This is a genomic window from Pseudomonas sp. 8O (genome assembly GCF_902506495.1).
GTDB lineage: Bacteria > Pseudomonadota > Gammaproteobacteria > Pseudomonadales > Pseudomonadaceae > Aquipseudomonas > Aquipseudomonas chaetocerotis.
On the sequence record NZ_LR733263.1, the window covers coordinates 457,611 to 571,771 of the forward strand.

Genomic DNA, 114,161 nt, shown 5'->3' on the forward strand with positions numbered 1-114,161 from the left:
GCCAGGCGATAGGTGCGCATACCGCGCCAGCGGTCAGCGAGCAATTCCAGGCCGATCAGCAGGAAGAAGAAGGGCACTGCGTAGAGAACGAACGCCATATCGTTGTACTTGTGTCGGGAATGAGCTGTTATTCATCCTATGCGCAGCTTCGCCAGCATTCGCGGCGGCAAATGACAGCCCGAGTGGCATTTGGCGACAACCCCAGAATTGGTAATACCCGCGCCCGCTTCACGGTCGCGTTTTTCCTCACCAGGAGTCGAGCATGAGCAAGAAAGTGGCAGTGATTCTGTCCGGCTGTGGCGTCTACGATGGCGCCGAGATCCATGAAAGCGTGATCACCCTGCTGCGCCTCGACCAGCGTGGCGCCGACGTGCAGTGTTTCGCCCCCAACGTGCCGCAGTTGCACGTGGTCGACCATTACAGCGGCGACGAGATGGACGAGACGCGCAACGTCCTGGTGGAGTCTGCGCGCATCGCCCGCGGCCAGATCAAGGACGTGAAAGAGCTGCATGTGGCCGAGTTCGACGCACTGATCCTGCCCGGTGGCTTCGGCGTAGCGAAGAACCTCTCCGACTTCGCCACCAGTGGCGCCGGCTGCACCGTACAACCGGACGTCCTGGCCGCCTGCAAGGCCTTCGTCGATGCCGGCAAGCCGGTCGGCCTGATGTGCATCGCACCGGCCCTGGCGGCGAAGATCTTCGGCGCCGGCGTGGTCTGCACCATCGGCAGCGACCACGACACCGCCGCCGCCCTGACCCAGATGGGCGCCGAGCACCATGAGTGCGAGGTCAGTGAAATCATCGAAGACAGCCAGCGCAAGCTGGTGACCACACCGGCCTACATGCTCGCCCAGTCCATCGCCGAAGCAGCATCGGGCATCAACAAACTGGTCGACCGCGTGCTGGAACTGACGCACCACTGACTGACGCTATGCCGGGACTTTGTAGGGTGGGCAGGAAGGCGTTCCGCTTGAGCTTCAGTATCGATCAGTGTCGGCTGAAGCCCACCCTACAAAGTTCAAGGTTCCAGCCTACCGGCTAGCACCCTATTACAGGGCGCATCGGTCATTGGTCAGGGCAGTCCGGCCGCGCCGCTGGTCAAGCCGTTCCGGCTGCGGCAGCGTGGCGGCAGGATTTCCCGGAGCCCCTGCCATGTCCCAGCCCTTCGTCCTCAGCCCCGACCTGCAACAGGCGGTGGCCAGCTTCTTCCAGCGTATTCCCTTCAATCAGGTGCTCGGCATCGAGCTCGATGAACTGAGCCCCGAGCGGGTGACCATGCACCTGCCGATGAAGCCCGAACTGATCGGCAACTTCGTCCACGGCATTCTGCACGGCGGGGTTATTTCTTCGCTGCTAGACGTTTGCGGCGGCGCCATGGCGCTGATCGGCGCCTTCGCCAATCACCAGCACCTGCCGCCGGCCGAACGCATGAGCAAGCTGTCCAAGCTCGGCACCATCGACCTGCGCATCGATTACCTGCGCCCGGGCCGGGGGCAGCGCTTCAGCGCCACGGCCACACCGCTGCGCGCCGGCAACAAGGTGGCAGTGATCCGCATGGAGCTGCACAACGACGAGGGCGTGCTGGTAGCGGTGGGCACTGGCACCTATCTGTGTGGCTGACCGAGCCCGCCATTCCCGGATTTCATCCGGGCTACAACGCTGAAAATGGGTTTGCCATACGCCCCGTAGCCCGGATGCAATCCGGGGCAGCTATCGACTCAGCCGCGTGAGAATTCGATCCAACGCATTGGCGAACGCCTGCCGGTCCTTTTCCGAGTACGGCGCCTGACCACCGCCCACCTGGCCCTGCTCGCGCAGGTCGGTGAACAGATTGCGCACCGCCAGGCGCTCGCCCATGTTGCGCTCGTCGAACTCGCGACCACGCGGGTCGAGCGCGGCTACACCCTTCTTCACCAGGCGGTCGGCCAGCGGCACGTCGCTGCAGATCACCAGCTCGCCGGGCACTGCATGCTCCACCAGATGATCATCAGCTGCGTCCGGCCCGCTGGGCACCACGATCAGTTTCACGCAGGCGAAATTCGGCCGGGCAACGGCCTGGCCGGCGACCAGCACCACTTCTAAACCTCGTTTGAGGGCGAACTTGACCACCTGATCCCGCGCCGCCCGAGGGCAGGCGTCGGCGTCGATCCATACGCGCATGCAGCAACTTCCGCAGAGAAACCAGCGCCCAGTATGCCAGCAGGCGCGCGGTTCAGGCCTGGTAGAACGGCTCGCAGCGCTCACGCACGGCGCGCGACAGGTTGTCCTCGGCCAACTCGATCAGATCCAGCTCCACCTCGTCCGGCAGCAGCTCGGCGACCAGTGCCGCCAGGCGACGCTGGCCACTCATGTCAGCACCGGAAATGGCCAACAGCAGCCGCGGCTGCGGGCCGATGGCTGGATCGCGCAACGCAGCGAGAAAGGCCTCACGTACAGCAAGTTGGGCACAGGCCGCTGAAAGTGCCTGCTCCAGGGCGGGGTGACGCAGTACAGCCAGCGCCAGATCGGGGCTGTCGGCGTAATGAGTGGAGTGGATCGAAGAGGACATGCGCGCACTCGGCAAAGGGATTGGAAGCAGCCTAGGTGCACTGAGACTCGCTGTCGTAGCGGCGGTTCACGCTATGACGCAACGAGGGCGGGCAAAGCTCGCCCTCGTGTATGCCTGATTCGGTTACCTAGGCCTGCTCGGCCATGCGCCGACGCTCCCCCAGCAGGCTACGCCCATACAGCAACGCGATGCCGGCCAGCGCCAGCCCCTGAGCCGACAGGCTCCAGGCATCGGCATGAATGCCAAGCCAGTCGAACTCGAAGAAAGCCACCGGACGCGTGCCGAGCACGCCAGCCTCCTGCAGCGCAGCCACGCCATGGCCGGCGAAGACCACGGACAGCACGCACAGCAGCACCGCATTGACGCCGAAGAAGGTCGCCAATGGCAATTTGCGCGAGCCACGCAGGATCACCCAGGCCAGGCCGATCAACAGCACCAGAGCGGCAGCGGCACCAGCCAGAACGGCGCCATGGCCGGCGGGCCCCGCCTGCAGCCAGAGGGTTTCGTAGAACAGGATGACTTCGAACAGTTCGCGATACACCGAGAAGAACGCCAGCACGGCGAAGCCAAAACGACCACCGCCACCGACCAGGCTGCTCTTGATGTAGTCCTGCCAGGCAGCGGCGTGGCGACGGTCATGCATCCACACACCGACCCACAGCAGCACCACACTGGCGAACAGCGCTGTGGCGCCTTCGAGCAGCTCTCGCTGAGCACCGCTGATGTCGATCAGATAGGCCGCCACCGCCCAGGTCGCGACACCGGCGAGCAGTGCCAGGGCCCAGCCGATGTGCACACTGCGCACCGCCTGCTGCTGCCCGGTGTTACGCAGAAAGGCGAGAATCGCTGCCAGCACCAGAATGGCCTCAAGCCCCTCACGCAGCAGAATCAACAGGCTGGCGAAAAAGCTCAGGCTATCGTCCATCGCGCCATCGGCCAGCAGCGCAGCAGACTTGTCCAGCTCGGCCTTGGCCTGCTCCAGTGCCTGGGCAGCCTGCGCAACACTCGCGCCATCCTGCAGCGCCTGCCGATAGGCCATCAGAGCGCGCTCGGTGGTCTTGCGCTGCAGGGCATCGAGGTTGTCGAGGGCGCTTTCGACCAGTTCGAAGCCTTCCAGATAGGCGCCTACGGAGAGGTCATAGGCCTGCTCGCGATCACCTTCGCGATAGGCCTGCAGGCTGCGCTCCAGGGTCGAGCGGGTGTAGCCGATCAGTTGCTGCGGGCCGCGCTGTTCCAGCACCGGATGCGCGCGCTGAGCGCGGAACGCGGCGACATCGCCACCGGCGGCAGCAATTTCGGCGGGCGTGCGCCCTGCAAGCTCGCTCATGGCGAAGCGTGTCTGGCCCTGCGTCTGTGCTGCAGTGAAACCGGCGATATAGACCGCCAGGTCCCAGCGTTGACGGTCGTCGAGCTGATCGGCGAAGGCCGGCATATCGGTACCTTCGATGCCCAGGCCGAGGGTGTTGTAGAGATCAAAGAGGCTCAGCCGGTCCAGACGTGCGACATCACGCAGATTCGCTGGCGCTGGCTCCAGGCCGATGCCGGCAGGCCCGTCACCCAGGCCGGTATCGCCGTGGCACACCGAGCAGTGCTGAGCGTAGAGCGGCGCACCACGCTCCGGGTCCGGTGTCAGTACCGGGCTCTGCGCCACCTGATAGAGCTCGGCCAAACGAGCGCCCAGTTTGCGCGCGGCGCCAGCGACTTCCTCGCCCGGCTGGCGCAGGGCAATCGCCTGACGCAGATTGGCAACGCCCTGCTCCAGCTCGGCGCGGCCGGCCTGAGCGGGCAAGGCGACGATCAGGCCCTGCAGCACATCGAGAAATTCCAGTTGTTCCTGGTATTCGCCAGCATCGACGACCTGGCCGCCCGCGACGGTGGCCGGGTAATCAGCGCCGATGTAACCGATCAGGTGCAGTGCCTGTACGGCACCATCGAGAGGCTCGCCAACGGCGAGAAAGCTGAGACAGGCCAGCAAGGGCAGCATCAGCCAGGAAAGGGGGAAACGAAAGCGGATCATCAATGCATCCCAAACGAGAATGGGTGACATTAAATTGTTGCTGGCCTAACGATCGAGCACAAGAACTATCTGAAATATCTGGTAACAATCAGCCGAACGGAGCATAAGCAGCGATTTCTCAGAGCAGCATCGACCGCCAGGCGGTCGATGCCAAACGAGGCTCAGACCGCCGCGCGCTTGACGGTCGCCAACAAGCCCGCAGCGGCGGCGAACAGCGCGGCAAAACTGCGATTCATTACTCGCTGCTGACGGGGAGTGCGCAGCAGACGCAGGACGCGCGAGGCGAGGCCGGTATAGCCGGCCATGACGATCAGATCCACGATGATCATGGTCACACCCATCACCAGATACTGCGCCACCAGCGGCGCATGCGGATCGATGAACTGCGGTAGCACCGCGAGCATGAAGACGATCGCCTTGGGGTTGCTGAAGTTGACCAGAAAGCCGCGCAACACCAGAGCCAGCGGCCGGCCGATGGGACGTTCGGCCGTGCCAGTATCCAGGTCGCTGGGCAACGCGACCCACTGTTTGTAAGCGAGGAACACCAGATAGGCCACGCCGAACCACTTGATCACGCTGAAGGCCAAGGCCGAGGTAGCAAGAATGGCGCCCACGCCCGCAGCGACGATGGCGATCTGCAACGCCAGACCGAGCTGCAAGCCGAGCGCGTTCCAGTAACCACGCAAGAAGCCGTACTGCATACCGGCAGACATCGACGCCACTGCACCGGCACCCGGCGACAGGCTGATCACCCAGCAGGCGACGAAGAAAGCGAGCCAGGTTTCCAATGCCATGATGCGTACCTCGAGAAGCTGAATTCAGGGGAAGAGCAGCACAGCCTACTCCTGCTCCAGCGACTCGACCAGCCGGTCAGCGCCAGCGGCGCACCGACTTCTGGAAGAACAGGCTGTTGGGCACCTGCAACACGGCGCCGACAGCCTCCTCACTGAGATCCTGCAGGGTGGTGTAGAACAGGTTGATGGAGATCACCTTCCCTTTCACGCCCGGCTTGTCGGCGCTTTCGATGACCTCGACGGTATCCCCCAGGCGAAACGGCCCCATGGTGAAGATCAGCAGCGCGCAGAACATGTTAGACAGCACGCTCCAGATGGCGAAGAACGCCACCGCGGCGACAGCGGTGAAACCGGTCAGCGCCGTCCACAACACCGTCGCCGAAACCCCCAGGCGCTCGAGCACCATGAGCAGCGCGCTGCCCATGATCAGCCAGCGCACCAGGCCCCGCAGCGGCTGCAGCACTTCGGCCGGCAACAGGCTGTAGCGCGCCCCAAGGCGACTGATGGCGCGGGTAAGAATGCGCTGAGCGAGCCAGGCCAGCAGGATGATCAGCAACACCTGGCCGGTACGAATCAGCGGGTCGCGCCAGGCCGCCAACAGTTCAAGCTGTTCCATTACTCGGCTTCCTCCAGTTGCTGCTGCAACGCCTCCAGGGTTTCCAGCGCCAACAGCCAGGCCTCCTCGAGTTCGGCCTCGCGGGCCTTGAGCTGTGCCTGTTCTGCAAGACACTCGCGCAGTTCGTCCTTGCGCGCGGACTCGTACAGACCGCTGTCACTCAACCGGGTTTCCACGGCGGCGAGCTTTTCCTGCACCTTGCCCAGCTCCTGTTCGAGCTTTTCCGCCTGTTTCTTGTGCGGGGCCAGTTGCTGGCGCAACGCCGCAGCAGCCTGGCGCTGGGCGCGCTTGTCGGTCTTGTCCGCCGCCCCTTCGACCTGCGCACTCGGTGGTGCCTGACGCTGACGGTAATCGACCAGCCAGCGCGCATAGTCATCGAGGTCGCCGTCGAACGGCACTACGCGCCCTTCAGCAACCAGCAGGAACTCGTCGGTGGTGCTTTTGAGCAGATGGCGATCGTGCGATACCACCACCACGGCGCCCGCGAATTCCTGCAGGGCCATGGTCAGCGCCAGGCGCATTTCCAGATCCAGGTGGTTGGTCGGTTCGTCGAGCAGCAGCAGATTGGGCTTGCCCCAGGCGATCAGCGCCAGGGCCAGACGCGCCTTCTCCCCACCGGAGAAATTCACCACCGGCTCGTCGCAACGCGGGCCACGGAAGTCGAAGCCGCCGAGAAAATCGCGCAAGGTCTGCTCGCGCTCGCTGGGCGCCAGACGCTGCAGGTGCAGCAGCGGGCTGGCCTTGTCGTCCAGCGCATCGAGCTGGTGCTGGGCGAAATAGCCGATCACCAGGTTCTCACCACGGCTCAGGCTGCCGCTCAGCGGCTGCAGTTCGGCCGACAGGTTCTTGATCAGCGTCGACTTGCCCGCGCCGTTGGGGCCGAGCAGGCCGATGCGCGCGCCCGGCACCAGGCTCAGCTTGACCTGCTGCAACACGGTCTTGTCACCGTAACCGAGGCGGCCTTCACTGAGGCTGAGTAGTGGCGTGGAGATCTTGTCGGCTTCGCGGAAGACGAAGTCGAAGGGCGAGTCGACATGTGCCGCGCTCAGCTCCTCCATGCGCTCCAGGGCCTTGATCCGGCTCTGTGCCTGACGCGCCTTGGTGGCCTGGGCCTTGAAGCGGGCGATGTATTTTTCCATGTGGGCGCGTTGCGCCTGCTGCTTCTCGTAGGCCTGTTGCTGCTGGGCCAGACGCTCGGCACGGGTACGCTCGAAGGCCGTATAGCCACCACGGTACAGCGTCAGCTTGCGCTGCTCGACATGGGCGACGTGATCGACCACGGCATCGAGAAAATCGCGGTCGTGGGAGATCAGCAACAGGGTGCCGGGGTAGCTTTGCAGCCAACCTTCCAGCCAGAGAATCGCATCCAGATCCAGGTGGTTGGTCGGTTCATCCAGCAGCAACAGGTCGGACGGGCACATCAGCGCCTGGGCCAGGTTCAGGCGCATGCGCCAACCGCCGGAGAAGTCGCCGACACGGCGGTCCATCTGCGCATTCTCGAAACCCAGGCCGGCCAGCAGCTTGCGCGCGCGGGCATCGGCGGTATAGCCGTCGGCGCTGTCCAGTTCGCTGTGCAGGCGGGCGATGGCGGCGCCGTCGTGCGCCTGTTCGGCGGCAGCCAGTTCGGCCTGCACGCGGCGCAGGTTGTGATCGCCGTCGAGCACGTAATCCACCGCCAGACGATCGAGGGTGTCGACCTCCTGGCGCATATGGGCGATGCGCCAGTCACCGGGCAGCAGGCAATCGCCGGCATCAGGTGTCAGCTCTCCGCGCAGCAGGGCGAACAGGCTGGATTTACCGGCGCCATTGGCACCGATCAGTCCGGCCTTGTGGCCGGCGTGCAGGGTCAGCTCGGCGCCTTCGAGAAGGCGCTGCGGGCCACGCTGTAGAGTGAGGTTCTGGAGTCGGATCATAATGGCGGCGGAGTCTACCAAATCGCCCCGGAGGCCGCGTGCAGGATCTGTGGAATTTCGCCCTCGAACTCTACGCCAGAGCAGGCGTGGAACAGGCCTGCCTGGAGTTGCAGGAAGCGGGTAACGACGTTTGCCTGCTGCTGACCGGCGCCTGGTTGCAGAGGCGTGGCGTGCGCTGCCTGGATGAACGCCTGCAAGCTCTGCAGGCATTAGCCGGCCCGTGGCAACGCGAGGTAGTCACGCCCTTGCGTCAGGTACGCCAAGACTGGCGCGCGAACGCAGGCCAGGATGCGGAACTCGCAGCCTTACGTGAGCAGGTCAAGAAACTGGAACTGCAGGCCGAACGGATATTGCTCGATCGTTTGCAGGCGCTGGCCGAGAACTGGCCAGACGAGGCAGGCGACAACGATTGGCTGGTGCGCCTGGCTGAAGGGAACAGCGCCACGCTGCAGGTGCTGCGCGGCGCCGTTGATCCCCCTTAGGACGCGCTCGGAGTACCCGGGGCGGTGGCTCCATTGGTCGTCGCAGGAGCAGCAGGGGCTGCCGGAGCAACCGCTGCGGCGGCTGGCTTGGCCGGAGCCTTCTTCGCCGGCGCCTTCCCAGCGACTGGCTTCTTCACTACAGCCGGCTTGCTGGCTGGTTTGCTCGCGGGTTTTGCAGGCACAGCCTTGGCAGCCGGCTTAACAGCGGGCTTGGAGGCAGGTTTACTGGCCGCTGCGGGCTTGGCCGGTGCTTTTGCCGCAGCAGGCTTGGCGGCTGGCTTGGCGACGGGTTTGCTCGCCGGTTTGGTGGCAGCCGGCTTGGCCGGGGCTTGCTTCACTGGTGCCTTCGCAGCAGCCGGCTTCTTCGCCGCGACCGGTTTGCTGGTCGGCTTGACGGCTGGAGCAGCAGCTTTCGCTTCACGCACATCCAGCGCCTTGCCGGCCGCTTCCTTAACTTTGCCAACACCCTGCGCCAGCTTCAGGCTTTCCTGAGCATCACGCTTGAGCTGGGCGATGTAGGTGCGGGTTTCGCTCTGACGGGCCTTGAGCGCATCGAGCAACTCCTCCAGCTCGGCGACTGCATCCTTGGCCTTGCCTTGCGCCTTGGCCTTGCCGGCAACAGCGGCGTCCTGCAGTTTACTGCGAGCCTTGTGCAGTTTTTCCTGAGCCTTGCCGCGCTGTTTCTCCAGCTTGGCAAGCAGCTTCTCGGCGTCGATCAGCGCTTGCGAGCAAGCATTTTCCAGGTGCTCGAGCAGGCTGGTAGACAGTTGGTGCAGCAGGTGCAGCGGGGTAGTGATGGACTTCTTCTTGGCCGACATGGCGCGCCTCCTGGCGGATGTGAACGCGACCATACTAGACGCAGCCGCGAGGGCTCGCCATAGGCCTTTTAGCCATGACAGCAAAGGCACTACTCGCCTGGCATAATCGGCAGCATCTTGATCGGGAGACATCGTCATGAGCCGCGCCGTACTAGCCGCCCTCGCTATCTGTTGCAGCCTGGGCGTGCAGGCTGACCAGCACGAGCAGGATCTGGCCTACAGCCTCGGCGTGCGCCTTGGCGAGCGCCTGCATGAAGAGGTGCCAGACCTGCCGCTGAGCGAGCTGATCGAAGGCTTGCGCCAGGCCTACGAGGGCAAGCCCCTGCGACTCGACGCCAGCCGGATCGAGCAGCTGCTCGATGAGCACGAAACGCGTATCGAAGCCTCACCGCAGCGCCATAGCAGGGCCATCGAGGCGCAGCAGCGTTTTCTCGCCGAACAAAGCCGCCGCCCTGACGTGCGGGCAATGACCAACGGCGTGCTGGTGACCGAGCTCAGCCCCGGCAACGGTCCCACACCCACCGCTCGCAGCCGAGTACAGGTGAGCTACCGAGGCGAACTGGCGGACGGCAGCGTCTTCGACGAGAGCAGCACACCGCAGTGGTTCCGCCTGGACAGCCTGATCGGCGGCTGGCGCAGCGCGTTGCTGCAAATGCCGAAAGGCGCTCACTGGCGCCTGGTGATTCCGTCGGATCAGGCTTACGGGGAGGAAGGCGCGGGTGACCTGATACCACCCTATGCGCCACTGGTGTTCGATCTACGCTTGCTCGACGTGGCCGACTGAGCGTCGGCCTGTCGGCCTGATACCGATCCGACAAGACGCGGCCCTGCGTAGGAACCCCGCCCCGGGGCGAAGCTTTTCAAGTGCGTTCAAGTGCGCACCGTCCTGATTCGCAGCGAGGCGCCGCTCCTACAAACTTGATGCGTCGACGCTTAGCTGATTGGCATCAACCTGAAGGCCCGGAGTGCTCCGGGCCATTGCCAGCACGAGTTCAGAGCGCTTCGGCGGCCTGTTCCTGATGCGCGTTGTGCAGCACTTCGATCAGGCAGTCTTCCAGTTCGAAGCGCTCGTGCAGCAACTGCCCCAGATGATTGAGCTCCGCCACCAGCGACGTGCTGTCGCGGCAATCGCCGTTGTCGCAGTGATCGTTGAAGGTCAGCGCGACCGCCGTAATGGCTTCGATGCGTGGGTAGATCTGCTTGGCCAGTTCCAGACCACGCTGATCATTGAAGGCCTTGGCCTCGTTGGTCAGCTGCTCGTAGACCTCAAAGTGTCCAGCAGACACGTAGTCCACCAGCAACTCGCAGAACCCCTGCAGAGACTCACCGTTGATGGCTGGCGCCTGCGGCGCTTTGGTAAGGGCGGTGTAAGCCAGCACAAGTTCGCGGCGTTCACCAAGCCAGCGGTCAATCAACTGGTGAACCCCACCCCAACGTTCCTGTGCGTTCTGGCAACTCTCAAGCATGATGAACCTCGCTTCCCTTATCGATAATGCCTGTTATACGTCCGCTCCCGAGACGTTATTCTGTCAATCGGTGCTTGGCCTTGGGAAGGCAACCGCAAAATGGCATTTTTCCGGCGGTGCGTGCGAGCCAGATTATGCCCGTGGGCACCCACCATCAAGGCATCGCCGCGAGAAAGTTTCATACGAGCGTTTAATCTCGAAGCCACGACCCGCGTGGCTTCGTGCAATTCGCATTCTCAATTGCGACGCAGCAGCTGGAACAGGCAAAACCCGAGCATGCCGATGAAACCAAGCAGGCTCCACTCGGGGATGCTCATGCCGAACAGCGTCCAGTTGACCTCAGCACAGTCCGCCGTACCACGGAACACCTTGCTGACGATCTCCTGCAGAGGAAAAGCCTCGATCATGTACTCAAGACCCGGCAGGCAAGCTTCGAGCTGGTCGGCTGGCACGCTCTGCAGCCAGATCTGCCGGCCGGCGGTAGCGGCACCAGCACCGGCAAACAGCAAGGCCAGCACGGCGTAGATGCGGCGGCCGAAACTACCGGGGCCATGGATCGCTGCGATCAGGCAGACCACGCCGAACAGAATCACGCAGATACGCTGTAACACGCACATCGGGCAGGGTTCCAGCCCGACGACATGTTCCAGATAAAGGGCAACCGCCATCAGCATTACGCAGCCGATGAATGCCAGGAAAAACAGGGGACGCGGGCTGGCCAAGTGCATGGTGGCTCCGGGAGGGAAATCGAGGGCAGTACGGTAGAGGAAAGCGAGGGCGCCTTTCAAGGCGCCCCATGAATCAGAGCAGGCTATTCATCATGCCCGAACGCCCCTCCGTCCGCACAGCGAGCCAGCTGTGGCAATCGGCCGCATCCGTTCAGACTGTCACGCCCTGCGGTTGCGGCAGCGGCGGCAAGCCCTGATGCAGCAGGCCGAGACTTTCCAGCAACAGCTGATTGCTGCGTTCCAACTCGCCCAGTTGCGCCAGCAGACGCGCCAGCTCTGCGCAGGTCTCCGGGTGGCGCTCGATTTTCAGACTGGTCTCGAAATAATCACGCGCCTTGCCCCACAACTGGTTCTGCAGGCACAGGCGGCCCAGGCTCAGCAACAAGGCAGGGTCCTGCGGATGCTGCTTGAGCCAGAGCTCGGCCGTTTGCAGCTGACGCGCCGGGTCGGCGCCACGCAGCACACCGTAAAAACGGGCCAGACGGCTGTCGTAACCGCGCTTGAGCGCGCTACGCAGAACCTCCTCGGCTTCTTCCTGCGCCCCCAGTCGACGCAGTTGCTCGACATAGGTGGCGATCAGCTCAGGCTCCTGACGCAGCGGCGCGGAGAGTTGCTGCCAGGCTTGTGTCAGCGGCTGCAGTGCGGTTTCGCCATGGCCCTGACCAGCCAGGCCGGCATCGGCCAGGCGACCGCGCCAGGTCTCGCGCTCCAACTCATCGAGTTCTGCTGCAGGCAACGCCTTTTCCTTGCGCAACTCGGGCAGCAAGCCGAGCAGCGCCGACCAGTCCTGACGCTGCAGATACAGGCGCTGCAGCTGACGCAGCACCAGATGGTGCCCCGGGTGACGCTCACGCATGACCTGCAGGGTTTGCAGCGCCGCATCAGTGTCGCCACGGTTGCGTTGCAGCTCGGCGTGGGTCAGAGCGATCGCCAATTCGGCCTGGGGTTGCTTGTTCAGTGCGCGTTCGAGCAATGCGTCGCTCTGCTCGTGTTCTCCAAGCTTGCTGGCGGCCCGAGCAGCGCCAAGGTAGTACATCAATGGCTGACTGTCGGCTTCGGCGGCACGGGTCAGCTGGCGCTGGGCACGTGCCCAGCGACCTTCGGCCAGATCGAGCATGCCCTGCTCGGAAGCCAGGCGCACACGACGGTTGCGATGCAGGCGCGACCAGGGGTTAGCCAGCCGCGTCGAACTGAGCAACAAACGCAACATCCACTTGATCAGGTAGTACAGCACCACCACGACCACCAGCAAGCCAAGGAACGCCCACAGGCCGGACTGGTAGCGAAAGCCCTTGTAGGCGAACAGCACATAACCGCGATCAGCCTCGATGGCCAGACTGAGCAGATACAGCCCGGCGGCGACGACCAGCAATAACAGAAGCCAGATCAGGCGTCTCATTGCGCCTCCTCGGCCGCAGCGGCCCCCTGCCGGCGTTGCGCCTGTTTGCGTTGCAGGTAGGCCTGCAGCGCATCGAGCGACTCGCTCAGGTCCGGCACCTTGACCTCGATGCTGGCGTCAGCCAGCTCGGTGAAGCGCTGGCGCAGCGCACGGCTGTCCGGGTTGTCCAGGTTGAAATGGGCGTCGAGGATTTCCTCGGCCTGCTTCAGCGACTGCTTGTACACACCGGTCTGACCATGCAGCGCAGCCCATTGCGCCTGTTCCAACGCCAGCGACAGACTCAGGCGAACCTGCGACAGGCTTTGCCCGGACAGCAACGGACGCACGTTGCGATCGGCGTCGAACTCGATGCGGAAGTAGTCGGAGAGCTTCTTCACCCACTCGCTCCACCAGGCACTGCCGTCGCCTTCGGCTGCCAGATCGGAGAGCACGTCGCCCTGCCCTTCGAAGGTCGGCGCCAGGGGATTGAGCGTTGCCGCCTGCTCACGCAGGGCACCCAACTGCAGGAACAGACCGACACGATCCGGGCGCGCCGTGGTGCGCAGGGCTTCGAGACTACGGCTGAGCTGCTCGCGCGCAGCGAAGGCGGCAGGGTCGTCCTGCTCGCGGAGAATTTCATCAGCGGCCAGCACCAGCGCTTCGGCGCTGGCGACATCCTGCAGCGCGGACAACCTCAAGGTGGCCAATCGCAGTAGGTGTTCAGCCTCATCCAAGCGCCAATCCTGGCGACTGCCATCGAGCACGCTTTCCAGGCGCTGACTCATGCGCTGCTGATCGCTCTGCAGGTTGGCCAGCAGGCGGCGACGCTCGTCCAGTTCAGCCGCACTGGGCAGGGCGGACAGGCGCGAATCGAGGCGCTGAGCCAATTCGTCCACTTTCTTCGCGCTGTCGTCGCGGGTGCGCTGCAGGTCTTCGGCCTGCTGCTGGTCCCGGCTCTGCATTTCATGCAATTGCCAGAGGCTCCAGCCGCCGGCACCTGCACCTGCCAGACCAATCAGCAGGGCGAACGCGGCAAGGCCGCTACCACCGCTGCGCGATGCCTTCACCGGTGGCGGTGTGGGTGTGGGTTTCACGGCTTCGTTGGCCGGTTTTTCTTCTGGCGTGTTCGGGGTGGATGCTTCGCTCACGTATCCGTCCTTTTAGAGGGCGGCAGCCGGAAACTGCTCCAAAGCTGCCTGCAAGGCCGCGGCACTGGCGCCGCGACAGTCCACAACGATCTGTGCACCCGCAGCGTGAGCCTGTTCGGCGACACGCGGGCTGGGTACGAACAAGGGTAGCCGAGCCAACGCCGGCCAGTCATCGCCGGCTAGCTGCAGCAGATGTTCAAAACCCTGCCCACTGCTGACAACCAGGCCATTCAGGCGTTCCGCTCGCACCTGTCGGCTCAGCTCCCCCGACGCGTACTGTGGCAGCACGCGGCGATACAGTGGCAGATAGTCGACCGTCACGCCTTGGCCGCGCAAGCGCTCGGCGAGTAATTCTCGGCCACCCTCGCCACGCAGGATCAGCACGCGCGGCGTAGATGTCGCGATAATGGCCTGCTGCAATGCAGGCAGAGCGAGCAACGCTTCGCTGTCATCGCCCGAGCCTGGAAAATGCACGCACAAGCCTTGCTCGGCGAGTACCGCAGCGGTAGCGGCGCCGACACTGAACCAGGGCAGATCGGGCGTCGGCGCTCCATGCTGCGCCAGGCGCTGCAGGCCAATCCGGGCTGCCGGTTTGCTGACCACGATCACCGCGCAGTAGCGCTGCAACTCGGCAAAGGTGCTGCGCTGCTCGGGTGTCTCGTCCAGCGTCTCGATGGCCAGCAGCGGCATGCAGTGGCTGGCGATCCCCTGCGCGGCCAGGGTCTGCGCCAGCGCCGCACAGTCCTCGGCAGGACGGGTCAGCAACAGGCGCCAAGCGCTCAAGGGTGACCGGCCTCACCGTATACGGCCTGGAGAATGGCATCGGCCCCTTGTGCCAACAGCGCCTCGGCGACACGCACTCCCAGGGCTTCGGCATCGCTACTGGCGGCGCGATCTTCGGCACGCAGCAACAGACCACCGTCAGGCTGACCGACCAGGCCGCGCAGCCACAGCTGATCATCTTCGAGCAGGGCATAGCAGGCGATGGGCACCTGGCAGCCGCCGTTGAGATGCTTGTTCAGCGCGCGCTCAGCGGTGACACGTAGCGCGGTTTCACGGTGATGCAGCGGCGCCAGCAAGGCATGCACGTCGCTGTCGGCACTGCGGCACTCGATGCCCACCGCGCCCTGGCCACCGGCAGGCAGGCTGTCCTCGGCGCTGATCGAACTGCGGATACGATCCTCGAACCCCAGACGGATCAGACCGGCAGCGGCGAGGATGATCGCGTCGTACTCGCCGGCATCGAGCTTGGCCAGGCGGGTATTGACGTTGCCACGCAGGAACTGAATTTTCAGGTCAGGCCGGCGCGCCAACAATTGAGCCTGACGGCGCAGGCTGGAAGTACCGACCACGCTGCCGGGCGGCAACGCATCGAGGCTGGCATAGGTGTTGGAGACGAAGGCGTCGCGCGGGTCTTCACGCTCGCAGATGCAGTACAGGCCCAGCCCTTCGGGAAAGTCCATCGGCACGTCCTTCATCGAGTGCACGGCAATGTCGGCCTCGTTTTCCAGCAGTGCGGTTTCCAGCTCCTTGACGAACAGCCCCTTGCCGCCGATCTTCGCCAGCGGCGCGTCGAGCAGCTTGTCGCCGCGGCTGACCATGGGCACCAGACTGACCTTCAGACCGGGATGAGCCTGCTCCAGACGAGCTTTAACATGTTCGGCCTGCCACAGGGCCAGGGCGCTCTTACGGGTGGCGATGCGAATTTCGCGGGACATGGGGCAATTCCAGAAAACCGATTGCCGCGAATCATAACAGGCTCGCCCGACGCCGGCTGAAGGAGGCGGCCATAGGCCGCAGCCGACGTGCCCTCTAGAGAGCCTGCATCAGTTTACGTACACCAGCCACATGGCGGCGGCTGACCACCAGCGAATCGCCGTCCAGACCTTTGAGGAAGAGTTGAAAGTGTCCAAGCGGGGTGCGCTGCAGGCGCTCGATGCGCTCACGCGCCACCAGCGCATTGCGGTGAATACGCACGAAACGGTCACCGAACTCGTCTTCCAGCGCCTTCAACGGCTCATCCAGCAGGACTTCGCCGCCTTCGTGACGCAGGGTGACGTATTTGTGGTCGGCGATGAAGTAGACCACATGATCCAGTGGAATCAGTTCGATGCCCTTGCGAGTGCGCGCGCTTATGTGGGTGCGTGGGCCTCCGCCAGTCTCCGCTGCGGGACGAGTCAGGGCGGCCAGCTGCACACGATTGGGCCGCTCGGCCTTTTTCAGCGCTTCGCTCAGGCTCTCCGGGCGCACAGGCTTGACCAGATAGCCCACCGCGCTGACCTGGAAGGCTTCCAGGGCGAATTCATCATGGGCCGTGCAAAAGATCACAGCCGGCGGCGCTTCGCGCTCACACAATTTGGCAGCGACCTGCAGGCCGTCGAGGCCAGGCATGCGGATATCCAGCAGGACCACATCCGGCTTGAGGCTATCAATCAGGGTCAGGGCTTCCTCGCCGTTGCTCGCGGCGGGCTCCAGGACCCGGTAACCCTCGAGCTCACCGACCATGCGGCTCAGGCGCTCGCGGGCAAGGGGTTCGTCATCGACGATCAGGACATTCATATTGCTCTGGCTTCCTGCGTGAGTCTCGCACAAGGATAGCGTAGACAGCTGTAATGACGGCCGTCACGGCGCTCCACGCTGAGACTCGCGCGCGGCCCAAAAAGTGCCGCCAGGCGCGCATCGATATTACTCAGCGCTTGGTGCGTTCCCCGTGACGGGTGCTGCTCGCCCCGCTCTTCATACGGATTGCTGACACACAAGCTGAACACACCTTCCTGGTAATCCGCTTCGACCCGCACCAGGCCACCTTCGATAAGCGGCGCGATGCCATAGATCAGCGCATTCTCCAACAGAGGCTGCAGGGTCAGCTGGGGAATCGGCAGATCCTCCGGCACACCTTCTACCTCCCACTGCAACTGTAGTCGCTCGCCGAGCCGATAGTGCTCGATCGACAGATATCGTTTCGCCAGCTCCAGTTCCTCCTTCCACGGCACCAGCGTGCCAGGTTTGGCCAGGCTGGCGCGAAACAGATCTGACAGGTCCAGCACCGCCTGCTCGGCCTTGTAAGGATCGAGCGTGACCAGACTGGCGATGCTGTTGAGGCTATTGAACAGAAAATGCGGTCGAATCCGCGCCTGCAACGATTCGATCCGCGCACGCAGCTCGGCCTGTTCCTGCCGACGCCATTGGCTCTGCAGATAGAAATAGCGTAGCAGCAGTGCGGACATGATCAGGCTGATCAACGCATGACGCAGATAAAGATTTACTTCACCATTGCGCGGTAGCGGCCCGCCCAGCTCGTAATAGTCGGCCACGGCCGTACAACTCAGGGTCAGCACCACCACCAGCGCACAGCATAGGCCGCCAGCCAGCGCCGGCCGCAGGCGCGCCAGCAAGGGCCGCAATCGACACAGCACGGCAGCCGACAGCAGCACGATCCACTGCACGAACAGTGACGTCAGGGCCAGGCGTACCCAGTCGAAACCCGGCGTCATCGGCTCGGCGAGCACCAGCACCAGCACCAGCAACTCGGCCAGCAACACCATGCTCAGCAGCGCTTCTGGCTGGCACAGTTCCGGGACGAAAAAGTCGTCGATAGCGGCGTTGTATTTTTTCTTGGCAGAGGATTGTGTGTGCATCGACGCAGTTTCCTTGTCGCCCTGCGAACCGGCAAGCCAGGCGGCACCAGCCGGACAAAATAAAGCACTGAAATGCCGCCTTCCGGACAAAATTGTGAAGCAGCCGACAACGCCATCGAACGCCCAACGGCGAACGTGGCCCGGCGAAACGCCTGCGGACCCTGTTATTATCGACGCACTTTGTCCGCCATGCTGGCCGCCGATGCGGCTTGCCCGATCCCGAGCCCAAATCATGAGCAGCGAAAAAACCAACCAATCCTGGGGCGGCCGCTTCAGCGAGCCTGTCGACGCCTTCGTCGCCCGCTTCACCGCCTCGGTCGAATTCGACAAGCGCCTGTATCGCCACGACATAATGGGCTCCATTGCCCACGCCAGCATGCTGGCCAAGGTCGGCGTACTCTCCGATGCCGAGCGTGACGCCATCATTGATGGGCTCAAGCAGATCCAGGGCGAGATCGAAGCAGGCCAGTTCGACTGGCGCGTCGACCTGGAAGACGTGCACATGAACATCGAGGCACGCCTGACCGACCGTATCGGTGTCACTGGCAAGAAACTGCACACTGGTCGTTCGCGCAACGACCAGGTGGCCACCGATATCCGTCTGTGGCTGCGTGACGAAATCGACCTGATCCTGGCCGAGATCAACCGTCTGCAGCAGGGCCTGCTGGGCCTGGCCGATGCCGAAGCGGACACCATCATGCCGGGTTTCACCCATCTGCAGACTGCGCAGCCGGTGACCTTCGGTCATCACCTGCTGGCCTGGTTCGAGATGCTCAGCCGCGATTACGAGCGCCTGGTCGACTGCCGCAAGCGCACCAACCGCATGCCGCTGGGCTCGGCGGCGCTGGCCGGCACCACCTACCCGATCCAGCGTGAAATCACTGCACAATTGCTCGGCTTCGATGCCGTTGGCGGCAACTCGCTGGACGGCGTATCGGATCGCGACTTCGCCATCGAATTCTGTGCAGCCGCTTCGCTGGCGATGATGCACCTGTCGCGCTTCTCCGAAGAACTGGTGCTGTGGACCAGCGCCCAGTTCCAGTTCATCGACCTCCCGGATCGTTTCTGCACAGGCAGCTCGATCATGCCGCAGAAGAAGAACCCGGACGTGCCCGAACTGGTGCGCGGCAAGACCGGCCGCGTGTTCGGCGCCCTGACCGGCCTGCTGACCCTGATGAAAGGCCAGCCGCTGGCCTACAACAAGGACAACCAGGAAGACAAGGAACCGCTGTTCGACGCCGCCGACACCCTGCGCGACAGCCTGCGTGCCTTCGCTGACATGGTCCCAGCGATCAAACCCAAGCGCGAGATCATGCGCGAAGCCGCGCTGCGCGGTTTCTCCACCGCCACTGACCTGGCCGATTACCTGGTACGCAAGGGCCTGCCCTTCCGCGACTGCCACGAGATCGTCGGCCACGCCGTGAAGTACGGCGTCGACAGCGGCAAGGACCTGGCCGAGATGAGCCTGGACGAACTGCGCCAGTTCAGCGACCAGATCGAGCAGGACGTGTTCGCCGTGCTGACCCTGGAAGGCTCGGTGAATGCCCGCAACCACATCGGCGGCACCGCGCCAAATCAGGTGCGTGCTGCTGTGGTGCGCGGTCGCGAACTGCTGGCCAGCCGCTAAGCGCGGCTCGGCGAGAAACGGGAAAAGGAGTTCCCATGCCTGAATTACTGCTGCGCGGCTTGGCGCTACTGGCCGAGATCGCGCTTGAAGTCATCATCGGCTACGTCTTCTACACGACCGGCTGGCTGGCGCTGCGACTGCTGACATTAGGGCGCTACCCGCGCCTGCCGCTGCGCGTGACCGACCCGATGGGCTCACGCACTGCCTGGGTCGCAGCGTTCGGCTTCCTCTGCCTGGTTGGCCTGCCCCTGACGTGGCTGACCGTCACTTACAGCTGAACGCTGCCACGAGACATTTCCATGCCTATAGACATCCGCCCCGCCACCCCTGACGACGCCGAGCTGATCCTGCGCTTCATCACCGAGCTGGCCATCTATGAAAAGGCCGAGCACGAGGTGAAGACCGACGCAGCCGGCATCCGCGACAGCCTGTTCACCGAAGGCAGCACCGCCCACGGCCTGATCTGCGAGAACGACGGCCAGCCCATTGGCTATGCCGTTTACTTCTTCAACTACTCCACCTGGCTGGGCAAGCACGGCCTCTACCTGGAAGACCTCTACGTCAGCCCCGAGGCTCGCGGACTGGGCGCCGGCAAGGCGCTGCTGCGCCACCTGGCACAACTGGCCGTGGAAAGAGGCTGCGGCCGCTTCGAGTGGTCGGTGCTGGACTGGAACACCCCGGCCATCGACTTCTATGAAGCCTTCGGCGCCCGCCCGCAGAGTGAATGGACGACCTATCGCCTGACCGGCCAGGCCCTGCAGGACTTCGCCGCAGGCTGAGCAAGCCAGCGCCTGGCTGGGGCAACACCTCTGGCCTAAGGTAAGTACACCTCCACCTGCCCTGGACCATCATGCGCACACTCCTTGCACTGCTCAGCTTTATCGCCCCGGCACTGACAGCGGCGACACCGGTCACCATGCCCGTCAATGCATCCTGGCACATGCAGCTCGATGGCAAACTGCAAACACCTAATCGTCTGGTCTATGACATCGACCTGTACGACACGCCCACGCAAACCATCACCAATCTCAAGGCGGGTGGCCGTATCGTCATCTGCTATTTCAGCGCGGGCACCTGGGAAGAGTGGCGCAGCGACGCTCAGGCCTACCCCACGGCGGCGCTGGGCAAAGCATTGCCTGATTGGCCTGGCGAGCGTTGGCTCGACTATCGCCGTGACGATGTACGCCAACTGCTCGCCAAACGTCTGGACCTGGCTGTCGACAAGGGCTGCGACGCTGTCGATCCGGACAACGTGGACGGCTACAGCAATGACAATGGTCTGAGCCTGACGGAAGCCGAGCAAATAGACTTCAACCGCTGGCTGGCCAGCGAGGCGCACAGCCGCGACCTGAGCATCGGTCTGAAAAATGCCGTGGAACTGCTGCCTGAGCTTGGCGACCACTTCGACTTTGCCATCAACGAGAGCTGCTATCGCTATAACGAATGCGGGGGCTACAGTCACATGCGCAGCCAGGGCAAACCGATCTTCATTGCCGAATACCGCACCCTCAATACGAATCTTTGCAGTCGAGCCGCGAATTCCGGCTTTCGTCTGCAATTCTTCAAAGTCAGCCTGAAGGGCGTCGGCGTACCCTGCGACTGAGCCTGCTTCGGAGCACGAGAGAAACCATGAGCCAAAACAACGAGCAAGAAGACGAAGACTTCGCCGAAGCCACCCTGATTCAGGCCATCGAAAACCAGTTGGAAAGCGGCGAGCCCGCTGCCGCCAAGGCGGTTTACAACAAGCTGACGCTGGTCGGTTACGAGCGTGAGGAGATCCTCGAGCTGATGGCGCTGGTCCTGGCTCATGAAGTCGACGCCATGCTGCGCGAGGATCGTCCCTTCGATGGCGCCTGGTACGAGCAGGCCCTGCGCGCCCTGCCGGAGCTGCCGGAAGAAAACTGAGCAAGGCTTGATCCAGGCCAATGGCCGGACTGGCAAGCAGATTGCTACTGTCAATGCCAACTCCGACCAGGAAGGCACCGTCTGCGATGGCCTGTCAGTCGACCCGCGCTCTTGCTCTGCTTGTCTTCACGCTCTGCTTGAGCGGCGCGTGCATTGCTCGGGCCGAAACGCCGCGTATTGGTGCCGAGGATGACTGGTACCCCTATACCGCTCTGCGTAATGACAGGATCGAGGGCATGTCGGCAGACATCGTCCGCGCAGCTTTCCGTGCCAGCGGAACGTCCATCGAGCTGGCACCCTACCCCTATTCACGTTGCATGGAGCTGGCGCGCTCAGGCAGCCTGGCAGGCTGCTTCAACACCACGCCTGACGCGCACATCCGCGCGGAGTTCCTGTTACCGCAGGAGGTGTTGTTCAGCGACGACATTCTGCTCTGGGGCCATGCGGGGGATGCGGCAATAGATAATCTGGACGCCATCCGCGGCAAACGCGTGGCAGTCACCATCGGTTATACCTACGGCGAGCACTTCGACAGCTATGCGGATATCCAGCGCATTGCGGTGCGACGCGATATCAATGGTTTTCGCATGCTGCAGCGCGACCGCGTGGACTACGTCATCGCCTTTCGCGGCACTACCAACGCACTGCTGCGCGACAACCCGGAACTGGCCGGCCAATTCAAGGCGCTGACCAGGGTGCATCGCCCGCGACTCTACCTGACCTTCTCGCGCCACCATCCGCAGGCTGCTGCCTTGCTGCGAGACTTCGATGCCGGCATGCGGCGCATCAGGCAGGATGGCACCTACCACCAAATTCTCACCAACTGGCAGCTCAGCGATGGGCAGAGCTCAGTACATGGCTCTACACTGCAAGAGCGCCATAACGACAAGACGGAGTCACCATGAAGTCATTCACCGCTGACCTGATCGACGAGCTGGAAATCCTCGCCCTGTACAACCTGGACAATCATCAGGAGGGGCTAAAGGTGCATAACAACGCCTCATTCAAGGCGCAAGCCGCCATCACCCGTCTTCACGAAAAAGGCCTGGTGAACCAGGCCGACGGCGGCTACCTGACCAGCCTGGGCATCGATGCCGCCGAGCATGCACAGGCGCTGCTGACCATTCTATCGACCCGCCAGACCACCTCCGCTTGATCCAAGCCGCCCGCTGGCCGCCCTTCAGGGAAAGGCGCGGCGGGCGATATAGCGTCAAAGGCACTGCACTGGCGAGCCTACCGCTGATAGGCTTGCCGCATCTGCAGTAGAGTTCGAGCATGACGCGCACGCAGGAAATACGCCCCGATATCGATGACGGCATCGACCGCAAGGTGCTGACGCAACTGCGCGCGCGCTTTCTGCAGATCAATCAGGGTCGCCTGCAGCGGGCCATGGAAGCGCTGTCCACGCGGCAACAACTGGTCCTCAAGCTGTTGCCGCTGCTGCTGCACGTCAATCATCCACTGCTGCCCGGCTATGTCTCGGCCAGCACACCGGCCGGTCTCAGCGGCTTCGAGCCGGATGATGCCAGCCTCGCTGAAGTCCAGCGGCTGACCCGTTCCTTCGTTTATAAACCGCGCCGTGGCCAAGGCGCGGCGCCGTTGCATGGACTGTTTCTGATGGGCAGCCTGGGCACCGTGGCACAGGCCGAACAGAGCGATATGGACCTGTGGCTGTGCCATTCGCCCAACCTCACGGCGCAGGAACTGCAGGACCTGCGCAAGAAGTGCGATCAGCTGGAAAGCTGGGCCGCCACCCAGGGCGCCGAGGTGCATGTCTTTCTGGTCGACCCGCAGCGCTTCACCCAGGGTGCGCGCGAGGCGCAACTGAGCTCCGACGACTGCGGTACCACTCAGCATTATCTGCTGCTCGACGAGTTCTATCGCACGGCCATCTGGCTCGGCGGTCGTACGCCGCTCTGGTGGCTGGTGCCGGTCTACGAGGAAGCGCGCTACCACGACTACTGCCGCACCCTGCTGAGCAAACGCTTCGTACGTGCCGAGGACGTACTCGACCTCGGCAACCTGGCGCATATCCCACCGGAAGAGTTCATCGGCGCCGGCATGTGGCAGCTGTACAAGGGCATCGAGTCGCCCTACAAATCGGTACTCAAACTGTTGCTCACCGAGGTCTACGCCAGCGAGCATCCCAAGGTCGAGTGCCTGGCGCTGCGTTTCAAGCGGGCGGTGTTCGAAGGCCGCCTGGACCTCGACGAACTCGACCCCTACATCGTCGTCTACCGTCGCCTGGAAGAGTATCTGAGCGCGCGTGGCGATCAGGAAAGGCTGGAGCTGATTCGCCGCTGCCTGTACCTGAAGGTGAACAAGAAGGTCAGCCGCCCACCCACGCGCGGCCGTGCCAAAAGCTGGCAACGCCTGCTGCTCGAGCGCCTGACGGCGGAATGGGGCTGGCAGAGCCGCCAGCTCAACGTGCTCGACAGTCGCAGCCAGTGGAAGGTGCGCCAGGTCGCCGCCGAGCGCCGCGTGCTGGTCAACGAGCTGACCTACAGCTACCGCTTTCTCTCGCAGTTCGCCCGCAGTGCCGAGGCCGGCAGTTCGTTGAACACCCGTGACCTCAACGTGCTGGGCCGGCGCCTGTACGCCGCCTTCGAGCGCAAGGCTGGCAAGGTGGAGTTCATCAACCCCGGCATCGCCCCGGACCTGGCTGAAGACACCCTGACCCTGGTCCAGCACCCCAGCCCAGAGGCACCCAACGAATACCAGTGGGCGCTGTTCAACGGCAGCCTGGGAGCCCAGGAGTGGAGCGACTTTGCCCCGCTCAAGCGTTCGCGCGAACTGATCGAACTGCTCGCCTGGTGCCATCGCAATGGCGTCATCGACAGCAGCACGCGCCTATCGCTGCATCCGGGCAGCAGCGACCTGACCGATTTCGAACTGTCCAACCTGATCGGCAGCCTGCAACAAAGCTTCCCCTTGCCGCAGCCCAGCGTCGAAGAAGCCGCCCTGCTGCGCGCCAGCATCCCCAGCCAGGTGCTGTTGCTGGTCAATGTCGGGGTAGACCCGCTCAGGCAGCACAGCCAGATGAATGTACACATGACCACCGGGCGCACCGATGCGCTGGGCTATTCAGGGGTACGCGAGAACCTGGTACTGACCCTCGATCAGGTGGTGCTCAACAGCTGGAACGAACTGCAGGTCAGCCGCCATGACGGCACCGACGCTCTGCTCGACTGCCTGCGCGACCTGCTCAACAGCTTGCCGATCGGCGGCCCGCAACCCCAGGTACAGGTGCGCTGCTACTGCCGTAATCGTGCGCAACCGATCGCAGAACGCGTCGACGAGCTGCTGCGCGACCTGCTCAATACCTATGCCGAAGGTCGCCAGTCACGCTATCTGGTGCAGGTACGCCAGCATTACCACGTATTGCAGCTGACACCCGGCCAGGTCAGCCACGCTGCTCTGGGTGACCTGCCGGCACTGCTGGAGCACCTTGGTGCCGAGCAGGAGCTCTACAGCCCCCTGCATCTGGACCGCCATGCCCTCGATGGCGACGACCTCGCACTGATCCTGCCCATGGGCCGCCCGCAGTGCATACAGGTGTTCTACCGCCTGCACGAAACCAGCGGCGACGCGGAATTGACCCTGCTCGATGAACGCAATGCACTCTGGCGTCGGCGCCTGCCATTTCGTGATGAGCAGAGCCTCCTGACACCGATCCATCGCTTCCTGCAGTCATTGCTGTATCGGCGCAATGCCATGCTGCCGCTGGATGGCGCCGACAACCAGCCGCCCCTGGAAATTCTCTACTATCAACTGCTACCAGCGGCACCATTACGCGCTCAGCGCCTCGAGCGCAGACCGGCGCCCGAGGCGCAGGTCAGCCATCCGTTCTACGATGTGCAGGCCATCGTCGAGCCAGGCGACGGTCGCCAGCGCCACGTCACCCTGTACTGCAACCATCGCGAGTTTTCCGAGCTGGAGTACGGCCGCGAGCTGTATCGCGCCGTGGCGCAACACATCCTCTCTCAGCGTGCCGGCGGCGAGCGCTATCCCTGCTACATCACCGACCTGGATCTGTCCGCCCTGCTGGCCGGACAACAGGCACAGACCGTGCACTACCTGCGCTACAAGAGCGAACTGGAGAATGCACTGAACGCGGCGCTGCAGCAGGCCTAGTATCGCGACATGGATGTTCTGCAGCTGTCCGCGGGCACCACGCAGGAGGGGCAAACCCGCGATTGGTGCACTGGTCCAACAGCGGGTTCCTGTGAAAAGGCGCAAAGCTGCGCCCTCAAGGCTTAGCGGTCGTATTCGCCGGCTGCTTCCGGCTGGTACTCGACGGCCAGCAGGGTCAGCTTGAGCTGCTTGCCACCTGGCGCCGGCCAATCGATGTGCTGACCGACGGACAGACCGAGCAAGGCGCTGCCGACTGGCGCGAGGATGCTGACCTTGCCTTCGCCGCCAGCATCCTGCGGATAAACCAGGGTCAGGTGATAGTCCTTGCCGCTGCTCTCCTCGCGGCAGTGCACGCGCGAGTTCATGGTCACCACACCGGCCGGCACCTCGTCGTGCCCCACCACTTCGGCACGATCCAGCTCGGCCTGCAGCGCTGCCGCGCCAGGACCGAACTCGTCCAGGCTGTCGAGCAGGCGCTCCAGACGCTGCAGATCGAGGCGAGTAATGGTGATGGTCGTTGTGCTGTTCATGATGCCGGGCGGACTCCTTGCGTAAACCGTAAAAAAGCAAAACCCCGCCCGAAGGCGGGGTTCAGCTGAATGTCTGCCGACCCTAACACAGCCGGATAAATAAACAAGACCGCCGGGTCAGTGCGCCCGTTTGCGCTCGCGCAACCGCTGCTCGGCGGCCTGGCAGATCAAGCGCCTTCGCGCGTTATCGGCTGCGCCCCAGTCGAGAATCTCTTGCAGGGTACGACCACAGCCGAGGCACTGCTCATGCTCGTCGAGGCAACACTGGCGCCGACACGGCGAATCCAGCGGCTTGTGCGCGGGGTCAGAGCTCATCGAACTCCAGCTCGGTGCCTGACTGCTCGAGGGTGATGCGCACCAGCATTTCACCGAGCTGCTCGTCGCTGGTGTCGCAGATCCAACGGCCGTCGGCCTCGTCGTAGTCGAAGTGGAAGCCACCGGAACGCGCCGCCAGCCACAGCTGACGAATCGGCTCCTGACGGCTGAAGATCAGCTGGCTGCCATTGTCGAAACGCACCGTGAGCACACCGGCGCTATTTTCCAGATCGACGTCCAGACCGCTGTCGTCGAAGATGTCCTCCACCGCCTGCTGGGTGGCATCGACCAGATCATGAAAGCGGGCTTCGCTCAGGCTCATCGGGGTGTCCTCACAAGATGCAGCGACTGCAGAAAAATTAGGCGAAAACGCAAGACCAGAGTAGCGGCCTAGGCGCAAAGGTGGCGACGGTACTCGCCCGGACTCATTCCCGTCCAGCGACGAAATGCGCGCGCCAACGAACCCGACTCACTGAAGCCGACCAGAAAGGCGATTTCTGCCAGCTCCAGCGCGGGGTCACGCAGGTAGTGCAACACCAGTTGCTGGCGGGTTTCATCGACCAACTGGCTGAACGACAGCCCGCCCTCACGCAAGCGCCGCTGCAGGGTCCTGGGGCTCAGCGCCAGGGTAGCGGCAATGGCCTCCAGATCAGGCCCCTGTTCCGGCAACTGGCGCGCCAGCTCCAGGCGAGCCTGATCGAGCACGCTGTTGCCTTGATTGAGTTCGGCCAACAGGCGATCAGCGTAGGCATCGAACATGCCACGCACCTGAGCATCGGCCTGGTTCAGCGGCACCGCGAGCAAACGTTTGGGAAAGATCAGGGCATTGTCGGGTTGATCGAACAGCACCGGGCAGCGAAAGATGCGCGCGTGCTCAGAGGTATCCGCCGGCGCCGGATGCTGGAAGCGCACCTCGGTCGGCGCGATGTCCAGACCGCTGATCCAGCGTCCGAAACTGACCCAGCCGGCCAGGGTTTCTTCACTCAGCTGGCGCTGCTGCTGCACCAGCAACGGCTGCCAGCTGTGGGCGACCAGTGGCTCGCTGTCGGGCCGAGCGGGCTCGTCGTCGAGCACGACCTGCCCCAGATTGCCAACCAGCGAGGCATAGCGCGCCTGGCGGTGCAGCGCGTCGGCCAGGGTTGCGCAGCTCATGATCAGGTAACCGAGCACGCCGTAATAACCCGGCCGTACCGATTCCCCCAGATGCAGGCCCAGATCCGGGTCGCCGGTCAGGCGCACGCCTTCGCCCAGCAGCGTCAGATAAGTACTGGCCGCGATGCGCTGATCGCGCTGGCTCAGAGCTTCAGGGCCGAGCTGGGCATGGGCAAGCAACGCCTCGGGGGCGACCCCCTGGCGCTGCAGGTGTTCGACCAGGCCTTGCAGGTAGGCCACAGAGACCGAGCCGGCCAGAATCGCAGGATTGTCCATCGGGGCTCCTCGTTACTCGCCGCATGCTAACCCAAGCCGGCACGAATGCCTCCGGTGGACGCACGCAAATCGAGCCGGCGCCCCGCCAGGCGGGCGCCGGGCGCATAGGCAAGGTGGCAGGGGGTCGGTATACTCCGGCGCAATTCACGCTTATTTCAAGGACTGCCCCATGAAGCGACTGACCCTCGCGCTCCTCGCCGCCGTTTGCCTGCTGGCCGGCTGCGGTCAGAAAGGCCCGCTGTACCTGCCGGGCGACGACAACGCCGGCAACAGCCGAGACCGTTTCGAACTCTGACAGGAGCTGCACCATGGAAGCCTTCAACTACCGCGACGGCGAGCTGTTCGCGGAAGGCGTTGCCTTGTCTGCGCTGGCGCAGCGCTTCGGCACGCCCACCTATGTCTATTCCCGCGCCCATATCGAGGGGCAGTATCGCGCCTATGCCGATGCCCTGGCCGGCATGCCGCACCTGGTCTGCTTCGCAGTCAAGGCCAACTCCAATATCGGCGTGTTGAACGTGCTGGCGCGCCTCGGTGCCGGCTTCGACATCGTTTCCAGCGGTGAGCTGGAGCGCGTGCTGGCCGCCGGCGGCGAGCCGAGCCGCATCGTCTTCTCCGGCGTTGGCAAGAGCCGCGACGACATGCGCCGCGCGCTGGAAGTCGGCGTGCACTGCTTCAACGTCGAGTCCAGCGTCGAGCTGGAACGCCTGCAGAAGGTCGCCGCCGAGCTGGGCGTCAAGGCGCCCGTCTCGCTGCGCGTCAACCCGGACGTGGACGCCGGTACCCATCCGTACATCTCCACCGGCCTCAAGGAAAACAAGTTCGGCATCGACATCGAGCAGGCGGAAGCGGTCTACGCCCGTGCCGCCGAACTGCCGAACCTGGAAGTGATCGGCGTCGATTGCCATATCGGCTCGCAGCTGACCACCCTCGAGCCCTTCCTCGATGCCCTGGATCGCCTGTTGCTGCTGATCGACAAGCTGGCCGCGCGCGGCATCACCATCAAGCATCTGGATCTCGGCGGCGGCCTCGGCGTGCAGTACCGCGACGAGCAACCGCCGCTGGCCGGCGACTACATCACCGCCGTGCGCAAGCGCCTGCAAGGCCGTGACCTGGGCCTGGTGTTCGAGCCGGGCCGCTTCATCGTCGCCAACGCCGGCGTGCTGCTGACTCAGGTGGAATACCTCAAGCACACCGAGCACAAGGACTTTGCCATCGTCGATGCGGCGATGAACGACCTGATCCGCCCCGCCCTCTATCAGGCGTGGATGGAGGTGTCACCGGTTCAGCCGCGTGAAGGCGAGTCGCGTAACTACGACCTGGTCGGGCCGATCTGCGAGACTGGTGACTTCCTGGCCAAGGATCGTCAACTGGTGCTGGCCGAAGGCGATCTGCTTGCCGTGCGCTCGGCCGGTGCCTACGGCTTCGTCATGAGCTCCAACTACAACACCCGCGGCCGCGCCGCCGAGGTGCTGGTAGATGGCGAGCAGGCTTACGAGGTGCGTCGTCGCGAGACCGTCCAAGAGCTCTATGCCGGCGAAAGCCTGCTGCCGGCCTGAGGGCGACGTCATGCTATTGCGCTTTACCAAGATGCACGGCCTGGGCAATGACTTCATGGTCCTCGACCTGATCAGTCAGCACGCCCACGTGCAACCCAAACATGCCAAGCAATGGGGCGACCGCCACATCGGTGTCGGCTTCGACCAACTGCTGATCGTCGAGCCGCCGAGCCACCCGGATGTCGACTTCCGTTACCGCATCTTCAATTCCGACGGTTCGGAAGTGGAGCAGTGCGGCAACGGCGCACGTTGCTTCGCCCGCTTCGTACTGGACAAGCGCCTGACCACCAAGAAGGTCATTCGCGTCGAGACCAAGAGCGGCATCATCGAGCTGCGCGTGCAGAACGACGGCCAGGTCTGCGTCAACATGGGCGCACCGCGCCTGGAGCCGGCACAGGTGCCATTCCAGGCCGAGCAGGCGGCGCTGACCTATCGCGTCGATGTCGAGGGCCAGAGCGTCGAGCTGGCTGCGCTGTCGATGGGCAACCCGCATGCCGTGCTGCGCGTCGACGACGTCGACAGCGCACCCGTGCACGAGCTGGGGCCGAAGCTGGAACACCATCCGCGCTTCCCGCAACGGGTCAATGTCGGCTTCCTGCAGATACAGGATCGCAACCGTGCACGCCTGCGCGTGTGGGAGCGTGGTGCCGGCGAAACCCTGGCCTGCGGTACCGGTGCCTGCGCGGCGGCCGTCACGGCAATTCGCCAGGGCTGGATGGATTCGCCCGTGCAACTGGAACTGCCAGGCGGCAAACTGTCCATCGAATGGGCAGGCGAGGGTCAGCCGGTTATGATGACCGGGCCCGCTGCCCGCGTATACGAAGGACAGGTTCGCCTATGACCGACCAGCAGGATTCGCCCAAACCGCTCGATTCGGAAACGGTCGCGGCCTATTTGCGCCTGCACCCGGAGTTCTTCATCGACCATGAAGAACTGATTCCCGAGTTGCGCATTCCGCACCAGCCCGGCAACGCCGTGTCGCTGGTCGAACGCCAGGTCAAGCTGCTGCGCGAGCGCAACATCGAGATGCGCCATCGCCTCGGCCAACTGATGGACGTGGCGCGCGACAACGACCGCCTGTTCGACAAGACCCGTCGCCTCGTGCTGGACCTGCTCGATGCCGGCAGCCTCGAGGAAGTGGTCGGCGTGGTCGAAGACAGCCTGCGCCATGAATTCCAGGTGCCCTTCGTTGGCCTGATCCTGTTCAGCGACAACAAGCTGCCGGTCGGTCGCTCGGTCAGCTCGGCCGAGGCGCATCAACAGGTCGGCGGCCTGCTCAGCGGCGGCAAGACCATCTGCGGCGTATTGCGCCCGCACGAGCTGGAGTTTCTCTTCGGCAAGGAAGACGCGCCGCAAGTCGGCTCCGCCGCCGTGGTCAGCCTCAACCATCAGGGCCTGCATGGCATTCTCGCCATCGGCAGCGCCGACCCGCAGCACTACAAGAGTTCGCTCGGCACCCTGTTCCTCGGCTATATCGCCGAAGTACTGGCACGTGTCGTGCCCGGTTTCTCCACACCGCTGCGTTCGGTACGCTAGTAGGCCGTTGAAAAACGTAGCCGACGACTGCATGGATGCAGGAGGTAGAGCGAAGCAGGAAGCCCGAGCCGAGGCAGCCAGTGCAATACCGATGGCGGCCCCGCAAAAACAGCCGGAAAACGACCGGGGTCGCGTCCGACTTTACGTGTTGTAAATGAGCATTTTTGGCGGGGGCGCCTAGCCTGGGCTCGCACGCGAGGCTGTTTTTAACGCAGCAATGGCAACGTAGGTAGTTTTTCAACGGCCTGCTAGGTCGTGTAGGGTGGATGACGAAGCTCATTCACCTTCGGCCCGTTCGGAACCCGACACGTGACACTTGAAGCCCATCTCGACGCGTACATCGAGCACCTGCGCCGCGAGCGCCAGGTGTCGGCGCATACCCTCGACGGCTATCGGCGCGACCTCAGCAAGGTGCGGGCATTCTGCGAAGCCGAAGGCCTGAGCGACTGGGCCGGGCTGGACACACGCAACCTGCGCCGCCTGGTCGCCCGCCTGCATCAGCAGGGCCTGGCAAGCCGCAGCCTGGCGCGCCTGCTTTCGGCCACCCGCGGCCTCTATCAATATCTGTTGCGTGAAGGCCTGTGCCGTCACGATCCGGCGACTGGCCTGAGCCCGCCAAAACGCGAGCGCCGCCTTCCCCGCACCCTGGACGCCGACCGCAGCGCGCAACTGCTCGACGGCGCGGTGGAGGACGACTTCATCGCCCGCCGCGATCAGGCCATGCTCGAGCTGTTCTATTCCTCGGGCCTGCGTCTGTCCGAACTGGTCGGGCTCGATCTCGACGGCCTGGACCTGCCAGCCGGCCTGGTGCGCGTACGCGGCAAGGGCAACAAGGTGCGCGAGCTGCCGGTCGGCAGCATGGCGCGACAGGCGCTGGAGCAGTGGTTGCCGCTGCGCAAGCAGGCCAACCCTAGCGATGGCGCGGTATTCATCAGCCAACAGGGCCGTCGCCTGGGGCCTCGTGCCGTGCAACTGCGCGTGCGCCAGGCCGGCGTGCGCGAGCTGGGCCAACACCTGCATCCACACATGCTGCGCCACAGTTTCGCCAGTCATATGCTGGAGTCTTCGCAGGATCTGCGCGCGGTGCAGGAGTTGCTCGGTCACGCCGATATCGCCACCACTCAGATCTATACCCACCTGGACTTCCAGCACCTGGCCAACGTCTACGACCAGGCCCATCCACGTGCCAAGCGCAAAGGCGGTTCCGAATGAGCATTGAACTGATCACCTTCGACCTCGACGACACCCTGTGGGACGTCACCCCGGTGATGCAGGATGCCGAAGCCGCCCTGCGCAATTGGCTGGCCCTGCATGCACCGCGCCTGGGCGCGGTGCCGGTCGAGCATCTGTGGGCGGTACGCAGCCGTCTGCTCGAGGCTGACCCGATGCTCAAGCATCGCCTCAGCGAGCTGCGCCGGCGCATTCTGTTTCACGCCCTGGAGGACGCCGGCTACCCGCACAGCGAAGCGCAGACGCTGGCCGAAGCGGGATTCCAGGTCTTTCTCAGCGCCCGCCACCAGGTCGAACTGTTCACCGAGGTACACCCGACGCTGGAGGCTTTGGCCGAGCGCTTCATGCTCGGTGTGATCACCAATGGCAATGCCGACGTGCGTCGCCTGGGCCTGTCGGATTACTTCCAGTTCGCCTTGTGTGCAGAAGAACTGGGCATCGGCAAACCTGACCCGAAACCCTTCCGTGAAGCCCTCAGCCGCGCAGGTGGTGTGGCGGCCGAGCGCGCCGTGCACATCGGCGATCACCCCAGCGACGACATTGCCGGTGCCCAGGCAGCCGGGATGCGTGCGATCTGGTTCAACCCGCAAGGGCGAGCCTGGGAAGGCGAAACCACGCCGGACGCGCAGATCGCCAGCCTGGCCGAGTTGCCAGCACTGCTGGGCAGCTGGACGCGTTAATGCCGCCCCCCTTGTAGGAGCCCGCTTGCGGGCGATCAGGACGTCGGCAAGTGGATCGCCCGCAAGCGGGCTCCTACGAGATGCCGGCGCGGGCATACTGCGCCCCCTTGATCTGCACCGCCCCGGATTGCCGCCAGGGATGGCGGACACAAAAAACCCGCCACATGGGCGGGTTCTCGCAGCGAGCCGTCCTCAGATGGGGCGGCTGCCGTATTTGCTGTCGGGCTTCTTGGGTGGGTCGGCGACCACGTTGGGCTCCACCTCCTGCACCTTGCCACCACGGGAGAGAAACTCTTCCATGGCACGCGCCAGGGCATCGCGCTCCTTCTGCTTGGCTTCGATGCTGGGCAACTCATCGACTTCAACGGCTTTGGCCTTGCTCTTCTTGCCGCTGGCTACGACCGCACCATCGCCCTCATCGTCGCTGCTGTCGCCGTCGTCGGCAGCAGCCAGCTCCTCACCATCGTCCTCGTCAGCCCCTTCCAGGTCGTCTTGTTCCAGGTCTTCGTCGCTCATGTTCAACCTCATGACTTGCGAAAAGCAGGTTAGTTATAGCCCAGTCGCACGATGTGCACCGCACGTCCGGAAAAAATTCAAATAGCCTCGCCATGCAAGGTCGCCACCACTCGCCGAACACCGCCATGATCGCGATGCTCACCGAGGTAGATCCCCTGCCAGGTCCCAAGCGCCAGCTGTCCCTGCTGTATCGGCAGCTGTAGCTGAAAGCCCAGCAGACTGCCCTTGAAGTGCGCCGGCAGATCATCCGGCCCTTCGTAATCGTGCTCGTAGCCCGCCTCACCCTGCGGCACCAGACGATTGAAGAAGCGCTCGAAATCGCGGCGTACCGCGGGGTCGGCGTTCTCGTTGACCGTCAGCGATGCCGAGGTGTGCTGCAACCACAGATGCAACAGACCAACACGTACCTGCGCCAGTTCCGGCAATGCTGCCAGCACCTCTTCGGTCACCAGATGAAAACCGCGTTCACGCGGACGCAGGCTGATGATGCGTTGCTGCCACATGCCGCTCTCACTCTCGATGGCTCCAGCGCGCGCATTCTAGCGTGCTGCCAGAAAAAACAAAGGGCGCCCGAAGGCGCCCTTTGCGATTTACCGGAGGATCACTTGTTGGTGAATTCCGGGTAGGCCTCCATACCGCACTCGGCGATATCGACACCTTCGTATTCTTCTTCTTCGCTGACGCGCAGACCGATCACAGCCTTGATGATGCTCCACACGATCAGGCTGGCGATGAAGACCCAGGCGAAGATGCTGCCGATACCCAGCAGCTGAGCACCCAGCGACGCATCGCTGTTGGTCAGGCAGACAGCCAGCAGACCCCAGATACCGACCACACCGTGCACGGAGATGGCACCAACCGGATCGTCGATCTTCAGCTTGTCCAGACCGAGGATGGCGAACACCACCAGCACACCACCCACGCCGCCGATCAGAGTCGCCTGCAGGCCGCTCGGAGTCAGCGGTTCGGCAGTGATGGCCACCAGACCAGCCAGAGCACCGTTGAGCGCCATGGTCAGGTCAGCCTTGCCGAACAGGATGCGGGCAACGATCAGCGCGGCAATCAGGCCCCCGGCGGCTGCCATGTTGGTGTTGACGAACACCTGAGCGACAGCGTTGGCATCTTCGATGGTGCTCATCTTCAGCTGCGAGCCGCCGTTGAAGCCGAACCAGCCCATCCACAGGATGAAGGTGCCGAGCGTCGCCAGCGGCAGGTTGGCACCCGGGATGGCGTTGACCTGGCCATTGGCGCCGTATTTGCCTTTGCGTGCACCGAGCAGCAGGACACCCGCCAGAGCAGCGGTGGCACCGGCCATGTGAACCACGCCGGAACCTGCGAAGTCGAGGAAGCCCGCTTCGTTGAGGAAGCCCGAGCCCCATTTCCAGAAGCCCTGAACCGGGTAGATGAAGCCGGTCATGACCACGGCGAACGCCAGGAATGCCCACAGCTTCATGCGCTCGGCAACAGCACCGGAAACGATCGACATGCAGGTCGCGGCGAACACCACCTGGAAGAAGAAGTCCGAACGGGCCGAGTAGTAAGGTGCATCGTCGCCACCGGCAAGTACCGAGTCGACGCTGTTTTCGTCACCGATCAGGAAACCCAGGCTCGGCAGGATGCCGCCTTCCGGGCTGGAGTACATGATGTGATAGCCGATCACCAGGTACATGACGCTGGCAACGGCATAGAGCGCCACGTTCTTGGTCAGGATCTCGGTGGTGTTCTTGGCACGCACCAGGCCGGATTCGAGCATGGCAAAACCCGCTGCCATCCACATCACCAGGGCACCACAGATCAGAAAGTAGAAGGTATCGAAGCCGTACTGCAATGCAGTCAATGCTGTGTTATCCATTTTTCACCTCTTGCCGGCGCTTTTGTTGTGCGCTGTTCGGTTGAAACGTCCAGGTTGGCTCAGGACGCGTTCCGCATGCTTTACAGGTCGTTGCCACGCTCGTACTGGATCACCGGAACCCCTGCGCCATGAGGCGACCAGGCATTCCCATCACTAGGCCAAGCGCAAGACCTCAAGAGGGTCTGGCACAGCAGAGCGGCGAAGGCATCGCCAGCTCCGGCTTTGGCCCTCGAAAACAGCGTAAAGCCAGAATTCGAGGACAAAAGGGCTCCTAGCCCTGCGAAAGTTCGCAGAGTCATGGGTTTACTCCTGGGGCGTGGGGTTCGGAGGCTTGTTAGATCGCGTCGGTATCGGTTTCGCCGGTACGGATACGAATCGCCTGTTCCAGGTTGACTACGAAAATTTTGCCGTCGCCGATCTTGCCGGTGTTGGCAGCCTTGGTGATGGCCTCGATCACGCGATCGAGCTGATCGTCAGCGATGGCCACGTCGATCTTCACCTTGGGCAGGAAATCGACCACATACTCGGCACCGCGATACAGCTCGGTATGGCCTTTCTGGCGGCCGAAGCCCTTGACTTCGGTGACGGTAATGCCCTGCACGCCGATCTCCGACAGCGACTCGCGCACGTCGTCCAGCTTGAACGGCTTGATGATGGCAGTGACTAGCTTCATGAAACTTTCTCCCGTGTAAGGTGGACTTGCCCCAGGAATTGCGAACCCGACTCAAGTCTAAGCGCAGTGTCTGGCTTTTGTAATGCACCGACCGCTCCAGCCTGGCGTGGTCGATACCCACCAACCGCTCCCGACGAAACACTCCCCCGCTTCGCCTGCAGCACCAGAACTGCATCGGTGCATGCGTCGCTGGGGTCTAAGCAGAAAGCTTGCCAGCTCACGCAAAAGCACTATCTATCAGGCCTTTAACAGCTTCCAGCCACAGTGACCGGTCATTCACACCGAATGTGGCGCACTAATTTGGTGCATCGATACATTCCATGATGCTCAAAATCGTGCAGTCGCCACTCAGCGGCCCTGCACCTACCTGCGTGCTACACTGCCGACCGTCTGTTTACGGAACCTGATCATGCTGCCGCCGAAAGCCTTGCTCGATACTCTCAGTAGCCACGCCTCGCGTCTTTTCAGCGGCGACAGCCCGCTGCCGCGCGCCGAACTGGAAGCGCAGTTCAAAGCCCTGCTGCAGAGCGGTTTCAGCAAGCTAGATCTGGTCAGCCGTGATGAATTCGACAGCCAGATGGTGGTCCTGGCCCGCACCCGCGCTCGCCTCGAGGCGCTGGAAGCCAAGGTCGCCGAACTGGAAGCCAAGCTGAACCCGCCCGCCGACTGAACCGACGGAACATTGAGAGCGCAGGCGACGACGGTTTAACCCCTTGTCGCCAATGCAGAGTGTTTTCAATGACCGCCCAGGCGGGCCTGATCAAGGAGTGATCATGTCCCTGGCCATCGTCCACAGCCGCGCCCAGGTCGGCGTCGAAGCACCGGCCGTCACCGTCGAAGCTCACCTGGCCAACGGCCTGCCCTCACTGACGCTGGTGGGCCTGCCGGAAACTGCGGTCAAGGAGAGCAAGGATCGCGTACGCAGCGCCATTCTCAACGCCGCGTTCGAGTTTCCCAGTAAACGCATTACCTTGAATCTGGCGCCCGCCGACCTGCCCAAGGATGGCGGCCGCTTCGATCTCGCCATCGCCCTGGGGATTCTCGCGGCCAGCGGCCAGGTGCCGGCTCACTCTCTGGATGAATGCGAATGCCTGGGCGAACTGGCGCTGTCCGGTGCGGTGCGCCCTGTGCAGGGCGTATTGCCGGCCGCCCTCGCCGCGCGCGCAGCCGGGCGCACCCTCTTGGTGCCACAGGCCAATGCCGAAGAAGCCAGCCTGGCATCGGGGCTGAAGGTAATCGCCGTCGAACATCTGCTGCAGATCGCCGCGCACCTCAACGGCAGCGCACCACTCGAACCCTACGCCGCCCAGGGTCTGCTCAGGCAGAGCCTGCCCTACCCGGATCTGGCCGAAGTGCAGGGCCAGTTGGCCGCCAAGCGTGCATTGCTGGTGGCCGCAGCCGGCTCGCATAACTTGCTGCTCAGCGGCCCACCCGGTACCGGCAAGACGCTGCTGGCCAGCCGTCTGCCCGGTCTGCTGCCGCCGCTGGACGAGAGCGAGGCGCTGCAGGTCGCTGCAATACATTCAGTAGCCAGCCATCTGCCGTTGCAGCACTGGCCGCAGCGCCCCTTTCGCACGCCGCACCACAGCGCCTCTGGGCCGGCATTGGTGGCAGTCGCCCGCAGCCTGGCGAAATAACCTTGGCCCATATGGGAATCCTGTTCCTCGATGAGCTGCCGGAATTCGATAGAAAAGTGCTGGAAGTGCTGCGCGAGCCGCTGGAAAGCGGCCACATCGTCATTGCCCGAGCGCGGGACAAGGTGCGTTTTCCTGCGCGTTTTCAGCTCGTTGCCGCCATGAATCCCTGTCCTTGTGGCTACCTGGGCGACCCGAGCAACCGCTGTCGCTGCACACCGGAACAGATCCAGCGCTACCGCGCCAAGCTGTCCGGGCCATTGCTCGATCGCATCGACCTGCACCTGACGGTCGCCCGCGAAACGACGATATTGAACGCCGCACCGCAGGATGGCGAAAGCACCGCACAAGCAGCAGCGAAGGTCGCCCGGGCTCGTGAGCGACAACTGCAACGCCAAGGGGTGGCCAATGCCTTTCTCGATTTGCCCGGCCTGCGTCAGCACTGTGCATTGAGCAGCGCGGATCGTCAGTGGCTGGAAAGTGCCTGCGAACGTCTCGGCCTGTCGCTACGCGCCGCGCACCGTGTGCTCAAGGTAGCGCGCACGCTGGCTGATCTGGCGGATCAGCAGCAGATTGACCGCGCTCATCTGGCCGAAGCACTGCAGTATCGCCCCGCTGCAGGATGAATCAGCGGAAGCGCTCGACTTCCTGACGCAACTGGGCGGCTAGGCGATCCAGCTCGCGCGCGGTATCGGCCAGGTTGGCCACCACTTCACGCTGCTCGCCATTGGTTTGGGCGATGCTCTGCAAGTTGGCGCTGAGCACGGTCGCGGTGCTGCTCTGCTCGCTGGTAGCGGTGGTGATGGCGGCGAATTGCTCCCCGGCCTCGGCGCTCTGCTCACTGATCTGCGCCAGTGCCGCCGCCACCTTGGCGTTACGTTCCAGGCCATCCTGCATCAGCTGTCGGCCGTGCTCCATGGTGGCGATAGCGCTGCTGGTCTCGCTCTGGATGCTGCCGATCATCGTGGAAATCTCGTTGGTCGCCTCGCGGGTACGCCCGGCCAGATTGCGCACTTCGTCGGCGACGACGGCAAAACCACGGCCCTGCTCGCCGGCCCGCGCTGCTTCGATGGCAGCGTTGAGCGCCAGCAGGTTGGTCTGGTCGGCGATCGCGGTGATGACGCTGACGATACCGCCGATCTCCTGAGAGCGCTGGCCGAGGCCGTTGATCGCCTTGGAGGTTTGCTCAAGTGCTTCGGCGATCTGCACCAGCGCTTCGGAAGCCTGATCCATCGAGGTACGCCCGATACGGGTCTGTTGGGCGTTGTCGCTGGCCAGTCGCTCGGTGCTGCGCATGTTGTCGGCGATGTTCTGCGAGGTGGCGCTGAACTCCTCCACCGCGCCGGCCATGCTGCTGATCTCGCCGGATTGCTGGTCGATCCCCTGATAGGCATCGCGCGACAGCGTGGACATCGCCTGCGAGCGCGCGCTGACATCCTGAGCAGCGCTGCGAATACCCGCCACCATGCTCGCCAGCGCTTCGCCCATACGATTGAAGCTGCGCGCCAGCTCGCCGATTTCGTCATCACTGGATTGCGCCATACGCGCGCCAAGATCACCGGCGCCAAGCGCCTGTGCCTGCTGTACCAGGTCGCCCAACGGGCGCAGTTTGCGGCGCAGCAGCCAGACCACGGCAATGACCGCCAGCAGCAGCGTCAGTGCGCTGCCGATGGCCAACTGGGTACCGACACGCCAGGTGACAGCCTGAATTTCCTCGCGCGGCATGCTCGCCAGCACCATCCAGGGTCCGCCGGCAAAGGGCATGGCGACGCTGTAGAACTCATCCTGACCATCGCTCCAGAAACCGCCTCTACCGCTGTTGGCGACCAGCGTGCTGAGCGATTCGGGCAGGCTGCTCATCGCCGCTGCACCGGCCGGTGCCACCAGCCACTTGCCCTGCTCGTCGAGCAGCGCCAGCGAGCCGGTACTACCGATACGGAAATCGGTGAGGTTGCGCATCTGCAGGTTCTGCGCATCGGTGTAATCGAAACCGACGAACAGCACAGCGATGACCCGCCCGCCGGTGTCGCGCACCGGGGTGTACTGAGTCATGTAGTAGCGATCGAAGAGCAAAGCCCGGCCCACGTAATTCTGCCCGGCCAGCAGGCGCTGATAGGCCGGGTGCTGATGATCAAGCGCCGTTCCCAGAGCACGAGTGCCATCCTGCTTGGTCAGCGAGGTGGTGATGCGGATGAATTCGCTACCGTCACGCACGAATACCGTGGCCACACCCGCAGTCATGCGCGTGAAGTCATCGACCTCGGTGAACTCGTTGTTCAAGCGCGTAGTCCCCAGGTAAAGCGCAGGTGTCTGCAGGCTGCCGACGCTCACACGCTCTTCACTGCGCACCTGCAAGCCACTGCTGAAGCGCTGCTCGAAGAGTCCGGCCAGACGCTGCGTGCTCTCACGCAGGCTGCCATGGAAGGTTTCGAGCTGGTCGGCCAGCAGCCCCGCCTCGCTGCCCAGGTGCTTTTCGCGAGTGACCAGATTGGCCTCGTTGAGTGAACGCAGGGCAAACAGGGTGCTGACGCTGATCAGCAGCACCAGCACCAAAGCCAGCATGGCAGCCAGTTGCAGGGCTATACGAGAGCGAGGAGGATTCATGAGGGCTCCAGGTGTGCGCCCATGAGCATATGGGCAGATAACTCAGACAATTTCGGCACCACCCAGTCGTCATATGACTCGGCGAAAAGGCGCGAGGATACTTGAGCATTCAGCTCGGTCAATATCAAAGCGCCATACGGTCGTCATTTATTATCAAAACAGCGCTACAGAGCGATGGCTGATAGTTTTTATCGATCACTCAATAGATGATGGCACTCATGCCTACAGAGAGCATCCTGGCCACACTACAGTCGACCTGCCCGGTCTTTGATGGCCGTCAGAGTCCTGAGCGGTGGCCATGATCGTTCAGCGCAAACGCTCGACCTCGGGCAGTGCCAGCGCGGCGACCTCCGCCAGCAAGTAGTCACGCAAACGCTGCAGACGTGCCTGCGCACGATGTCCACGCGGCCACACCATGTAGTAGCTGTCACCACTGAATACCGCCGTCGGCCAGGGCACACCGAGCCGGCCGGCGTTCACGTCCTCGGCCACCATCAGCAGATCACCGATGGACACGCCATAGCCGCGCGCCGCCGCAACGATGCCCAATTCGAGCATGTCGAACAGCTGCCCGGTCTTCAGCGGCACCTGTTCGACCAGGCCTGTAGCCTGCAACCAGCGCCGCCAGTCACGGCGATCCGGCGTCGGGTGCAGTTGCTCCGCCGCGCGCAGCCGCGCCAACGACCAGGGACCGACCTCAGAATCACCGGCAGCGCACACCGGAATCAGCCATTCCTCGAATAGCAGGACGCTCTCCCACTCATCTGGAAACTGACCATCGGACAGCAGCACGGCACAGTCGAAGGGTTCATGGCGGAAGTCGACCTTGTCCACATCCATCCAGGCGCTGGTGAGCTGCACTTCGCTGTCCGGGTTGGCCAGACGAAAGTGCGACAGCCGCGCCAACAGCCAGCGCATGGTCAGGGTCGACGGTGCCTTCAGGCGCAGCACCTCGTCGTCGGCGTGCAAGACAGCGCTGGCGCGCTCCAGCGCATCGAAGCCCTCGCTCAGCCCCGGTAGCAGGGCACGGGCCGGATCGGTCAGGTGCAGGCTGCGTCCACGGCGCTCGAACAGACGGCAGGAGAAGTAGTCCTCGAGTGTGCGGATATGCCGACTCACCGCGCTCTGCGTGATCGCCAGCTCTTCGGCGGCGCGGGTAAAGGAGGCATGCCGGGCTGCGGCCTCGAAGGCGCGCAGGGCGTAAAGCGGAGGAAGACGACGCGTCACTGCATAGAACCATGAGTTTTAATCATGCCTGGCATGGCTATTTTCCTTTTGTGAGCAATCGACAAGAACCACAGAATAACGGTCATTGCTCATCTCCTGACAGCCAGGCGATGCTCCCCCTGCCGAAGTTTTACTCATCATGAAGATTTTCCTTGGTCACGAGTTGGGTGCGCTGCTGCGTCTGGCCGGCCCGCTGATCTCCGCACAGTTGGCCCACGCGCTGATGATTTTCACCGACACGCTGATGATGGCCATGCTCGGCCCGCAGCAGTTGGCAGGCGGTGCGCTGGGCGCCACGTGCTATTTCATCTTCTCGATCTTCTGCACCGGGGTGATCGCCGCGGTGGGCAGCCTGATCGCCATTCGCCATGGTGCGGGCGATCCGGCAGGTATCACGCGTCTGATCCGGAACGGCCTGTGGCTGGCCATGCTGTTGGGTATCGTCAGCGCGCTGTGTCTCAACGGTCTGGGCCCGCTGCTGCCGCATCTGGGTCAGGACCCAGGCGCTGCCAGCCAGGCCATGGATTTCCTGCGCCCGCTGTCGCTGGCCCTGCCTGGCTACCTGTGCTTCATGGCGCTGCGCGGCTTCACCAGTGCCATTGGTCATCCCGGCCCGGTGATGGCCATCAGCATCGCCGGTACCGCTGCCAATTTCGTCATCAACTACGCGCTGATCAAGGGCTGGTTCGGCCTGCCCAACCTGGGCCTGAGTGGCATCGGCATGACCACTGCGCTGGTCAGCAGCGCCATGGCCCTGGCATTGGCGCTGTACATCCTGCTCTCGCCGACCTATCACCGCTACAAACTGCGGAGCGGCATGGGCCGCCCACAACGGGCGGAAATACGCGCACTGCTGCGCCTGGGCCTGCCCATTGGCGGTACCTACGCCGCCGAGCAGGGGCTGTTCACCTTCGCCACCCTGTGCATGGGCGCGCTGGGCAGTGTGCAACTGGCGGCACATCAGATCGCCATGCAGACGGTGGCGCTGGCGTTCATCGTGCCGCAAGGGCTGTCCTATGCGGTGACCTTCCGCGTCGGCCTGCATTACGGCGCCGGGCATCTGCATCTGTCGCGCCTCAGCGGCCATCTGGGCATGTTCCTGGGAGCGGCGTTGATGCTGCTGTTCGCCCTGCTGTTCTGGCTGCTGCCGGAGTGGATCATCGGCCTGTTCCTCGACCGCCACGATCCGGCCTTCGCCGATATCGTCACCCTCGCGGTCAGCCTGCTGGCGATAGCCGCCTGGTTCGAGCTGTTCGATGGTTTGCAGAGCATCGCCATGGGCGCGATCCGCGGGCTGAACGACGGCCGCACCACCCTGCTGATCGGCCTCACCGGTTACTGGTGCGTGGGCGCACCGCTGGTCTGGCTGTTCGCCTTCGCCCTTGGCTGGGGTGCACAAGGCGTCTGGTGGGGCCTGGCTGCCGGCCTGGCGGTAACGGCGAGCGGTCTGGTGCTGGGCTTCCAATGGAAGACTGCGCGCCTGCAGCGGCCACTTGCGGTGGAAGGCGAGACCTGCCTGTCGTAGCCCGCAGGCAAGCAGGGGGCGTGTGCCACATATTCCCCGACTGCGGATCAGCCGCCGCCGAGCAGAGGCTGGCGCAGGCCGAACACCAGAAAGCGTGCCAGTTCCGCCAGAGGTATGGCCTTGCTGATCAGGTAACCCTGCACCTGATCGCAACCAAACTGGCGCAGCATGTCGAGCTGCTCGATGTTCTCCACCCCTTCGGCCACCACCTCGAGATTGAGGTTGTGCGCCAGATTGATCATCGCCCGCACCAATTGGCGGTTCTCGGCACGCTCGCCCATACCGCCGACAAAGCTCTTGTCGATCTTCAGCAGGGTGATCGGCAGGTTGTTGAGATGGACGAAAGACGAAAAGCCGGTGCCGAAGTCGTCCAGCGAGAAACGCACGCCGAGCCGCCCAAGCTCCAGCATGGTCTGCTGCACCTGATCGCTGCGGCGCATCACCGCAGTTTCGGTCAATTCGAACTCCAGCCACTGCGCATCGACGCCACGTTCTTCGATCAGGCGGCTGAGGGTCGGCAGCAACTGGCTGTCCTGAAACTGGCGGAACGACAGGTTGACCGCCATGTGCAGTGCCGGCAAGCCGCGCCCACGCAGCCACTGCATATCGCGCAGGGCACGGGAGATGACCCAGTAACCGAGCGGTACGATCAGCCCGGTTTCTTCGGCCAACGGTACGAATTCATTGGGCGAGAGCAGCCCTCGCTCGCTGTGCTGCCAGCGCACCAGGGCCTCCAGACCGACGATGCGCCCGCTCTTCAGGCACAGACGGGGCTGGTAATGCAGCTCCAGTTCGTCACGGCGGAGCGCACGGCGCAGCTCGCCTTCCAGATCGGCCTGGCTGCGTGCGCTGCGGTTCAGGCGTTCGTCATAAACATGAAACACGCAGCCTTGCTGATTCTTGGCCTGCTGCATGGCGATATGCGCGTGCCACAGTAGCGGATCGGCGCCCTCGCCCGCGCGGGCATGCGCCAGGCCAAGGCTGCAGCCGATCAGCAGACTCTCACCGTCCACCCAGTAAGGCTCACCCAATACCTCGGTGACACGCTCGGCGAGGCGCTCCACGCGCTGCGGATCGCGGCGTGCATCGAGCAACAGAGCGAATTCGTCGCTGCCCAGACGCGCGATCTGATCGCAGGGCTGCAGCAGCCCCTTGAGCCGCGCCACCACCTGCAGGATAAGGCGGTCTCCGGCTTGGTAGCCGAGGGCATCGTTGGCGTGACGGAAGTTGTCCAGATCGAGATGACCCAGCACCAGGCCACGGCCGCCACACTCGGCCAGACGCGCCGCGAGCAGGGTCTGGAAGCCCTGGCGATTGGCGATGCCGGTCAACGGGTCCTGTTCGGCCAGGCGCTGCAGAGTGTGCTTGAGGTTGCCCTGTTCGCGCACATAGCGCAGGCAGCGGCGCAGCACATCGAGGTTGAGGCTGCCGCGCACCAGCCAGTCGCTGACACCAGCAGGCTCTTCGACGGGCTCCTCGTCGAGCAGCAGGACGATGGGCAAAGGGCACTGACGGGGTTCGGGAAGGCGATCCGGGGTACTCAGCAGCAGACCACTGGCGTGATCATCGAACAGACTGCTGGCCGCCTCCCAGGACGGTGCGGTAATCAACGGGAACGGGCTGCCCAGGGCGCTCAACTGCTCGCGCAACAATTCGGCCCAGTCCGGCGTTTCAGCCAACAGAACCAACCGCAAGGGTTCGACGAGCGTGGACAAGCAACCTCCCCCAATGACCGCAAGAATGATGGCGAATCGCGTCGCCTGAACGCGCCGTAATCGGCGTCTAATCAATCACATCCGTGCGAAAGGTGGTGCACATCCTGAGGTATAGCCAGTAAACCGACAAGTGGAACCAGAGTACTGGAATAAAGTGATTAACCAAGTGCATGGCTATGCAATTTCGTGCGCTAGGCCACAGTTCCAGACGGTCGCGGCAGAAGTCGCCAGGCCTGTTAAAATGCGCGGCCCTTTTTCTGCGAACGACCCCATGTCCCGACTGAACCCCCGGCAACAAGAGGCCGTGAACTACGTCGGCGGCCCGCTTCTGGTGCTCGCCGGTGCAGGTTCCGGCAAGACCAGCGTGATCACGCGCAAGATCGCCCACCTGGTGCAGAACTGCGGCATCCGCGCCCAGCACATCGTCGCCATGACCTTCACCAACAAGGCCGCGCGCGAGATGAAGGAGCGCGTCGGCACCCTGCTCAAGGGCAGCGAGGCGCGCGGCCTGACCGTGTCCACCTTCCACAACCTGGGCATGAACATCATCCGCAAGGAATACGCACGCCTGGGCTACAAGCCCGGCTTCTCGATCTTCGACGACGGAGACATCAAGGCGCTGCTCAGCGACATCATGCAGAAGGAGTATTCCGGCGACGACGGTGCCGACGAGGTGAAGAATCTCATCGACAGCTGGAAGAACGACCTGATCCTGCCCGACGAAGCCCTGGCCAAGGCGCGCAATCCCAAGGAACAGACTGCCGCCATCGTCTACCTGCACTACCAGCGCACGCTCAAGGCCTACAACGCAGTGGACTTCAACGACCTGATCCTGCTGCCGGTCAAACTCTTTCAGGAGCACGCCGACATCCTGGAGAAATGGCAGAACCGCATCCGCTACCTGCTGGTCGACGAATACCAGGACACCAACTCCAGCCAGTACCTGCTGGTGAAACTGCTGGTGGGCATGCGCAACCAGATCACCGTGGTCGGCGACGACGACCAGTCGATCTACGCCTGGCGCGGCGCACGGCCGGAAAACCTGATGCTGCTCAAAGAGGATTATCCCTCGCTGAAGGTAGTGATGCTGGAGCAGAACTACCGCTCCACCAGCCGCATTCTCAAGTGCGCCAACACCCTCATCGCCAACAACCCCCACGCCTTCGAGAAGCAGCTGTGGTCGGAGATGGGCATGGGCGACGAGATTCGCGTGATCCGCACCCGCAACGAAGACGCCGAGTGCGAACGAGTGGCGCTGGAAATCCTCACCGAACACCTGCGCACCCAGCGCCCCTACAGCGACTTCGCCATCCTCTATCGCGGCAACTACCAGGCCAAGCTGATGGAGCTGAAACTGCAGCACCACCAGATTCCCTATCGCCTGTCCGGCGGCACCAGCTTCTTCGCCCGCCAGGAAGTGAAGGACCTGATGAGTTACTTCCGCCTGCTGGTCAACCCGGACGACGACAACGCCTTCTTGCGGGTGATCAACGTGCCGCGCCGGGAGATCGGCTCCGCCACCCTGGAAAAACTCGGCAACTACGCCAACGAGCGCAAGATCAGCATGTATGCGGCCGCTGGCGAAATGGGCCTCGGCGAGCATCTCGATGCGCGCTTCACCGAGCGCCTGCAGCGCTTCACCCGCTGGATGGATCGGGTGCGCCAGGAATGCGCGCAGAACGACCCGATCGCCGCCATCCGCAGCATGGTCATGGACATCGACTACGAGAACTGGCTGCGGCAGAACGCCTCCAGCGACAAGGTGGCCGACGCGCGCATGGGCAACGTCTGGTTCCTCGTCGACGCATTGAAGAGCACGCTGGAGCGCGATGAAGACGGCGACATGACGATCGAAGACGCCATCGGCAAACTGGTGCTGCGCGACATGCTCGAACGCCAGCAGGAAGAGGAAGAAGGCGCCGAGGGCGTGCAGATGATGACCATGCACGCCTCCAAGGGCCTGGAGTTCCCATCGGTGTACATCATCGGTTTCGAGGAGGAGATTCTCCCTCACCGCTCCAGCATCGAGGCCGACACCATCGAGGAAGAACGGCGCCTGGCCTACGTCGGCATCACCCGCGCCAAACGCAACCTGGCGCTGACCTTCGCCGCCAAGCGCAAGCAGTATGGCGAGGTGATCGACTGCTCGCCGAGCCGCTTCCTCGACGAGCTACCGCCGGAAGACCTGGTGTGGGAAGGTCTGGAAGAGGCGCCGGTGGAGGTCAAGGCGGCGCGCGGCAACGATGCCCTGGCCAATATGCGGGCGATGCTCAAGCGCTGAGGTCGTGGCTGACTGGTGTATGGTCGGTTTATTCGGTGGGCTGAAGCCCACCCTACGGACTGGCGATCCTCTTCAGCGGTGTAGGGTGGGCCGGGCGGCGATCCGCTTCAGCCCACCACTTCGATGCCACTGGCACCCTCGCCATATTTGCCAGTCAGAAAGAAGATACCGCTCAGACACAGGGGCTGGAACCATGCGCACATTCACGCTCGACATCGATGCCCTGATTCAGCTGATCAATGGCCGTGAACAGCAGGAGAACTGGCTGGATCTGGAAAGCGGTAGCGTCCTGACTCTGGCGCCGGAAGATCACCACAGCGACGAGCGCCAGCAAGTGGAACTGAATCCGGATCGCTACACCCAGATACCCAACCTTGACGTCCCCCAGCGCGTGGCCATGCGTGAGTCCTTCCTGTTCACCCTCGACGACCTGCACGCCCACCCTCTGCTCAGCGCCGCGCTGACCGGCCGCAGGCCGCTGCGCGCGTTCGACTACGAAATCGAGGCCTTTGCAGCGATTCGCGAACAGTGGCAGGCCTACGAGCTCAAGCAACTGCGCGAGTACACGCTCAACTGGCTCTACGAGCTGGGTCTGGAACCTGCGCCGGACAAGCTGCCACTGGATACGCGCGGAATCCCCAGGGACATTCTGCGCCGCCTGACCAAAAGCGCCTGAGCGGAGCACACCCCCGGATTGCATCCGGACTACAGCTGGCCGCGGCCAACAACCTGTCTAGCCGGTCAATTGACCACGACTGTCGGGCAGGCTGCGGTTTCACTACACAATGCAGGGTGTTTTGAGCGAAAATCCGCAGCTTTTCTGCTCAACCAGAGGATCGACCGTGGAGTCGTTGAAACAGAAGATTCGCAGCGAAGGCATCGTGCTGTCCGAGCATGTACTCAAGGTGGACGCCTTTCTCAACCACCAGATCGATCCGCGCCTGATGCAGGAGATCGGCCACGAGTTCGCCCAGCGTTTCGCCGGCCAGGGCATCACCAAGATCGTCACCATCGAGGCCTCGGGCATCGCCCCGGCAGTGATGGCAGGCCTGGAGCTGGGCATTCCGGTGATTTTCGCGCGCAAGTTCCAGTCGCTGACGCTCAAGGACGACCTGCTGATCTCCAAGGTGTTCTCCTTCACCAAGCAGACCGAAAGCACCATCGCCATTTCCGCCCGTCACCTGACCGCCGCGGACCGCGTACTGGTGATCGACGACTTCCTCGCCAACGGCCACGCCGCCAAGGCGCTGATCGACCTGATCCAGCAGGCCGGCGCCCAGATTGCCGGTATCGGCATCGTCATCGAGAAGTCCTTCCAGGACGGCCGCAACCTGCTGGAGAGCGAGGGTTACCGTGTCGAATCGCTGGCCCGCGTTGCCGCGCTGGAAGACGGCCAGGTGCGCTTCCTCGATTAAGCCCCGCGAGTGGCTTGCAGCCCCGCCAGCAGCAAACGCTGGTAGAGGGCTTCACGCACCCCGTCCGGCGCCTCCAGGCTCATGCGCCGCAGGTGCTCGGCATAGGCTGCCGGCTCCGGCGTATCGAGCGTGGCCTTGCCCAGCTCCAGCACCTCGGTCAGGCGCAACTTGCTCTTGAGCCAGCTCAGCGCCCGCAGCAGGTCCTGCTCCACCGCGCTGAAATCGCTGCCCAGCGGGTATTCGGCGAACAGCGACGAATGCTCCGCGCGCAGCGCTTGCAGGCGTTCGGGCAGGTTGTTGCCGAAGCGCTCATCGAGCCGGAAATCCGCTGGCAGCTTGCCGGCCTGCTGCGCCTGCTCGATCAGCCCGTTCTGGAAGCGTGAATCGCTGATCTTGAGTAGTGCCTCGATCACCTGCGCGTCGGTCTTGCCGCGTAGATCGGCGATGCCGTATTCGGTCACCACGATATCGCGCAGGTGCCGGGGGATGGTGGCGTGGCCATATTCCCAGACAACGTTCGAATTCACCTCACCGCCTGACTCGCGCCAGCTGCGCAGCAGCAGGATCGAGCGCGCATCCTCCAGCGCATGGGCCTGGGCGACGAAGTTGTATTGCCCGCCTACGCCGCTAAGCACCCGACCGTCCTCCAGTTGATCGGCCACGCCCGCACCGAGCAGGGTCATGGTGAAAGCCGTATTGATGAAGCGTGCATCACGGCGCTGCAGACGCTTGAGTTCCTCTTCGCCGTACAGCTCGTTGATGTAGCGGATGCCGGTCATGGCAAAGCGCTGCCGTTCGCTGTCATCCAGCTCGCGCAGACGCCGGTAGAAGCTTTCCGGGCCAAGGAAGAAACCACCATGCAGCACCACGCCGCCCTGCGCGCTGCCGAGACTGGATTGCAGGCGAGCCTGGGTCTGGGGATCACCGAGATCCGCTGCGACGCGGCTACCGTCAAGCCACTGCAACTCGCCCGCCTCCAGTTGCATATCGCCCAGCAGCAGACCGCTATCGCGCAGCCAGGCCAGATCGCTCGACTGCAACTTCGTCGGCAGTCCCGCGTCGACCAACGCCTGAACGCTATGCGGGCGACCGTGTTCATCCAGCGCACCGTTACAAGCCAGACGCTGCAGGCGCAGATCCGGGTAGACCCGGCGCCTTAGCAGACCGGCCTCGGCCAGTGCCAGCAAGCCGTTGACGAACATTTCGCTGCAGCCATAGAGCCCATGATCGAGCGGCCCTATACCGCCATTGGCGGCGATTTCACCCGCCCACTCATCAGCACGCAGTGCCTGCAACAGCGCGCGGTAACGCGCATTGTCGTCCTGCCTGGCGATCATTGCGGCAGTCAGGGCATCACCCATCGCACCGATGCCGATCTGCAGGGTGCCGCCGTCGCGTACCAGGGTGCTGGCGAACAGGCCGATGCAATGATCCTGCAGGGTCACTGGCATGTTCGGTGTGGAGAACAGCGTGGTGCGCTCGTCCTCGTCGATATGGATATCGAAGGTATCGCGCGGCACCTGGGCATCGCCGGCCATGTAGGGCAGGTCGCAGTGAATCTGGGCGACGCTGAGCACGGTCTCGCCAGCCGCGCGGCGCTTATCCAGCAGCGGCAGCAGATCGAGAGTGACGTCCGGGTTGCAGCTCAGGCTGAAATACTCGGGCTGCGCGGCGTCGACGGCCACCAGCTGGGCGACCAGATTCAAGCCCTTGGCATTGAGGTCACGGGCGACATGACTGTAGTTGCTGCTGATGTAGTCCTGCTGCGCCGGCTCACATTCGAGCAGGCTGCCCGGCTGGAAGAAGAACTGCTCGACGCGCACGTTGGCCGGCAGCTTGCCACGGTGCAGGTCGGCGAGAAAATCCAGCTCGGGATAATTGCCGTAGACCCGATCAACGAAAGGTTCGAGAAAGCGTCGCTGCAAGTCCTGGGCGGCACGCGGACGCGCCAGGCACAGTGCGGTGTAGATGGTCAGTTGCCGCTCGGGCATCTCCCGCACCCGTGCATACAGCGCGTTGACCCAGCGATTGGGCTTGCCCAGACCGAGCGGTAAACCCAGATGAATCGGCCCAGCGATCTCGCTCAGTACGCGGTCGACGGCTTGTTCGAGGGTACAGGTATGCGGCATATGACGCTCCTCGGGACATCCATGACGAATGGAGTTTGGACTGTATAGCCGCGTGCCGCTGCCATAAACGAAAAAACCGCCCGGAGGGCGGTTTTTCAGGGAAGAGACGGGTCTTACAGACCGGACATCTTCTTGATCGCTTCGCGCAGTTCGTCGTCCGAGCAATCAGCGCAAGTGCCTTTCGGCGGCATGGCGTTGATGCCGGAGATGGCCTTGGCCAGGATGCCGTCGAGACCGCCCTGATGGTCGGCACGCTCTTTCCAGGCAGCGGTGTCGCCGATCTTCGGTGCATCCAGCACACCGGTGGCGTGGCAGGCATTGCAATGCTTGGCGATGATGTCATCAGCGGTACGAGCACCACCACCGGCGGATGCGGCGACGGTTTCGACGCCCTTGCACTCTTCGCCCATGATGCACACGTCGCCTACAGGCTTGAGGCGCTCGGCGATGGCTTCATCAGTCGTGGCCTGAGCAGTCACTGCCCACAGGGCCAATACGGCAGCCGGTACTGCCAGCATTTTCTTCATCAGATTCACGGTACACCCTCTTCGTGGCTAGTCACGCCCGCGGCCACGGTTTCGCGAGCGGGCGACAGTATAACGGCAAGCGGGCCTGGCCGAAACAACCCATATTGTCGCAGGGTTATTGATCAGAAGTTCGCTGGCGTGGTGGCACTGATCAACCGCGCCGGTACATCGAACGGATTGCGGAAGCGATGCGGCTTGCTGCTTTCGAAGTAATAGCTGTCGCCAGGTTCGAGAATGAACACCTCGTTGCCAACGGTCAGCTCCAGCTTGCCCTCGACCAGCATGCCAGCCTCTTCGCCTTCGTGGGCGTACATTTCGTCACCGGTGTCGGTGCCGGCCGGGTAGGTTTCGTCGAGGAAGGAAATGGCGCGACTCGGGTGGGCCTTGCCAATCAGCTTCATGGTGATGGCGCCACTGCAGATATCGGTCAGTTCGGCGGCACGATAGACCACCTGGGTCTGGTTCTCCTGCTCCATGTCGAGCGAGAAGAATTCCACCAGCGACATGGGAATGCCGCCGAGCACCTTTTTCAGCGAACTGATCGAGGGGCTGACGCTGTTCTTCTCGATCATGGAAATGGTGCTGTTGGTGACGCCCGCCCGCTTGGCGAGTTCACGCTGGGATAGGCCTTTGAGCTTACGAATCGATTGCAGTCGAACGCCGACGTCCAATGCTGGAATCCCCCTTGGGATAAGAGACGAAAAAGTGTCCGTATCATGGCATAGCGTTCGGAATTTACAACACTTGCGTTCACCCTTCGCTTACACCCCCCAGAAAACCCGTTAAAAGGCCGCGAGCTAGAGCCATGCAAGGCGCAACGACCCACAGGAGTAAAAGCCGAAGGCTGGCCCGAAGGGAGAGCGCCAGCGAATCAAACAGGGGAGGATCGGTCGGAGTCGCGCTCGACTGTACGAGCTGTACATGAGCAATGCGACCGGGCTGGCGAACCAGCCGGTTTTTAACGCAGCATGGCCGACGCGCAGCAGTCTTTTAACGGGTTTCAGCCCCCGAGATAGAGCAGCGGCACTCGCCGCAGGTTGCAGAAAATCTGATAGGGAATGCTGCCAGCAGCCATGGCCACGTCGCTGGCCAGCACCTGCTTGCCCCATAGTTCGACACGGCTGCCGAGGCCGGCCTGCGGCAGATCGGTCAGGTCTACGGTCAGCATGTCCATCGACACGCGGCCGATCAGCCGGGTCAGTTGACCGTCGACCATCACTGGCGTGCCGCTCGGCGCATGACGCGGATAGCCGTCGGCATAGCCCATGGCGACCACACCGACGCGAGTCGGTCGCTCGGCGACGAAGCGCGCGCCATACCCCACCGGCTCGCCGGCCGGCAATTCGCGTACGCTGATAACCTTCGATTCCAGCGTCATTACCGGTTGCAGGCGCGCGGCCTGCTCCTGAGCCTGCTCGAACGGCGTGGCGCCATACAGCATGATGCCGGGGCGCACCCAGTCGCTTGGCACCTGTGGCCAGCCGAGCACGGCCGGTGAATTGCGCAGGCTGACCTCGGCACTCAGACCCTCGCGCGCCTGCTGGAACACCGCCAGTTGCTCGGCCGTGCGCTCGCACTCGGGCTCGTCGGCACGGGCGAAGTGGCTCATCAGCACGATCTTGCTGACCTTGCCGCTGGCCAGCAGGCGACGATAGGCGGCCTGGTAATCGGCCGGATGCAGACCGACACGGTGCATGCCGCTGTCGAGTTTGAGCCAGACGGTCAGCGGCTTGCTCAGTTGGGCCTGCTCGATGGCCTCGATCTGCCACTGCGCATGAATCACGCACCACAGGTCATGCTGGTCGATCAGCGCCAGCTCGTCAGCCTCGAAGAAGCCTTCTAGCAACAGGATCGGCGCAGCAATCCCCGCCTCGCGCAGTACCAGCGCCTCTTCGATGCAGGCCACAGCAAAGCCGTCGGCCTCGGCTTCGAGTGCCTGCGCACAGCGCACCGAGCCATGCCCGTAAGCATCGGCCTTGACCACGGCGAGGGCGCGGGCGCCGCTCAGTTCGCGGGCCAGGCGGTAGTTATGGCGCAGGGCATCGAGGTCGATCAGGGCACGGGCAGGACGCATGTTCGTTTTTCTCTCAATCATTCGCTGAGGCGACGGTTTTTCGTAGCCCGGATGAAATCCGGGGCCATGCCGGCGCAGGTTCCCGGATTGCATCCGGGCTACACGCAGGTAAATCGTCATTCAAAAAAAACCCGGCGGGGGAGCCGGGTGAAAAGCCAACACAAAAAAATTCCGGGAGAATTTTTTGACGTCGCTTGCGACGGCCCGGAGGGTTGCCGCCATGGATGGCAGGCAACAAAAAGCTGTAGCCACCTCAGACGGCAGCCACCACACACATTTCCACCAGCACTTCGGGCTTGTACATCTTCGCTTCGACGCAGGCGCGGGCCGGCGCATTGCCGTCGGCGACCCAGGCGTCGTACTCGGCGTTGAGGCCGTCGTAGTCGGCCATGTCCTTGAGGAAGATGGTCAGCGAGAGGATCTTGCTCTTGTCGCTGCCGCCCTCGGCCAGCATCTTGTCGATGTTGGCCAGGGTCTGGCGGGTCTGCTCGCGGATGTCACCGGCGAAGTCGTCAGCCAACTGGCCAGCGAGGTAAATCGTGCCGTTGTGGATCACCACTTCGCTGTAGCGTTTGGCCACATGCAGGCGCTGAATCGACATAAGGGTAAAGCTCCTTGAGTTGCGAAAGCGCGAAGGCTATCAGGTGCGCAGCGGCTGCGGTGCGCTCTGAACTTCACGCGCCTTGCGCGAGTAACGCGAGATATCCAGGCCATCGGCGCTGATCTGCGGACGTTTGTTGGCCATCAGGTCGGCGAGCAGGCGACCGGAGCCACAGGCCATAGTCCAGCCCAGGGTGCCGTGACCGGTGTTGAGGAACAGGTTGCGGAAGGCGGTGCCACCCACGATCGGCGTGCCATCAGGTGTGGCCGGACGCAGGCCGGTCCAGAAATCAGCGCGTTGCAGATCACCGCCTTCCGGGTAGAGGTCGGAGGTGATCATCTCCAGGGTTTCGCGACGACGCGGGTTGAGCGACAGGTCGAAACCGGCGATCTCGGCCATGCCGCCGACGCGGATGCGGCCATCGAAACGGGTGATGGCGACCTTGTAGGTCTCGTCGAGAATGGTCGAGGTCGGCGCCATGTCAGCATTGGTGATCGGTACGGTCAGCGAATAACCCTTGAGCGGGTAGACCGGCGCACGCACGCCCAGCGGCTTGAGCAGTTGCGGGCTGTAGCTGCCGAGGGCGAGCACATAGCGATCGGCGGTTTCCAGTTTGCCGTCGATCCACACGCCATTGATGCGGTCGCCCACGGCGTCCAGACGCTGGATGTTCTGGCCGAAACGGAACTCGACGCCGAGCGCCTTGGCCATGTCAGCCAGCTTGGTGGTGAACATCTGGCAGTCGCCAGTTTGGTCGTTGGGCAGACGCAGGGCACCGGCCAGCTTGTGCTTGACGCCAGCCAGGGCCGGTTCGACGCGGGCGATGCCGTCGCGGTCGAGCAGTTCGAACGGTACACCGGAAGCTTCCAGTACAGCGATGTCCTTGGCGGCAGCATCGACCTGAGCCTGGGTGCGGAACAGCTGAGTGGTGCCGAGCTGGCGGCCTTCATAGGCGATGCCGGTTTCGGCACGCAACTCGTCGAGGCAGTCGCGGCTGTACTCGGACAGGCGCACCATGCGCTCCTTGTTGATCGCATAGCGGCTGGCGGTGCAGTTGCGCAGCATCTGCGCCATCCACAGGTACTGGTCGACGTCACCAGTGGCCTTGATCGCCAGCGGAGCGTGTTTCTGCAGCAGCCACTTGATGGCCTTCAGCGGCACGCCCGGAGCGGCCCAGGGCGAAGCGTAGCCCGGAGAGACCTGGCCAGCGTTAGCGAAGCTGGTTTCCAGCGCCGGGCCATTCTGACGGTCGACCACCACCACCTCGAAGCCCTGACGGGCGAGGTAGTAAGCACTGGCGGTACCAATCACACCGCTGCCGAGAACCAGAACACGCATGTTTTTCTCCCCGCCGCGCCCAGAGCGCGTGCGTTACAGGCCATTGTTGTAGATGGGCGCAGTATAGGAAGAGCCGTGCAGTGCTTTTCACCATATACATAGCTATATTTGGCGAGAATTCTTGGCAAAAAGCCGTTTTACAGAGGCGGATTCCCCATGAGAACCCAGCATCAAAGCCGTCGTGAACTGGACAAGATTGACCGCAACATCCTGCGCATCCTGCAGGAGGACGGGCGCATCAGCTTCACCGAACTGGGCGAGCGCGTGGGGCTGTCGACCACGCCCTGCACCGAGCGCGTACGGCGCCTGGAGCGCGAAGGCATCATCATGGGCTACCACGCCCGCCTCAACCCGCAGCACCTCAAGGCCAACCTGCTGGTATTCGTCGAGATCAGCCTGGACTACAAGTCCGGCGACACCTTCGAGGAATTCCGCCGCGCCGTGCTCAAGCTGCCGCACGTGCTGGAGTGCCACCTGGTCTCCGGCGACTTCGACTACCTGGTGAAGGCACGCATCAACGAGATGGCCAGCTATCGCAAGCTTCTCGGCGACATCCTGCTCAAGCTGCCGCACGTGCGCGAGTCGAAGAGCTATATCGTCATGGAAGAGGTGAAGGAGAGCCTGGCGCTGCCGGTGCCTGAGTGATCCTGCGGGCGCGGGCTCTGCCACTCGTGCCATGGAGACGGTGAGTGAAGGGCCAAGCGGGACTCAACCCAAGACCATGTAGATCGCCACCGCCACCATCAAACCACCGAAAACAAGGCCCTGTATCCGCAGGGATTGGTCTGATGTGAATCGCCCAAGAATCACCCGCCCGCCATATATCCAGGGAAAATGGCAAACGATCCCTACCAGCAGGAAAGCTCCGGTCAGCACTGCCACCTGTGGAGCCAACGCCCGGTCCGGCCGGAGGAACTGGGCAAACATGACTGCCACCATCGAGTGGATCTTGACGTTCAGCAGCACGGCAACGATGCCGCTGACCAGCCCCATGCGCTCCACGGTCTGAGCCTTCTTGCCAGGTGCAGCAGAGCGGAAGAATCCCCAGGCCAGATACAGTACATAGGCCGCCCCCGCCCACAGCATCACCGTATGACTTTGTGGGTATTGCAGTAGCAGCGCCCCAAAACCGAGCCCGTACAGCAGACATAGCAGAACATTGCCGACTTCAAACCCCAGCCAGAACGGGACTGTGCCTCCCACCCCAAAACGTGCCCCGGACAGCGCCAGCACCGTGTTGCCAGGCCCCGGACTGATCACCATCGGCACCGCATACCCCAGAAAAACCGCAACAAGCTCCGGCGAAATCACAACCTCCCATTTCCTAATCGATTTCAGGGAGTTAACCGTCGTTTGCAGCAGCGGGGAAATGATCTAATCTCGGGCATTGGATAAATACAGCTAATGGAAGAGGCTCATGCGCCGTCTGCCGCCGCTGGGGGCCGTACGCGCGTTCGAAGCTGCCGCCCGCCATCTGCATTTCACCCGCGCTGCCGACGAACTGGCGGTGACGCAGGCCGCCATCAGCCATCAGGTGCGTCTGCTGGAAGAGTGGCTGGGCCAACCGCTGTTCGAGCGCCGTGGCCGGATGCTGGCCTTGACGCCCACCGGGACCGCCTACCTGGCGGACCTGACCCCGGCGCTGGAGCGTATCGCTGCCGCCAGCGCCACTGCTCGCCGCCCGGCCAATGGCCCAGTGCGGATGACCGTTCTGCCGTCGCTTGCCGCACGCTGGCTGGTGCCGCACCTTCCCGCCTTTCAGGCAGCCCATCCAGAAATTGACCTGCAATTGACCACAACGACCGACCTGTGGGACGGCAGGGACACTCGCTTCGATCTTGGCCTGCGATCCGGACCCGGTGGCTGGCCCGGTCTGAACAGCGCCCTGCTGGCCACCGAAACGCTGACCCCGCTATGCAGTCCGGGCCTACGCAAGGCCCTGCCCGCTTCCTGCACGCCACCAGATCTGCTACGCCATCGCCTGCTGCATGACACCCCGAAAGGGAATTGGGGCCGTTGGTTCAGTGCCGCCGGATACCCGGATCTACCAGTACCCGCGGGACTGAACCTGACCGATTCCGCCATCACTCTTCAGGCCGCCGCCGATGGACAGGGCATTGCACTGGGGCGGCTGTTTCTGGCCACGGCCGACTTGCGCGCCGGTCGCCTGGTAATGCCCTGCCCGGAACAGCGGATCGCCAACGACTATGCCTACTGGCTGGTCTGGCCGCCACGCCATGACGCCAACCCGGCCATCACCGCCGTGAGGGAATGGATACGCTCGACTGCACAGGCTGAAAAAACAGGGGCAGAGCAGGCTTGAAACAGCAGGCAGCCAAAGCATTGGTGGACCGGTGCAGCACGCCTCCCTTGCATGGCGAGGCTCGTACCATCACCTATACCAACCGCTGCCGAGTGGTGGCGATCAGGCGATGCACCTGACGCTCGACTGCCGGCTCGATGGGCTGCTCCGGGCCACGCCCATGCGGGCAAGGCAGGTTCGCCGTGGTACCGAACAGGCGGCAGATCAGCGGACGCTGGTCATACACCTCGCAGCCCTTCGGCCCCAGGTGCACGCAGTTGTATTCGGCCAGCGCCGCGTCATGTTCGGCGTCACTCTTGACCGGCAGGCGTGCCAGCTCCTCGGACGACGCAGTGACCGGCCCGCAGCAGTCGTGGCAGCCTGGCACACAATCGAAGCGCGGGATCTGGCGGCGCAGGTGGTCGATCTTGCGGTCGGTGCAACTCATGCTCGGGCGCCTTGAAATGAAGGGGCAGTTTACAGCGCCCGTAGGCCGAGCGTAGCCCGGATGCAATCCGGGAACCGCTGCGCTCAACCTGGGCAAGCCGCGATACCCAGCGGAAAACCCGCTTTTTTCCGCTGACCTCTTGGCGTCGGACAGATCACGCGCTTATGCTGCGTTGAATTTTCCACACAACAAAATCAGGATTTCGCACATGAACGCCCGCGTTCACCAGCCCGTCCACAGCCCGCAGCATGCCGCTTCCTATTACGCCGCCAGCATCAATCGCCAGCAGGCCTACCCGCCCCTGGGCGGTGAACTGCAGGTGGACGTGTGCATCGTCGGTGGCGGCTTCAGCGGCCTGAACACCGCTATCGAGCTGGCCCAGAAGGGCCTGTCGGTGGCGCTGCTGGAGGCGCGCAAGATCGGCTGGGGCGCCAGCGGCCGCAACGGCGGACAACTGATTCGCGGTGTTGGCCATGATGTCGAACAGTTCGAATCAGCGGTCGGCAAGGACGGCGTGCGTCAGTTCAAGCTGATGGGCCTGGAGGCGGTGGAGATCGTGCGCAGCCGCGTCGAGCAGTTCCAGATCGACTGCGACTTGACCTGGGGCTACTGCGACCTGGCCAACAAACCGGCGCACATGGAGGGCTTCGCCGAAGACAAGGCCGAGCTGGAAAGCCTCGGCTATCGTCACGAACTGCGCATGGTGTCGAAGGAACACATCCATGAGGTGGTTGGTTCGGACAACTATCACGGCGCCATGATCGACATGGGCTCGGGCCACCTGCATCCGCTCAACCTGGCGCTCGGCGAAGCCGCTGCCGCCCAGTCGCTCGGTGTGCAGCCGTTCGAAGACTCGCCGGTGACGCGCATCGACTACGGCAGCGAGGTGCGCGTGCACACCGCCAATGGCCAGGTGCGCGCCAAGTACCTGGTGCTGGCCTGCAATGCCTACATCAACGGCCTCAACCCGACACTGAGCGGCAAGGTGCTGCCGGCCGGCAGCTATATCATCGCCACCGAGCAACTCTCCGAAGAGCAGGCGCGCCAGCTGATCCCGCAGAACATGGCGCTGTGCGACCAGCGCGTGACCGTCGACTACTACCGCCTCTCTGCCGACCGTCGCCTGCTGTTCGGCGGTGCCTGCCACTATTCGGGACGTGATCCGGCCGATATCGCTGGCTACATGAAGCCGAAGATGCTCAAGGTGTTCCCGCAACTGGCCGACGTGCGCATCGACTATCAGTGGGGCGGGATGATCGGCATCGGCGCCAACCGCCTGCCGCAAATCGGCCGACTCAAGGATCAGCCCAACGTCTTCCACGCCCAGGCCTACGCCGGCCACGGCGTCAACGCCACGCACCTGGCCGGCAAGCTGCTCGCCGAGGCCATCGCCGGCCAGGAAAGCCGCGGCTTCGACCTGTTCGCCCAGGTGCCACACATGACCTTCCCCGGCGGCAAGCACCTGCGCTCGCCGCTGTTGGCCATGGGCATGGCCTGGCACCGGCTGAAAGAGCTGCTGTAGGGTTCGCGGCTGAAGCCGCTCCTACGGCAGCGGAGGCGCCGAGATTGCATCCGGGCTACAGCTTCCAGAACGGCAGATTCGCCTCGCGCTCGGCCTGGGCGCGGCTCAGGCCGATATCGCGCAATTGCTGGTCATTGAGCTTGAGCAGCATGCGGCGGGTGTTCAGGCGCCGCCAGAAGGCCGGCCAGTCGCGGCCGAAATAGCGAACCTCGCCCTCGTGCGTCGCAATCCGCACGGTCTCACCCACTGCTACGAAATCTGTATTGCTGAACCCGGTCATGGCTGTTCTCCGCTGTCTTCTGTCATGGGAGATCAGAATGCCGTCAGAAAAAAAGTCATGACAGATTCAAAAAACTCTTATTAACTCCATACAGATTCCGTCGACTTTCCCCTGAATGGGAATTTCCGCACCGATCTGTACTGGTTTCATTTCATAAACCCCACACAAGCCGGACGACTGCCATGACGCTCTATCTGAATCTGGCCGAGCTGCTCGGCACCCGCATCGAGCAGGGGCTTTACCGCCCCGGCGACCGCCTGCCGTCGGTACGCAGCCTGAGCCAGGAGCACGGCGTCAGCCTCAGCACGGTGCAGCAGGCTTACCGCCATCTGGAGGACATGGGCCTGGCTTCGCCGCGGCCGAAGTCCGGCTACTTCGTGCCACTGGGACGACAGATGCCCGCGCTGCCGCAGATCAGTCGCACGGCACAGAGGCCGGTGGAGGTTTCGCAGTGGGATCACGTCCTGGAACTGATCAGTAGCCCTGGTCGCCATGAGGTCCTATCGCTGGGCCGCGGTCGTCCGGATATAAGCGGCCCGACGCTGAAGCCGCTGCTGCGCAATCTGTCACGCCAGGCGCGTCGGCAGGACCCGGACGTTCTCACCTACGGCAACATCCGCGGTGATATTCGCCTGCGCGAACAGATCGCCCGGCTGATGCTCGACTCCGGCTGCCAGCTGGAGGCCGAAGACCTGGTAGTCACCACCGGTTGCCACGAAGCACTGTCGGCGGCGGTGCGCGCCATCTGTCAGCCCGGCGACATCGTCGCGGTCGACTCGCCGAGCTTCCACGGCGTGATGCAAGCGCTCAAGGGCTTCGGCATGAAGGCGCTGGAGCTGCCCACCGACCCGCTCACCGGGATCAACCTCGATGCCCTGGAAATGGCCCTGGAGCAGTGGCCGATCAAGGCCATCCAGCTCACGCCGAACTGCAACAACCCGCTCGGCTACATCATGCCCGACGCCAACAAGCGCGCCCTGGTCGCCCTGGCGCAACGCTTCGACGTAGCCATCATCGAGGACGACGTCTACGCCGACCTCGCCTACAGCTACCCACGCCCGCGCAGCATCAAGTCCTTCGACGAGGACGGTCGCGTGCTGTTCTGCAGCTCCTTCTCCAAGACTCTGGCACCGGGCTTGCGCGTCGGCTGGATCGCTCCCGGGCGCTATCTGGAGCAGGTGGTGCACATGAAGTACCTGGGCACCGGCAGCACCGCCCAGTTGCCGCAGTTGGCCATCGCCGAGTACCTCAAGGACGGGCACTACGAACCGCACCTGCGGCGCCTGCGCGCGCAGTACCTGCGCAACCGCGACCTGATGGTGGATTGGGTCAGCCGCTATTTCCCGGCCGGCACCCGGGTCAGCCGCCCGCAGGGCAGCTTCATGCTGTGGGTGGAGATGCCCCAGGGCTTCGACAGCCAGAAACTCAATCGCGCCCTGCTGCCGCACAAGATCCAGATCGCGCCGGGCAGCATCTTCTCCGCGGCGGGCAAATACCGTAACTGCATCCGCCTCAACTACGCCGAACCGCCGAGCGATGTGATCGAGGCGGCGGTGAAGCAGATCGGCGCGACCATCGCCGAGTTGATCGAAGAGGCCGACCTGCAGCACACCCAGGCGCCTGGGCAACAGCGCTGAAGCGGCTCAGGAACGCGCCACGCTCGCCGTTTCCATCTCGCTGAAGGCGCCACGCCGGCTGGCGAGGATGATGAACACGAAGGCGCCGGTGGCCATCAGCAACGGCAGCGCATGGCTGCTCAGCCACTGGCTGACGGCGCCGGTGGTGAGTGGTCCGATCAGGCAGCCCAGGCCCCACAACTGAGCGACATGGGCATTGGCGCGCACCAGCTCGTCGTCACGATAACGCTCGCCGATCATGATCAGCGACAGGGTGAACAGGCCGCCGGCGCTGGCACCGAAGGCCACCAGCACTGGCCAGATCAGCTGTGTATGCAGCAACGGCGCAATCGCCAGGCTGGACACCAGCAGCACGATACCGCAGCCACGGAACAACAACTGCCGCGACATGCGGTCGGCCAGCCAGCCGATGGGCAGCTGCAGCACCGCATCGCCCACCACCACGACGCTGACCATCAGCAGAGCCACCTCCTGGGTGAAGCCCTGGCGCAGGCCGTAGATCGGCAGCAGGGTCAACATCATCGCTTCGAAGGCTGCGAACAGCATCACCGCCCAGGCAATCGCTGGCAGCTTGCGGCAGAACACCAGCAGGCCGCGCCCCGAAGCGCTGTGCGCATCCACCCTGGGTGCGCCGGTGCGCCCGAGCAGAATCAGCGAACCGCCGATCAGCAGGCAAACGCCCGTCCAGAAACCGGCATCGGTGGCCGTGCCGAGCGCCGTCAGCAGCAACGGGCCACTGAGCTGACTGAGGGCATAGCCGGTGCCATATAGCGCTACCAGGCGACCACGCCACTTCTCCACCGCCAGTTGGTTGATCCAGCTTTCGCCGAGGATGAACACCACAGTCAGGGCCACACCGATGAACAGGCGCAGGCCGACCCAGACCGCGTAGTTCTGCACCAACGCCAGCCCCGCCACCGACACCGCGCCCAGCAGCAGACACAGCTGCATCAGCCCGGTAGTGCCGAAGCGCGCGGCCAGACGGCCAGCCAGCGAAGCGCCGAGCAGCACGCCGACCGCAGGCGTGGCCGCCATCACGCCAATGGCGAAGGAATCGTAGCCCCAGCTTTCCAGGCGCAGCGAAACCAGCGGCATGGTCACGCCCAGTGCTAACCCGATGCTGATGACCGCCGCACAGACGGCGAAATAGGTGCCCCAACGCATTGCCAGACTCCTTTATGTCGTGGCCCTGAAACAAAAGGCCATGCTCCGATCCTGTGTTGCCTGCGCGGCTTGGAGCAAGGCGTAGGGTGCGCCGTGCGCACCTGGGCTTACCACCCACCTCTGCTCAAGGTGAGAAATGGCTGGTGCGCGCGGCACACCCTACGAATCCAGGCCATCGCACGCTCGGTGGCAACGGCTGGATCTCATACGGTATTGATCCATAACCAAACAAAACGGCCGGACCTCCCTAAGGAAACCCGGCCGCAGGTGTGGCTCACAGGGAGCCGGCCCCGAAGGGCGGACCTCAGGAGAGCCAGAAGACTCTCCTTCAAAATAGATTTCCGGCCAAATTCAGCGCCGAAAAAGATCTTCTGGGCTAAGGCCAGACAAGGCGCCCCGGAGCTTTCAAGCGCAGCGTACTGCAGTACGTGAGCATTGAAAGCGAGGACGCAACGCCGTATGGCCGACGACCAGGAGATCGCCCCGGTGCCGCTACAGTTTGATCCAGGTGGACTTCAGCTCTGTGTACTTGTCGAACGCATGCAGCGACTTGTCGCGGCCGTTGCCGGACTGCTTGAAGCCGCCGAACGGCGCCGTCATGTCGCCGCCGTCGTACTGGTTGATCCACACGCTGCCGGCGCGCAGTGCCTTGCCGACCAGGTGGGCGCGCGACAGGTTGCTGGTCCATACCGCTGCGGCCAGCCCGTAGACGGTGTCGTTGGCGATGGCGATGGCTTCGTCCTGATCGTCGAAACCGATCACCGACAGCACCGGGCCGAAGATCTCTTCCTTGGCGATACGCATGGCGTTGTTGACGCCGTCGAAGATGGTCGGCTCGACGTAGGTGCCGCCGGTTTCTTCCATCACCCGCTTGCCGCCGGCCACCAGCTTGGCGCCGTCGTCATGGCCGGCCTGGATGTAGCTCAGCACGTTATTCATCTGCGTGGTATCGACCAGCGCGCCGACGTTGGTCGCCGGGTCCAGCGGGTTGCCCGGTTTCCAGGCCTTGATGGCCTCGACCACCATGGGCACGAAGGTGTCCTTGATGGAATTCTCCACCAGCAGGCGCGAACCGGCGGTGCAGACTTCGCCCTGGTTGAAGGCGATAGCGCTGGCAGCCGCTTCGGCAGCGGCCTGCAGGTCCGGCGCGTCAGCGAAGACGATGTTCGGGCTCTTGCCGCCGGCCTCCAGCCAGACACGCTTCATGTTCGACTCGCCAGCGTAGATCATCAGCTGCTTGGCGATCTTGGTCGAACCGGTGAACACCAGGGTATCGACGTCCATGTGCAGGGCCAGGGCCTTGCCCACGGTGTGGCCGAAACCTGGCAGCACGTTGAACACGCCCGCTGGAATGCCGGCCTCGATGGCCAGTTGGGCGATACGGATACCGGTCAGCGGCGACTTCTCGGACGGCTTGAGGATGATCGAGTTACCAGTGGACAGCGCCGGGCCAAGTTTCCAGCAGGTCATCAGCAGCGGGAAGTTCCACGGCACGATGGCGGCGACCACGCCGACCGGTTCGCGGGTAACCAGGCCCAACTCGTCATGGGCGGTGGCCGCGACTTCGTCGTAGATCTTGTCGATGGCCTCGCCGCTCCAGCGGATGGCATTGGCGGCGCTACCGACGTCGATGCTCAGCGAGTCGCTGATCGGCTTGCCCATGTCGAGGGTTTCCAGCAGCGCCAGCTCCTGGCCATGCTCTTCGATCAACTCGGCGAAACGGATCATCACCTTCTTGCGCTTGGCCGGGGCCATACGTGACCACACGCCGGATTCGAAGGTGGCGCGGGCATCCTTGACCGCCACGTCAGCGTCAGCCTGGTCACAGCTGGCCACCATGCCGAGCAGGCGGCCATCGACCGGGCTGATGCATTCGAAGGTGGCGCCAGACTCGGCGGCGCGGTACTCACCATGCACGAATGCGCGAGTTTCGATGGTCAGGGTCTTGGCACGCTGTTCCCAGTCGGCACGAGTCAGGCTAGTCATTCCGGCATCCTCTCAATGGGTGGAAGCGGCGTCCGCGAGGGCGCGCACTGTCAATAATTCTGCAAGGCCAGATCGCTGGCCAAATCCTGTTCGACACACTAAACCAGAGGGCTGTGGCTTTTCAATATTTTTGACACAGCCCGGCAAAAGCCCTTGTCATGTTCGTTTTTTTAAACATAGACTGCTGCCACGACTTTCCCGCGATGGCCATGCTGGTCGCGCGGTTGCCGCCACCGACACAACGGAACAGCCAGATGAACATCGAGCAGATCGTCGACTTCGCCCAGGCCGGCACGGCCGCCGAGCACTATCGCCCCGCACCGGAAAAAGTGCTCAAGGGCGACCCCGAGCAGAGCGTGCGCAACCACTACAGCAGCCCCTGCGGCCAATTCAGCACCGGCATCTGGGAAGGCGCCGTGGGCCAGTGGACGGTGAGCTACACCGAGCACGAGTACTGCGAGATTCTCCAGGGCGTTTCCGTGCTACGTGATGCCGATGGCAATTCCAAGACCGTACGCGCTGGCGACCGCTTCGTGATTCCCGCCGGTTTTTCCGGCACCTGGGAAGTGCTCGAAGCCTGCCGCAAGGTCTACGTGATCTTCGAACCCAAGTAAGTACCTGACTGGAAAACGCCAGACAGGTTCCCGCCCCCGAATCCTGTTGTTGCTTGTCACCCTTTGGCCCGCCTGATGCGGGCCTTTTTCTGTTCGTTGCAAAGCCGGCATGACGCGCCTGATGCATCGGTAGCCCCGCTGCGCAAGGCGCCTACACGAAACGCCCGGCAAAAAAAGACCCGCACGCAGGCGGGTCTTGGTCACGGCGGGCACGCACCAGGCGTGCCCTGATCCTGGGCTCAGGCCAGTTCGTCGAAGCACTCGGCGACGATGGCGATGCCTTTTTCCAGTTGCGCATCAGGGATGGTGACGGGCATCAGGAAGCGGATGACGTTGTAGTAGGTACCGCACGACAACAGGATCAGGCCCTTGTCGCGAGCACGGGCGACGATCTTGCCGACCAGTTCGGCCGCCGGCTTGCTGTGATCACCGCCCTCGAACAGCTCGATGGCGACCATCGAACCCAGGCCGCGCACGTCACCGATCACCTTGTGTTTCTCGGCGATGGTCTTCAGGCCCACCTTGAGCTTCTCACCCACGGCATTGGAACGCGCCAGCAGGTTCTCTTCGTCGAACACCTTGAGCACGGCCAGGGCCGCAGCGCAGGCGATCGGGCTGCCGGCGTAGGTGCCGCCCAGGCCACCGGGGGCGATGGTGTCCATGATCTCGGCCTTGCCGCACACGCCGGAGATCGGGAAGCCGCCGCCGACGGACTTGGCGAAGGTGGTCAGGTCCGGCACCACACCCAGTTGCTCGGTGGCGAAGAAGGTGCCGGTACGGCCCGCGCCGGTCTGCACTTCATCAGCGATCAGGAGGATGCCGTGCTGGTCGCACAGAGCACGCAGACGCTGCATGAAGGCCGGCGAGTTGACGTAGAAACCACCCTCGCCCTGCACCGGCTCGATGATGATGGCGGCGATGTCCTGCGGCTGCGCGTCGTTCTTGAAGATGCGCTCGATGCTGGCGATGGACTCGTCCTCACTCACACCATGCAGCGGGCACGGCGCCTGGGCGCGGTACACACCAGCGGGCATCAGACCCATGCCAGCGGAGTACGGCACGACCTTGCCGGTCAGCGACAGGGTCATCATGGTGCGGCCGTGGTAGGCGCCGGTGAAGGCGATCACGCCAGCGCGGCCGGTGGCGGCACGGGCGATCTTCACGGCGTTTTCCACGGCTTCGGAGCCGGAAGTGACCAGCAGGGTCTTCTTGGCGAAGTTGCCCGGCACGCGCTTGGCGATCTCTTCGCACAGCTCGATGTAGGGCTCGTACGCCAGTACCTGGAAGCAGGTGTGGGTCAGCTTGGTCAGTTGCTCCTGAACGGCAGCGATCACCTTCGGATGCAGGTGGCCGGTGTTCAGCACGGCGATACCACCGGCAAAGTCGATGTACTCGCGGCCTTCCACGTCCCAGACGGTGGCGTTCTCGGCGCGCTCGGCGACGATCGGGTGGATCTGGCCGACACCGCGCGGTACGGCGGCGGCACGGCGTTGCAGCAGGGATTCGTTGGTCTTGCTCATGGTGTCCTCATGGCCGTCATCGGGCGGCTCGGTTGCAAGGAAATGCCTCTGGAGGTGGTTCGCCGCAGCATACGATGATCGACTGCGTCGGGCCGCCGGAGGCGGGGGAAATTCTGGCTCGCTACAACCGCGCAAGGCGCGTCGCGAGCGATGGCCGGGCTAGGCGGCGCAAGCGGGACAAGCGGAGTTGGCTGTAGCCAATGAGCATTTTCCCGTTTGCGCCAACGACGTCCGGCCGAGTGCAGCAGCGACTAGATGCCGCCCAGGCACATGTACTTGATCTCGAGATAGTCCTCGATCCCGTACTTGGACCCTTCGCGGCCCAGACCGGACGCTTTCACGCCGCCGAACGGCGCGACTTCGTTGGAGATCAGGCCGGTGTTGATACCCACCATGCCGTACTCCAGCGCCTCGGCCACGCGGAACACGCGGCCCAGGTCGCGGGCGTAGAAGTAAGACGCCAGACCGAACTCGGTGTCGTTGGCCATGGCGATCACCTCGGCCTCGTCCTTGAAGCGGAACAGCGGCGCCAGCGGGCCAAAGGTCTCTTCCTTGGCCACGGCAGCGGTTTTCGGTACGTCGAGCAGAATGGTCGGCTCGAAGAAGGTGCCACCGAGTGCGTGCGGCTTGCCGCCCAGGGCCAGCTTGGCGCCTTTGCCCACGGCGTCCTCGATGTGCTCCTGAACTTTGGCCACGGCCTTCTCGTCGATCAGCGGGCCGGTGGTGGTGCCGTCTTCCAGACCGTTGCCGATCTTCAGTTTGCCCACGGCGGCGATCAGCTTCTCGGCGAAGGTATCGTAGACGCCGTCCTGCACATAGATGCGGTTGGCGCAGACGCAAGTCTGACCGTTGTTGCGGTACTTGGAGATCAGCGCGCCTTCGACGGCGGCGTCCAGATCGGCGTCATCGAAAACGATGAACGGCGCGTTACCGCCCAGCTCCAGCGACACCTTCTTGATGTCCTGAGCGCATTCGGCCATCAGCTGACGACCGATCTCGGTCGAGCCGGTGAAGCTCAGCTTGCGCACGATGGGATTGCTGGTCAGCTCGCCACCCACTTCGCCGGCGCTACCGGTGACTACGCTGAGCACACCTTTCGGGATACCGGCACGCTCGGCCAGCTCGACCAGGGCCAGGGCGGAGAACGGGGTCTGCGAGGCCGGCTTGATCACCATGGTGCAACCGGCGGCCAGTGCCGGGCCGGCCTTGCGGGTGATCATCGCGGCAGGGAAGTTCCACGGGGTGATGGCTGCGGTGACGCCGATCGGCTGCTTGATCACGATCAGACGCTTGTCCGGCTGGTGGCCCGGGATCACGTCACCGTAGACACGCTTGGCTTCTTCGGCGAACCACTCGATAAAGGAGGCAGCGTAGGCGATCTCGCCCTTGGCTTCGGCCAGCGGCTTGCCCTGCTCCAGGGTCATCAGGCGACCGAGGTCATCCTGGTTTTCCATCAGCAGCTCGAACCAGCGACGCAGCTTGTTCGCACGCTCCTTGGCGGTCAGCGCACGCCAGGCCGGCAGCGCCTTCTCGGCAGCCTCGATGGCACGGCGGGTTTCAGCACGGCCCATCTTCGGAACGTGGCCGATGATCTCGCCAGTCGCCGGGTTGTTCACGGCAATGGTCTGACCGCTGTCGGCGTCCAACCACTGGCCATCGATATAAGCCTGTTGGCGCAGCAGCTGGGGGTCTTTCAGTTGCATGGCAGTCTCCTTCAGTTCCGACACCCGGGCGTCGGCGTAAGTCGTTGGAGTCACGGGCAGAGCCCGCAAGGCCGAAAAGGAGCCGTGCGGGGCCTGGTAATGGATTCAGAGCCGTTGAACGTGCGAGGGTTCAGAATGACTGAACACGCCGTTTGAAATCTCAAACGAATCCTAGGATCGGCAGGGGTAAAGGGCAATAGGCGGCCGGTCAAAATCCTTAAAATAATGGCAGAAACTTCTGAAATACAGGTTCTGGCGGCCCAAAAGTGTAAAGTCCGTTCTGAATAATGCACACTCATGCAGAATGGACGCTAACCGCCGAGATGCGTATGATTGCGCCCCGCAACGCATCCGTAGCTCAGCTGGATAGAGTACTGCCCTCCGAAGGCAGGGGTCGTGGGTTCGAATCCCGCCGGATGCGCCATTTTAGAAGCCCGCCAACGTGCGGGCTTCTGCGTTTTTGTCGTTCCCTCGGCGCTTACATCGAGCCTCATTACCCCATAGGATTGGCGCCAGGTTATGTAGGGAAGACATATGGACATTCTGCTGCTGATCGCCGGCGCCTTCGTGCTGCTCTTCATCTATTGCTGGCGACGCTCGCGCACCAGGCATCTCGCGCGCAAGAAAGAGCGCAGCGGCCTGAGCGGACAGGACTCCAGCCCTGGTTTCGGTGACGGGGGCTTCGACTCGGGTGGCGATGGCGGCGGCGGTGATTGACCCACCGGCCTCGCCTCAGATCACCCCCAACGTCAGTGCCTTCAAGGTCGCTGCCGCGCGCGTCGAACACTGCAGCTTGCGGAACACACTCTCGACATGGGTACGCACCGTACTCGGGCTGATGCCCAGGTCACGCGCCACTTCCTTGTTGCTCGCCCCGGTGCTGATGCGCTGGAGGATTTCCGTCTCGCGTTCGCTGAGCAGACCGTTGCCGGGCTTGCTGACCATCGGCGCCTGTTCACCATGAGCAGCGCTGATTACCGCCTGACAGGCGCGTGGCTCGAAGCGGCCCTGCTCGGCTTCATCCAATAACATGCGGGCGGCATCAGCGTCGCTGAAGGCCGCGCGCCAGGGGCGTTCGCCGCGCAGTGCCAGCCAGGCCAGGGCGGCGCTCAGCAGGCGGTGTTCGGCGCTCAGGGCGTCGCCACTCAACGAGCGGAAATAGCCGCTGCCATCCAGGCGTTCGTAGGCATGCGCGGCCAGTTGTCCGGCTTGGCTCAGGCCACCGATCTGGCTGCAGGCGCGGTGCGTCCAGTAGGGCACCAGGCGCACCGCCTCGAGATCACCGTCGAGCAGCGGGCCGGGCGTACTCCAGATGCGATTGGGCACTGCCGCCCGCCCCAGGCCGTGGATCAGCGCCGCCTTGGCGAGTAGTTCGATGCGCGGCTCGGGTAACCCCCATAGCCGAGCAGCGTCGCGCACCAGGCTCGCGGCCTGGCGTGAATAGCCGGCCAGCCAGGGCAGTTTGAGGTCGATCACGTCGCCCACCAGGGTCAGGGAAACCTCCGGCCCGTTGGCAGGCTGCACGCCCTCGGGTGTGCGCAGCGCTTGCAGCCAATCCGCTGCGTGGCGGCTGAGCAGATCGACGAGAGCAGCGGGATAACGGCGATCGCCCTGAGCGCCGATCCACTCGAGCGCCGCGTCCAGGCCGTGGGCACGCGAGAGGATTTCCAGATCGCCCGCCAACACAACCTGATACACCACCGGCGGGACATCGGGGTGACGCAGGCCCAGCGGGCGACCGCTGCCGTCGAAGCACTCGAAGATATGGCGCAGACCTCGCTCGACCTCCACCCCCAGCGCCAGGGTGCGGGCGATATCGCCGGCGATCTCGCAATGCACCTGGGCCAGCGGCGTGGTGCGCAGCATGGCGCGTTGGCCGGCGGCATCCAGGGTTTGTGCCAGCATGGCGCGGCGGCCGCCGACGTCGTCACCGAGCAGATGCATGAAGCCATCGGCGTTGGCGGTACAACCGGACCAACGCAGCAGCGCCACCTGCCGGGCCGCATCGATTTGCGCCTGATCGCCGCCACCGGCCTGCACCAGCCATTGCGCCAGGCGCGCGGTACGCCGCGACTGATCGATGGGCTGGCCCATGCTCAGGTCACCGACCATGGCCAGCGCCAGCATGACGTCTTCCAGCGCGACGGCGTCATTCACCTTGCAGCTCTCCTTTATTTGCAGGCCTCGGATAAACGACCGATACCGGGACACCGGCGCATTATCGACACTGAACTCCCCCAAGCACAGGAGATTCAATCATGTTCAATACCAAGCCGCTGATCCTCGCCCTCGCCATCGCCAGCCCCTTCTTCGCAGTCAATATCCAGGCCGCCGAGGCCAAGCCTTCGGTGGTGATCGTCCACGGCGCCTTCGCCGACGGTTCCGACTGGGCCAAGGTCGTGCCGCTGCTGCAGGATAAAGGCATCAAGGTGACCGTGGTGCAGAACCCGCTGACCTCGCTGGCCGACGACGTCGCCGCTACCCAGCGCGTGCTGAACAATCAGGATGGCGACGTGGTGCTGGTCGGCCACTCCTGGGGCGGCACGGTGATCAGCCAGGCTGGTGGCGACGACAAGGTGCGCAGCCTGGTCTATGTCGCGGCGTTCGCACCGAATGCCGGCCAATCCACCGGCGAGCTGTACGGCGGCTATCCCACCGCGCCGGGCTCGAGCCAGATCGCGGCCGACAAGAACGGCTTTCTCTACCTGACGCCACAGGGCATGGCTGCCGATTTCGCTCAGGATCTGCCAGCCAAGCAGACGGCGATCATGACCGCCACGCAAGGCCCGATCCGCGCGGCGGCCTTCGATGACCGTACCAGCGTCGCGGCCTGGAAGCAGAAGCCGTCCTGGTACCTCGTCGCCAGCGATGACCGCATGATCGTGCCGAAGATGCAGCGCGACTTCGCCAAGAAGATCGGTGCACAGACCACCGAGGTCGTCGCCAGCCACGTGCCGCAGCAGTCGCGCCCGAGCGATGTGGCCAAGGTGATCATCCAGGCAGTGGAGAAAACCCAGGCCGCTGCCAAATAAGGGCGTAGCCGCCTGAATGAAAAATGCCGCACCTTTACGGGTGCGGCATTTTTCGTTGCAGCGTGCCGATCAGCTCAGCGCGTCACGGCTGTGCACGCCGTCGACCAGACGCTGAATGCCCAGCGGGTTTGCGTTCTGCAGCGCCTCCGGCAGTACCTCGTCCGGGTAGTTCTGGTAGCACACCGGACGCAGGAAGCGATGGATCGCCAGGGTACCGACCGACGTACCACGAGCGTCGGACGTTGCCGGGTACGGGCCGCCATGGACCATGGAATCGCAGACTTCCACGCCAGTCGGGTAACCGTTGAGCAGCACGCGGCCGGCTTTGACTTCCAGCAGCGGCAGCAGGTCGCGGAAGGCGGTGAGGTCTTCACGCTCGGCGATCAGGGTCGCGGTCAGCTGGCCGTGCATGCTCTGCAGGGCACGGGTCAGCTCGGCGCTGTCGGCGACTTCGACGACGATGGTGGTCGGGCCGAAGACTTCTTCCTGCAGTAGGTGGTCGCCTTCGAGCAGCATGCTCACGTCGGCCTTGAACAGCTGCGGCTGCGCCTGGTTACCGGCCTGCTCGTTGCCCGCCAGGTGAGTGACCTTGGCATGGCCTTTGAGCTGCGCCACGCCACCGGCGTAGCTGCGCAGGGTGCCGGCGTTGAGCATGGTCTGCGCCGGCTGCGCGCCCATGGCATCGGCCAGGCCGGCGACGAACTCACTGAACTCGGTGCTGCGAATGCCGATGACCAGGCCTGGATTGGTGCAGAACTGACCACAACCCATCACTACCGAACCGGCCAGTTCCTTGGCCACGGTGGCGCCACGCGCCTTCAGGGCGCCCGGCAGGACGATCACCGGGTTGACGCTGGACATCTCGGCGAACACCGGGATCGGCTGCGGACGGGCAGCGGCCATGTCGCACAGGGCGCGACCGCCTTTGAGCGAACCGGTGAAGCCAACAGCCAGGATGGCCGGGTGTTTGACCAGAAGCTCGCCGACACCGCCGCCAAAGATCATGTTGAACACGCCCTTGGGCATGCCGGTTTTCTCGGCCGCGCGGATCACTGCATCGGCCACGCACTCGGCAGTGGCCATGTGGCCGCTGTGCGCCTTGAACACCACCGGGCAACCGGCGGCCAGGGCCGACGCAGTGTCGCCACCGGCGGTGGAGAAGGCCAGCGGGAAGTTGCTGGCACCGAACACGGCGACCGGGCCGACACCGATCTGGTACTGACGGATATCCGGGCGCGGCAGTGGCTGACGATCCGGCAGCGCGCGGTCGATGCGCGCACCATAGAAGTCGCCACGACGCAGCACCTTGGCGAACAGGCGCATCTGGCCACTTGTACGACCACGTTCGCCCTGGATGCGGGCAGCCGGCAGTGCGGTTTCGCGGCAGACCAGAGCAACGAAGTCATCACCGAGAGCATCGATCTCGTCGGCAATGGCCTCGAGGAACTCGGCGCGGCGCACGGCCGACAGGTTGCGATAGATCGGATAAGCAGCGGCGGCAGCCTGGGCTGCAGTGTCGACTTCTTCCGGCGTGGCCTGGATGAAGGTATATGGCAGCGCTTCACCGCTGCTGGCGTCGAGGCTTTTGTGCTCCACGGTGCCCGCGGCGCGGCGCTCACCGCCAATGTAATTGTGGCCAGTCAGACTCAGCATGGCGTTCTCCTGTCAGGAGGGACGGCGACGCCGCCCCGGGACAATGAATGAGGCCTCGACTTTTTGGGTCGAGGGGTGACAACTCTACTTCAGTTGTCAGACATATGATAAGTGATAACTTCGGAATTCGTCCCCTCATGAGGGCGCAATCCGCAATCCGCCGAGCGGAATTTCGACCCGACAGCCTGCCGCCGGGCCGCAAAAACCTTACAACCGACGCACCTCGCCGACCTTCACGGCGGGTTGGTGAATGCGGATGCCATTGCGCAGCGGCTCGCCCAGCGCATCGAGACTGATCTCGAAGGTATCGCCCGGCTGCGCCTTGATGCCGTCGGCGAACGACAGCGTCGCGGTGCCGAAGAAGTGCACATGCACATCGCCGGGACGCAGGAACTGGCGATACTTGAAGTGGTGGTACTCGAGGTTCTCCAGGCTGTGGCACATGTTGTCCTCACCGGAGAGGAACTCCTTCTCCCACAGCACCTTGTCGCCCCGACGAATACGGCTGATGCCGGACAGGTGACGCGGCAGCTCGCCGATCAGCATTTCCGGGCCGAAGGAACAGAAGCGCAACTTCGAGTGGGCCAGGTACAGGTAGTTCTTGCGCTCGACCACATGGTCGGAGAACTCGTTGCCAAGGGCGAAGCCGATGCGATACGGCTGGCCATCGTCGCCAATCACATAGAGGCCGGTCAGCTCGGGCTCCTCACCGAAGTCCTCGGCGAAGTCGGGCACCGGGAAGTCCTCGCCAGGGCGAACCACGATGCTGCCATCACCTTTGTAGAACCACTCCGGCTGCGCGCCTTCGCTGCCTGCGGCCGGGCGACCGCCGGCCATGCCCCACTGGAACATCTGCATGGTGTCGGTGAGCTTGCCTTCGGCCTGCTGCGCCTCGACCTGCTGGTGCATCTTGTCGCGGGTGGAGGCGCTGCCCAGGTGGGTCAGGCCGGTGCCGGACACCAGGCAGTGCGCCGGATCGGCGTGATCCAGCGGCGCCAATACACGGCGCTGCTCGATCAGTTCGGCATAGACCGGGCCAGGCTCGACGCCCAAGCGCTCGATCTCGGCGATCAGGCCATGGCCGTTACGGATCGCCTGCAGCGCCAGCTCACGGGTCGTGGCCACACCCTTTACTACGCTGACGCGCGCCTCACCGACGACGCCGACCTGACGCTGGCCCTGCTCGTTCTCAAACTGAATCAGCCGCATTGCAGCACTCCTGCCGTTTTTTCTGTTGTTCTTGTGCGTCGCGTTTGCGACGTTGCTGGCGGGCACTTTAAAAACTGCCCGCAGTGCTGCCTAATGAAAGCTTCTGATTAGGTGATAACTTTTCGTCATCCCCATGCTGCCTCCTCTGACCTACATCGTTTCCCGCCTGCGTATTCGCCAGTTGCGACTGCTGATCGCCCTCGACGAACTGGGCACTCTGCATCGCGCGGCCGAGCGCATCGCCATCAGCCAGCCGGGCGCGACCAAGGCGTTGCACGAAATCGAGACGACCTTCGGTACGCCGCTATTCACACGCTCGGCACAGGGACTGCAAGCCAATGACCTGGGGCGTTGCGTGATCCGCTATGCGCGGCTCATCCACTCGGATCTGGCGCACCTGCATGAGGAAATGCAGAGCATCCTGCAAGGTCATGGCGGCCACCTGGCGATCGGCACCATCGCAGGCTCGGTGCCGCTGGTGCTGCGCGCACTCACCAGCCTGCGGCAGATACAACCGGACATCTCCGTGCAGATCGTCGAAGACATCAGCCCGCGCTTGCTCAAGCTGCTCGACGAAGGCCGCCTGGACCTGGCCATCGCCCGAACCAGCGGCAGCCAGCACCCGGACGACTACGAATGCCTGAGCCTGCACGCCGAACGCCTGGCGCTGGTGGCCGCGCCGCAGCATCCGCAGCAGGCAAACCCGGCACTGAGCCTGACCGATCTGAGCGACTACAGCTGGGTGGTCTACCCCACCGGCACGCCGATGCGCACGGTGCTGGAGCGCGAGTTCGGCGAAGCCGGCCTGGAGTTTCCCCGTTACCCGCTGGAGACCTCCTCGACCTTCACCATGCTCAGCCTGCTGCAGGAAGACCCGCAGTTGGTGGCGGTGATGCCCCACTCCATCGCCTGCTCCAGCGAGAGCTTCGGCCTGCTGCGCCGCCTGCCACTGGACCTGCAGGCACGCAACGAGCCGTGCTCGATCATCCACCGCCGCGGCAGCAGCCTGTCGCCACTGGCGAGCCTGCTGCTGGAGCACCTGCGCAGCGAGCAGGACGCCCTGTACGAAGGCACCTAGCCCGCCACTTACATGGACTGGCGCAGCAACTCGGCGTAGTCCTCGGCACTCGCCAGACGCGGGTTGGTCTTGTGGCTATGGTCAGCCAGCGCACCTTCGATGATCGCCGGGAACAGCGACTCGTCCACGCCCATCTCCGCCAGCCCCGAAGGCATGCCGAGGCGACGGTTCATCTCACGAATCGCCGGGATGATTTCCTCGGCACTCCCCAGGCCCATAGCCTGAGCGATGCGCTGCAGTTTCTGCTCATCACGCACCGAGTCAGACTGCGCATTGAAGGCGATAACCGCCGGCAGGAATACCGCGTTGAGGGTCCCGTGGTGCAACCTTGGGTTGATGCCACCCAGAGCGTGGCTGAGGCTATGCACGCAGCCGAGGCCCTTCTGAAAGGCCAGGGCGCCCTGCATCGAGGCGCTCATCATGTTCAATCGCGCTTCTCGGTCACCAGGCGTACGGGTTGCGCGTTCGATATGTCGCCATGCGCGCCACAGGCCGTCCAGGGCGATGCCATCGGCAGGCGGATTGAACGCCGGCGCCATGAAGGTTTCCAGGCAATGGGCGATGGCATCCATCCCCGTGGCAGCAGTCAATTGTGCAGGCAGGCCGAGAGTCAGCTCAGGGTCGCAGATAGCTGAACGCGGAATCAGATAGGGCGAGATCACGCCAACCTTGCGACCATCATCAAGAATCAGGATGGCACCACGACCGACTTCGCTACCCGTGCCGGCAGTGGTGGGGATAGCAATCACCGGCGCAGTGGCTGCGGTGATACGGGCCAGCCCGCCTTCGATCACGGCGAACTGCTTCAGCGGGCCTTCATGGGTGCCGCACACGGCGACGCCCTTGGCCAGGTCGATGGAGGAACCACCGCCGACTGCGATGATGCCATCGAAGCCCCCGTCGCGATAACGCGCCGCCGCCGCACGCACCACGCCTTCGTTCGGGTTCGGCGGCGTCTGGTCGAAAACTTCCGCAATAGCAGGGTCGGCTAACTGCCCCAGAACCTTGTCGACGATACCTGCGGCCTGCACCCCCGTATCAGTCACGATGAAGGGCCGGGTGATTCCAATGCGCTGACACTCGGCGGCCAACTGGCCGAGGACGTCATAACCGAACTGGACTTGAGTGAGGTAGTTGATCAGTGCCATGGGGGAGCCTCTGCTTGTTTTTGTAATAGCAGGCAGCGGAAAACGTCGAGTAAGATCACTCGGACATTCTCACGGATAGCCTTGCCGCCCAGGCAAACTATGAGATAGAGGCGCTCCTGACTAATGAGAGGCGCTGATACTGCTATAAGGGAAAGCTATACATGCTGCCATCCGTCTCCTCCATTTTTTCCCGCCTGCGCTTCCGGCAACTGCGCCTGCTGATCGCCCTCGGCGAACAGGGCTCATTGATCAAAGCCGCAGAACTGATCTCAATCAGCCAACCCGGGGCGACCAAGGCGTTGCAGGAAATAGAGACCACGCTGGGCGCGCCGCTGTTCGTACGCACCAATCGCGGCCTGGAGGCCAATGAGTTGGGACACTGCGCGATTCGCTACGCCAAGCTGATCCAGACAGACCTGACTCACCTGCGCGAAGAAATGCTGGGTATTCTCCAAGGCCACGGCGGACGCCTGTCGGTCGGAGTGATCATGGGCGCGGTACCGTTCATGACGGATGCGTTGACCCAGTTGCTGGAGGCGCACCCGGATCTGTCCGTGGAGATAGTCGAAGACACCAGCGCGCGGCTGCTCAGCCTGCTCGATCAAGGCCGCCTCGATCTGGCGATCTGCCGCACCAGCATCAGCCGCCAGCCAGAGCACTACGACTGCATCGATGTGCGTGACGAAACCCTGGCCGTGGTCGCCAACCGTGATCATCCGCTAGCCGGACGCACACAACTGGAGCTGGCCGATCTGGCTGATAGCCGCTGGGTGGTCTACTCGGCCAACATGCCGATGCGCCTTTCACTGGAGCGGGAATTTCAGCAGGCGGGGCTACGCTTCCCCCTGCAACTGCTGGAAACCACCTCAGCCTTCACCACACTGTCGCTTCTGCAGAAAAATCCAGAGTTGGTCGCCCTACTGTCGACCGACGTGGCGCGCTTCTGCACGGGCTTCGGCATGACCTGCATCCTGCCGCTGAGCCTGAAAAGCCGGAGCGAGCCGTACCAGTTGATCACCCGGCGCGGCGTGAGTCTGTCCTCGATCAGTCGCCTGTTCATGGCACAGCTCACCTCAGCGCAGGACGAGCACAGACTGCAGTGACGAACCTGCCCATGTGGGTGGGTTAGCGACGCAGAAGACGAATCGACAGCTGCCTCGCCAGTGGGCTTCACGTAACCCACCAGACGATGGATCGCGTGGCAGCTATGGTGGGTTACGCCGCGGCAAAGGTCGTGTAACGACTCAGCTGCGTGACAAGCGGCTAACCCACCCGACGACGCCCCTACGTAAGCTAGAGCAGGCCGCGCGCGGCCAGGCTGCTCATCAAGGCGTTGAGACCAAACTGCCAGACCGGTGCCTTGTCGCTATGGTTAACACTGTTATGCAGGGCGCCCAACTGCTCGCTGCTGATGATCACGCGATCAGCGAGCTTGTGGGTGAAACCCGCGCCAGGGGCATCACGGTCCTCGGTCGGAGCGAACAGAGTGCCGAGGAACAGCAGGAAGCCATCCGGATACTGGTGATTGCGGTTGAGCGCCTGACCGACCAGATCCAGCGGATCGCGGCTGATCTTGTCCATGGAGCTGCTGCCTTCGAGCACATAGCCGTCAGTGCCCTCGACGCGCAAGCGAACCACCGTATTGCGCACGTCATCAAGGCTGAATGTATCGTCGAACAGGCGGATGAACGGGCCGATGGCACAGGACGCGTTGTTGTCCTTGGCCTTGCTCAGCAGCAGCGCACTGCGGCCTTCGAAATCCCGTAGGTTGACGTCGTTACCGAGGGTCGCGCCCAGCACCTCGCCACGGCTATTGACGGCCAGCACGACCTCCGGCTCCGGATTGTTCCACACCGAGCCAGGGTGGATGCCGATCTCCGCGCCGCTACCAACGGCGGCCAGCACAGGCGCCTTGGTGAAAATCTCGGCATCCGGGCCGATCCCCACTTCCAGGTATTGCGACCATAGGCCCTGCTCCTGCAGCAGCACCTTGACCTGCTGGGCCTTTTCCGAGCCTGGCTTGATGCTGGCAAAATCCTCGCCTAGCACATCCCTGACCTTGGCCCGAACGCCTTCGGCCAGGCTGGCATCACCACCGGCACGCTCTTCGATCACGCGCTCGATCATGCTCGAAGCAAAGGTCACACCCGCCGCCTTGAGCACCTGTAGGTCGGCAGGCGCCAGCAGACTCGGCAGCTCGGGATTGAAGCCAGTACCACTGTTACCCAGCAAGGCCTCGACACTGCACAGCGGCGTGCCGCGCAGACTCTGCAACCCGGCCAGCAGACCCTCCTGCTCGAACAGCCCACTCAGGGTCGGCGCCAATGTGGACAGATCATAGACACCATCCTCACGCAGCAGGATCGGCGCCGGGCCGGCGTACTCTCCGGGCAACCAGGCCCGGCCGACGAGGGTTCCGCGCAAGCTATCGGTAGGCAAGGTGTTGCTGGGTGTGAGGCTGAGAGCGTAGGGCATGGCGGAGTCCTTCTTCTTATGCGACTGGAAATGCCCGCAAGGCACCCTGGGTGCGGTCAGGCCGGCTGACCATATCTCTCCATTCGCGATAACCACCAATGACTAATAGTCAGTCCGCGATATGATCCGGTTATCGAGTACTCCCGAGCACAGCGGCCATGAACCAAACAGGCAATCTCCCGACCCTTCACAACTGGCTACGCTTTCGCCACCTGGCGCTGATCGACAGCCTGGCGCGCACCGGCAATATGCACAGCAGCGCGCAGCAACTGGGGCTGAGCCAGCCGGCGGTAAGCAAGATGCTGCGCGATATCGAAAGCCAGTTCGGCTTCACCCTGTTCGAGCGCCTCAACCGCGAGCTGCCAGCCACCGAGCTAGGCGCCGAGGTGGTTGCCTATGCGCAGCGCGCGCTGAATGACTGCCAGACCTTCAGCTATCGCCTGGAAAGCCTGCGCCAGGGTGGCCACGGCTATCTCAAGGTAGGTGCGATCTTCGCCGCTACTGCCCATGCCTTGCCCGAAACGCTGCTGCGCCTGAAAGGCCGACGGCCGCTGCTGACCATCGAGCTGCTGGAAGACACCAGCGATCACCTGCTCAAGCTGCTGGAGCACAAGCAGCTGGATCTGGTGGTCGGTCGCTTCACCGACCACCAGCAGCGCCAGCGTTTCGACTTCACCGCGCTGGCCGAGGAGCCCTTCATCCTCATCGCTCGAGCCGAACATCCGCTGTGCAATCGCCAGCAGGTCTCGCCATCGCAACTTACCGAATGGCCCTGGGTGCTCTACCCACTCAACACCCCACTGCGCCAGTCGCTGGAACAATCGTTCAGCGATGCGGGCGTGAGTCCACCGGCCAACGCCATCGAGACGACCTCCGTACAAACGACGCTGAAAATGCTCTGCAACAGCGACACCCTGGCACTGTTGCCAGAGGCGGTGGTACGGCAGAACCTGCTCGATGGCAGCTTGAAACAAATCCAGACGAGCCTGGCGCCCTCTCCGCTGGCCTATGGCGTGCTGCTGCGCAAGGACGAGCCCGTATCCTCCGCAGCCCGCGACTTCATTGACGCCCTGCGCACCGTCATCCGCGATGAATCATCAGCGAATAACCCCTAGTTATGACTCGATGAAAAAGCCTCATTAGACACCTCCCCGAGAGTTGCCTAGCTTCGGCCAGGCTTTGATTCCACGCCGTGCCGTCTGCCTGGCCGACTTGTTCAAGCGGAACCTAGCTGCACCTCACTCAAAATAACTTCAATAGGTGAACTTTCATGATCAAGCTAAGCACTCTGCTTCGCCCGCTCAGCATCGCCCTCGGCTTTTCCCTTCTGGGCGCCCCAGTTGCAGCCATGGCTGAATACCCGAACAAGCCCATCCAACTGATCGTGCCGTGGGCCGCTGGTGGCGGCAGCGACTCTGCCGCACGCGGCATCGCCACCGCACTGGAGAAGGAGCTGGGCGTCACCATCAACGTCGTCAACCGTCCCGGTGGCGGCAGTGTGGTGGGCCACACGGTCATGGCCAGCGCCAAACCCGACGGCTACACCCTAGGCTTCGTAACCGGTGAGCTGAACATGATGCACTGGCAGGGGCTGACCAAGATCACCCACGAAGACTTCACCCCCCTGGCCATGACCAACTACGACTACCCCGGCGTACAGGTCAGCGCCGATGCACCGTACAACAATGTCGAAGAGCTCCTGAAGGACATTGCCGACAAGCCCCAAGGCACCTTTAAGGCCTCTGGTACCGGCCTGGGTGGCATCTGGCACGTGGCCTTCGCCGGCCTGCTGATGGATCGCGGCATCGAGCCCAACAAGGTCACCTGGATTCCCAGCCAGGGCGCCGCACCGGCCATGGTCGAACTGGCCGCTGGCAGTATCGAACTCGTCCCGTCCTCAGTACCCGAGGCACGCTCGATGATCACAGCCGGCAAGGCGAAGGGCCTGGCCATTCTCTCCCCTGAACGCAATCCGGCTTTCCCGGATATCCCGACGATCAAGGAAAGCATCGGCAGCGAATACTCGCTGGGTGAGTGGCGCGGTGTCGCCGGCCCTAAAGGCATGGACCCTGCCGTGGTAGCCAAGCTCGAGGACGCCCTAGAGAAGGCCTACAACAGCGAGTTCTACCAGGACTTCATGAAGCGCCAGGGTTTCGGTGTCGAGTGGCACAAAGGCGCTGATTTCAAGGCGTTCCTGGTCGAGAACAACGCGTACATGGGCGGCATCATCGAAAAGATCGGCATGAAGAAATAAGCCAGATTTTCGATACGGCGCCCCTTCGGGGTGCCGTTTGCCTTTACTCGGTTGTATGAGAGCTCATCCATGAAAGACCTTCTGTTCGGTCTGATCTTCATCGCCCTGGGTCTGGGTGTATGGCTGATGGCCCGCGAGTTTCCGGTAGTGCCCGGCATGCAGTACGGCGCCGATTTTTTCCCCACGCTGATCGCCATAGGCATGGCCGTCGGTGGGGCATTGCTCAGTTTCAGCGCCGTACGCCAGCTGCGCGCTGAAGGTACTGACGGCACATTCGGGATCGGCCTGCCGCCACTGGGCGTGTTACTGCCTTGCGCACTGGTCGTGGCCTACATCTACCTCAGCGAAGTCATCGGCGCCGCCCCGATGATGCTGTTGATCATGCTGACGCTGCTGATCCAGCGTGGCGTACGCCTGATGCCATCTCTGGTCATCAGCCTCGTGGCCACCGCAGTCATCAGTTTCTCCTTCGGTCACCTGCTCAAGGTTCCATTGCCCATCGGGCCCCTAGGTTTCTGAGGAGCCATCCATGAACGCATTACTCGACGGCATTCTGCTCGTCTTCAATTTCCAGACGCTGCTGGTGATCCTGCTGGCCGCTCTGTTCGGTGTCTTCGTCGGCGCCATTCCGGGCCTGTCCGCCACCATGGCTGTCGCGCTGCTGGTCCCGATCACTTTCGCCATGGACCCGACCGCTGCCATTGCGGCAATCATCACCACCGCAGCCATGGCCATCTTCGCCGGCGACATTCCAGGCACCTACCTTAACATCCCGGGAACACCTGCCTCTGCCGCCTATGTTGCCGACTCTGCGGCTCTTGGCAGGGCGGGACGAGCGCGTGAAGCACTGGGCCTGAACCTTACCTGCTCGGTGATCGGGGGCCTGACCGGAACACTGGTGCTGGTCATGATCGCCCCTTCCCTGGCCGAATTTGCCCTTAACTTCAGCTCGTACGAATATTTCTGGCTGGCCGTACTCGGCCTGGGCAGCGCGGTATTCATCTCCACCGGCTCGGCGGTAAAAGGCTTCCTGTCGTTGATGGTCGGCCTGCTGCTGGCCACGGTCGGCCTGGACATGGTCACCGGCGCACCGCGCTTCACCTTCGATGTGCCCGACCTGATGGGGGGCATCAACTTCATCCCGGTAATGATTGGTTTCTTCGCCATGTACGAGGTGATGAAGCTCTATTCCATCCCCCGCGACAAGACGCGCGAGCAGGACGTGGCGCAAACCATCGCCCCCCAGCATGGCAGCGTCTTCGGCCTGGTGCCGACGCACCTCAAGCGCTACTGGAAGAACGTGATTCGCGGCAGCAGCCTGGGTGCCTTCATCGGCGCGCTGCCCGGTGCCGGCGCGGACATAGCCGCCTGGATCTGCTACGCCGTCAGCAAGAAGCGCTCGAAAACCCCCGAAGCCTACGGCAAAGGCCATGTCGAAGGGTTAGTGGATGCGGGCTCCGCGAACAATTCGGCCGTCGCGGGTGCCTGGGTCCCGGCGCTAGTGTTTGGCATTCCAGGCGACTCGATCACCGCCATCGTCATTGGCGTGCTGTACATGAAGGGCATGAACCCCGGCCCGACCATCTTCATGGACAACAGCGCCATGGCCTACGGCCTGTTCACCGCGTTCTTCGTCGCCAACCTGATCCTGTTGCCGATCGGTTACCTGGCCATCCGCAGTGCCCATATCTTCGCGGTGACGCCGACACGTGTGCTGATGCCGATCATCCTGTGCTTCTGCATCGTCGGAGCCTTCGCCATCAACAACAGCCTGACCGATGTGTGGATCATGCTGGTCTGCGGCATCGCTGCCTACCTGATCGCCACCGCCGACTTCCCCATCGCCCCCGCAATTCTCGGCTTGGTGCTGGGCAACATTCTCGAAACCAACTTCATGACCTCGATGATCAAGGCCGACGGCAATCTGCTGGCCTTCGTCGAGCGCCCGATCAGCATCGGTCTGGCCCTGCTGGTACTGCTGGTGGCCCTGTTCCCGGTGCTCGCCAAGTACTGGCGCATGCGCTATCCGCGCGCCCTGTCCTCACCCAAGGAAGCCATCGAATGAGCCGCATCGCCCCGGAACAACTGGAACACTTCATCAAGCAGCTCTTTCTCGGGGCAGACGTCAGCCCCGACGTCGCCACGGTGGTCAGCCGCGTGCTGGTCGAAGGCGACCTGCTCGGTCACCACACCCACGGCGTGAAACTGGCCCAGGGCTACCTCAAGGACCTGCGCGCTGGCCAGGCCAAAGGCAACGCCGAAAGCCTGCAGGTCATCCGCCAGACACCGGCGGCACGGCTCTACGACGCCGATTACCTGCTCGGCCCGTACTGCGTCGAACAAGCGCTGGACTTCACCGCCGCGGCCGCGCGTACCTTCGGCATCGGCGTCGCGAGCATCCGCCGCTCGCACCATATCGCCTGCCTCGCCGCCTACCTGCAACGCTATACCGAACAGGATCTGATCGCGCTGGTGTTGACCTCCGATCCGGCGGTGGCTTCGGTGGCGCCGCACGGCGGCCTCGACCCGGTATATACGCCCAACCCGCTGGGTATTGGCATTCCCACCGGCGAGAAGCCGATTCTCATCGACGTCAGCATGTCGACCATCACCAATGGCCTGGTGAACAAGACTCACCAGGCCGGCGGCCAGCTGGAACACGCCGCGCTGATCGGCCCGGATGGCCAACCGACCCGCGATACCGCGGCCTACTTCGGCACGCCGCCGGGCGCGATCCTTCCGCTGGGCAGCCTGGAGTTCGGCCACAAGGGCTTCGCCCTCGGCACCATGATCGAGGCGCTGACCGCCGGCCTGGGTGGTTTCGGGCGCAAGGATGGGGTCAAGCAATGGGGCGCTGCGGTGACCGTACTGACCTTCGACCCAGCGTTCTTCGGCGGCGTCGATGAGCTGAAAGCCGAGATGGATCACTTCGTCGGCGCGTGCCTGGAGAGCCGCCCGCGCGTGGCGCAAAACCCGGTGCGCATGCCGGGTCATGCCGGCATCGCGCGCCGCGCCAAAGCCTTCGAACAGGGTCTGGAGTTGCCGGACGATGTGCTGGCGGCGTTGCATGGGGCAGCGAGCGAAGCCGGTTACGGATACCCCTTCTGATAGCGCAAAGAGCGCTCGGATAGGCTCACCGAAACGTAGCAACAACCGGGACGTAGATGACTCAGCTCTCGTCCCGGAAATTCCCCGGCACGCCCACCGTGATCAGTGGACGAGCAATTCAGACTGCCGATCGCTCCACCGGCGGCAACATCTGCGCACTCTCGCGCAACAGAGCCAACACGCTCCTGGCGGCAGGAGACAGCAGTTCCTCGTTCTTGGTGATGATGCCGTAGGCCATCAGGTTGCGATTGAGGTCCTCCTCTATTCCGGCATCCAGTTCGGCGATCGCCAGCATGCCGTAGCGAGCATAGTGCGCCACCACTTCGCGCGGCAGCACAGTGAGCATGTCGTTCTGCTCCAGTAGCGTGGTCACCATCAACAGGTTTTCAGCATTCACCACCTTGCTCGGCGGGTACATGCCGACGTGCTGGAAAAGAGCATCGAACTCATGCCGCAGCACGCTACCGGAAGGCGGCAGCACCCAATCGGCAGCGTGCAGGTCCTCGCGCGACAGTACGTGGTTGATCAGTCCTGCCCGCGCACAGACGCACAGCGGCTCCTTGTACAGGGGCTCGAAACACATGCCGGTCTGGGCACTGTCGGCAAAGAAACGCGCGACCAGAAAATCTAGTTCACCATCGTTGAGAATCGCCATCAGATCGAGGCTCGACCCGGTCCGAATACTCAACTCCAAGTTCGGATGGCTCTGCTTGACTCGTCGCGTCAGCTCCGGAAGCAGCTCGGCACAGGGAGTGAGAATGGTACCGATGCGCACATGCCCGCGTTGCCCGCCGCGCATCGCACAGACCTCATCGAAGGCATCCTCGAGGCTGGTCTGGATTCTCCGTGCATGACGAATCATCGCCTCGCCATAGAGCGTCGGTACCACGCCACGGGCATGCCGCTCGAACAGCGCCACGTCCAGGCCATCCTCAAGCTCTTTGAGCAGCTTGGAGATGGCCGGCTGGGAGATTCCCAGACCTTCGGCGGCACGGTTGAGGTTGCCGGTATCACCCAGCGCCACCAACAAGGGAATGTGCCGACTCTTCAGCCGGGCCCGGACAAACCAACTGCTATTGAGAGGCTTCATAAAGAATAAGGTATATCCATTTGGATATGGAGATGGCGCAATTACATATTTGTTGATGATCCCTCGTCTGTCTACTCTCTACCCTCAGAATTACAGATGTCGCACTACCCGTCTGTTTTCCGCCGAGGCTCTATTGCGGGCCTATGCGCTAGAAAATGCCCTTATAAAAATAACCGGAGAGGCACCATGAAACTCACTGATACCCCTTACCGCCTAGGCAGGGGCCTCGCGGCCCTGGCCTTGATCCTGAGCTCGACCAGCGCACTGGCGAAAGAGGAATGGAAGTTCCAGATCAACGTCAATGCGGGCGATGACGAATTCCGCATCGCCCAGGAATGGGCCAAGAGCGTCGGCGAAAAGACCAACGGCGAAATCCTCATCGAGGTGATGCCAACCGGCACCATCGTCGGCAACAACGAGACCCTGGACGCCGTTGGCGCCGGCATCATCCAGGGCCACATCACCGACCCTGGCTACTTCTCCGGCAAGAATCCGGCCTTCGCCGTCTACGGCAACATGGTCGGTGCCTGGAGCGATACCGCGACCTTCCTCGATTACATGCGCAACGGCGGTGAGGACGGTTATAACCACTTGGTCGAGCCTTACAACGTACACCTGATCCGCGCCGGTGCCGTCGGCGTCGAGTCGCTGATCACCAAGCGACGCATCGAAAAACTCGACGACTTCAAAGGCCTCAAGGTCCGAGCCCCGGAGGGCATGGTCTCGAACGCCTTCAAGCTGATCGGCGCAGCACCGGTGAACCTGCCGACCTCCGAGGTCTACACAGCACTGGAAAAGGGCGTGATCGATGCCGCCGACTACACCGTGTTCGCCACCAACTATCAGCAGGGCTACCACAAGTACGCCCCGTTCGCGATTTACCCCGGCTTCCATTCGATGCCGATGAAGGATATCTCCATCAACAAGGCCACCTGGGATGAGGTCAGCGACGAGCAGAAGCGCATTCTCGAAGAGTCGGTGGACGCCTTCACCGCCCAGTTGATCGGCGACCTGCAAACCAAGGACGAAGAGCAGGTCGCAATCGCCAAGCAGAAAGGCGACGTGACCCTGACCACGCTCCCCGCCGAAGAGCTGAAGAAATTCCGCCAGATTGCCCGCGCCGAGTGGAGCGCCTGGCGTGATCGCAGCCCTGAGGCCAAGGAAGCCGTCGACTCGATCCAGGCCTACCTGCAGAGCAAAGGCCTGCTCTGACGCCCCTCTCCAAACCACACTCAGAGCACACAGCCCCGGCTACGGTCGGGGCTGACGAGGAGCTTTACATTGAAACTGCCGCAATCACCGAGCGACGGTCCTCTTCCCGTCACAGAACCCGTACCTGGCCAGAACCGCTTCGACCAGATCATCCAGCGTATCGGTCAGGCTGTCGCCTGGCTGGTGTTTGTCGCCATGCTGGTCAGTGTTTATGAAGTGATCATGCGCTATGGATTCAATGCCCCCACAGAATGGGCTCACGAGACCACCATGTTCCTGGTCGCGACCATCTTCGCCCTGGGCGGGCCTTATGCGCTGGCGACCAACAGGCACATCCAGATTCGCATCCTGCTCGACCGCCTTTCGCCGCAAAAGCGCTCCTGGCTGGATCTGCTGAACCTGCTCCTGGGCATCCTCTTCTGCCTGGCCATCGGATACGCCGCCTGGATTCTGGCTTTCAACGCCACTCATGCACCGGACGGCAGCTGGCGCCTGGAAACCTCAGGCTCCTCCTGGAACCCGCCGCTACCCGCCTTCATCAAGATCATCATCCTGATCTCGATTGCCCTCATGGCGCTGCAGCAGGTCGTACGCATCAGCCAGCACTGGCGCAAGAACCCATGACCCCGGAATCGCGCCATGAGCATTGAAATCGCAACTTATCTGATCATTTTTGCCATCTTCGGCCTGCTGATACTGGGCCTGCCCCTGGCCTATGTCACCGGCCTGGTGGCGGCGATCTTTACCCTGGGCTGGTTCGGCCCGATGGCAGTTCCCCTGGTCGCCAGTCGCATGTTCGGCTTCATCACCGAATACTCCCTGGTCGCCGTTCCCATGTTCGTCTTCATGGCCGGGCTGCTCGACCGCTCCGGCCTGGCCCGGGACCTGTTCAACTCGATGCGTTTCTTCGCGGGCCGTCTGCCCGGCGGGGTCGCGGTGCAGACGCTGGTCGTGGCGTTCTTCCTGGCTGCCATCTCCGGAATCATCGGCGGTGAGATCGTCCTGCTAGGCCTGCTCGCACTGCCACAGATGCTGCGCCTGGGTTACGACAAACGCATCGCCATCGGTGTGGTGTGCGCAGGTGGCTCGCTCGGCACCATGGTGCCGCCATCGATCGTACTGATCATCTACGGTCTGATCGCCAGCGTCTCGATCGCCGACCTGTTCAAGGCTGCGGTAGTACCGGCGTTTCTGCTGATGGGTTGCTACATGATCTACGTGGTGGTGATGTGTACGCGCTATCCGCAAATGGGCGGTGCCAATCTCGAACAGGATAGTCATACCCCACGCCTCACGGTCGCCGAGGCCTTCAGCGGCATGTTCTACCCGGTGGCCATTGCCGGTCTGGTACTCGGCAGCATCTACGGCGGCATCGCCTCGGTCACCGAGGCCGCAGCCATGGGTGCGCTGGGCGTACTGCTTGCGGTGATCGTGCGCGGTGAGTTCACCGTCAAATTGCTTCAGGGCAGCCTGACCCAAACGCTGGAAACCTGCGGGATGATCGTCTGGATAGGCATCGGTGCCGCCTGCCTGGTCGGGGTCTACAACCTGATGGGTGGCAACCGCTTCGTCTCCTCGGCGATCACCGGCCTGGATGTAGCGCCCTTCGTCATCATCCTGGTGATGATGCTGATCTTCCTGGTGCTGGGCATGATCCTCGACTGGATCGGCATCGCCATGCTCTGCCTGCCAATCTTCGTGCCGATTGTCGTGCAACTCGGCTACGACCCGGTGTGGTTCGGCATCCTCTTCGCCGTGAGCATGCAGGTGTCATACATCTCGCCCCCCTTCGGCCCGGCGGCCTTCTACCTGAAAAGCGTGGCCCCACCGGACATCAGCCTCACCGACATCTTCAGGTCGATGGTGCCGTTCATCTTCATCCAGCTGTTCGTCCTCGGCCTGTTGCTTTACATGCCGGCGCTCTCGACCTGGCTGCTGTAACCCTCTCCCTTTTCGATCAACCCGAAAGGCCCTGAGCGGCCTTTCGCACCCTGGCAGGTTTTTCTCATGACAGACAAACGCCCCCTCCGCTCCGCCCAGTGGTTCGGCAGCGCCGACAAGAATGGCTTCATGTACCGCAGTTGGATGAAGAACCAAGGCATTCCGGACCATGAATTTCAGGGCAAGCCGATCATCGGCATCTGCAATACCTGGTCCGAACTGACCCCCTGCAATGCTCACTTCCGCAAGATCGCCGAGCACGTCAAACAGGGCGTACTCGAAGCCGGTGGCTACCCTCTGGAGTTCCCGGTGTTCTCCAACGGGGAGTCGAACCTGCGCCCGACCGCGATGCTGACCCGTAACCTGGCCAGCATGGATGTCGAAGAAGCGATCCGGGGCAACCCGATAGACGCCGTGGTCCTGCTGACCGGCTGCGACAAGACCACGCCGGCCCTGTTGATGGGCGCCGCGAGCTGCGACGTCCCGGCCATCGTCGTAACCGGCGGCCCCATGCTCAATGGCAAGCATCAGGGCAAGGACATCGGTTCCGGCACGGTGGTCTGGCAGCTCAGCGAAGAGGTCAAGGCCGGCAAGATCTCGATCCATGATTTCATGGCCGCCGAGGCGGGCATGTCGCGCTCGGCGGGCACCTGCAATACCATGGGCACGGCCTCGACCATGGCCTGCATGGCTGAAGCCCTGGGCACCTCGCTGCCACACAACGCCGCGATTCCCGCGGTCGACTCGCGACGCTATGTGCTGGCTCACCTGTCGGGCATGCGCATCGTCGAAATGGTCAATGAAGACCTGCGCCTGTCGAAAATTCTGACTCGCGAAGCATTCGAGAACGCGATCCGGCTCAATGCTGCAATCGGTGGCTCGACCAACGCGGTAATCCACCTCAAGGCCATCGCCGGGCGCATGGGTGTCGAGCTGGAGCTGGACGACTGGACTCGTGTGGGGCGTGGCACGCCGACCATCGTCGACCTGCAGCCCTCCGGCCGCTTCCTGATGGAGGAGTTCTACTACGCCGGTGGCCTGCCTGCCGTCATTCGCCGACTCGGCGAGAACGGCCTGCTGCCCAACCCGCAGGCGCTGACGGCCAATGGCAAGAACCTGTGGGAGAACTGCAAGGATGCGCCGATCTATGGCGACGATGAGGTGATCCGTCAGCTCGACAATCCATTGCGCGCCGATGGCGGTATCTGTGTGCTGCGCGGCAACCTCGCGCCCAAGGGAGCGGTGCTGAAACCCTCAGCAGCGAGCCCGGCACTGATGCAACACCGTGGCCGCGCGGTGGTCTTCGAGGACTTCGACGACTACAAAGCGCGGATCAATGACCCGCAACTGGACGTCGATGAAACCTGCGTTCTGGTCATGAAGAACTGCGGCCCAAAGGGTTATCCGGGCATGGCGGAAGTCGGCAATATGGGCCTGCCACCCAAGGTTCTGGCCAAGGGCATCACCGACATGGTGCGTATCTCCGACGCCCGCATGAGCGGAACCGCCTATGGCACCGTGGTGCTGCACGTAGCCCCGGAGGCTGCGGCTGGAGGTCCATTGGCGGTGGTACGCAACGGTGACTTCATCGAGCTCGATTGCGCCAACGGGCGTCTGCATCTGGACATCCCCGAAGCGGAATTGCAGGCGCGTCTGGCGGCCTGGCAACAACCACAGGGCCTGCTCTGGGACGGTGGCTACCGCCGCCTCTATGTCGATCACGTGCTGCAGGCCGACGAAGGCTGCGATTTCGACTTTCTGGTTGGCTGTCGCGGCTCTGCCGTACCGCGGCATTCACATTGAGTCGATCCAGCCTCGAGGCAAGCGAGGCGCGTGCAAACCCGGCCCCGCGAAAGTAGGGCCGGGGAAAGCTCCGGTCTATGCAGACATGAAGAAGGGCGCCTCGGCGCCCTTCTTCATGTCTGCAATAAAAAACCGCCTCGTACCGCAATCGTGGGGGAGTACGAGACGGAGGGAAAACTAGGCGCGAATGCGCTCGGCCAGCGCACGCCAGTGCGGCGCGTGGATCAGGTCGGGGGTCAGCTCTTCCAGGCTGCTACAACCTAGCAGGCCCAGGGTGCGATCCAGTTCTGTACGCAGAATCTCTAGCGCGTGCGCGGCGCCCGGCCCCTTGCCGGCGGCCAGGCCGTACAGGCCGGCGCGGCCAATCAACACGCCGCTGGCGCCCAAGAGCAGCGCCTTGGCGATGTCGCTGCCGCGACGGAAGCCGCCATCGAGGAAGATTTCCATCCGCCCCTGGTTGATGCGTGCCACCTCCGGCAGTGTTTCCAGCGCCGAGACCGCGCCGTCGAGCTGACGGCCGCCGTGATTGGACAACACCACGCCGTCGACGCCGTACTGCAGGGCCAGGCGCGCGTCATCCGGGTGGATCATGCCCTTGACGATCAACTTGCCGTGCCAGATGTCGCGCAACCAGGCGATATCGTCCCAGCTCAGAGTCGGGTCGAGTTCGGCGGCCAGCGCGCTGGCTGCCCCTTTCACCGAATCCTTGCCAGGCGGTAGCAGGTCACCGAGGTTGCGAAAGCGCGGCACGCCATCGGGCACCAGCACGTCCCAGATCCACTCGGGGTGACACAGCACATCGAGGCGGTTGCGCAGGTCCAAGTGCAACGGTTTAGCGTAATTGCGCTTGTCCCACTCGCGGTTGCCGAAGATGGCGCTGTCGGTGGTTACCATGATGGCTTCCAGGTTCAGCCGTTTCACCCGCTCGACCAGCTTGGCCACGTGGTCACGAGTCCGATACAGGTAGATCTGCATCCAGGCGCGGATGCCGTCAACAGCGGCGATGTCCTCGATGGAGGTGGTCGAGGCATTGCTCAGCACGAAGGGGATGCCGGCGTCTGCCGCAACGCGAGCCAGGTGCAGGTCGCCGTCACGGGTCAGCAGGCCGTTGAAGCCGGTCGGGCCGATCATGAACGGCAGTTGCGAGGTGCACCCGAAGAAGCTGCGCTCCAGGCTGCGCTGGCCGACATTGCGCAGGGTGCGCGGCTGCAGGGTCACGCTCTCGAAGATCGAGCGGTTGCGCTTGAGGGTGAACTCATCGTCCGCCCCACCTTCGACGTACTCGAAGGAGAAATTGGGCAGGCGGCGACGGGCCATCTCGCGCAGCTCTTCGATGTTCTGCGCACGACGAAAATCGCGCCCCGGATACAGGCGTCGTTGCATGATTGTTTCTCTACAGGTTGCGAACAAGAGTTAGCGAGGGAATGCCTCTGCTCTCGGGAAAGCCCTTACGGACGCTTCAACCCTCTCCCCCAGCCCCTCTCCCGCATGCGGGAGAGGGGAGCAAAGGGCAGTCTCAGCGCTGCCAGGCCACTACTTCCTGGCACTGCTCACCAAGCCCACTGATGCTCAGGCGCATGCGGTCGCCGGCCTTGAGAAACTGCGGCGGCTTCATGCCTGCGCCCACGCCCGGCGGCGTGCCGGTGCAGATCACGTCGCCCGGGTTGAGCGTCATGAACTGGCTGATGTAGCTGACGATCTCGTCGATGGAAAAGATCATCGTGCGGGTGTTGCCGTTCTGCCGGGTCTCGCCGTTCACGCTCAGGTGCATGTCGAGATTGCGCAGGTCGGCAATTTCGTCGGCCGTGACCAGCCACGGGCCGATGGGCGCGAAGGTGTCGCAGCCCTTGCCCTTGTCCCAGGTGCCGCCCCTTTCGAGTTGGTAGGCACGCTCGGACACGTCGTTGACGATGCAGTAGCCGGCAACATGCTCCAGCGCCTGTTCACGCTCGACATATTGCGCCTTGCGGCCAATGACGATGCCCAGCTCCACTTCCCAGTCGGTCTTCTGTGCACCGCGCGGAATGATCACCTGATCGTTCGGCCCGCAGATGGCACTGGTGGCCTTCATGAACAGCACGGGCTCGCTGGGCACCGGCAGGTTGGATTCCTTGGCGTGATCGGCGTAGTTCAGGCCCACGCAGATCAGCTTGCCGACATTGGCGATGGGGGTGCCGATACGCACGCCCTCCTCGACTCGCGGCAGGCTGGCCGGATCGAGCGCACGCAGCTCATCGAGCGCCTTGGCGTCGAGCGTCCGCGGGCTGATATCGAGCACATGCTGCGACAGGTCGCGCAGGCTGCCGTCGGCAGCGACCAACCCCGGCTTCTCTTGGCCCGGCGGGCCATAACGCAACAGTTTCATGCCTTTTCCTCTTCCTTGTAGGCACGTACACGCACGCCGTTGATTTCACCCAACACATCGAACAGGCGCGGTACGTACTTGTCGCCATGACCTAGTGCCTTGGCCAGCATGAAGGTCTGGTACACCGCATCGGACACGATGCCGGTGGTCGGCGTCATCTTGGTCAGCTCGGTGTAATAGCGCATGTCCTTCTCGCAGTTGGCCAGGGCGAACTGCTGCCCGGAATCGTCGCCATGCAGGACGTAGGGAATGATCCGCTCGAAGGTGCGGCTGTAACCGCCGCTCATGCTGCAGATCTCGGCGAACGCAGCCAGGTTGATGCCGTTTTTCGCCGCCGTGCAGAAAGCCTCGGCGAGGATGGTGGCATTGCCCTGGGAAATGAAGTTGTGGATAACCTTGGCCTTGTGACCCGAGCCCAACGGGCCAAGGTAGTGGATGGTCTCGGAGAAGCATTCGAGCACCGGACGCACCCTGTCGAGTACTTCGGCATCGCCACCAGCCAGTACGTTGAGGCGCCCTGCTATAGCATCCTTGGGCGTACGGTTGACCGGCGTATCGAGGTAATGGCCACCCTGTGCAAACACTTGCGCGGCCAGCTCGGCGGTGCGATTCGGATCACCCGTGCTGCAATCGACGACGATCTGCCCCGGGCGCAGGCCAGCGAGGATACCGGTCTCGCCTGCCAGAGCGCGGCTGACTTCCGCCGTGCCTGGCAGACACAGCAGCACCACGTCGACGGCACGCGTCAGCTCGGCGGCGTTGGCGTATTCGTGGGCGCCCTTGCTGACCAGATCCTCGACCGGCTGGCGGTTACGGTGCGCCGTGACAGCGAGGCTGAAGCCCTTGTTCTGGATGTTGCTGGCCATGGCATGGCCCATCAACCCGAGGCCGATGAACCCAACATTGATAGCGGTCATGAGACTCCACCTTGCATGTGGCGGCGATGCCCGGCACATGCGGTGCCGAGCAAGGTCGCAAAGGGTTACTGAGCGTTGCGCACCTTGGCGATCTCGGCGTTCATTTCGGCCATCAGCTCAGGGCCATATTCGGCCACCAGCTTCTCGACGGTCGGACGCACCTGCTCACGCATGCGCTCGATTTCCTGAGGCGCGACTTCGTTGATCTGCATGCCATGCTTGGCCAGCGCTTGGCGCGAGCTGACGTCCATTTCGCGGGAGACCTTGCGTTCGTAGGCCTGGGCTTCCAGAGATGCGCTGCGTACCAGCTCACGCTCGGTTTCGTTGAGCTTGTCCCAGGTACGCTTGCTGAAGATCGCCACCAGTGGATCGTAGAAGTGGCCTGTCAGCGACAGGTACTTCTGCACCTCGTAGAACTTTGAAGTCTCGATAGCTGCCAGCGGGTTCTCCTGGCCATCCACGGTGCGGGTTTCCATCGCGGTGTAGAGCTCGGTGAACGACAACGGCACCACGTTGGCACCCAGCGTACGGAAGGATTCGATGGCAGTAGGTATCTGCTGCAGGCGCAGTTTCAGGCCCTTGAGGTCCTCGACCTTCTCGACCGGATGCTTGCTGTTGGTGACGTGGCGGAAGCCATGATCCCAGTAACCCAGGCCGATCAGGCCGTGCGGTTCCAAGGTGGTCAGCAGGTTCTGCCCGGCTGGGCCGTCGAGCACTGCGTCGACCTCTTCGGTGTCCTGGAACAGGAACGGCAGACCATACAGGGCGAAACCCTTCTCGATACCAGAGAGCAGGCCGGGAGTTACCAGCGTCATGTCGACAGTGCCGCCCTGTACGGACGAGATCACCTGCGCATCGCCACCCAGAGTGCCGCTGGCGAAAACCATGACCTTCATCTTGCCGCCGCTCTTCTCCTTGATGATCTCGGCGAATTTCTGCGCGCCCAGGCCGTGCGGGTGATCCTTGGCCTGGACGAAGGCGACCTTGAAGTTGTGGCGATTGATCTCTTCGGCAGCCTGAGTGGCGGCAGACAGCAGCAGGGCCGAAGAGCAAAGCAGTGCGGCGAGGGCTTTAGGGATGAACGTCATGGTGTTTCCTCTTGTTTTTATTGCCGCCACGCATGGCGGGGAAATGGGCGAAACAGCCCGTTGCGCATTCACCGTCAGAACACGACGAATGCGGCGTTGTCGATCAGTAGAGCCACTGCGCGGGTATCAGCAGCAATTGCGGGAAGGCCAGCAGCAGGCCGATCACCAACAGTTCGGCGAGCAGGAAGGGCAGCACACCGCGAACGGTGGCGACGAAGTCGATCTTCGCCACACCGGCCACCACGTTGAGCACCAACCCCACAGGCGGAGTGATCAGCCCGATGGCGCAGGTCATGACGAAGATCACGCCGAAGTAGATCGGGTCGATACCGGCCGCGACCGCCACCGGCATCATCACCGGGGCCAGGATCAGGATGATCGGTGACATGTCCATGGCCATGCCGATCAGTACGATGATGGCGACGATCAGCAGCATCAGCAGACGCGGGCTGTCCATCAGCGGCTCCAGCACCTCGACCACCGAACTCGGCAGGTCGGCGACGGTGATCATCCAGGCTGCGACCATCGCCGAGGCCACCAGGAACATCACCATCGAGGTGGTCATCACGGAAGACACCAGCACCTGGTACATGCTTTTCCAGGTCAGCTCGCGGTAGATCACCAGCGACACGAACAACGCATAGACAGCAGCCACCACCCCCGCCTCCGTGGGCGTGAAGATCCCGGCGCGCAGGCCAACCAGGATGATTACCGGCAGCAGCAGTGCCCAGATACCTTCGTAGAACGCCTTGGCGACCTCTCGCATCGGTGCTCGCGGGCGGGTAATGAGCGTCTCGCGGCGCGAGATGATGGCCCAGGCGAGACACAACGAAGCGCCCATCATCAGACCGGGAGCGATACCGGCGAGAAACAGCTTGGTGATCGACACGTTGGCCGCAACGCCGAACAGAATCAGGCCAATCGAGGGCGGCAGAACCGGGGCAATGATGCCTGACGCAGCGACAAGACCACCGGCGGTCGCCCTGTCATGCCCCACCTTGACCATCATCGGCACCAGCAGCGCGGCCAGTGCAGCGGCATCGGCCGCGGCCGAGCCCGACAGGCTGGCCAGCACACAGGCCGCCAGGATGGTGACGTAGCCAAGCCCGCCCTTGATGTGGCCGACCAGGGCGATGGCCATGTTGACGATACGCCGGGACAGACCACCGGCATTCATCAGCTCACCAGCGAGCATGAAGAAGGGCACAGCCATCAGCGGGAAACTGTCGGCACCGTTTACCAGCCCCTGGGCGACGATCTGCGCGTCGAACAGATCGAGGTGATACATCATGGCCAGTGCGCACAGGATCAGCGCATAGGAGATGGGCACGCCAATGGCCATGGCGCCCAGCAGAGACAGCACGAATATCGCGATGATGACCATCACATCACTCCGATTCTTATTATGAAATTGAGCGCCAGCGACAGGCCGGCGAAATGCCGGAAAGCGCTACTGATGCAGCTCCGCAGGGAGATCGGGGCGCGGTATTTCGCCACCCGCTGCCAGGCGGGCGACTTCGTAGAGATGAATCAGGCAGGCCGAGATACCGAAGAACACACCGGAGCCGTAGAACAGGCCCATCGACCAGCCAGCGACCGGCGATGGCACGTTCCAGTTGATCTCCATCTGCTGCCAACTCCCCCAGAAGAACAGCCCCGAGCAGGCCAGCATCAGCAGTTGGGACAGGATCAGACAGCCGCGCTCCCCCCAGCTCGGCAGCGCCCTTAGCGCCAGGTCCACGCTCATGTGACCGCGCTCGCGCAGCAGCACCACGGCGCCGAGGAACGTCAGCCAGACAAAGGCCCAACGCGAAATCTCTTCGGAAATCAGGATGCTTTCGTTGAAGCCGTAGCGCAGCACGACGTTGCCGAATACCAGCACCACCATGGTCACCAGGCAGATGATCGCCAGCACCTTGAGCAGGGTGAAATAACCGTCGACGAGCTTATGCATGACGGCACTCCAGCAGACGGACGATGGCGGCGTACAGGCAGGAAGTCGGCTGGCAGCCAACGCTCCCGGAAGGATGGGAATGATCCATCTGGAAAGCCTCACATTGTTGTTTTTGTGCGCTGACAAGCAGCCGTGTGAGGCCGACACTAACATCACAAATTATTGCGTGCAATGTTCATTTTTGTCAGTATCGCGGCCAGACGATCACAACAACAACGAGAACGCGCCATGCAACTCATCACCAACAGCCAGACCGTGGTTATCCTCAGCGACCAGGATTCCGTAGCCGTCGCCCGCCGAGCCCTGGCGCGTGGCAGCCGTGTGGAAAGCATCGCCCTGAACGCCCTGGACGACATTCCCGCCGGGCACAAGATCGCCCGCCGTGCCATCGCCGCCGGCGAAGCCGTGCTCAAGTACGGCCAGGTCATCGGCGTGGCCAGCCAGGACATCGCCGCCGGCGCCCATGTACACACCCATAACGTGTCGATGCCGCAGAGCCACGCCAACAACCAGTTGCCGCCGCCCATCGCACGTACGCCAGTGCTGCCGCCGGAGCAGCGCCGCCGCTTCATGGGCTACCGCCGCCCGGACGGGCGCGTCGGCACGCGCAACTACATCGGCATCCTGTCCACGGTGAACTGCTCGGCGACTGTCTCGCGTGCGGTGGCCGCGCACTTCAACGGCTCGGAACTGCTCAAGCGCTACAACATCGATGGCGTGGTGGCGCTGACCCACGGCAGCGGCTGCGCGATCAACACCGAGTCGGAAGGCTTCAGGTTCCTCGAGCGCAGTATCTGGGGTTACGCCTGCAACCCCAATGTGGCGGGTGCACTGGTGATCGGCCTGGGCTGCGAGACCAATCAGGTCAGCTCGCTGATGAAGCGCTACAACATCAGCGAGGGGCCGAACTTCCGCGTCTTCAACATCCAGAATGCTGGCGGCACCCGCGCCAGCATCGCCCGCGCCATCGAGCAGGTGACCGAGATGCTCGAAGCCATCGGCCGCCTGGAGCGCACCTCGGAAAGCGTCGAACACATCATGGTCGGCATGCAGTGCGGCGGCTCCGATGGCTACTCGGGCATCACCGCCAACCCGGCGCTGGGTTATGCCGCCGACCTGCTGGCCCAGCACGGCGGTACCGCCATCCTCAGCGAAACCCCGGAAATCTATGGTGCCGAACACCTGCTGATAGCCCGGGCGATCAGTCATGAAGTCGGCCAGAAGCTGCTCGACCGCCTGACCTGGTGGGAGCAATACACACGCATCAACGGCGCCGAGCTGAACAACAACCCCTCGCCAGGCAACAAGGCCGGCGGCCTGACCACCATCCTGGAGAAATCCCTCGGCGCAGCGGCCAAGGGCGGTACCAGCTCGCTCAACGGCGTGTACGAGTGGGGCGAGCCAATCACCGAGCGCGGCTTCGTGTTCATGGACAGCCCCGGCTACGATCCGGTGTCCGTGACCGGCCAGGTAGCCTCCGGTGCCAACATGATCTGCTTCACCACCGGGCGCGGCTCGGTGTCCGGCTTCAAACCCGCGCCGTGCATCAAGCTGGCCACCAACACCGAGATGTTCCGCAAACTCGAGGAGGACATGGACATCAACTGCGGTGGCATCGTCGACGGTGAGCTGAGCATCGCCGAAGCCGGGCAGAAGATCTTCGACATCCTCATCGAGATCGCCTCGGGCGAGCCGTCCAAGAGTGAGCTGTACAACTACGGCGATAACGAATTCGTGCCGTGGCAGGTGGGTGCGGTGACCTGATTTGCTGGGCGAGGCGGCGCACCCTGAGACGAAGGGTGCACCGTGCGTACCACAGGCCGAACGACCTAGGCTTCGATCCGCTCCAGATACGGCACTGCAGCGATCTGGTTATGCTCGCGGAACTGCGCCAGACGCTGCTTGACCTTGTGCTCGGCGATCACCAGGTGTTCCTCCATGCTCTGCGCCGCCAGATCGGGGCGACCGGCCTGCAGGTTCTCGAAGATGCTCAGGTGCTCGCGGAAGAAGGGTTCTTCATCGGGGAAGTAGCTCTTGTCCAACAGGATGTGCTTACCCGACAGCAGCAACGAGTGGGTACGCCGCAGGATCTGCAACATCTGCCGGTTGGGGCAGCAGCCGAGGGTTTCAATGTGCAGGTCGCTTTCCAGTTCGTCGAACTGGCGACTGTCCATGTCCGGGTAGAGCGCCATGGCCTGGTGCAGACGCTCGATGTAACCCTCGATCCGCTCGGGTTCGATGAACTCCGCAGCGCGCACCAGCACGTAAGGCTCCAGGCGTCGGCGCACCTCATAGAGTTCGCCGAGTCGCTCCTCGTTCCACTGCCCGAGCTGCCAGCGCGAGCGCTCGTCGCGCTCGACCAGGCCCATCAGCGACAAGCGCGTCAGTACCTGGCTGGAGACCGTACGGCTGATGGCGTAGTGGCGAGACAGTTCGAGTTCGTTGATGCGATAGGTGCCGAACAGCGACTGGTGCAGCAGGTCGCGTTCGATCTGATCGTAGACGGACTTCCAGGTTTCCGTCTTGCGCGGGGCCTGAGTGCGGTCATCCGTCAGTTTGAAATCGCTCGCCTCCAGCGTGCGCCGCAACACCTTGCCAGGCTGCGCCCCGACCAGATAACCACGACCGTCGAACGTGCAGACCAGACCTGCCTGATGCAGATTGAGCAGCGCCTGGCGCACAGGTGAACGGCTCACACCGAACAGATCCGCCAGGGGGCCTTCGAGCAGCAACGTTCCCGACTTGAGGCGACCTTTGCGGATGCTCGTTGCGATGAGTTCGAACAACTGATCGTTGAGATGCTTCTTCATTATTGTTTTCGGGTCGTATGTGGGAAGGGGAAGAACCGCAGAGCGCCATACCCCGCAATACTCCTACATATGACAGCCTCATACAAAACAGCTATTGCATGCAATGTTCTTTATCGACAACTCGTTGCACCATGACGACATGCGCCACCCGATGTGCACGCCCTCACAACGAGCGCAACCGGTGATCCCCTGTGCCTCGCAAGCGCAAGCAGCCGTTCGGTCACAACCCGTTGATGTCGTGCTTTCGCTTGTGCCCCAACAGCGAGCCCCCTGTTTCAACCTGAGCTCGAGGGCACTCACCGTCACCCTCGAACTCGCGTCAGGCCAAAGGCGCCTGAAGCCGCTTAGCGGCTGAGCATGAAGGTTTCGAACTCGAGATCGTCCAGCGCCTCGTTGAGACGATACAACCCGAGGAGCACGCACAGCAGCAGCGACAGGGTGAAACCGTAGCCGAAGAACGTCGGGCCAAGCATCTGGCTGAACAGGGTCAACGCACCGTTCGCCAGGACGAAGAGAACGCAGAGTTCGAGGACGATGGCGCGCTTGTCCAGATAGAAAAACACGTTGAGCAAGGCCATGAACACCACCTGAATGCTCACGCCGATCACGTCGATGTAGAACAGCGGCAGGTAGTAGTGCGAGATGCCCAGCCAGGACAGCAACTGCGGCGCGAGCAGAAACAGCAGAACCAGGGTCAGCCCCTGGACCTTGCAGATTTCCATCAGGCCCTGGCGAATCGCCAGGATCATCTGCTCCTTGAGCCAGCCGATGTGTTGCAGGGTTTCCCCGCCGCGAATCGCGTCATAGACCCGCTCGTACCACTCGGCGAAGTCGGTTTCGATGCGCACCAGGAACACCGCCATGCCGGGGATGATCGACAGGTAGGCAAGGAAGATCGGCAGGTCATAGAGGATCGATGCCCGCAACGGGCCGATCACGGCTTCGGAAGTCGAGGGGTTGAACCAGAAGATGAACTTGTCGATCCAGATGCCCAGGTTGTAGCAGAGCCCTGTCAGCAGCAGGCTGCCGAACACCTGGCGACGCTTGAGGAAATCGAACGCGACCAGGCGCTCGGCCGGGTACTCGCGAAGGATGTCGAAGAGGAAGATGAACAGCAGGCTGGAGTGGCCGATCAGCAAGCCCAGCAGCAAGCCGTCGATATTGAGAAAGCGCAGCAGATAGGCCGAGGCGACCATCAGCGAATAGCCGAGAAACATCACCCCGAGGATGCGGTTATAAGCCTTCATCCCGGACAGGAAGATGATCACCAGCCACAGGTTGCACAGCACCACGAAGTTGGCCATCACCAGCAGGCGATAGGAAAACGACTGATCGAACAGCAAGCCCAGCACGCAGATCGCCAGCAGCCCCGAGACGATCGTCACCAGCAGCAGGATGCCTACCAGGTTGGGCAGGATCAGGTCCAGGCGCCGTTCGAACAGCCGGTCGGAGACGAAGCGGGTGAAAAACAGCTGCAGCCCGCCGGTGAGGATCAGCGACGTGGCCATCAGGTACGTCACGGTGACCAGGAACTGGCCGATCAGCGTTTCCGGCAGCACCGCCCCCAGGCTCAGTACGCCGATGAGCATCACGCTGATGATCGACAATACCCAAGGGCCGGAACTGATCAGGCCGGCATACAGGTAAGCGCGCATCGTCGATGTGTAGGAGTCCCTGGACAGGATCTTCCTCAGTTCAAAGCCTATACCCGCCATTACGCGCTCTCCGTGCCTTCGCGATACAACTCGCGATAGCGCGCGAGCATCAGTTCTTCGGTGTAGTAACGGCGCACGCGCTCCAGGCCGACAGCCTGGGCCGCCTTCCAACGCTCGGGATCGCGTAACAGCGAGAGGATGGCGCGCGAGGTGGCCTGCGGGTCGGCAATCGCCACGACTTCACCCGCCGTGCCGAGTTGGCGATCCTCCTCACTGGAGCCTTCGACCAGCTCGCGGCACGACCCGACGTCACTGGTCACCACTGGCGTGCCGGCCGCCCAGGCCTCGAGCACCACCAATGGCTGCGCCTCGCTGATCGACGTCAGCACCATAACGCCCAGTTGCGGCATGACTTCGCGCACCTGGCGAAAGCCGAGAAAACGCACCTTGTCCTGCAACCCCAGACTGGCCACCAGGCTATGGCACTCGGCCGCGTAGTCCGGATCTTCTTCTTCCGGCCCCACGATCCAGCCCTCGGCCTCAGGGATGACGCTGACCACGCCACGAATGGCGCGGATGAAGGTTTTGACGTCCTTGATCGGCACCACCCGCCCAACCAGGCCGGCCACCGGCGGCACGCCTTCTGGCCGGCTGAGTAGCGCCTGATCCCAACTGGCCAGATCGATGCCGTTGGGGATGACCCGAGTACGCTCCGCGGGAGCGCCGTCGAGCACCTGACGCCGCCTGTTGCCCTCGTACAGCGCGATGATCGAATGTGCGGATCGATAGGTGATCAGCCCGATACGCTCGAAGAAGCGAATCCACAGCCTGCGGATGTAGCTGACCTCCGCATCGAGGCCGGTGCTCAGGCGCTCGTCGGGGCTTTCGGCGATCCAGCCCGCCTGCGCCAGATCGATCTTGCGTTCCTTGGTATAGATGCCGTGCTCGCTGAGCAGGTAGTAGCAGCCCCAGCGGCGCTGCAGGACGCTGCCCAACATGCCCGCATACCCGGTAGAGATGGAATGCAGCATGCGCGCGCGCGGCAGCGTTCTGGAGACCTCAGCCAGCATGAACAGCGGCGCCTGCATGGAGCGCAGCGTCCAGAAGTAATTGACGAATGACGGATCGGCGCAGTGCTGGGTATAGCCGTCGACGATCGCATCCCAGCTGGCACGACTTTGCAGGAAGGCCTCACGGCCGATGCGCCCGGCAGCCAGGGTGTCGACGAATGCATCGCCCTGCTCGGCGCTGGGCTCCTCCGGGTTGTGCAGGAAACGGTGCACATCCAGCATCAGCTCGGCCAGCTCCTGGCTCGCCCGCGTACTGGTGGTGGGAATCGAACTCCAGGCATCTTCGAGAAAATGCTCCTGGATGTGCACCACGTTGTCCGGGATGGCGTAGTGACGCTTGCCGTAGGCCTCCTTCTGACCGCCGATGAACAACACCGAGAAGGTCAGCTCAGGCAGCCCCAGGATCAGCTGGTTGATCCAGCTCGACACGCCCCCGCGCACGTAGGGCCAGGTTCCCTCGAGCAACAGGCAGACATCGACGCTCTGCACGTCGGGAACAGCGGATTTCTCACTCATAACCAGTATCTTGCCAATGCCGCGAAGGGGGGACGTTGCAACAGCTCGGCCGGCATCGTCGCCAGCATGTCTGGAATTTCCTCATAGCGTTGACGCAAAAATGCGATCTCGGCCCGATACGGCGCCAACTGCACCGCATCCATCCCGGCCTGCGCGGATTGATCGAACTGCGCCAAGGCCTCGTCGAGATTGCCCTGCTCCATGGCGATGCGCCCGGCCAGCAAGTGCAGCTCACCACCCGAGTTGCCCTGCAGCGCCGCCATCACATGACTCCAGGCCTGCTGCAGCACGTGCTCCAGAACACTGCCCTGAGCCAGGCCTACATAGGCGAGTTCCCAGTACCAACGCGCCAGTTCGGCGTGCAGCGCGATCTTGCGATCCGTGCTGGCGCTCTCCATGTTTGCCAAAGCCTGTTCGATACGCTGGTTGATTCGGCTTTCACGTTGATCGAGCATCGAGTAAGCCAGCAAACGCACATCGTCAGATGGATCGCGCAGCGCCAGCTTGAGAATCGGGATGGCCTCCTTGCTGCGCATGCGGCGTGTGGCGAAGATCGCCGTCAGGCGCTGATCGGGGTCAGGGGCATGACGCAACACATCCTGCAGCCCGCCATCGCTGAACATCAGCTCACGCTTGCGCTCGCGCGGCCGGAAGGGCAGCTCGGGAACGGCGGTCGCCTCCCAGGACTGCACCTTGCGCTTGCGCGGCAAGTAGAGGGCAGGAAACAACGCCAGCGCTACGCCGATCATCCCGATCAGGGGGATGAAGAACGAGACGCTGAAAATGAACAGCAGGCTCCAGGGCAAGGGGTAGCGATAGCGGCGCGGCAGCAGCAGCCAGATCCCGGCAGCCAGCATGGCGCTTCCCAGGCCATGCGCCGAGGCATAGAGCAACGCGGCTTGAGGAATCGGGAGATCGCTGACCGCGCTGGCCCAGCTCCCGACCTCAAGCAGCGCGGCGCCGCTAAACAGCCACTTGCTGATCATTCAATGCACACTCGTTGAAGAGGAAGTGTCGCAATGCATCGCGCTCATCACCGCCCTCGAACAGGAACTGATGCGTCTGTATGCCCAGCGAATCAAGATCTCGGCCCTGGCCGAAGCGTTCTGCGAAAAGCTGCCTGATACGCACCAGATAGCCCTGAGCGCCCTCACCCGAGGTCAGCGGCAACAGCACCAGCACGAGGCGACTGCCGCGCCCATTGATGACCTTGAGCTGGACATCGAGACCGCGCTGGCTGCCCTCCAGCAGACGCTGAATCTCTTCTCCATTTTCCTCGGCGAGTTCGAACGCATAGAGGCTGGCCGGCAAGTCGTGGTCGCGCGCATCGCTCAGCGAGCGCTTGAGCAATTGCGAGTAGTGCTGGGCGTCGGCGTCTGGCAGTTGCAGGGCCTGCGCGTCGCTCATCAACAGGTCGGCGATATGCCCGGACAGAATCGCCAGCAGGCTGAAACTGCGCTCGTGGAACATGAAGAACGGCATCTGCTGAATCGCCAGAACGGCCAGGATGCGGCCTTCGGTGTCGATCAGCGGCACACAGACCTGCAACGCGGAATGACGGGCGCCTTCGCCACGATCCAGCACCTCGGAGCGCACACTGACCAATTCACCGCGCTGCAGGCACTGGCGCAACAGCACATCCTTGCCATTGAGCTCGCCCATTTCCCCCAGCGTGGCCAGCGGTTGGGGGTCGACCTGAGCGTTGTCCATGACTCGATAGAGCCCCGCGACTCGCAGCGCCCCATATTGGGCAAGCAGGGAAATGACCGTATCAGCCAGGGTCTTCAGGGCGTCGCGATCACCCGGCAAGGCACGCAGCTGTTCGCGCAAGCTGAGCAGTGAGCTGCGCAGACTCTGGTCGTTGCCCGCTACGCGTTGTTCCAGGCGGTCGTGCGAGATGCGCAGGATATGGTGGGAGCGGGTAAATTCATCGAGCCGCAGCTGGCGGTACTCGTTGGCCAGACTGAGCCGCTCGAGACGGCGCTCCCAGATGTCGCGAAACTCCCCGACCAGCATGCTGCAAAGCAACATGCCGACGATGAAGGACGCCGGGATCTCCAGATAGAGCGCCCACCCCGACAGCCGAAACACGAACAGCGCAGCAATCAGCAATGCAGCACTGAACAGCCCCTGCAGGAATCCGTAACGAACGCCGAGCAGGATCGGTACGAGAATCATCCAGGGGAACGACGCCACCACGAGCAGAGGGTCGTCCGGCGATAGCCAGTAGCCGAAACCTAGGGCGAGGAGGCTCAGCAGGCAGGTTTCCCACCAGGAAACACGGCCACTGGCCCTCGGCGCAAGTATGAAATCCTTGTGGGCAGACTGCATCGTCATTACTCGAAGTCGAGGTTACCGACCAGCTCACGCAGCACCTTCTGCGCCGCCCCCGCCAGACTCTCGCGCGACCAACCCGCACGGGCGCCACTCGAGCTCCAGACCACGCGACCGGTCGCCGGCTCCAGCACCTGCAGACTGACGCCCACGGCAGGTTCACCATCGAGGCCATTCTTGTACTGCCACTCCTCGACGCTACCGGTGATCACGTAAGCCAGGCGTTGTTGGCGAGCCCAGTCGAGCGCCTGGATCTGGCGCTCACGGTCGTCCTGCAGCAACAGGTCCTGCCGCGGTGTCTGGGGATACATGAGCGGGCGTACGCCCTCTTCCGCCAGGATGCTGATCAGGATCTGCTCGGCGCGCTCACCGGCCTGCGGCGTCTGGGCGTAGTTGACCAGTGGCGCGACGCCCCAGGCGGCGGCGCGCGGCAGCGTCTGGCCACTTTCGCGGGTGAAGCTCGAGCACCCGGTCGCGAGTGCTGCAATGACCACCAGGGTCAGGCAACGGATGATTTGCATCGTCATTCCTCCTTTGAGAATCCTTGCTTAGCGCCCAAAGCGGGTGCTGTAGGTAATACCCATGGACCCACCGGCATCACCCTCTCCACCACGGGGAGCGGATTGATAGCCGAGGGTCACAGCCAACTCGTCATCACCGAACAACTCGACGCCAACCCCCAGGTTGATGCCGTAGTTGAACTGCTTTTCCGTCCACTGCCAGCCGGCAATGGTGTCGACCATCCAGGTGAACTGTGGACGGGTTCGATTCAGTGCGCCGGGGAAGCCTCGGCGCCAGGTGCTGGCGACATACACCTGGCCGTAACGATCCTGCATGAGCTCCTCGCCCGGGATCGTCGCCCCTGGCGTGGTATCGAAGGGTATGTAGGCGCCTCCGTTCGCGCTCAGAAGCTCACTGGGAACCTCGCTCTCGACACTGTTCTTCTGGTAATCGAGGCCGGTGCGCAGCAGCCAGGAAGGATCGTCGAAGAACAGCATGTGCCCCCATTCGACGGATACGCCATTGCCAGTGCCGAGCGCATCGCCGCTTCTCGAGCTGTAGCGGCTGTGCGTGATCGACCAGCTCAGCTGGTCACGCGCCGAAAAGCCGTGCTGACCCCTAAGGCCCAGGCCGTCACGCATACCCAGGGCGCGCAACAGCCCGGTGTCATCGGCTTGCCTGTGCCAATCCACGGCGATGCCCAGTTCGTCGCGCGAACTCAGACGCCAGGTCCGCTCGACGCCCAGGCCATGGCGGTCATCGTCATCGCGCAGACTGCTGTCGAGGTACAGACTGAGGTCGCCATCGGACAGCTCTCGACGGGTATGCAGCTTGAGATTGCGCTCGTTGCCCATCACCGCGCTGTCCAGGTTGGCGCTGTCATAGCGCATCTGGTCGAGTTGCAGATCGGCATACCAGTCGTCGCCCAGATTGCGCGCGACGCGCAAGCGAGGCCCGGAGAGATCCAGGTCGCCGAAGTCGGTCTTGTGCCACCCCAGCTGAATGCCCTGCGGTGAGCGTTCCAGCATGCCGGTGGCCTGATAGAGCAGTTGCTGGCGAATGGACGCGGGCTGCTCGTCGCCCTGGGCGCTGAGTGCGGTGGCCAATGCCTCGCCGTCATGCCCCAGGCGCGCAAGAACCTCGACCTGATGTGCCACGTCCAGGCTGCCGCGCTGCAGAAGACGCTGCATCTGCTCACGGTTATCGCTGCGCAGCGCCTGCTGAATCTGATCGTAGTTGCCTGGCTCGAGGCCGCGTGCAGCCCCCCACGCCAGCCAGTCGTCCTTGAGCGCCGCCTGGTTGCCGGCGTCCAGCCGCTCGAGAAAATGTTCGAACCAGAGTTGCAGCGTCGCCTGTTCGCCATTCCACAACTGCCTGGCCTGCGCCAGCGACACCAGCGAGCCCTGGCTACCGGCGAGCAGGCGCAGGTACATGGCATAACCTTCCGGCGTCGCGATGATGCGCGTGCGGTCCATATCCTTGAGCAATTGACGACGCAGGCGCCAGGCCAGGTCGGCATAACCGGCAGCCTCGGCGGCATCGGCGTAAGCAGCCAGCACCAGACGATCAGATGGATTGGACTTGAGGTGCTGACGGAACCAGAGCAAGGCCTCGCGTGTGTTGTTGAGCATCATGTGGCCGGTCGCATAGGGCAGCCACAAACGACTGTCAGCGACAGCTCGCGAGCGCCATTGCGGCAGCAGCGCTGCGAGGGCATCGCGCTGGGCATTGTCGATGTAGAACCAGAGCATGCGCTGCCGTACCAGGTTGTCTTCCGGGAACTGAGCCAGGGCTTGCTTGTAGAATGCGTTGGCCTGCTCGTATTGCCCGTCCTGGGCTGCGAGCGCTGCACGGGCGAGCCAGTAGTGCGAACTGTCACGGCCCGCCGGCGACTGCTCCGCTTCAGCCAGCAACGCTCTGAGCGTATCCCAATCACGCAAGGTCTCGGCCAGCTGCAATGCCATGGTCAGCCGCGCCAACCTGCCGGTACGCCGCCAGCTTTCGACGAGGACCTGCAGGGCGCGACGCGGCTCTTTGTCCCAGTAGATTCGTATCAGGCGATCTTCATCGTCCCTGTCCAGCGGCACGTCGAGGCTGACCAGGCGCTCGTATGCCGCGCGAACATCGGCATCACGCTCGAGCTTCCAGGCAAGATCAGCACGCAACTGCCAGTACTGCGGGTCATCCACCGCGCTCGCGTCCACGGCGGTCAGTACCGCCCAGGCCTGCTGCGGTTGAAAGAGGTTCCAATGCACCTTGGCCCAGCGGATACGGTCTTCGGTGGTCAGGCTCGTGCGCTCAGCCATGCTGGCCCAGAGTTCAGCTTCCTTGTCGAGCTGCTGAGTGTTCTCCAGCAGCATGCGCAGGCGCTTGCGGGCAAACAGATGATTGGGGTAGCGCTGCAGATAAGCTCGCAGCCAGGATTCCGCATCTTCAGGAGTGCCGCGGACCTCATGGCTGTATACCAGCGTGTCCACTTCCTGATCCGTCATCTGCCGCTGACGGTCGATGGCCGAGAGCGTACTGACCACCTGATCGAAATCGAACAGCTGCAATGCATAGCGCCAGACACGCTCACGCATTGCCGGGTCTTCCTGATGGGCGAGCATCTGTACCCAGTAGTTCAGTGCCTGCTGGGTATGACCGGTCCACTCAGCCAGGCGTGCCAGCTCCGCCATCAACTCGAAATCATCGGGAGCCTGCTCCAGCAGTTGCGGTCCGAGCTGCCAGGCACGCTCGATGGCACCGGATGCCAGGCTGAGGCGGAAGTCGGCATCGAGTGCTCGATGATCATCGGATTTCAGGCTCAGCCAGCGCTGAACGAACGTCTCGGCAAGATCGAAACGCTGCGCCGCCTGAGCCGCGTCCACACCTTCGGCAAGCCAATCCAGCGACTCTTGCTCGGCATTCAACTCGCCCAGATGCTGAGCCAGCAGCTCCGCGGCCTGCGCGGAATGGTTGGCGGCACGCAAGGCGTTGAATGCCTCACGCAGCAGCTCGAGCCGCTTTTGCGCATCGGGCTCTGCCTCAGCCAACTGCAGATAGAGCTGAGCAGCACCACTCTGGTCATTGTTCGCCAGGCTCCACAGGGCGGCCTCGCCCAGCCAGTGCGTGCGTCGCTCGGCATCACGCTCGGCGAGTGCCTTGTAGGACGTCACGGCAACATCCAGGCCACCGATCTCCAACGCGTAACGCGCTGTACGCTCCAGCATGGAGTTATCCAGGTCAGCGATGTTCAGCGACCGCAACTCAGCGATCAGCTGTGCACGCTGCGCATCGCTGATACCGTTCGGATCGGCCTGAGCCCTGAGGATATCCAGCATCACCACATAGAACGGCGTAATGGCCACAAGGCGGCCTTGCAGCTGCTCGAGGTACTCGCGGGCGCGCTTGAAGTCACCGACCTGAATCAACTGATCGATCAGTCTCAGCCGCAGCTGGTCATCTTCAGGGTGTGCCTTGATCAGCAACTCGGTATAGCTGATGGCAACCGCGTCAGGCGCCGTATCAGCGGCCGGCAGGAATACATCCTCGCTCTTGTAGGACAGCGCCAGCAGCGCAATCACGAAGAGCGCGACCAGCACGATCATCCATGGGTTGAGCAGGCGCGTCTGGCGCTCACGTTTACGGGTTGCAGATAAGCTTTCCATCTCTCACCCGCTTCATTGGCAACTCGAAGTGCCAGATACCTTTGTCAGCCCTCGCCTGAAAGCGACTGCCCCCCACCTGTACCTGACACGCCTTGTCCGAGCGAACGCTGAATGTCAGCGGGAATTCTCCCTCGAAGGAAAACGTGACGTTTCTGTCATCGTTGTAACGCCAGGCAGTCAGCGGGATGTTGGCCTCTTCCAGAGACGGACGCGGATCACGCGTTTCGCGCAGCGCCAGCACAACCTCGGGCCCACTGAGATGCACGTACCGTCCCTGTGGCAAATCACGCACGCCCGCAACGCCCTCGGAGCGCGACAGATCGGGCCAGCCCAGCGCCGGATCGAGACGCAGCGTACGCATGCCCACCAGCCCTCTGATCAACCAGGCGCCATCGCTGCGCTTGGCCAGACTCGCTCGGTAGAGGCCCTCTACGCGCTGGATGTAATCGCTCATCCAGAGCGACAGCGGCTGGCTGTCGACCATGGCCTGATAGGTCTGCTTCATCACCCGAATGGAGGCCTGCTTGGTCCCCGAGTAGAAGTGGTAATACAGATGAAAGCCGCGCAGGCGGCGCGGGCTGTCGGTCAGCGCGAAGGTTTCCTGCACGCCACGGAAGCCGTAGTAGGGCCCCGTCCATAGATTCGTATAGACGTTCTCGTTGATCACCGGCGCGTAGAAGTGCAAGCCTCCGGAGGTCGGACGAATCAATGGATAGAGGCCGGTCAGCGAAGGGTAGGCATTGGTCAGAACCGTGTTGCCGCCGTTGACGTTGGGCAGACCGCTTTCATAGGCCAGCTTGAGCGTCTCGGCACTGGGCATGGCATCGCCCGACCAGAAGATCATCTTCACCGGCTTCTCAGGTGTGGTCAGGCGCTGATTGATGTAGTCGCGCGCGCCCACGACCTCGCGCTGCATGTCCAGCGTCTTGTAGCCCGGAATGGCCATCATGTAGCCGTACTGCGCCTCGAAGTCTTCACGCTGGGACGCCTTCTCCGGCTGCCAGAAGAACGGGTGACTGAAGGTGTGGCTGGCGACTTCGACCTTGGGATCGGCAAAGATCTTGCGGGCAATCGGCTCCAGCTCGCGAGCCAGGTGCGGATACATGCCCTTGGGGCCGACCTCGCCTTCGATCACCGACACCGAAGTCAGTAACGGATAGGGCGTGATGAAATCATCCAGTACCTGGATACCGGAGTAAGGAGTACCGGTTACTTCAGCGCGCGAAACGAAACCATCGCCATCGAGGTGCACAGTGGCGATACGCCGACCGTTTTCCGTCGTCGTGTCAGGCCTCGGCAGAGGGGGCAAGGCAAAGGCACGCTGGAGGAACGCGAAGGGGTCGACGATCCAGCGACGGTGATCCAGCCCCTCCTCGAATACATAAGGCGTCAGCACGTATCCACCCCAACTGCCCGTAGCGACAGGCACATAGCGCCTCTCACCGCTACGCAGAGCCACAGCGGCCTGGGTCACGTCAGGATTGGTAACCGTCAGCGCGGGCAGCTCCCGGGTACGCAAGCGCATGGGCGCCTCGAACCCACCGACCAGCGCGGCATCATGCGATTCCAGCACGGCGTCATCGGCAATCGGCTGCGACAGGGTGCGAATGCCAAGACGGCTGAGCAGGCTGTCGTTGTCCAGCGGCAGACCGGAAAAGAAAGCCAGCGGCACCTGTTCATCGAGCCGCTCATTCAGCCAATCCTCGAAGACGTCGCGCTTTTCCGGGGCGCCACTGGTCATCCATACCACGACGCCGGCATACAGTCCCTTGAGCGAACGCTGCGGCAGCGACGCGTCTGCAGGCCAGTAGTCGACGCGATATCCCAGGTACTCGAGCAGCCCGCCAAGATGGATATGGCCCGGGTTGTCCTCGACTTCGCCTTCCCGAGGGTCGTAGACCAGACCGATACGCCGTGGCTGGACCTCGATGGAACTCATCCCCAACGCGTTCAGTGCGGGCGACGTGATGTAGGGAATGAAGCCCTCACGAACCAGGCGCGCAGCAAGTTCGCGAGACGCCTTGCGCTGCTCCGGAGGCAGGTATTCGATCGCCACGACCGGGATGCCTTTCGACCTTGCGGCATCGAGGTGTGGCAGCAACCAGTCGCGATCACGCTGGGGCACCTGACGATAACCGCCACTCGCAGCATCCCATCCGGCATACAGGGACTCTACGGCTACCGCGGCAGCGACGCCGGGCAGCTCAGGCAGAACATCGAAACCGCGGTTGAAGAACAGCTTGAGCGCAGGCTCACGGCGGTGCATCTGCTGCAGCAGACTCTTCAATGCCAGACGCTGCGGCTCCTGAGATTCCCTGGGCTGAAGGTGGAAGCTATCCAGCGTATCGAGAAAAACGCCGTCATAGCCTTGCCCTTTCAGAGCACTGGCTCGGCCAAGGAGATAGTCACGCCAGGCGGATGCCTCGAGATCCATGACCTGACTGTTCCAGGCACTGTTTCTGATGCTGCTCGCAGCATCACTCAAGCCAGCTGCGGCGAGATCGCCATGGTATTCACCAACCGATAGGTAAGCGAACACCGTGCGGCCCTGGGCCTTGAGATACGCGAGGTCGGAAGCGGAGACATGTCCGGGCTCAACCACCACCCATTCGAACTGTGAAAGCTCGGGTAACGGCGGCTCATCGGCGTACCAGAAGGCGACGCTGGAGGGTTGGGCAATTGCTGTACTAGAGAAAAACGCAACGGCAAGGCTGAAAAGCCCAGCTATTCCCTTTGAGAATTTCAACTGATCAACCCACTGAACTGGAAAGCGCTTGCACGCCTACTTCTCACAGAAACCTCTGGCGAGGCGTCCCCCCGTCACTTGCTGAAACCCTAGTCGACCCCCGGACCTCGAGCACAATCGTGACGCTTGTTATGTATCGGCATTGAATCAGCCCACTCAACAAACTGTCAATTTTCTGATATTCAACTCAGACAAGCGGCATATAATCTCAAAATAAGTCAATTAAATGACTACTTTTGAACGATAGATGCGCCAAAATAATAGCCATTTGGCATCAATCCGAGCAATCCTGCGCCAGAGACTCGACAATTCTCGCTTCGTTATTGCACGCAGATGTGCAGCTACACCCCTCAGCACTGCCGGACTCTCAGACCGGCGTGCTGGCCTGCATCGAGGTGCGCTGCGCGAAAGCCTGCTGGAAGTCCGCCAGGCCAGGATGAGCCGCGCGCCAGTCGAGGTCGGCGAAGCGGAAATCCAGATAGCCCAGCGCACAGGCGACGCCAATCTGCGCCAGGTCGAGCGGGCCCTGAAGTTGTCCGACATGGCGCTCCAGCTCTACCAGGGCGCGCTGCACCTTGCCCAGCTGGCCATCCAGCCAGGCCGCCCACTGCAGCTTTGCCGGGCGCACACCGCGCTCGTAACGCGCGAGCAGGGCCGCGTCCATCAGGCCGTCGGCCAGTGCGGCCAAGCGCAGTACCTGCCAACGCGCCGCATCGCTCGGCAGCAGCTTCTGGCCCTGGTGCAGGGTATCGAGGTACTCGCAGATCACGCGGCTGTCGTACAAGGCCTCATCGTCATCCGTCAGCAGCACCGGAATCTTGCCCAGCGGGTTGAGGGCATTGACCCGTTCGTTGAGCGTGGTCGGCAAAACGGCGGTGTCGAGCAGCTCGATTCGGTCCAGCAGGCCGGTTTCCGCGGCCAGCACGCGAACCTTGCGGGCGAAGGGTGAAGCGGCGGCGTAGATCAGTTGCATGGGCAGATTCCTGGGGCGCGTGAAGAGAGAGCCGATTAGCGCTCGCACTAAAGCACAGTTCGCACGCCAAGATCATCCGGCCAAGCCGGCTCACACACCACCAAAGTCGCACCAGCCGATCACCGCTGCCCCGCGTGGATACGGCACAATCAGCCATCGCAGGAAAAGGACAGGCCGATGCTGATCGATGAAGAACTGACCCTGAAGAAGCTGGAGGTCTTTCTCGCCTTCATGCGCAGCGGCAACCTGGCGCGCGCCGCCAGCGAGCTGCAGACCAGTAACGTCAGCGTGCACCGCGCCATTCACTCGTTGGAAAGCGCGCTGCGCTGCCCGCTGTTCAAGCACGAGGGACGCAACCTGATTCCGCTGGAGAGCGCCTATGTGCTGGAGGAAAAGGCCCAGAAGCTCATCCAGGACACCCAGGAAATGGTGCGCCTGACCCGCGAGGCGGCGGGCTTCGGCGCCGAGCGCTTCAAGCTCGGCGCGCTCTACTCGCTGACGGTGAAGACCGTGCCGCAACTGATCATGGGCCTGAAGCTGCGGCGCAGCGAGTTGAACATCGACCTGGTGCTCGGCTCCAACGTCGACCTGCTGTACAAGCTGAAGAACATGGAGCTGGACGCCATCCTCATCGCCCTCGACGACAGCGTCAGCGACCCGGATTGCGAACAACTGGCGCTGTTCTCCGATGACATCTTCCTCGCCACACCCAATGACTCACCGTTTGCCGATCACGCCGAAGTGGATCTGGCCGCTCTACGCGATTCGACCTTCATCACTCTGACCCAGGGCTACGCCACCTTCCGCGATGGCGAGCGGGTGTTCAAGCAGGCCGGCTTCGAACCCAAGGTGGCGATGCAGGTGAAGGATATCTTCACCCTGCTCAGCATGGTCAGCTCGGGCGTCGGCTATGCCCTGCTACCGGGACGCGTGGCGGCGGTGTACGAGAACCGGGTGAAGTTGATCCCTCTGCAGGCCAAGTACCACCTGCAGCAGCATATCGGCGTGGTGTTCCTCAAGGCCAAGGAGCGCGATCCGAACCTGCTGGCGCTGCTGGCCGAATGCCGGATGTACAGTCGGCAATCTTAGGAGCCGAGAATGAACTTATCCGCAGGTGTGGCACGGCTGTAGGAGCCGGCTTGCCGGCGATCAGGGCAAGAGTATCGCCCGCAAGCGGGCTCCTACATGATCACGGTGGCATAGAAAAAGCCCGCCACAAGGGCGGGCAAAGGTCAGCCCAGAAGGCCTCGCATCAGAAAGTAGAGCAACGATGGACCAAGCAGGCAGCCCAGGGCGGTGTAGAACGCCGCCGTCAGGCAGCCGTAGGGCACCAGCTTCGGATCGGTTGCCGCCAGGCCACCGGCCACGCCGCTGGAGGTGCCCATCAGGCCGCCGAAGATCACCGCGCTGCGCGGATTGTTCAGGCCGATATAGGGCGCGATGAAGGGAGTGGCCACCATCACCAGGATCGCCTTGATCAGGCCGGCGGCAATCGACAAAGCCATGACGTCGGAGCTGGCGCCGATGGCTGCACCGGTCACCGGGCCGACGATATAGGTCACAGCGCCGGTGCCGATGGTGGTCAGGCTGACCACGTCGGTGTAACCGAAGGCCATGGCCACCGCCACGCCAGCGATGAAGGAGGTGAACACGCCGACGAACAGCGCCAGCACACCGGCAAAACCGGCGCGCTTGAGTTCTTCGACGCTCACGCCGAAGCCGGTGGCGACGATGGCGAAGTCACGCAGCATGGCGCCGCCGAGCAAGCCGATGCCGGCGAACAGAGGAATGTCCACCAGGCCCTTC

106 protein-coding genes, 1 tRNA gene and 2 pseudogenes (2 of these 109 cut by a window edge) are annotated in these 114,161 nt (G+C 63.1%); 45 read left to right on the forward strand and 64 right to left on the reverse strand.

All coding sequences use genetic code 11. The annotated features are described in order from the left end of the window. A protein-coding gene (locus GV002_RS02015) for a sterol desaturase family protein (protein WP_160016826.1) crosses the window boundary here: on the reverse strand, window positions 1-98 show its 5' end (the start). The gene continues 1,183 nt to the left of window position 1, outside the view; only the first 98 of its 1,281 coding nucleotides appear in the window; the start codon lies at window positions 96-98; its stop codon lies beyond the left edge, outside the window. Between the two features lie 164 nt (window positions 99-262). Between GV002_RS02015 and elbB the strand changes: the two genes are divergently transcribed. Beyond that, a complete protein-coding gene (elbB, locus tag GV002_RS02020) occupies window positions 263-922 on the forward strand; it encodes an isoprenoid biosynthesis glyoxalase ElbB (protein WP_160016827.1) in 660 nt (219 codons plus the stop codon). A gap of 229 nt (window positions 923-1,151) precedes the next feature. Then, window positions 1,152-1,619, forward strand: coding sequence for a thioesterase family protein (locus GV002_RS02025; RefSeq protein WP_160016828.1), 468 nt, complete (start codon window positions 1,152-1,154; stop codon window positions 1,617-1,619). 90 nt (window positions 1,620-1,709) lie between these two features. Here GV002_RS02025 and GV002_RS02030 read toward each other — a convergent pair whose 3' ends face one another. The 6 genes from GV002_RS02030 to GV002_RS02055 form a co-directional block, all read right to left on the reverse strand. Further along, entirely contained in the window at window positions 1,710-2,159 is a 450-nt protein-coding gene (locus tag GV002_RS02030; RefSeq protein WP_160016829.1) for a YaiI/YqxD family protein, read from the reverse strand. 52 nt (window positions 2,160-2,211) lie between these two features. Next, window positions 2,212-2,547, reverse strand: a complete 336-nt coding sequence (locus GV002_RS02035; protein ID WP_160016830.1) for an enhanced serine sensitivity protein SseB C-terminal domain-containing protein — start codon at window positions 2,545-2,547, stop codon at window positions 2,212-2,214. 127 nt (window positions 2,548-2,674) lie between these two features. Then, window positions 2,675-4,564, reverse strand: a complete 1,890-nt coding sequence (locus GV002_RS02040) for an FTR1 family protein (protein ID WP_160016831.1) — start codon at window positions 4,562-4,564, stop codon at window positions 2,675-2,677. A gap of 161 nt (window positions 4,565-4,725) precedes the next feature. Next, window positions 4,726-5,358 carry a LysE family transporter gene (locus tag GV002_RS02045; RefSeq protein ID WP_160016832.1) on the reverse strand — a complete coding sequence of 211 codons (633 nt, stop codon included), beginning with the start codon at window positions 5,356-5,358 and terminating at the stop codon, window positions 4,726-4,728. 76 nt (window positions 5,359-5,434) lie between these two features. Continuing rightward, a complete protein-coding gene (locus GV002_RS02050) occupies window positions 5,435-5,974 on the reverse strand; it encodes a mechanosensitive ion channel family protein (RefSeq protein WP_160016833.1) in 540 nt (179 codons plus the stop codon). Then, window positions 5,974-7,887: an ATP-binding cassette domain-containing protein gene (locus GV002_RS02055; protein ID WP_160016834.1), complete on the reverse strand. Its 1,914-nt coding sequence runs from the start codon at window positions 7,885-7,887 to the stop codon at window positions 5,974-5,976. Before GV002_RS02055 ends, GV002_RS02050 begins: the two co-directional genes overlap by 1 nt. A 38-nt stretch (window positions 7,888-7,925) precedes the next feature. On the opposite strand from GV002_RS02055, the gene GV002_RS02060 reads away from it, so the two are divergent. After that, the gene (locus GV002_RS02060) at window positions 7,926-8,369 is read left to right on the forward strand and encodes a TIGR02444 family protein (protein ID WP_160016835.1); all 444 of its coding nucleotides are present in this window, start codon (window positions 7,926-7,928) and stop codon (window positions 8,367-8,369) included. On the opposite strand, the gene GV002_RS02065 is transcribed toward GV002_RS02060, so the two are convergent. Further along, window positions 8,366-9,187: an AlgP family protein gene (locus GV002_RS02065; protein ID WP_160016836.1), complete on the reverse strand. Its 822-nt coding sequence runs from the start codon at window positions 9,185-9,187 to the stop codon at window positions 8,366-8,368. The two genes, GV002_RS02060 and GV002_RS02065, sit on opposite strands and share 4 nt — an antisense overlap. A 136-nt stretch (window positions 9,188-9,323) precedes the next feature. Here GV002_RS02065 and GV002_RS02070 point away from each other — a divergent pair, with 136 nt between their 5' ends. After that, on the forward strand, window positions 9,324-9,971 hold the full coding sequence (locus GV002_RS02070) for an FKBP-type peptidyl-prolyl cis-trans isomerase (RefSeq protein WP_160016837.1): 648 nt from the start codon (window positions 9,324-9,326) through the stop codon (window positions 9,969-9,971). 208 nt (window positions 9,972-10,179) lie between these two features. Here GV002_RS02070 and rsd read toward each other — a convergent pair whose 3' ends face one another. From rsd to GV002_RS02110, 8 genes are all read right to left on the reverse strand, one after another. Then, window positions 10,180-10,653, reverse strand: coding sequence for a sigma D regulator (gene rsd, locus GV002_RS02075; protein WP_160016838.1), 474 nt, complete (start codon window positions 10,651-10,653; stop codon window positions 10,180-10,182). Between the two features lie 236 nt (window positions 10,654-10,889). After that, on the reverse strand, window positions 10,890-11,381 hold the full coding sequence (locus GV002_RS02080; RefSeq protein WP_160016839.1) for a disulfide bond formation protein B: 492 nt from the start codon (window positions 11,379-11,381) through the stop codon (window positions 10,890-10,892). A 151-nt stretch (window positions 11,382-11,532) separates the two neighbouring features. Then, window positions 11,533-12,780: a heme biosynthesis HemY N-terminal domain-containing protein gene (locus GV002_RS02085; RefSeq protein ID WP_160016840.1), complete on the reverse strand. Its 1,248-nt coding sequence runs from the start codon at window positions 12,778-12,780 to the stop codon at window positions 11,533-11,535. After that, a complete protein-coding gene (locus GV002_RS02090; RefSeq protein WP_160016841.1) occupies window positions 12,777-13,907 on the reverse strand; it encodes a uroporphyrinogen-III C-methyltransferase in 1,131 nt (376 codons plus the stop codon). The genes GV002_RS02085 and GV002_RS02090 overlap by 4 nt, the downstream gene beginning before the upstream one ends. Window positions 13,908-13,919: 12 nt before the next feature. After that, a complete protein-coding gene (locus GV002_RS02095) occupies window positions 13,920-14,690 on the reverse strand; it encodes a uroporphyrinogen-III synthase (protein WP_160016842.1) in 771 nt (256 codons plus the stop codon). Next, window positions 14,687-15,625 (reverse strand): hydroxymethylbilane synthase, encoded by a 939-nt coding sequence (hemC, locus tag GV002_RS02100; protein WP_160016843.1) that lies wholly within the window; start codon window positions 15,623-15,625, stop codon window positions 14,687-14,689. The genes GV002_RS02095 and hemC overlap by 4 nt, the downstream gene beginning before the upstream one ends. A gap of 94 nt (window positions 15,626-15,719) precedes the next feature. Continuing rightward, a complete protein-coding gene (locus tag GV002_RS02105) occupies window positions 15,720-16,466 on the reverse strand; it encodes a LytR/AlgR family response regulator transcription factor (protein WP_074677846.1) in 747 nt (248 codons plus the stop codon). Beyond that, window positions 16,463-17,545 (reverse strand): sensor histidine kinase, encoded by a 1,083-nt coding sequence (locus tag GV002_RS02110; protein ID WP_160016844.1) that lies wholly within the window; start codon window positions 17,543-17,545, stop codon window positions 16,463-16,465. The genes GV002_RS02105 and GV002_RS02110 overlap by 4 nt, the downstream gene beginning before the upstream one ends. Window positions 17,546-17,777: 232 nt before the next feature. On the opposite strand from GV002_RS02110, the gene argH reads away from it, so the two are divergent. The 8 genes from argH to GV002_RS02150 all read left to right on the forward strand — a co-directional run bounded on the left by argH (window position 17,778) and on the right by GV002_RS02150 (window position 25,211). Next, window positions 17,778-19,172: an argininosuccinate lyase gene (gene argH, locus GV002_RS02115; RefSeq protein WP_160016845.1), complete on the forward strand. Its 1,395-nt coding sequence runs from the start codon at window positions 17,778-17,780 to the stop codon at window positions 19,170-19,172. Window positions 19,173-19,207: 35 nt separating this feature from the next. Next, window positions 19,208-19,450, forward strand: a complete 243-nt coding sequence (locus tag GV002_RS02120) for a hypothetical protein (RefSeq protein ID WP_160016846.1) — start codon at window positions 19,208-19,210, stop codon at window positions 19,448-19,450. A 21-nt stretch (window positions 19,451-19,471) separates the two neighbouring features. Beyond that, window positions 19,472-19,951, forward strand: a complete 480-nt coding sequence (locus tag GV002_RS02125) for a GNAT family N-acetyltransferase (RefSeq protein ID WP_160016847.1) — start codon at window positions 19,472-19,474, stop codon at window positions 19,949-19,951. Window positions 19,952-20,022: 71 nt separating this feature from the next. After that, on the forward strand, window positions 20,023-20,775 hold the full coding sequence (locus tag GV002_RS02130; protein WP_256667015.1) for an endo alpha-1,4 polygalactosaminidase: 753 nt from the start codon (window positions 20,023-20,025) through the stop codon (window positions 20,773-20,775). Window positions 20,776-20,801: 26 nt separating this feature from the next. Further along, the gene (locus GV002_RS02135; RefSeq protein WP_017678311.1) at window positions 20,802-21,077 is read left to right on the forward strand and encodes a hypothetical protein; all 276 of its coding nucleotides are present in this window, start codon (window positions 20,802-20,804) and stop codon (window positions 21,075-21,077) included. 86 nt (window positions 21,078-21,163) lie between these two features. Next, entirely contained in the window at window positions 21,164-21,982 is an 819-nt protein-coding gene (locus GV002_RS02140) for a substrate-binding periplasmic protein (protein WP_372241809.1), read from the forward strand. Continuing rightward, window positions 21,979-22,233, forward strand: a complete 255-nt coding sequence (locus GV002_RS02145; RefSeq protein ID WP_160016848.1) for a TIGR02647 family protein — start codon at window positions 21,979-21,981, stop codon at window positions 22,231-22,233. The genes GV002_RS02140 and GV002_RS02145 overlap by 4 nt, the downstream gene beginning before the upstream one ends. 119 nt (window positions 22,234-22,352) lie before the next feature. Then, window positions 22,353-25,211 (forward strand): class I adenylate cyclase, encoded by a 2,859-nt coding sequence (locus GV002_RS02150; RefSeq protein ID WP_160016849.1) that lies wholly within the window; start codon window positions 22,353-22,355, stop codon window positions 25,209-25,211. Window positions 25,212-25,333: 122 nt separating this feature from the next. On the opposite strand, the gene rnk is transcribed toward GV002_RS02150, so the two are convergent. The 4 genes from rnk to GV002_RS02170 form a co-directional block, all read right to left on the reverse strand. Beyond that, window positions 25,334-25,741, reverse strand: coding sequence for a nucleoside diphosphate kinase regulator (rnk, locus tag GV002_RS02155; protein WP_160016850.1), 408 nt, complete (start codon window positions 25,739-25,741; stop codon window positions 25,334-25,336). A gap of 117 nt (window positions 25,742-25,858) precedes the next feature. Next, the gene (locus GV002_RS02160) at window positions 25,859-26,056 is read right to left on the reverse strand and encodes a DUF1289 domain-containing protein (protein ID WP_160016851.1); all 198 of its coding nucleotides are present in this window, start codon (window positions 26,054-26,056) and stop codon (window positions 25,859-25,861) included. Beyond that, the gene (gene cyaY, locus GV002_RS02165) at window positions 26,046-26,378 is read right to left on the reverse strand and encodes an iron donor protein CyaY (RefSeq protein ID WP_036999825.1); all 333 of its coding nucleotides are present in this window, start codon (window positions 26,376-26,378) and stop codon (window positions 26,046-26,048) included. The genes GV002_RS02160 and cyaY overlap by 11 nt, the downstream gene beginning before the upstream one ends. A gap of 68 nt (window positions 26,379-26,446) precedes the next feature. Next, a complete protein-coding gene (locus GV002_RS02170; RefSeq protein ID WP_160016852.1) occupies window positions 26,447-27,484 on the reverse strand; it encodes an AraC family transcriptional regulator in 1,038 nt (345 codons plus the stop codon). A gap of 169 nt (window positions 27,485-27,653) precedes the next feature. Between GV002_RS02170 and GV002_RS02175 the strand changes: the two genes are divergently transcribed. From GV002_RS02175 to GV002_RS02200, 6 genes are all read left to right on the forward strand, one after another. Beyond that, window positions 27,654-27,779 (forward strand): LPS translocon maturation chaperone LptM, encoded by a 126-nt coding sequence (locus GV002_RS02175; RefSeq protein ID WP_017361215.1) that lies wholly within the window; start codon window positions 27,654-27,656, stop codon window positions 27,777-27,779. A gap of 13 nt (window positions 27,780-27,792) precedes the next feature. Continuing rightward, entirely contained in the window at window positions 27,793-29,040 is a 1,248-nt protein-coding gene (gene lysA / locus GV002_RS02180; RefSeq protein WP_160016853.1) for a diaminopimelate decarboxylase, read from the forward strand. A 10-nt stretch (window positions 29,041-29,050) separates the two neighbouring features. Beyond that, window positions 29,051-29,881, forward strand: a complete 831-nt coding sequence (gene dapF / locus GV002_RS02185; RefSeq protein WP_160016854.1) for a diaminopimelate epimerase — start codon at window positions 29,051-29,053, stop codon at window positions 29,879-29,881. Then, window positions 29,878-30,576 carry a DUF484 family protein gene (locus GV002_RS02190; protein ID WP_075744829.1) on the forward strand — a complete coding sequence of 233 codons (699 nt, stop codon included), beginning with the start codon at window positions 29,878-29,880 and terminating at the stop codon, window positions 30,574-30,576. Before dapF ends, GV002_RS02190 begins: the two co-directional genes overlap by 4 nt. A gap of 309 nt (window positions 30,577-30,885) precedes the next feature. After that, on the forward strand, window positions 30,886-31,788 hold the full coding sequence (gene xerC / locus GV002_RS02195) for a tyrosine recombinase XerC (protein ID WP_160016855.1): 903 nt from the start codon (window positions 30,886-30,888) through the stop codon (window positions 31,786-31,788). Next, window positions 31,785-32,486, forward strand: coding sequence for an HAD family hydrolase (locus GV002_RS02200; RefSeq protein ID WP_160016856.1), 702 nt, complete (start codon window positions 31,785-31,787; stop codon window positions 32,484-32,486). Before xerC ends, GV002_RS02200 begins: the two co-directional genes overlap by 4 nt. Window positions 32,487-32,678: 192 nt before the next feature. Here GV002_RS02200 and sutA read toward each other — a convergent pair whose 3' ends face one another. From sutA to glnK, 4 genes are all read right to left on the reverse strand, one after another. Continuing rightward, window positions 32,679-33,002, reverse strand: coding sequence for a transcriptional regulator SutA (sutA, locus tag GV002_RS02205; RefSeq protein ID WP_160016857.1), 324 nt, complete (start codon window positions 33,000-33,002; stop codon window positions 32,679-32,681). A gap of 77 nt (window positions 33,003-33,079) precedes the next feature. Further along, entirely contained in the window at window positions 33,080-33,505 is a 426-nt protein-coding gene (locus tag GV002_RS02210; protein WP_160016858.1) for a secondary thiamine-phosphate synthase enzyme YjbQ, read from the reverse strand. A 98-nt stretch (window positions 33,506-33,603) separates the two neighbouring features. Beyond that, window positions 33,604-34,854: an ammonium transporter gene (locus GV002_RS02215; protein WP_160016859.1), complete on the reverse strand. Its 1,251-nt coding sequence runs from the start codon at window positions 34,852-34,854 to the stop codon at window positions 33,604-33,606. A gap of 334 nt (window positions 34,855-35,188) precedes the next feature. Beyond that, window positions 35,189-35,527, reverse strand: a complete 339-nt coding sequence (gene glnK / locus GV002_RS02220; RefSeq protein ID WP_003096476.1) for a P-II family nitrogen regulator — start codon at window positions 35,525-35,527, stop codon at window positions 35,189-35,191. A 409-nt stretch (window positions 35,528-35,936) separates the two neighbouring features. Between glnK and GV002_RS02225 the strand changes: the two genes are divergently transcribed. Beyond that, on the forward strand, window positions 35,937-36,197 hold the full coding sequence (locus GV002_RS02225; protein ID WP_160016860.1) for an accessory factor UbiK family protein: 261 nt from the start codon (window positions 35,937-35,939) through the stop codon (window positions 36,195-36,197). Between the two features lie 103 nt (window positions 36,198-36,300). Beyond that, window positions 36,301-37,787, forward strand: a pseudogene (locus tag GV002_RS02230) (YifB family Mg chelatase-like AAA ATPase). A 1-nt stretch (window position 37,788) separates the two neighbouring features. Here the strand turns inward: GV002_RS02230 and GV002_RS24510 are convergent. From GV002_RS24510 to GV002_RS02240, 3 genes and pseudogenes are all read right to left on the reverse strand, one after another. Next, the gene (locus GV002_RS24510) at window positions 37,789-38,649 is read right to left on the reverse strand and encodes a methyl-accepting chemotaxis protein (protein WP_372241813.1); all 861 of its coding nucleotides are present in this window, start codon (window positions 38,647-38,649) and stop codon (window positions 37,789-37,791) included. After that, window positions 38,647-39,765 (reverse strand): annotated as a pseudogene (locus GV002_RS24515) (Cache 3/Cache 2 fusion domain-containing protein); the annotation flags it as partial. The pseudogene GV002_RS24515 and the gene GV002_RS24510, both read right to left, overlap by 3 nt. A 306-nt stretch (window positions 39,766-40,071) precedes the next feature. Beyond that, window positions 40,072-40,992 (reverse strand): LysR substrate-binding domain-containing protein, encoded by a 921-nt coding sequence (locus tag GV002_RS02240; protein ID WP_160016862.1) that lies wholly within the window; start codon window positions 40,990-40,992, stop codon window positions 40,072-40,074. Window positions 40,993-41,131: 139 nt separating this feature from the next. Between GV002_RS02240 and GV002_RS02245 the strand changes: the two genes are divergently transcribed. Beyond that, the gene (locus tag GV002_RS02245; RefSeq protein ID WP_160016863.1) at window positions 41,132-42,517 is read left to right on the forward strand and encodes a NorM family multidrug efflux MATE transporter; all 1,386 of its coding nucleotides are present in this window, start codon (window positions 41,132-41,134) and stop codon (window positions 42,515-42,517) included. Window positions 42,518-42,564: 47 nt separating this feature from the next. Here GV002_RS02245 and GV002_RS02250 read toward each other — a convergent pair whose 3' ends face one another. Continuing rightward, window positions 42,565-44,232 (reverse strand): putative bifunctional diguanylate cyclase/phosphodiesterase, encoded by a 1,668-nt coding sequence (locus tag GV002_RS02250; RefSeq protein WP_160016864.1) that lies wholly within the window; start codon window positions 44,230-44,232, stop codon window positions 42,565-42,567. Window positions 44,233-44,503: 271 nt separating this feature from the next. On the opposite strand from GV002_RS02250, the gene rep reads away from it, so the two are divergent. From rep to GV002_RS02265, 3 genes are all read left to right on the forward strand, one after another. Then, the gene (gene rep, locus GV002_RS02255) at window positions 44,504-46,513 is read left to right on the forward strand and encodes a DNA helicase Rep (protein ID WP_160016865.1); all 2,010 of its coding nucleotides are present in this window, start codon (window positions 44,504-44,506) and stop codon (window positions 46,511-46,513) included. 193 nt (window positions 46,514-46,706) lie between these two features. Next, window positions 46,707-47,189 carry a UPF0158 family protein gene (locus GV002_RS02260; protein ID WP_160016866.1) on the forward strand — a complete coding sequence of 161 codons (483 nt, stop codon included), beginning with the start codon at window positions 46,707-46,709 and terminating at the stop codon, window positions 47,187-47,189. 166 nt (window positions 47,190-47,355) lie between these two features. Then, the gene (locus GV002_RS02265) at window positions 47,356-47,928 is read left to right on the forward strand and encodes a xanthine phosphoribosyltransferase (RefSeq protein ID WP_160016867.1); all 573 of its coding nucleotides are present in this window, start codon (window positions 47,356-47,358) and stop codon (window positions 47,926-47,928) included. Here the strand turns inward: GV002_RS02265 and GV002_RS02270 are convergent. The 6 genes from GV002_RS02270 to dadA form a co-directional block, all read right to left on the reverse strand. Next, window positions 47,925-50,057, reverse strand: coding sequence for an acetyl-CoA hydrolase/transferase C-terminal domain-containing protein (locus tag GV002_RS02270; protein WP_160016868.1), 2,133 nt, complete (start codon window positions 50,055-50,057; stop codon window positions 47,925-47,927). The two genes, GV002_RS02265 and GV002_RS02270, sit on opposite strands and share 4 nt — an antisense overlap. Window positions 50,058-50,170: 113 nt before the next feature. Further along, complete coding sequence (locus GV002_RS02275) at window positions 50,171-50,593, reverse strand: c-type cytochrome (protein ID WP_074915285.1); 423 nt, start codon at window positions 50,591-50,593, stop codon at window positions 50,171-50,173. A gap of 113 nt (window positions 50,594-50,706) precedes the next feature. Then, entirely contained in the window at window positions 50,707-51,255 is a 549-nt protein-coding gene (locus GV002_RS02280) for a cupin domain-containing protein (protein WP_004423167.1), read from the reverse strand. Window positions 51,256-51,584: 329 nt separating this feature from the next. Beyond that, a complete protein-coding gene (gene alr / locus GV002_RS02285; protein WP_160016869.1) occupies window positions 51,585-52,658 on the reverse strand; it encodes an alanine racemase in 1,074 nt (357 codons plus the stop codon). A gap of 253 nt (window positions 52,659-52,911) precedes the next feature. After that, the gene (locus tag GV002_RS02290; RefSeq protein ID WP_074915290.1) at window positions 52,912-53,259 is read right to left on the reverse strand and encodes a RidA family protein; all 348 of its coding nucleotides are present in this window, start codon (window positions 53,257-53,259) and stop codon (window positions 52,912-52,914) included. A gap of 39 nt (window positions 53,260-53,298) precedes the next feature. Further along, entirely contained in the window at window positions 53,299-54,597 is a 1,299-nt protein-coding gene (gene dadA / locus GV002_RS02295) for a D-amino acid dehydrogenase (RefSeq protein WP_160016870.1), read from the reverse strand. A gap of 156 nt (window positions 54,598-54,753) precedes the next feature. On the opposite strand from dadA, the gene dadR reads away from it, so the two are divergent. Continuing rightward, window positions 54,754-55,242 (forward strand): transcriptional regulator DadR, encoded by a 489-nt coding sequence (gene dadR / locus GV002_RS02300; protein ID WP_013713454.1) that lies wholly within the window; start codon window positions 54,754-54,756, stop codon window positions 55,240-55,242. Between the two features lie 63 nt (window positions 55,243-55,305). Here the strand turns inward: dadR and GV002_RS02305 are convergent, their stop codons facing one another. Next, window positions 55,306-55,908 carry a LysE family translocator gene (locus GV002_RS02305; protein WP_256667016.1) on the reverse strand — a complete coding sequence of 201 codons (603 nt, stop codon included), beginning with the start codon at window positions 55,906-55,908 and terminating at the stop codon, window positions 55,306-55,308. Between the two features lie 106 nt (window positions 55,909-56,014). On the opposite strand from GV002_RS02305, the gene gcvA reads away from it, so the two are divergent. Beyond that, on the forward strand, window positions 56,015-56,920 hold the full coding sequence (gcvA, locus tag GV002_RS02310; RefSeq protein ID WP_160016871.1) for a transcriptional regulator GcvA: 906 nt from the start codon (window positions 56,015-56,017) through the stop codon (window positions 56,918-56,920). A gap of 73 nt (window positions 56,921-56,993) precedes the next feature. On the opposite strand, the gene GV002_RS02315 is transcribed toward gcvA, so the two are convergent. Beyond that, complete coding sequence (locus GV002_RS02315) at window positions 56,994-57,347, reverse strand: YkgJ family cysteine cluster protein (RefSeq protein ID WP_160016872.1); 354 nt, start codon at window positions 57,345-57,347, stop codon at window positions 56,994-56,996. 208 nt (window positions 57,348-57,555) lie between these two features. Here GV002_RS02315 and GV002_RS02320 point away from each other — a divergent pair, with 208 nt between their 5' ends. Next, complete coding sequence (locus tag GV002_RS02320) at window positions 57,556-58,869, forward strand: NAD(P)/FAD-dependent oxidoreductase (RefSeq protein ID WP_160016873.1); 1,314 nt, start codon at window positions 57,556-57,558, stop codon at window positions 58,867-58,869. A 55-nt stretch (window positions 58,870-58,924) separates the two neighbouring features. On the opposite strand, the gene GV002_RS02325 is transcribed toward GV002_RS02320, so the two are convergent. Continuing rightward, the gene (locus tag GV002_RS02325; RefSeq protein ID WP_160016874.1) at window positions 58,925-59,149 is read right to left on the reverse strand and encodes a DUF1127 domain-containing protein; all 225 of its coding nucleotides are present in this window, start codon (window positions 59,147-59,149) and stop codon (window positions 58,925-58,927) included. A 182-nt stretch (window positions 59,150-59,331) separates the two neighbouring features. Between GV002_RS02325 and GV002_RS02330 the strand changes: the two genes are divergently transcribed. Further along, window positions 59,332-60,786 carry a PLP-dependent aminotransferase family protein gene (locus GV002_RS02330; RefSeq protein ID WP_160016875.1) on the forward strand — a complete coding sequence of 485 codons (1,455 nt, stop codon included), beginning with the start codon at window positions 59,332-59,334 and terminating at the stop codon, window positions 60,784-60,786. 6 nt (window positions 60,787-60,792) lie between these two features. Here GV002_RS02330 and GV002_RS02335 read toward each other — a convergent pair whose 3' ends face one another. The 3 genes from GV002_RS02335 to GV002_RS02345 all read right to left on the reverse strand — a co-directional run bounded on the left by GV002_RS02335 (window position 60,793) and on the right by GV002_RS02345 (window position 64,198). Further along, the gene (locus GV002_RS02335) at window positions 60,793-61,950 is read right to left on the reverse strand and encodes an MFS transporter (RefSeq protein ID WP_160016876.1); all 1,158 of its coding nucleotides are present in this window, start codon (window positions 61,948-61,950) and stop codon (window positions 60,793-60,795) included. A 492-nt stretch (window positions 61,951-62,442) separates the two neighbouring features. Continuing rightward, on the reverse strand, window positions 62,443-63,936 hold the full coding sequence (locus GV002_RS02340; protein ID WP_072423594.1) for an aldehyde dehydrogenase: 1,494 nt from the start codon (window positions 63,934-63,936) through the stop codon (window positions 62,443-62,445). Window positions 63,937-64,057: 121 nt separating this feature from the next. Further along, window positions 64,058-64,198, reverse strand: a complete 141-nt coding sequence (locus tag GV002_RS02345) for a hypothetical protein (protein ID WP_160016877.1) — start codon at window positions 64,196-64,198, stop codon at window positions 64,058-64,060. Between GV002_RS02345 and GV002_RS02350 the strand changes: the two genes are divergently transcribed. Then, window positions 64,191-64,550, forward strand: a complete 360-nt coding sequence (locus GV002_RS02350) for a cupin domain-containing protein (protein WP_160016878.1) — start codon at window positions 64,191-64,193, stop codon at window positions 64,548-64,550. The two genes, GV002_RS02345 and GV002_RS02350, sit on opposite strands and share 8 nt — an antisense overlap. Window positions 64,551-64,789: 239 nt before the next feature. Here the strand turns inward: GV002_RS02350 and gabT are convergent, their stop codons facing one another. Together gabT and gabD are read right to left on the reverse strand one after the other, a co-directional pair. After that, the gene (gene gabT, locus GV002_RS02355) at window positions 64,790-66,070 is read right to left on the reverse strand and encodes a 4-aminobutyrate--2-oxoglutarate transaminase (RefSeq protein ID WP_160016879.1); all 1,281 of its coding nucleotides are present in this window, start codon (window positions 66,068-66,070) and stop codon (window positions 64,790-64,792) included. Between the two features lie 251 nt (window positions 66,071-66,321). Beyond that, on the reverse strand, window positions 66,322-67,773 hold the full coding sequence (gene gabD / locus GV002_RS02360; RefSeq protein ID WP_160016880.1) for an NADP-dependent succinate-semialdehyde dehydrogenase: 1,452 nt from the start codon (window positions 67,771-67,773) through the stop codon (window positions 66,322-66,324). A 347-nt stretch (window positions 67,774-68,120) separates the two neighbouring features. Between gabD and GV002_RS02365 the strand changes: the two genes are divergently transcribed. Then, window positions 68,121-68,197 (forward strand) — tRNA-Arg (locus GV002_RS02365). Window positions 68,198-68,307: 110 nt separating this feature from the next. Further along, window positions 68,308-68,490 (forward strand): hypothetical protein, encoded by a 183-nt coding sequence (locus GV002_RS02370; RefSeq protein ID WP_160016881.1) that lies wholly within the window; start codon window positions 68,308-68,310, stop codon window positions 68,488-68,490. 15 nt (window positions 68,491-68,505) lie between these two features. Here GV002_RS02370 and GV002_RS02375 read toward each other — a convergent pair whose 3' ends face one another. After that, window positions 68,506-69,930, reverse strand: coding sequence for an HD domain-containing phosphohydrolase (locus GV002_RS02375; protein WP_160016882.1), 1,425 nt, complete (start codon window positions 69,928-69,930; stop codon window positions 68,506-68,508). 101 nt (window positions 69,931-70,031) lie between these two features. On the opposite strand from GV002_RS02375, the gene GV002_RS02380 reads away from it, so the two are divergent. Beyond that, the gene (locus GV002_RS02380) at window positions 70,032-70,805 is read left to right on the forward strand and encodes an alpha/beta fold hydrolase (protein ID WP_160016883.1); all 774 of its coding nucleotides are present in this window, start codon (window positions 70,032-70,034) and stop codon (window positions 70,803-70,805) included. Window positions 70,806-70,874: 69 nt separating this feature from the next. Here GV002_RS02380 and GV002_RS02385 read toward each other — a convergent pair whose 3' ends face one another. Beyond that, entirely contained in the window at window positions 70,875-72,458 is a 1,584-nt protein-coding gene (locus tag GV002_RS02385) for an aldehyde dehydrogenase (NADP(+)) (protein WP_160016884.1), read from the reverse strand. Between the two features lie 207 nt (window positions 72,459-72,665). Then, window positions 72,666-73,667, reverse strand: a complete 1,002-nt coding sequence (araD1, locus tag GV002_RS02390) for an AraD1 family protein (RefSeq protein WP_160016885.1) — start codon at window positions 73,665-73,667, stop codon at window positions 72,666-72,668. 133 nt (window positions 73,668-73,800) lie between these two features. Here araD1 and GV002_RS02395 point away from each other — a divergent pair, with 133 nt between their 5' ends. Next, the gene (locus GV002_RS02395) at window positions 73,801-74,745 is read left to right on the forward strand and encodes a LysR family transcriptional regulator (protein ID WP_160016886.1); all 945 of its coding nucleotides are present in this window, start codon (window positions 73,801-73,803) and stop codon (window positions 74,743-74,745) included. An 8-nt stretch (window positions 74,746-74,753) separates the two neighbouring features. Here the strand turns inward: GV002_RS02395 and GV002_RS02400 are convergent, their stop codons facing one another. Further along, a complete protein-coding gene (locus tag GV002_RS02400; RefSeq protein ID WP_160016887.1) occupies window positions 74,754-75,893 on the reverse strand; it encodes an iron-containing alcohol dehydrogenase in 1,140 nt (379 codons plus the stop codon). Window positions 75,894-76,054: 161 nt separating this feature from the next. Between GV002_RS02400 and GV002_RS02405 the strand changes: the two genes are divergently transcribed. Continuing rightward, a complete protein-coding gene (locus tag GV002_RS02405) occupies window positions 76,055-76,996 on the forward strand; it encodes a LysR family transcriptional regulator (protein WP_160016888.1) in 942 nt (313 codons plus the stop codon). 190 nt (window positions 76,997-77,186) lie between these two features. Here the strand turns inward: GV002_RS02405 and GV002_RS02410 are convergent, their stop codons facing one another. Continuing rightward, the gene (locus GV002_RS02410) at window positions 77,187-78,368 is read right to left on the reverse strand and encodes a fumarylacetoacetate hydrolase family protein (protein ID WP_160016889.1); all 1,182 of its coding nucleotides are present in this window, start codon (window positions 78,366-78,368) and stop codon (window positions 77,187-77,189) included. Between the two features lie 158 nt (window positions 78,369-78,526). Between GV002_RS02410 and GV002_RS02415 the strand changes: the two genes are divergently transcribed. From GV002_RS02415 to GV002_RS02435, 5 genes are all read left to right on the forward strand, one after another. Further along, window positions 78,527-79,483 carry a LysR family transcriptional regulator gene (locus GV002_RS02415; protein WP_160016890.1) on the forward strand — a complete coding sequence of 319 codons (957 nt, stop codon included), beginning with the start codon at window positions 78,527-78,529 and terminating at the stop codon, window positions 79,481-79,483. Between the two features lie 155 nt (window positions 79,484-79,638). Continuing rightward, window positions 79,639-80,622, forward strand: coding sequence for a tripartite tricarboxylate transporter substrate binding protein (locus GV002_RS02420; RefSeq protein WP_160016891.1), 984 nt, complete (start codon window positions 79,639-79,641; stop codon window positions 80,620-80,622). A gap of 69 nt (window positions 80,623-80,691) precedes the next feature. After that, window positions 80,692-81,141, forward strand: a complete 450-nt coding sequence (locus GV002_RS02425; RefSeq protein ID WP_160016892.1) for a tripartite tricarboxylate transporter TctB family protein — start codon at window positions 80,692-80,694, stop codon at window positions 81,139-81,141. Window positions 81,142-81,151: 10 nt separating this feature from the next. Continuing rightward, window positions 81,152-82,687, forward strand: a complete 1,536-nt coding sequence (locus GV002_RS02430; protein WP_160016893.1) for a tripartite tricarboxylate transporter permease — start codon at window positions 81,152-81,154, stop codon at window positions 82,685-82,687. After that, window positions 82,684-83,730 (forward strand): Ldh family oxidoreductase, encoded by a 1,047-nt coding sequence (locus GV002_RS02435; RefSeq protein ID WP_160016894.1) that lies wholly within the window; start codon window positions 82,684-82,686, stop codon window positions 83,728-83,730. The genes GV002_RS02430 and GV002_RS02435 overlap by 4 nt, the downstream gene beginning before the upstream one ends. A 118-nt stretch (window positions 83,731-83,848) precedes the next feature. Here the strand turns inward: GV002_RS02435 and GV002_RS02440 are convergent, their stop codons facing one another. Then, window positions 83,849-84,820: a LysR substrate-binding domain-containing protein gene (locus GV002_RS02440; RefSeq protein WP_256667017.1), complete on the reverse strand. Its 972-nt coding sequence runs from the start codon at window positions 84,818-84,820 to the stop codon at window positions 83,849-83,851. A 186-nt stretch (window positions 84,821-85,006) separates the two neighbouring features. On the opposite strand from GV002_RS02440, the gene GV002_RS02445 reads away from it, so the two are divergent. The 4 genes from GV002_RS02445 to GV002_RS02460 all read left to right on the forward strand — a co-directional run bounded on the left by GV002_RS02445 (window position 85,007) and on the right by GV002_RS02460 (window position 89,776). Further along, window positions 85,007-86,032, forward strand: a complete 1,026-nt coding sequence (locus GV002_RS02445) for a TRAP transporter substrate-binding protein (protein WP_160016895.1) — start codon at window positions 85,007-85,009, stop codon at window positions 86,030-86,032. A gap of 69 nt (window positions 86,033-86,101) precedes the next feature. Next, window positions 86,102-86,656: a TRAP transporter small permease subunit gene (locus GV002_RS02450; RefSeq protein ID WP_160016896.1), complete on the forward strand. Its 555-nt coding sequence runs from the start codon at window positions 86,102-86,104 to the stop codon at window positions 86,654-86,656. 15 nt (window positions 86,657-86,671) lie between these two features. After that, complete coding sequence (locus GV002_RS02455; RefSeq protein ID WP_160016897.1) at window positions 86,672-87,973, forward strand: TRAP transporter large permease; 1,302 nt, start codon at window positions 86,672-86,674, stop codon at window positions 87,971-87,973. Window positions 87,974-88,039: 66 nt separating this feature from the next. After that, a complete protein-coding gene (locus tag GV002_RS02460) occupies window positions 88,040-89,776 on the forward strand; it encodes an IlvD/Edd family dehydratase (protein ID WP_160016898.1) in 1,737 nt (578 codons plus the stop codon). 177 nt (window positions 89,777-89,953) lie between these two features. Here the strand turns inward: GV002_RS02460 and GV002_RS02465 are convergent, their stop codons facing one another. The 6 genes from GV002_RS02465 to GV002_RS02490 all read right to left on the reverse strand — a co-directional run bounded on the left by GV002_RS02465 (window position 89,954) and on the right by GV002_RS02490 (window position 96,100). Next, window positions 89,954-91,159 carry an alpha-hydroxy acid oxidase gene (locus tag GV002_RS02465; protein ID WP_160016899.1) on the reverse strand — a complete coding sequence of 402 codons (1,206 nt, stop codon included), beginning with the start codon at window positions 91,157-91,159 and terminating at the stop codon, window positions 89,954-89,956. Window positions 91,160-91,292: 133 nt separating this feature from the next. Further along, a complete protein-coding gene (locus GV002_RS02470; protein ID WP_160016900.1) occupies window positions 91,293-92,141 on the reverse strand; it encodes a fumarylacetoacetate hydrolase family protein in 849 nt (282 codons plus the stop codon). Then, window positions 92,138-93,058: an NAD(P)-dependent oxidoreductase gene (locus GV002_RS02475; protein WP_160016901.1), complete on the reverse strand. Its 921-nt coding sequence runs from the start codon at window positions 93,056-93,058 to the stop codon at window positions 92,138-92,140. Before GV002_RS02475 ends, GV002_RS02470 begins: the two co-directional genes overlap by 4 nt. A gap of 65 nt (window positions 93,059-93,123) precedes the next feature. Then, window positions 93,124-94,146, reverse strand: coding sequence for a TRAP transporter substrate-binding protein (locus GV002_RS02480; RefSeq protein ID WP_160016902.1), 1,023 nt, complete (start codon window positions 94,144-94,146; stop codon window positions 93,124-93,126). 103 nt (window positions 94,147-94,249) lie between these two features. Beyond that, window positions 94,250-95,530, reverse strand: a complete 1,281-nt coding sequence (locus GV002_RS02485; RefSeq protein WP_160016903.1) for a TRAP transporter large permease subunit — start codon at window positions 95,528-95,530, stop codon at window positions 94,250-94,252. 66 nt (window positions 95,531-95,596) lie between these two features. Further along, window positions 95,597-96,100 carry a TRAP transporter small permease gene (locus GV002_RS02490; RefSeq protein WP_160016904.1) on the reverse strand — a complete coding sequence of 168 codons (504 nt, stop codon included), beginning with the start codon at window positions 96,098-96,100 and terminating at the stop codon, window positions 95,597-95,599. A 228-nt stretch (window positions 96,101-96,328) separates the two neighbouring features. Between GV002_RS02490 and GV002_RS02495 the strand changes: the two genes are divergently transcribed. Beyond that, complete coding sequence (locus tag GV002_RS02495; RefSeq protein ID WP_160016905.1) at window positions 96,329-97,864, forward strand: UxaA family hydrolase; 1,536 nt, start codon at window positions 96,329-96,331, stop codon at window positions 97,862-97,864. A 65-nt stretch (window positions 97,865-97,929) separates the two neighbouring features. On the opposite strand, the gene GV002_RS02500 is transcribed toward GV002_RS02495, so the two are convergent. From GV002_RS02500 to GV002_RS02540, 9 genes are all read right to left on the reverse strand, one after another. Continuing rightward, window positions 97,930-98,910: a GntR family transcriptional regulator gene (locus GV002_RS02500; RefSeq protein WP_178094552.1), complete on the reverse strand. Its 981-nt coding sequence runs from the start codon at window positions 98,908-98,910 to the stop codon at window positions 97,930-97,932. A gap of 344 nt (window positions 98,911-99,254) precedes the next feature. Further along, window positions 99,255-100,625 carry an exopolysaccharide Pel transporter PelG gene (gene pelG, locus GV002_RS02505; RefSeq protein ID WP_160016906.1) on the reverse strand — a complete coding sequence of 457 codons (1,371 nt, stop codon included), beginning with the start codon at window positions 100,623-100,625 and terminating at the stop codon, window positions 99,255-99,257. After that, window positions 100,625-102,151 (reverse strand): GT4 family glycosyltransferase PelF, encoded by a 1,527-nt coding sequence (gene pelF, locus GV002_RS02510; protein WP_160016907.1) that lies wholly within the window; start codon window positions 102,149-102,151, stop codon window positions 100,625-100,627. Before pelF ends, pelG begins: the two co-directional genes overlap by 1 nt. Continuing rightward, entirely contained in the window at window positions 102,148-103,137 is a 990-nt protein-coding gene (locus GV002_RS02515) for a HEAT repeat domain-containing protein (protein ID WP_160016908.1), read from the reverse strand. Before GV002_RS02515 ends, pelF begins: the two co-directional genes overlap by 4 nt. Then, entirely contained in the window at window positions 103,115-104,482 is a 1,368-nt protein-coding gene (locus GV002_RS02520) for a PelD GGDEF domain-containing protein (RefSeq protein ID WP_160016909.1), read from the reverse strand. The genes GV002_RS02515 and GV002_RS02520 overlap by 23 nt, the downstream gene beginning before the upstream one ends. A gap of 5 nt (window positions 104,483-104,487) precedes the next feature. After that, window positions 104,488-105,006, reverse strand: a complete 519-nt coding sequence (locus GV002_RS02525) for a penicillin-binding protein activator LpoB (protein ID WP_160016910.1) — start codon at window positions 105,004-105,006, stop codon at window positions 104,488-104,490. 27 nt (window positions 105,007-105,033) lie between these two features. Beyond that, a complete protein-coding gene (locus tag GV002_RS02530; RefSeq protein ID WP_178094554.1) occupies window positions 105,034-108,636 on the reverse strand; it encodes a tetratricopeptide repeat protein in 3,603 nt (1,200 codons plus the stop codon). Next, complete coding sequence (locus GV002_RS02535) at window positions 108,611-111,382, reverse strand: bifunctional glycoside hydrolase 114/ polysaccharide deacetylase family protein (protein ID WP_372241810.1); 2,772 nt, start codon at window positions 111,380-111,382, stop codon at window positions 108,611-108,613. Before GV002_RS02535 ends, GV002_RS02530 begins: the two co-directional genes overlap by 26 nt. Window positions 111,383-111,749: 367 nt before the next feature. Continuing rightward, complete coding sequence (locus GV002_RS02540; RefSeq protein WP_160016911.1) at window positions 111,750-112,355, reverse strand: glutathione S-transferase; 606 nt, start codon at window positions 112,353-112,355, stop codon at window positions 111,750-111,752. Between the two features lie 177 nt (window positions 112,356-112,532). Between GV002_RS02540 and GV002_RS02545 the strand changes: the two genes are divergently transcribed. Then, window positions 112,533-113,444 carry a LysR substrate-binding domain-containing protein gene (locus tag GV002_RS02545; protein WP_160016912.1) on the forward strand — a complete coding sequence of 304 codons (912 nt, stop codon included), beginning with the start codon at window positions 112,533-112,535 and terminating at the stop codon, window positions 113,442-113,444. Window positions 113,445-113,587: 143 nt separating this feature from the next. On the opposite strand, the gene madM is transcribed toward GV002_RS02545, so the two are convergent. Beyond that, window positions 113,588-114,161 carry the 3' portion of a malonate transporter subunit MadM gene (gene madM / locus GV002_RS02550; protein ID WP_160016913.1) on the reverse strand. 191 nt of this gene lie beyond the right edge of the window, so the window shows 574 of its 765 coding nt (coding positions 192-765); its start codon lies off the right edge, out of view; the stop codon is at window positions 113,588-113,590.

Coding starts and splice junctions, on each gene's coding strand:
- elbB (WP_160016827.1), top strand. CDS start 263: ATGAGCAAGAAAGTGGCAGTGATTCTGTCCGGCTGTGGCGTCTACGAT.
- GV002_RS02025 (WP_160016828.1), top strand. CDS start 1,152: ATGTCCCAGCCCTTCGTCCTCAGCCCCGACCTGCAACAGGCGGTGGCC.
- GV002_RS02030 (WP_160016829.1), bottom strand. CDS start 2,159: ATGCGCGTATGGATCGACGCCGACGCCTGCCCTCGGGCGGCGCGGGAT.
- GV002_RS02035 (WP_160016830.1), bottom strand. CDS start 2,547: ATGTCCTCTTCGATCCACTCCACTCATTACGCCGACAGCCCCGATCTG.
- GV002_RS02040 (WP_160016831.1), bottom strand. CDS start 4,564: ATGATCCGCTTTCGTTTCCCCCTTTCCTGGCTGATGCTGCCCTTGCTG.
- GV002_RS02045 (WP_160016832.1), bottom strand. CDS start 5,358: ATGGCATTGGAAACCTGGCTCGCTTTCTTCGTCGCCTGCTGGGTGATC.
- GV002_RS02050 (WP_160016833.1), bottom strand. CDS start 5,974: ATGGAACAGCTTGAACTGTTGGCGGCCTGGCGCGACCCGCTGATTCGT.
- GV002_RS02055 (WP_160016834.1), bottom strand. CDS start 7,887: ATGATCCGACTCCAGAACCTCACTCTACAGCGTGGCCCGCAGCGCCTT.
- GV002_RS02065 (WP_160016836.1), bottom strand. CDS start 9,187: ATGTCGGCCAAGAAGAAGTCCATCACTACCCCGCTGCACCTGCTGCAC.
- GV002_RS02070 (WP_160016837.1), top strand. CDS start 9,324: ATGAGCCGCGCCGTACTAGCCGCCCTCGCTATCTGTTGCAGCCTGGGC.
- rsd (WP_160016838.1), bottom strand. CDS start 10,653: ATGCTTGAGAGTTGCCAGAACGCACAGGAACGTTGGGGTGGGGTTCAC.
- GV002_RS02080 (WP_160016839.1), bottom strand. CDS start 11,381: ATGCACTTGGCCAGCCCGCGTCCCCTGTTTTTCCTGGCATTCATCGGC.
- GV002_RS02085 (WP_160016840.1), bottom strand. CDS start 12,780: ATGAGACGCCTGATCTGGCTTCTGTTATTGCTGGTCGTCGCCGCCGGG.
- hemC (WP_160016843.1), bottom strand. CDS start 15,625: ATGTCCCGCGAAATTCGCATCGCCACCCGTAAGAGCGCCCTGGCCCTG.
- GV002_RS02105 (WP_074677846.1), bottom strand. CDS start 16,466: ATGAATGTCCTGATCGTCGATGACGAACCCCTTGCCCGCGAGCGCCTG.
- GV002_RS02110 (WP_160016844.1), bottom strand. CDS start 17,545: ATGCACACACAATCCTCTGCCAAGAAAAAATACAACGCCGCTATCGAC.
- argH (WP_160016845.1), top strand. CDS start 17,778: ATGAGCAGCGAAAAAACCAACCAATCCTGGGGCGGCCGCTTCAGCGAG.
- GV002_RS02120 (WP_160016846.1), top strand. CDS start 19,208: ATGCCTGAATTACTGCTGCGCGGCTTGGCGCTACTGGCCGAGATCGCG.
- GV002_RS02125 (WP_160016847.1), top strand. CDS start 19,472: ATGCCTATAGACATCCGCCCCGCCACCCCTGACGACGCCGAGCTGATC.
- GV002_RS02130 (WP_256667015.1), top strand. CDS start 20,023: ATGCGCACACTCCTTGCACTGCTCAGCTTTATCGCCCCGGCACTGACA.
- GV002_RS02135 (WP_017678311.1), top strand. CDS start 20,802: ATGAGCCAAAACAACGAGCAAGAAGACGAAGACTTCGCCGAAGCCACC.
- GV002_RS02140 (WP_372241809.1), top strand. CDS start 21,164: ATGGCCTGTCAGTCGACCCGCGCTCTTGCTCTGCTTGTCTTCACGCTC.
- GV002_RS02145 (WP_160016848.1), top strand. CDS start 21,979: ATGAAGTCATTCACCGCTGACCTGATCGACGAGCTGGAAATCCTCGCC.
- GV002_RS02150 (WP_160016849.1), top strand. CDS start 22,353: ATGACGCGCACGCAGGAAATACGCCCCGATATCGATGACGGCATCGAC.
- rnk (WP_160016850.1), bottom strand. CDS start 25,741: ATGAACAGCACAACGACCATCACCATTACTCGCCTCGATCTGCAGCGT.
- GV002_RS02160 (WP_160016851.1), bottom strand. CDS start 26,056: ATGAGCTCTGACCCCGCGCACAAGCCGCTGGATTCGCCGTGTCGGCGC.
- cyaY (WP_036999825.1), bottom strand. CDS start 26,378: ATGAGCCTGAGCGAAGCCCGCTTTCATGATCTGGTCGATGCCACCCAG.
- GV002_RS02170 (WP_160016852.1), bottom strand. CDS start 27,484: ATGGACAATCCTGCGATTCTGGCCGGCTCGGTCTCTGTGGCCTACCTG.
- GV002_RS02175 (WP_017361215.1), top strand. CDS start 27,654: ATGAAGCGACTGACCCTCGCGCTCCTCGCCGCCGTTTGCCTGCTGGCC.
- lysA (WP_160016853.1), top strand. CDS start 27,793: ATGGAAGCCTTCAACTACCGCGACGGCGAGCTGTTCGCGGAAGGCGTT.
- dapF (WP_160016854.1), top strand. CDS start 29,051: ATGCTATTGCGCTTTACCAAGATGCACGGCCTGGGCAATGACTTCATG.
- GV002_RS02190 (WP_075744829.1), top strand. CDS start 29,878: ATGACCGACCAGCAGGATTCGCCCAAACCGCTCGATTCGGAAACGGTC.
- GV002_RS02200 (WP_160016856.1), top strand. CDS start 31,785: ATGAGCATTGAACTGATCACCTTCGACCTCGACGACACCCTGTGGGAC.
- sutA (WP_160016857.1), bottom strand. CDS start 33,002: ATGAGCGACGAAGACCTGGAACAAGACGACCTGGAAGGGGCTGACGAG.
- GV002_RS02210 (WP_160016858.1), bottom strand. CDS start 33,505: ATGTGGCAGCAACGCATCATCAGCCTGCGTCCGCGTGAACGCGGTTTT.
- GV002_RS02215 (WP_160016859.1), bottom strand. CDS start 34,854: ATGGATAACACAGCATTGACTGCATTGCAGTACGGCTTCGATACCTTC.
- glnK (WP_003096476.1), bottom strand. CDS start 35,527: ATGAAGCTAGTCACTGCCATCATCAAGCCGTTCAAGCTGGACGACGTG.
- GV002_RS02225 (WP_160016860.1), top strand. CDS start 35,937: ATGCTGCCGCCGAAAGCCTTGCTCGATACTCTCAGTAGCCACGCCTCG.
- GV002_RS24510 (WP_372241813.1), bottom strand. CDS start 38,649: ATGGGCGAAGCGCTGGCGAGCATGGTGGCGGGTATTCGCAGCGCTGCT.
- GV002_RS02245 (WP_160016863.1), top strand. CDS start 41,132: ATGAAGATTTTCCTTGGTCACGAGTTGGGTGCGCTGCTGCGTCTGGCC.
- rep (WP_160016865.1), top strand. CDS start 44,504: ATGTCCCGACTGAACCCCCGGCAACAAGAGGCCGTGAACTACGTCGGC.
- GV002_RS02260 (WP_160016866.1), top strand. CDS start 46,707: ATGCGCACATTCACGCTCGACATCGATGCCCTGATTCAGCTGATCAAT.
- GV002_RS02270 (WP_160016868.1), bottom strand. CDS start 50,057: ATGCCGCATACCTGTACCCTCGAACAAGCCGTCGACCGCGTACTGAGC.
- alr (WP_160016869.1), bottom strand. CDS start 52,658: ATGCGTCCTGCCCGTGCCCTGATCGACCTCGATGCCCTGCGCCATAAC.
- GV002_RS02290 (WP_074915290.1), bottom strand. CDS start 53,259: ATGTCGATTCAGCGCCTGCATGTGGCCAAACGCTACAGCGAAGTGGTG.
- dadA (WP_160016870.1), bottom strand. CDS start 54,597: ATGCGTGTTCTGGTTCTCGGCAGCGGTGTGATTGGTACCGCCAGTGCT.
- dadR (WP_013713454.1), top strand. CDS start 54,754: ATGAGAACCCAGCATCAAAGCCGTCGTGAACTGGACAAGATTGACCGC.
- gcvA (WP_160016871.1), top strand. CDS start 56,015: ATGCGCCGTCTGCCGCCGCTGGGGGCCGTACGCGCGTTCGAAGCTGCC.
- GV002_RS02315 (WP_160016872.1), bottom strand. CDS start 57,347: ATGAGTTGCACCGACCGCAAGATCGACCACCTGCGCCGCCAGATCCCG.
- GV002_RS02320 (WP_160016873.1), top strand. CDS start 57,556: ATGAACGCCCGCGTTCACCAGCCCGTCCACAGCCCGCAGCATGCCGCT.
- GV002_RS02325 (WP_160016874.1), bottom strand. CDS start 59,149: ATGACCGGGTTCAGCAATACAGATTTCGTAGCAGTGGGTGAGACCGTG.
- GV002_RS02330 (WP_160016875.1), top strand. CDS start 59,332: ATGACGCTCTATCTGAATCTGGCCGAGCTGCTCGGCACCCGCATCGAG.
- GV002_RS02335 (WP_160016876.1), bottom strand. CDS start 61,950: ATGCGTTGGGGCACCTATTTCGCCGTCTGTGCGGCGGTCATCAGCATC.
- GV002_RS02340 (WP_072423594.1), bottom strand. CDS start 63,936: ATGACTAGCCTGACTCGTGCCGACTGGGAACAGCGTGCCAAGACCCTG.
- GV002_RS02350 (WP_160016878.1), top strand. CDS start 64,191: ATGAACATCGAGCAGATCGTCGACTTCGCCCAGGCCGGCACGGCCGCC.
- GV002_RS02345 (WP_160016877.1), bottom strand. CDS start 64,198: ATGTTCATCTGGCTGTTCCGTTGTGTCGGTGGCGGCAACCGCGCGACC.
- gabT (WP_160016879.1), bottom strand. CDS start 66,070: ATGAGCAAGACCAACGAATCCCTGCTGCAACGCCGTGCCGCCGCCGTA.
- gabD (WP_160016880.1), bottom strand. CDS start 67,773: ATGCAACTGAAAGACCCCCAGCTGCTGCGCCAACAGGCTTATATCGAT.
- GV002_RS02370 (WP_160016881.1), top strand. CDS start 68,308: ATGGACATTCTGCTGCTGATCGCCGGCGCCTTCGTGCTGCTCTTCATC.
- GV002_RS02380 (WP_160016883.1), top strand. CDS start 70,032: ATGTTCAATACCAAGCCGCTGATCCTCGCCCTCGCCATCGCCAGCCCC.
- GV002_RS02385 (WP_160016884.1), bottom strand. CDS start 72,458: ATGCTGAGTCTGACTGGCCACAATTACATTGGCGGTGAGCGCCGCGCC.
- araD1 (WP_160016885.1), bottom strand. CDS start 73,667: ATGCGGCTGATTCAGTTTGAGAACGAGCAGGGCCAGCGTCAGGTCGGC.
- GV002_RS02395 (WP_160016886.1), top strand. CDS start 73,801: ATGCTGCCTCCTCTGACCTACATCGTTTCCCGCCTGCGTATTCGCCAG.
- GV002_RS02400 (WP_160016887.1), bottom strand. CDS start 75,893: ATGGCACTGATCAACTACCTCACTCAAGTCCAGTTCGGTTATGACGTC.
- GV002_RS02405 (WP_160016888.1), top strand. CDS start 76,055: ATGCTGCCATCCGTCTCCTCCATTTTTTCCCGCCTGCGCTTCCGGCAA.
- GV002_RS02410 (WP_160016889.1), bottom strand. CDS start 78,368: ATGCCCTACGCTCTCAGCCTCACACCCAGCAACACCTTGCCTACCGAT.
- GV002_RS02415 (WP_160016890.1), top strand. CDS start 78,527: ATGAACCAAACAGGCAATCTCCCGACCCTTCACAACTGGCTACGCTTT.
- GV002_RS02420 (WP_160016891.1), top strand. CDS start 79,639: ATGATCAAGCTAAGCACTCTGCTTCGCCCGCTCAGCATCGCCCTCGGC.
- GV002_RS02425 (WP_160016892.1), top strand. CDS start 80,692: ATGAAAGACCTTCTGTTCGGTCTGATCTTCATCGCCCTGGGTCTGGGT.
- GV002_RS02430 (WP_160016893.1), top strand. CDS start 81,152: ATGAACGCATTACTCGACGGCATTCTGCTCGTCTTCAATTTCCAGACG.
- GV002_RS02435 (WP_160016894.1), top strand. CDS start 82,684: ATGAGCCGCATCGCCCCGGAACAACTGGAACACTTCATCAAGCAGCTC.
- GV002_RS02440 (WP_256667017.1), bottom strand. CDS start 84,820: ATGAAGCCTCTCAATAGCAGTTGGTTTGTCCGGGCCCGGCTGAAGAGT.
- GV002_RS02445 (WP_160016895.1), top strand. CDS start 85,007: ATGAAACTCACTGATACCCCTTACCGCCTAGGCAGGGGCCTCGCGGCC.
- GV002_RS02455 (WP_160016897.1), top strand. CDS start 86,672: ATGAGCATTGAAATCGCAACTTATCTGATCATTTTTGCCATCTTCGGC.
- GV002_RS02460 (WP_160016898.1), top strand. CDS start 88,040: ATGACAGACAAACGCCCCCTCCGCTCCGCCCAGTGGTTCGGCAGCGCC.
- GV002_RS02465 (WP_160016899.1), bottom strand. CDS start 91,159: ATGCAACGACGCCTGTATCCGGGGCGCGATTTTCGTCGTGCGCAGAAC.
- GV002_RS02470 (WP_160016900.1), bottom strand. CDS start 92,141: ATGAAACTGTTGCGTTATGGCCCGCCGGGCCAAGAGAAGCCGGGGTTG.
- GV002_RS02475 (WP_160016901.1), bottom strand. CDS start 93,058: ATGACCGCTATCAATGTTGGGTTCATCGGCCTCGGGTTGATGGGCCAT.
- GV002_RS02480 (WP_160016902.1), bottom strand. CDS start 94,146: ATGACGTTCATCCCTAAAGCCCTCGCCGCACTGCTTTGCTCTTCGGCC.
- GV002_RS02485 (WP_160016903.1), bottom strand. CDS start 95,530: ATGGTCATCATCGCGATATTCGTGCTGTCTCTGCTGGGCGCCATGGCC.
- GV002_RS02490 (WP_160016904.1), bottom strand. CDS start 96,100: ATGCATAAGCTCGTCGACGGTTATTTCACCCTGCTCAAGGTGCTGGCG.
- GV002_RS02495 (WP_160016905.1), top strand. CDS start 96,329: ATGCAACTCATCACCAACAGCCAGACCGTGGTTATCCTCAGCGACCAG.
- GV002_RS02500 (WP_178094552.1), bottom strand. CDS start 98,910: ATGAAGAAGCATCTCAACGATCAGTTGTTCGAACTCATCGCAACGAGC.
- pelG (WP_160016906.1), bottom strand. CDS start 100,625: ATGGCGGGTATAGGCTTTGAACTGAGGAAGATCCTGTCCAGGGACTCC.
- pelF (WP_160016907.1), bottom strand. CDS start 102,151: ATGAGTGAGAAATCCGCTGTTCCCGACGTGCAGAGCGTCGATGTCTGC.
- GV002_RS02515 (WP_160016908.1), bottom strand. CDS start 103,137: ATGATCAGCAAGTGGCTGTTTAGCGGCGCCGCGCTGCTTGAGGTCGGG.
- GV002_RS02520 (WP_160016909.1), bottom strand. CDS start 104,482: ATGCAGTCTGCCCACAAGGATTTCATACTTGCGCCGAGGGCCAGTGGC.
- GV002_RS02525 (WP_160016910.1), bottom strand. CDS start 105,006: ATGCAAATCATCCGTTGCCTGACCCTGGTGGTCATTGCAGCACTCGCG.
- GV002_RS02530 (WP_178094554.1), bottom strand. CDS start 108,636: ATGGAAAGCTTATCTGCAACCCGTAAACGTGAGCGCCAGACGCGCCTG.
- GV002_RS02540 (WP_160016911.1), bottom strand. CDS start 112,355: ATGCAACTGATCTACGCCGCCGCTTCACCCTTCGCCCGCAAGGTTCGC.
- GV002_RS02545 (WP_160016912.1), top strand. CDS start 112,533: ATGCTGATCGATGAAGAACTGACCCTGAAGAAGCTGGAGGTCTTTCTC.